115 protein-coding genes, 2 tRNA genes and 4 pseudogenes (1 of these 121 cut by a window edge) are annotated in these 109063 nt (G+C 63.9%); 79 read left to right on the forward strand and 42 right to left on the reverse strand.

The window, feature by feature from the left end; translation table 11 throughout:
• Positions 1–60: 60 nt before the first annotated feature.
• The 5 genes from A3GO_RS0111630 to A3GO_RS26125 all read right to left on the reverse strand — a co-directional run bounded on the left by A3GO_RS0111630 (position 61) and on the right by A3GO_RS26125 (position 2008).
• A complete protein-coding gene (locus A3GO_RS0111630; protein ID WP_029131930.1) occupies positions 61–321 on the reverse strand; it encodes a helix-turn-helix domain-containing protein in 261 nt (86 codons plus the stop codon).
• A 1-nt stretch (position 322) separates the two neighbouring features.
• Positions 323–604 (reverse strand): type II toxin-antitoxin system RelE/ParE family toxin, encoded by a 282-nt coding sequence (locus tag A3GO_RS23685; RefSeq protein ID WP_037374394.1) that lies wholly within the window; start codon positions 602–604, stop codon positions 323–325.
• A gap of 161 nt (positions 605–765) precedes the next feature.
• Positions 766–1155 carry a hypothetical protein gene (locus A3GO_RS0111635; RefSeq protein WP_211245092.1) on the reverse strand — a complete coding sequence of 130 codons (390 nt, stop codon included), beginning with the start codon at positions 1153–1155 and terminating at the stop codon, positions 766–768.
• An 83-nt stretch (positions 1156–1238) separates the two neighbouring features.
• Positions 1239–1568 (reverse strand): DUF6572 domain-containing protein, encoded by a 330-nt coding sequence (locus tag A3GO_RS0111640; protein WP_029133550.1) that lies wholly within the window; start codon positions 1566–1568, stop codon positions 1239–1241.
• Between the two features lie 98 nt (positions 1569–1666).
• Complete coding sequence (locus tag A3GO_RS26125; RefSeq protein ID WP_157606793.1) at positions 1667–2008, reverse strand: hypothetical protein; 342 nt, start codon at positions 2006–2008, stop codon at positions 1667–1669.
• 139 nt (positions 2009–2147) lie between these two features.
• On the opposite strand from A3GO_RS26125, the gene A3GO_RS23690 reads away from it, so the two are divergent.
• Together A3GO_RS23690 and A3GO_RS26715 are read left to right on the forward strand one after the other, a co-directional pair.
• The gene (locus A3GO_RS23690; RefSeq protein ID WP_157606794.1) at positions 2148–3311 is read left to right on the forward strand and encodes a phage integrase N-terminal SAM-like domain-containing protein; all 1164 of its coding nucleotides are present in this window, start codon (positions 2148–2150) and stop codon (positions 3309–3311) included.
• Positions 3218–3538, forward strand: coding sequence for a tyrosine-type recombinase/integrase (locus A3GO_RS26715; RefSeq protein WP_281179384.1), 321 nt, complete (start codon positions 3218–3220; stop codon positions 3536–3538). The genes A3GO_RS23690 and A3GO_RS26715 overlap by 94 nt, the downstream gene beginning before the upstream one ends.
• Before the next feature lie 68 nt (positions 3539–3606).
• On the opposite strand, the pseudogene A3GO_RS23695 reads toward A3GO_RS26715, so the two are convergent.
• The 5 genes and pseudogenes from A3GO_RS23695 to mutY form a co-directional block, all read right to left on the reverse strand.
• Positions 3607–3830 (reverse strand): annotated as a pseudogene (locus A3GO_RS23695) (antitoxin).
• Positions 3823–4140 (reverse strand): toxin, encoded by a 318-nt coding sequence (locus tag A3GO_RS0111655; RefSeq protein WP_335340038.1) that lies wholly within the window; start codon positions 4138–4140, stop codon positions 3823–3825. The pseudogene A3GO_RS23695 and the gene A3GO_RS0111655 overlap by 8 nt, the downstream one beginning before the upstream one ends.
• Positions 4141–4211: 71 nt before the next feature.
• A tRNA-Phe gene (locus A3GO_RS0111660) sits at positions 4212–4287 on the reverse strand.
• A 145-nt stretch (positions 4288–4432) separates the two neighbouring features.
• Complete coding sequence (locus A3GO_RS0111670; RefSeq protein WP_029133552.1) at positions 4433–4693, reverse strand: oxidative damage protection protein; 261 nt, start codon at positions 4691–4693, stop codon at positions 4433–4435.
• Positions 4668–5765 (reverse strand): A/G-specific adenine glycosylase, encoded by a 1098-nt coding sequence (gene mutY / locus A3GO_RS0111675; protein WP_029133553.1) that lies wholly within the window; start codon positions 5763–5765, stop codon positions 4668–4670. Before mutY ends, A3GO_RS0111670 begins: the two co-directional genes overlap by 26 nt.
• A 102-nt stretch (positions 5766–5867) precedes the next feature.
• Between mutY and A3GO_RS23700 the strand changes: the two genes are divergently transcribed.
• On the forward strand, positions 5868–6866 hold the full coding sequence (locus tag A3GO_RS23700; RefSeq protein WP_335340039.1) for a L,D-transpeptidase family protein: 999 nt from the start codon (positions 5868–5870) through the stop codon (positions 6864–6866).
• A 248-nt stretch (positions 6867–7114) separates the two neighbouring features.
• Here A3GO_RS23700 and A3GO_RS0111685 read toward each other — a convergent pair whose 3' ends face one another.
• The 4 genes from A3GO_RS0111685 to A3GO_RS0111700 form a co-directional block, all read right to left on the reverse strand.
• Positions 7115–7399 carry an Lpp/OprI family alanine-zipper lipoprotein gene (locus A3GO_RS0111685; RefSeq protein ID WP_029133554.1) on the reverse strand — a complete coding sequence of 95 codons (285 nt, stop codon included), beginning with the start codon at positions 7397–7399 and terminating at the stop codon, positions 7115–7117.
• A gap of 143 nt (positions 7400–7542) precedes the next feature.
• A complete protein-coding gene (locus A3GO_RS0111690; protein ID WP_029133555.1) occupies positions 7543–9657 on the reverse strand; it encodes an AsmA family protein in 2115 nt (704 codons plus the stop codon).
• 157 nt (positions 9658–9814) lie between these two features.
• Positions 9815–10123, reverse strand: a complete 309-nt coding sequence (locus A3GO_RS0111695) for a putative signal transducing protein (protein WP_029133556.1) — start codon at positions 10121–10123, stop codon at positions 9815–9817.
• Between the two features lie 285 nt (positions 10124–10408).
• Entirely contained in the window at positions 10409–11317 is a 909-nt protein-coding gene (locus A3GO_RS0111700; RefSeq protein ID WP_029133557.1) for a LysR family transcriptional regulator, read from the reverse strand.
• Between the two features lie 441 nt (positions 11318–11758).
• Between A3GO_RS0111700 and A3GO_RS0111705 the strand changes: the two genes are divergently transcribed.
• From A3GO_RS0111705 to A3GO_RS0111760, 12 genes are all read left to right on the forward strand, one after another.
• Complete coding sequence (locus tag A3GO_RS0111705) at positions 11759–12430, forward strand: ArsR/SmtB family transcription factor (RefSeq protein WP_029133558.1); 672 nt, start codon at positions 11759–11761, stop codon at positions 12428–12430.
• Positions 12431–12490: 60 nt separating this feature from the next.
• Positions 12491–12841, forward strand: coding sequence for a DsrE/DsrF/TusD sulfur relay family protein (locus A3GO_RS0111710; protein ID WP_020686281.1), 351 nt, complete (start codon positions 12491–12493; stop codon positions 12839–12841).
• Positions 12842–12867: 26 nt separating this feature from the next.
• The gene (locus A3GO_RS23705) at positions 12868–14049 is read left to right on the forward strand and encodes an MFS transporter (RefSeq protein WP_037375254.1); all 1182 of its coding nucleotides are present in this window, start codon (positions 12868–12870) and stop codon (positions 14047–14049) included.
• Between the two features lie 50 nt (positions 14050–14099).
• Positions 14100–14294 (forward strand): YgaP family membrane protein, encoded by a 195-nt coding sequence (locus A3GO_RS0111720; RefSeq protein WP_029133559.1) that lies wholly within the window; start codon positions 14100–14102, stop codon positions 14292–14294.
• A gap of 39 nt (positions 14295–14333) precedes the next feature.
• On the forward strand, positions 14334–14939 hold the full coding sequence (locus A3GO_RS23710; protein ID WP_029133560.1) for a Tll0287-like domain-containing protein: 606 nt from the start codon (positions 14334–14336) through the stop codon (positions 14937–14939).
• A 44-nt stretch (positions 14940–14983) separates the two neighbouring features.
• Complete coding sequence (locus A3GO_RS0111730; RefSeq protein ID WP_029133561.1) at positions 14984–16156, forward strand: trans-sulfuration enzyme family protein; 1173 nt, start codon at positions 14984–14986, stop codon at positions 16154–16156.
• On the forward strand, positions 16153–17298 hold the full coding sequence (locus tag A3GO_RS0111735) for a cysteine desulfurase family protein (protein WP_029133562.1): 1146 nt from the start codon (positions 16153–16155) through the stop codon (positions 17296–17298). The genes A3GO_RS0111730 and A3GO_RS0111735 overlap by 4 nt, the downstream gene beginning before the upstream one ends.
• Complete coding sequence (locus A3GO_RS0111740; protein ID WP_029133563.1) at positions 17295–17933, forward strand: class I SAM-dependent methyltransferase; 639 nt, start codon at positions 17295–17297, stop codon at positions 17931–17933. Before A3GO_RS0111735 ends, A3GO_RS0111740 begins: the two co-directional genes overlap by 4 nt.
• Before the next feature lie 124 nt (positions 17934–18057).
• Positions 18058–18795: an MBL fold metallo-hydrolase gene (locus tag A3GO_RS0111745; RefSeq protein ID WP_029133564.1), complete on the forward strand. Its 738-nt coding sequence runs from the start codon at positions 18058–18060 to the stop codon at positions 18793–18795.
• 3 nt (positions 18796–18798) lie between these two features.
• The gene (locus A3GO_RS0111750) at positions 18799–20049 is read left to right on the forward strand and encodes an MFS transporter (protein WP_029133565.1); all 1251 of its coding nucleotides are present in this window, start codon (positions 18799–18801) and stop codon (positions 20047–20049) included.
• A 72-nt stretch (positions 20050–20121) separates the two neighbouring features.
• On the forward strand, positions 20122–20379 hold the full coding sequence (locus A3GO_RS0111755) for an SHOCT domain-containing protein (protein ID WP_029133566.1): 258 nt from the start codon (positions 20122–20124) through the stop codon (positions 20377–20379).
• A complete protein-coding gene (locus tag A3GO_RS0111760; protein WP_029133567.1) occupies positions 20376–20603 on the forward strand; it encodes a hypothetical protein in 228 nt (75 codons plus the stop codon). Before A3GO_RS0111755 ends, A3GO_RS0111760 begins: the two co-directional genes overlap by 4 nt.
• Positions 20604–20946: 343 nt before the next feature.
• On the opposite strand, the gene A3GO_RS23715 is transcribed toward A3GO_RS0111760, so the two are convergent.
• From A3GO_RS23715 to A3GO_RS0111775, 4 genes are read right to left on the reverse strand one after another with little or no spacing between them, the layout of a single operon-like run.
• Positions 20947–21912 carry a sigma-54 interaction domain-containing protein gene (locus A3GO_RS23715; protein WP_335340040.1) on the reverse strand — a complete coding sequence of 322 codons (966 nt, stop codon included), beginning with the start codon at positions 21910–21912 and terminating at the stop codon, positions 20947–20949.
• Positions 21913–21949: 37 nt separating this feature from the next.
• Positions 21950–22123 carry a response regulator gene (locus A3GO_RS26760; RefSeq protein WP_335340041.1) on the reverse strand — a complete coding sequence of 58 codons (174 nt, stop codon included), beginning with the start codon at positions 22121–22123 and terminating at the stop codon, positions 21950–21952.
• Positions 22120–23565 carry a sensor histidine kinase gene (locus A3GO_RS0111770; RefSeq protein WP_029133568.1) on the reverse strand — a complete coding sequence of 482 codons (1446 nt, stop codon included), beginning with the start codon at positions 23563–23565 and terminating at the stop codon, positions 22120–22122. Before A3GO_RS0111770 ends, A3GO_RS26760 begins: the two co-directional genes overlap by 4 nt.
• Positions 23562–24410: a substrate-binding domain-containing protein gene (locus A3GO_RS0111775; protein ID WP_029133569.1), complete on the reverse strand. Its 849-nt coding sequence runs from the start codon at positions 24408–24410 to the stop codon at positions 23562–23564. Before A3GO_RS0111775 ends, A3GO_RS0111770 begins: the two co-directional genes overlap by 4 nt.
• 548 nt (positions 24411–24958) lie before the next feature.
• On the opposite strand from A3GO_RS0111775, the gene clrA reads away from it, so the two are divergent.
• From clrA to moaA, 6 genes and pseudogenes are all read left to right on the forward strand, one after another.
• Positions 24959–27703, forward strand: coding sequence for a chlorate reductase subunit alpha (gene clrA / locus A3GO_RS0111785; protein ID WP_029133571.1), 2745 nt, complete (start codon positions 24959–24961; stop codon positions 27701–27703).
• Positions 27704–27714: 11 nt separating this feature from the next.
• The gene (clrB, locus tag A3GO_RS0111790) at positions 27715–28701 is read left to right on the forward strand and encodes a chlorate reductase subunit beta (RefSeq protein ID WP_029133572.1); all 987 of its coding nucleotides are present in this window, start codon (positions 27715–27717) and stop codon (positions 28699–28701) included.
• The gene (clrD, locus tag A3GO_RS0111795) at positions 28698–29279 is read left to right on the forward strand and encodes a chlorate reductase assembly chaperone protein ClrD (protein ID WP_029133573.1); all 582 of its coding nucleotides are present in this window, start codon (positions 28698–28700) and stop codon (positions 29277–29279) included. The genes clrB and clrD overlap by 4 nt, the downstream gene beginning before the upstream one ends.
• Positions 29276–29995 (forward strand): chlorate reductase subunit gamma, encoded by a 720-nt coding sequence (clrC, locus tag A3GO_RS0111800; protein ID WP_029133574.1) that lies wholly within the window; start codon positions 29276–29278, stop codon positions 29993–29995. The genes clrD and clrC overlap by 4 nt, the downstream gene beginning before the upstream one ends.
• Before the next feature lie 166 nt (positions 29996–30161).
• Positions 30162–30914: a Crp/Fnr family transcriptional regulator gene (locus A3GO_RS0111805; RefSeq protein ID WP_084610034.1), complete on the forward strand. Its 753-nt coding sequence runs from the start codon at positions 30162–30164 to the stop codon at positions 30912–30914.
• Positions 30902–31878: pseudogene (moaA, locus tag A3GO_RS23720) on the forward strand (GTP 3',8-cyclase MoaA). Before A3GO_RS0111805 ends, moaA begins: the two are co-directional and overlap by 13 nt.
• A 135-nt stretch (positions 31879–32013) precedes the next feature.
• Here the strand turns inward: moaA and A3GO_RS26135 are convergent.
• Both A3GO_RS26135 and A3GO_RS0111825 read right to left on the reverse strand, forming a co-directional pair.
• On the reverse strand, positions 32014–32340 hold the full coding sequence (locus tag A3GO_RS26135) for a hypothetical protein (protein WP_157606799.1): 327 nt from the start codon (positions 32338–32340) through the stop codon (positions 32014–32016).
• A 77-nt stretch (positions 32341–32417) separates the two neighbouring features.
• Positions 32418–32612, reverse strand: a complete 195-nt coding sequence (locus A3GO_RS0111825) for a hypothetical protein (protein WP_157606800.1) — start codon at positions 32610–32612, stop codon at positions 32418–32420.
• A gap of 138 nt (positions 32613–32750) precedes the next feature.
• Here A3GO_RS0111825 and A3GO_RS0111830 point away from each other — a divergent pair, with 138 nt between their 5' ends.
• The 32 genes from A3GO_RS0111830 to A3GO_RS0111995 all read left to right on the forward strand — a co-directional run bounded on the left by A3GO_RS0111830 (position 32751) and on the right by A3GO_RS0111995 (position 61670).
• Entirely contained in the window at positions 32751–33662 is a 912-nt protein-coding gene (locus A3GO_RS0111830; protein ID WP_029133577.1) for a LysR family transcriptional regulator, read from the forward strand.
• Between the two features lie 277 nt (positions 33663–33939).
• Positions 33940–34698 carry a hypothetical protein gene (locus A3GO_RS0111840; protein WP_029133578.1) on the forward strand — a complete coding sequence of 253 codons (759 nt, stop codon included), beginning with the start codon at positions 33940–33942 and terminating at the stop codon, positions 34696–34698.
• A gap of 122 nt (positions 34699–34820) precedes the next feature.
• Entirely contained in the window at positions 34821–35039 is a 219-nt protein-coding gene (locus tag A3GO_RS0111845; protein ID WP_016446183.1) for an AlpA family transcriptional regulator, read from the forward strand.
• A gap of 40 nt (positions 35040–35079) precedes the next feature.
• Positions 35080–35946 (forward strand): ParA family protein, encoded by an 867-nt coding sequence (locus A3GO_RS0111850; protein ID WP_029133579.1) that lies wholly within the window; start codon positions 35080–35082, stop codon positions 35944–35946.
• On the forward strand, positions 35930–36166 hold the full coding sequence (locus A3GO_RS0111855) for a hypothetical protein (RefSeq protein WP_029133580.1): 237 nt from the start codon (positions 35930–35932) through the stop codon (positions 36164–36166). Before A3GO_RS0111850 ends, A3GO_RS0111855 begins: the two co-directional genes overlap by 17 nt.
• Entirely contained in the window at positions 36159–37817 is a 1659-nt protein-coding gene (locus A3GO_RS0111860; protein WP_029133581.1) for a ParB family protein, read from the forward strand. The genes A3GO_RS0111855 and A3GO_RS0111860 overlap by 8 nt, the downstream gene beginning before the upstream one ends.
• A 17-nt stretch (positions 37818–37834) precedes the next feature.
• A complete protein-coding gene (locus A3GO_RS0111865) occupies positions 37835–38395 on the forward strand; it encodes a DUF2857 domain-containing protein (protein ID WP_029133582.1) in 561 nt (186 codons plus the stop codon).
• 3 nt (positions 38396–38398) lie between these two features.
• Complete coding sequence (locus A3GO_RS0111870; RefSeq protein WP_029133583.1) at positions 38399–39583, forward strand: STY4528 family pathogenicity island replication protein; 1185 nt, start codon at positions 38399–38401, stop codon at positions 39581–39583.
• Between the two features lie 238 nt (positions 39584–39821).
• The gene (locus tag A3GO_RS0111875) at positions 39822–40574 is read left to right on the forward strand and encodes an OST-HTH/LOTUS domain-containing protein (RefSeq protein ID WP_029133584.1); all 753 of its coding nucleotides are present in this window, start codon (positions 39822–39824) and stop codon (positions 40572–40574) included.
• A gap of 188 nt (positions 40575–40762) precedes the next feature.
• Positions 40763–41551, forward strand: coding sequence for a PFL_4669 family integrating conjugative element protein (locus A3GO_RS0111880; protein ID WP_029133585.1), 789 nt, complete (start codon positions 40763–40765; stop codon positions 41549–41551).
• Complete coding sequence (locus A3GO_RS0111885) at positions 41548–42096, forward strand: DUF3158 family protein (RefSeq protein ID WP_029133586.1); 549 nt, start codon at positions 41548–41550, stop codon at positions 42094–42096. The genes A3GO_RS0111880 and A3GO_RS0111885 overlap by 4 nt, the downstream gene beginning before the upstream one ends.
• Complete coding sequence (locus A3GO_RS23725; RefSeq protein WP_037375257.1) at positions 42093–42476, forward strand: single-stranded DNA-binding protein; 384 nt, start codon at positions 42093–42095, stop codon at positions 42474–42476. Before A3GO_RS0111885 ends, A3GO_RS23725 begins: the two co-directional genes overlap by 4 nt.
• Before the next feature lie 294 nt (positions 42477–42770).
• Complete coding sequence (locus A3GO_RS0111895; protein WP_029133587.1) at positions 42771–44786, forward strand: DNA topoisomerase III; 2016 nt, start codon at positions 42771–42773, stop codon at positions 44784–44786.
• A 779-nt stretch (positions 44787–45565) separates the two neighbouring features.
• Entirely contained in the window at positions 45566–45802 is a 237-nt protein-coding gene (locus A3GO_RS0111900; RefSeq protein ID WP_029133588.1) for a hypothetical protein, read from the forward strand.
• A 25-nt stretch (positions 45803–45827) separates the two neighbouring features.
• Positions 45828–46220 carry a hypothetical protein gene (locus A3GO_RS0111905; protein ID WP_029133589.1) on the forward strand — a complete coding sequence of 131 codons (393 nt, stop codon included), beginning with the start codon at positions 45828–45830 and terminating at the stop codon, positions 46218–46220.
• Positions 46221–46470: 250 nt separating this feature from the next.
• Complete coding sequence (locus A3GO_RS0111910; protein WP_029133590.1) at positions 46471–47187, forward strand: DUF5983 family protein; 717 nt, start codon at positions 46471–46473, stop codon at positions 47185–47187.
• A 290-nt stretch (positions 47188–47477) separates the two neighbouring features.
• Positions 47478–48275, forward strand: coding sequence for a hypothetical protein (locus A3GO_RS0111915; protein WP_029133591.1), 798 nt, complete (start codon positions 47478–47480; stop codon positions 48273–48275).
• A gap of 65 nt (positions 48276–48340) precedes the next feature.
• Positions 48341–48706, forward strand: coding sequence for a DUF3085 domain-containing protein (locus tag A3GO_RS0111920; RefSeq protein ID WP_029133592.1), 366 nt, complete (start codon positions 48341–48343; stop codon positions 48704–48706).
• Positions 48707–49045: 339 nt separating this feature from the next.
• Positions 49046–49597 (forward strand): STY4534 family ICE replication protein, encoded by a 552-nt coding sequence (locus A3GO_RS0111930; RefSeq protein ID WP_029133593.1) that lies wholly within the window; start codon positions 49046–49048, stop codon positions 49595–49597.
• Positions 49598–49652: 55 nt separating this feature from the next.
• Positions 49653–50264, forward strand: a complete 612-nt coding sequence (locus A3GO_RS0111935; RefSeq protein ID WP_029133594.1) for a DUF3275 family protein — start codon at positions 49653–49655, stop codon at positions 50262–50264.
• An 89-nt stretch (positions 50265–50353) separates the two neighbouring features.
• Positions 50354–50719 carry a hypothetical protein gene (locus tag A3GO_RS0111940; protein WP_029133595.1) on the forward strand — a complete coding sequence of 122 codons (366 nt, stop codon included), beginning with the start codon at positions 50354–50356 and terminating at the stop codon, positions 50717–50719.
• Positions 50720–50803: 84 nt separating this feature from the next.
• On the forward strand, positions 50804–51454 hold the full coding sequence (locus A3GO_RS0111945) for a hypothetical protein (RefSeq protein WP_003141029.1): 651 nt from the start codon (positions 50804–50806) through the stop codon (positions 51452–51454).
• Between the two features lie 65 nt (positions 51455–51519).
• Complete coding sequence (locus A3GO_RS0111950; RefSeq protein ID WP_029133596.1) at positions 51520–52629, forward strand: DUF6094 domain-containing protein; 1110 nt, start codon at positions 51520–51522, stop codon at positions 52627–52629.
• 115 nt (positions 52630–52744) lie between these two features.
• Entirely contained in the window at positions 52745–53047 is a 303-nt protein-coding gene (locus A3GO_RS0111955) for a hypothetical protein (RefSeq protein WP_023123934.1), read from the forward strand.
• A gap of 89 nt (positions 53048–53136) precedes the next feature.
• On the forward strand, positions 53137–55410 hold the full coding sequence (locus tag A3GO_RS0111960; RefSeq protein ID WP_029133597.1) for a helicase-related protein: 2274 nt from the start codon (positions 53137–53139) through the stop codon (positions 55408–55410).
• A 197-nt stretch (positions 55411–55607) separates the two neighbouring features.
• Entirely contained in the window at positions 55608–56186 is a 579-nt protein-coding gene (pilL2, locus tag A3GO_RS0111965) for a PFGI-1 class ICE element type IV pilus protein PilL2 (RefSeq protein WP_029133598.1), read from the forward strand.
• Complete coding sequence (locus A3GO_RS0111970) at positions 56183–56830, forward strand: hypothetical protein (RefSeq protein ID WP_029133599.1); 648 nt, start codon at positions 56183–56185, stop codon at positions 56828–56830. Before pilL2 ends, A3GO_RS0111970 begins: the two co-directional genes overlap by 4 nt.
• Positions 56831–56916: 86 nt before the next feature.
• Entirely contained in the window at positions 56917–57636 is a 720-nt protein-coding gene (locus A3GO_RS0111975; RefSeq protein ID WP_029133600.1) for a TIGR03759 family integrating conjugative element protein, read from the forward strand.
• Entirely contained in the window at positions 57621–58241 is a 621-nt protein-coding gene (locus A3GO_RS0111980; RefSeq protein WP_029133601.1) for a lysozyme family protein, read from the forward strand. The genes A3GO_RS0111975 and A3GO_RS0111980 overlap by 16 nt, the downstream gene beginning before the upstream one ends.
• Positions 58238–58759: an integrating conjugative element protein gene (locus A3GO_RS0111985; protein ID WP_029133602.1), complete on the forward strand. Its 522-nt coding sequence runs from the start codon at positions 58238–58240 to the stop codon at positions 58757–58759. Before A3GO_RS0111980 ends, A3GO_RS0111985 begins: the two co-directional genes overlap by 4 nt.
• A gap of 8 nt (positions 58760–58767) precedes the next feature.
• Complete coding sequence (gene traD / locus A3GO_RS0111990) at positions 58768–60924, forward strand: type IV conjugative transfer system coupling protein TraD (protein ID WP_029133603.1); 2157 nt, start codon at positions 58768–58770, stop codon at positions 60922–60924.
• A complete protein-coding gene (locus A3GO_RS0111995) occupies positions 60921–61670 on the forward strand; it encodes a TIGR03747 family integrating conjugative element membrane protein (protein ID WP_029133604.1) in 750 nt (249 codons plus the stop codon). The genes traD and A3GO_RS0111995 overlap by 4 nt, the downstream gene beginning before the upstream one ends.
• A gap of 91 nt (positions 61671–61761) precedes the next feature.
• Here A3GO_RS0111995 and A3GO_RS0112000 read toward each other — a convergent pair whose 3' ends face one another.
• The 5 genes from A3GO_RS0112000 to A3GO_RS0112020 form a co-directional block, all read right to left on the reverse strand.
• Positions 61762–64389, reverse strand: a complete 2628-nt coding sequence (locus A3GO_RS0112000) for an AAA family ATPase (RefSeq protein ID WP_029133605.1) — start codon at positions 64387–64389, stop codon at positions 61762–61764.
• A gap of 109 nt (positions 64390–64498) precedes the next feature.
• On the reverse strand, positions 64499–66571 hold the full coding sequence (locus A3GO_RS0112005) for an AIPR family protein (protein ID WP_029133606.1): 2073 nt from the start codon (positions 66569–66571) through the stop codon (positions 64499–64501).
• The gene (locus A3GO_RS0112010) at positions 66571–67536 is read right to left on the reverse strand and encodes a PD-(D/E)XK motif protein (RefSeq protein WP_029133607.1); all 966 of its coding nucleotides are present in this window, start codon (positions 67534–67536) and stop codon (positions 66571–66573) included. Before A3GO_RS0112010 ends, A3GO_RS0112005 begins: the two co-directional genes overlap by 1 nt.
• The gene (locus tag A3GO_RS0112015; RefSeq protein WP_029133608.1) at positions 67529–70189 is read right to left on the reverse strand and encodes a Z1 domain-containing protein; all 2661 of its coding nucleotides are present in this window, start codon (positions 70187–70189) and stop codon (positions 67529–67531) included. The genes A3GO_RS0112010 and A3GO_RS0112015 overlap by 8 nt, the downstream gene beginning before the upstream one ends.
• Positions 70186–71664 carry an ATP-binding protein gene (locus tag A3GO_RS0112020; protein ID WP_029133609.1) on the reverse strand — a complete coding sequence of 493 codons (1479 nt, stop codon included), beginning with the start codon at positions 71662–71664 and terminating at the stop codon, positions 70186–70188. The genes A3GO_RS0112015 and A3GO_RS0112020 overlap by 4 nt, the downstream gene beginning before the upstream one ends.
• A gap of 135 nt (positions 71665–71799) precedes the next feature.
• On the opposite strand from A3GO_RS0112020, the gene A3GO_RS0112025 reads away from it, so the two are divergent.
• Positions 71800–72258 carry a very short patch repair endonuclease gene (locus A3GO_RS0112025; RefSeq protein WP_029133610.1) on the forward strand — a complete coding sequence of 153 codons (459 nt, stop codon included), beginning with the start codon at positions 71800–71802 and terminating at the stop codon, positions 72256–72258.
• Here A3GO_RS0112025 and A3GO_RS0112030 read toward each other — a convergent pair.
• Both A3GO_RS0112030 and A3GO_RS26900 read right to left on the reverse strand, forming a co-directional pair.
• On the reverse strand, positions 72255–73874 hold the full coding sequence (locus A3GO_RS0112030) for a DNA cytosine methyltransferase (RefSeq protein ID WP_029133611.1): 1620 nt from the start codon (positions 73872–73874) through the stop codon (positions 72255–72257). The two genes, A3GO_RS0112025 and A3GO_RS0112030, sit on opposite strands and share 4 nt — an antisense overlap.
• Positions 73875–73935: 61 nt before the next feature.
• The gene (locus A3GO_RS26900) at positions 73936–74280 is read right to left on the reverse strand and encodes a helix-turn-helix domain-containing protein (protein WP_425540320.1); all 345 of its coding nucleotides are present in this window, start codon (positions 74278–74280) and stop codon (positions 73936–73938) included.
• Between the two features lie 80 nt (positions 74281–74360).
• Here A3GO_RS26900 and A3GO_RS0112040 point away from each other — a divergent pair, with 80 nt between their 5' ends.
• From A3GO_RS0112040 to A3GO_RS0112115, 16 genes are all read left to right on the forward strand, one after another.
• A complete protein-coding gene (locus A3GO_RS0112040; protein WP_029133612.1) occupies positions 74361–74726 on the forward strand; it encodes an integrative conjugative element protein, RAQPRD family in 366 nt (121 codons plus the stop codon).
• Positions 74723–74962, forward strand: coding sequence for a TIGR03758 family integrating conjugative element protein (locus tag A3GO_RS0112045; protein WP_010792128.1), 240 nt, complete (start codon positions 74723–74725; stop codon positions 74960–74962). Before A3GO_RS0112040 ends, A3GO_RS0112045 begins: the two co-directional genes overlap by 4 nt.
• A 22-nt stretch (positions 74963–74984) precedes the next feature.
• Positions 74985–75353, forward strand: coding sequence for a TIGR03745 family integrating conjugative element membrane protein (locus tag A3GO_RS0112050; RefSeq protein WP_029133613.1), 369 nt, complete (start codon positions 74985–74987; stop codon positions 75351–75353).
• Positions 75354–75365: 12 nt separating this feature from the next.
• A complete protein-coding gene (locus tag A3GO_RS0112055) occupies positions 75366–75776 on the forward strand; it encodes a TIGR03750 family conjugal transfer protein (protein ID WP_029133614.1) in 411 nt (136 codons plus the stop codon).
• Positions 75773–76465 (forward strand): PFL_4703 family integrating conjugative element protein, encoded by a 693-nt coding sequence (locus A3GO_RS0112060; RefSeq protein ID WP_010792125.1) that lies wholly within the window; start codon positions 75773–75775, stop codon positions 76463–76465. Before A3GO_RS0112055 ends, A3GO_RS0112060 begins: the two co-directional genes overlap by 4 nt.
• A complete protein-coding gene (locus A3GO_RS0112065; protein WP_029133615.1) occupies positions 76462–77376 on the forward strand; it encodes a TIGR03749 family integrating conjugative element protein in 915 nt (304 codons plus the stop codon). Before A3GO_RS0112060 ends, A3GO_RS0112065 begins: the two co-directional genes overlap by 4 nt.
• Positions 77366–78799: a TIGR03752 family integrating conjugative element protein gene (locus A3GO_RS0112070; RefSeq protein WP_011805408.1), complete on the forward strand. Its 1434-nt coding sequence runs from the start codon at positions 77366–77368 to the stop codon at positions 78797–78799. The genes A3GO_RS0112065 and A3GO_RS0112070 overlap by 11 nt, the downstream gene beginning before the upstream one ends.
• Positions 78780–79214, forward strand: coding sequence for a TIGR03751 family conjugal transfer lipoprotein (locus tag A3GO_RS0112075; RefSeq protein ID WP_023083166.1), 435 nt, complete (start codon positions 78780–78782; stop codon positions 79212–79214). Before A3GO_RS0112070 ends, A3GO_RS0112075 begins: the two co-directional genes overlap by 20 nt.
• Complete coding sequence (locus tag A3GO_RS0112080) at positions 79214–82102, forward strand: conjugative transfer ATPase (protein ID WP_029133616.1); 2889 nt, start codon at positions 79214–79216, stop codon at positions 82100–82102. Before A3GO_RS0112075 ends, A3GO_RS0112080 begins: the two co-directional genes overlap by 1 nt.
• Before the next feature lie 13 nt (positions 82103–82115).
• Positions 82116–82859 carry a DsbA family protein gene (locus tag A3GO_RS0112085; RefSeq protein WP_029133617.1) on the forward strand — a complete coding sequence of 248 codons (744 nt, stop codon included), beginning with the start codon at positions 82116–82118 and terminating at the stop codon, positions 82857–82859.
• 195 nt (positions 82860–83054) lie between these two features.
• The gene (radC, locus tag A3GO_RS0112090) at positions 83055–83549 is read left to right on the forward strand and encodes a RadC family protein (RefSeq protein ID WP_003292123.1); all 495 of its coding nucleotides are present in this window, start codon (positions 83055–83057) and stop codon (positions 83547–83549) included.
• 168 nt (positions 83550–83717) lie between these two features.
• Positions 83718–84167, forward strand: coding sequence for a TIGR03757 family integrating conjugative element protein (locus A3GO_RS0112095; protein ID WP_023085013.1), 450 nt, complete (start codon positions 83718–83720; stop codon positions 84165–84167).
• Positions 84164–85108, forward strand: a complete 945-nt coding sequence (locus tag A3GO_RS0112100; protein WP_023085014.1) for a TIGR03756 family integrating conjugative element protein — start codon at positions 84164–84166, stop codon at positions 85106–85108. The genes A3GO_RS0112095 and A3GO_RS0112100 overlap by 4 nt, the downstream gene beginning before the upstream one ends.
• A 10-nt stretch (positions 85109–85118) precedes the next feature.
• Positions 85119–86525, forward strand: coding sequence for an integrating conjugative element protein (locus tag A3GO_RS0112105; RefSeq protein ID WP_015038856.1), 1407 nt, complete (start codon positions 85119–85121; stop codon positions 86523–86525).
• Positions 86522–86875 (forward strand): hypothetical protein, encoded by a 354-nt coding sequence (locus tag A3GO_RS0112110; protein ID WP_023085015.1) that lies wholly within the window; start codon positions 86522–86524, stop codon positions 86873–86875. The genes A3GO_RS0112105 and A3GO_RS0112110 overlap by 4 nt, the downstream gene beginning before the upstream one ends.
• A gap of 15 nt (positions 86876–86890) precedes the next feature.
• Positions 86891–88423 carry a conjugal transfer protein TraG N-terminal domain-containing protein gene (locus tag A3GO_RS0112115; protein WP_023085016.1) on the forward strand — a complete coding sequence of 511 codons (1533 nt, stop codon included), beginning with the start codon at positions 86891–86893 and terminating at the stop codon, positions 88421–88423.
• A gap of 28 nt (positions 88424–88451) precedes the next feature.
• Here the strand turns inward: A3GO_RS0112115 and A3GO_RS0112120 are convergent, their stop codons facing one another.
• Positions 88452–88814: a DUF3742 family protein gene (locus A3GO_RS0112120; RefSeq protein ID WP_010792111.1), complete on the reverse strand. Its 363-nt coding sequence runs from the start codon at positions 88812–88814 to the stop codon at positions 88452–88454.
• 229 nt (positions 88815–89043) lie between these two features.
• Between A3GO_RS0112120 and A3GO_RS0112125 the strand changes: the two genes are divergently transcribed.
• The 3 genes from A3GO_RS0112125 (at position 89044) to mobH (ending at position 92763) form a co-directional block, all read left to right on the forward strand.
• Entirely contained in the window at positions 89044–89802 is a 759-nt protein-coding gene (locus tag A3GO_RS0112125) for a type IV toxin-antitoxin system AbiEi family antitoxin domain-containing protein (RefSeq protein WP_013721903.1), read from the forward strand.
• Positions 89795–90715, forward strand: a complete 921-nt coding sequence (locus A3GO_RS0112130; RefSeq protein WP_013721904.1) for a nucleotidyl transferase AbiEii/AbiGii toxin family protein — start codon at positions 89795–89797, stop codon at positions 90713–90715. The genes A3GO_RS0112125 and A3GO_RS0112130 overlap by 8 nt, the downstream gene beginning before the upstream one ends.
• Before the next feature lie 203 nt (positions 90716–90918).
• The gene (gene mobH / locus A3GO_RS0112135) at positions 90919–92763 is read left to right on the forward strand and encodes a MobH family relaxase (protein ID WP_023085017.1); all 1845 of its coding nucleotides are present in this window, start codon (positions 90919–90921) and stop codon (positions 92761–92763) included.
• 26 nt (positions 92764–92789) lie between these two features.
• Here mobH and A3GO_RS0112140 read toward each other — a convergent pair whose 3' ends face one another.
• Positions 92790–93089 carry a helix-turn-helix domain-containing protein gene (locus A3GO_RS0112140; RefSeq protein ID WP_003282197.1) on the reverse strand — a complete coding sequence of 100 codons (300 nt, stop codon included), beginning with the start codon at positions 93087–93089 and terminating at the stop codon, positions 92790–92792.
• On the opposite strand from A3GO_RS0112140, the gene A3GO_RS0112145 reads away from it, so the two are divergent.
• A complete protein-coding gene (locus tag A3GO_RS0112145; RefSeq protein ID WP_019486312.1) occupies positions 93055–93822 on the forward strand; it encodes a LysR substrate-binding domain-containing protein in 768 nt (255 codons plus the stop codon). The genes A3GO_RS0112140 and A3GO_RS0112145 overlap by 35 nt on opposite strands.
• A gap of 25 nt (positions 93823–93847) precedes the next feature.
• Here A3GO_RS0112145 and A3GO_RS26840 read toward each other — a convergent pair.
• From A3GO_RS26840 to A3GO_RS0112155, 4 genes and pseudogenes are all read right to left on the reverse strand, one after another.
• A pseudogene (locus tag A3GO_RS26840) lies at positions 93848–94000 on the reverse strand (Tn3 family transposase); the annotation flags it as partial.
• Between the two features lie 3 nt (positions 94001–94003).
• A complete protein-coding gene (lspA, locus tag A3GO_RS26905) occupies positions 94004–94498 on the reverse strand; it encodes a signal peptidase II (protein WP_470406613.1) in 495 nt (164 codons plus the stop codon).
• 42 nt (positions 94499–94540) lie between these two features.
• Positions 94541–95083, reverse strand: a pseudogene (locus A3GO_RS26910) (phosphatase PAP2 family protein); the annotation flags it as partial.
• A complete protein-coding gene (locus A3GO_RS0112155; protein ID WP_013721908.1) occupies positions 95080–97482 on the reverse strand; it encodes a heavy metal translocating P-type ATPase in 2403 nt (800 codons plus the stop codon). The pseudogene A3GO_RS26910 and the gene A3GO_RS0112155, both read right to left, overlap by 4 nt.
• 81 nt (positions 97483–97563) lie before the next feature.
• On the opposite strand from A3GO_RS0112155, the gene cadR reads away from it, so the two are divergent.
• Positions 97564–98007, forward strand: coding sequence for a Cd(II)/Pb(II)-responsive transcriptional regulator (gene cadR, locus A3GO_RS0112160; RefSeq protein ID WP_013721909.1), 444 nt, complete (start codon positions 97564–97566; stop codon positions 98005–98007).
• 35 nt (positions 98008–98042) lie between these two features.
• Here cadR and A3GO_RS0112165 read toward each other — a convergent pair whose 3' ends face one another.
• The 3 genes from A3GO_RS0112165 to A3GO_RS0112175 form a co-directional block, all read right to left on the reverse strand.
• A complete protein-coding gene (locus A3GO_RS0112165; RefSeq protein ID WP_023085019.1) occupies positions 98043–99896 on the reverse strand; it encodes a tyrosine-type recombinase/integrase in 1854 nt (617 codons plus the stop codon).
• Between the two features lie 238 nt (positions 99897–100134).
• Positions 100135–100208: transfer RNA gene (locus A3GO_RS0112170), tRNA-Gly, on the reverse strand.
• Between the two features lie 69 nt (positions 100209–100277).
• Positions 100278–102113 carry an AMP-dependent synthetase/ligase gene (locus A3GO_RS0112175; protein WP_029133619.1) on the reverse strand — a complete coding sequence of 612 codons (1836 nt, stop codon included), beginning with the start codon at positions 102111–102113 and terminating at the stop codon, positions 100278–100280.
• Positions 102114–102274: 161 nt separating this feature from the next.
• Here A3GO_RS0112175 and trmB point away from each other — a divergent pair, with 161 nt between their 5' ends.
• Genes trmB through A3GO_RS0112190 form a run of 3 tightly spaced genes read left to right on the forward strand, consistent with a single transcriptional unit; the run spans position 102275 to position 104375 of the window.
• Positions 102275–102973 carry a tRNA (guanosine(46)-N7)-methyltransferase TrmB gene (trmB, locus tag A3GO_RS0112180; protein WP_029133620.1) on the forward strand — a complete coding sequence of 233 codons (699 nt, stop codon included), beginning with the start codon at positions 102275–102277 and terminating at the stop codon, positions 102971–102973.
• 5 nt (positions 102974–102978) lie between these two features.
• Positions 102979–103578, forward strand: coding sequence for an ABC transporter ATP-binding protein (locus A3GO_RS0112185; RefSeq protein WP_029133621.1), 600 nt, complete (start codon positions 102979–102981; stop codon positions 103576–103578).
• Complete coding sequence (locus tag A3GO_RS0112190; RefSeq protein ID WP_029133622.1) at positions 103578–104375, forward strand: ABC transporter permease; 798 nt, start codon at positions 103578–103580, stop codon at positions 104373–104375. The genes A3GO_RS0112185 and A3GO_RS0112190 overlap by 1 nt, the downstream gene beginning before the upstream one ends.
• Positions 104376–104638: 263 nt before the next feature.
• Here A3GO_RS0112190 and A3GO_RS0112195 read toward each other — a convergent pair whose 3' ends face one another.
• Both A3GO_RS0112195 and A3GO_RS0112200 read right to left on the reverse strand, forming a co-directional pair.
• Entirely contained in the window at positions 104639–104866 is a 228-nt protein-coding gene (locus A3GO_RS0112195; RefSeq protein ID WP_029133623.1) for a hypothetical protein, read from the reverse strand.
• Between the two features lie 39 nt (positions 104867–104905).
• Complete coding sequence (locus tag A3GO_RS0112200) at positions 104906–105427, reverse strand: O-acetyl-ADP-ribose deacetylase (RefSeq protein WP_029133624.1); 522 nt, start codon at positions 105425–105427, stop codon at positions 104906–104908.
• 215 nt (positions 105428–105642) lie between these two features.
• Here A3GO_RS0112200 and A3GO_RS23730 point away from each other — a divergent pair, with 215 nt between their 5' ends.
• Positions 105643–105987 (forward strand): DUF3301 domain-containing protein, encoded by a 345-nt coding sequence (locus A3GO_RS23730; RefSeq protein ID WP_051302235.1) that lies wholly within the window; start codon positions 105643–105645, stop codon positions 105985–105987.
• 22 nt (positions 105988–106009) lie between these two features.
• On the opposite strand, the gene A3GO_RS0112210 is transcribed toward A3GO_RS23730, so the two are convergent.
• The 4 genes from A3GO_RS0112210 to A3GO_RS0112225 form a co-directional block, all read right to left on the reverse strand.
• Entirely contained in the window at positions 106010–106399 is a 390-nt protein-coding gene (locus A3GO_RS0112210; protein ID WP_029133625.1) for a ClpXP protease specificity-enhancing factor, read from the reverse strand.
• Positions 106400–106417: 18 nt separating this feature from the next.
• Positions 106418–107041 (reverse strand): stringent starvation protein SspA, encoded by a 624-nt coding sequence (sspA, locus tag A3GO_RS0112215; RefSeq protein WP_029133626.1) that lies wholly within the window; start codon positions 107039–107041, stop codon positions 106418–106420.
• Between the two features lie 150 nt (positions 107042–107191).
• On the reverse strand, positions 107192–107929 hold the full coding sequence (locus A3GO_RS0112220; protein ID WP_029133627.1) for a cytochrome c1: 738 nt from the start codon (positions 107927–107929) through the stop codon (positions 107192–107194).
• A protein-coding gene (locus A3GO_RS0112225; protein WP_029133628.1) for a cytochrome b crosses the window boundary here: on the reverse strand, positions 107926–109063 show its 3' portion. Its footprint extends 80 nt past the window's final position; 1138 of the gene's 1218 nt are visible here — the last part of the coding sequence; its start codon lies off the right edge, out of view; its stop codon occupies positions 107926–107928. The genes A3GO_RS0112220 and A3GO_RS0112225 overlap by 4 nt, the downstream gene beginning before the upstream one ends.

The following is a 109063-nucleotide window of genomic DNA, read 5'->3' on the forward strand; positions in this document are numbered from 1 at the left end:
TAACGCTTTGCACAGCCGGAAGCCGCCGCGCAGCGGTGTCGTATCGGCTGGTGCAACTGGTTACGCTGCTTTACTATCATCAAGCTCCCAGCCTGGAAATACCAACACGGCAGGATGGCAGCGTAGCGCTTTCGCTAATACCTTCGCCCTTTCAACACCCAAGCTCACTCGATTATTCTCAATCGCTGACAGAGTAGATTGTGGAATACCGGTCAATACGGCTAATTGATTCTGGCTTAGCTCCTGTAGTTCACGGATAATGCGAACAGAATCACCAACCGATACATCCGTAGTCTTCTTGGCTTTTTGGTACTCTTTCATATCATTTCCTCCGATAGTCGTGAGGAGTTACTTCTACAACTTTTACGAGAACATTGTCGCGTTCAATTGTATAAATTACTCGGTATTGTTGATTTAGTCGCGACGAGCGAAATCCCTTCCAATCCCCCTTCAAGGCCTCATCATTAAAGCCGCGGATGAGCTTTAAGCCGTCAGGTCCAGATAGTCGTACTATATCTTTCCATTTTTCGTAACGTTGCAAGATTTCCTTTGGAATCTTACTCAGCTGCCTCGGGACCTTCCGGTGTTCGTAGATTTGCCACATACCATATATAGTATATATACTGTTTTTAGTATGTCAACAAGGATTTTAATGCGTAACGCTGCCAGCAGGGGTGCAAAAAACAAAGCGGAGCGACGTTTTTTTGCATCTCTCTGGCTGGCCTTGTTATGTGCATTTGTGTGGTATAGCAACTTTGTAATGATTTACGGCCAAGTTCTACAACTTAAAGGATTCCCTCCTTCATCGAAGCCCCATGCCTTTATAATGTGGGTCTTATGATCTACTACCTTATAGTACAGACATTTACCTACCCACTCCTTTTTTTGATAGTGGGGTAGAATTTCCTGTCCACTAAAATGATAAATTAAATCGCCATTATCATCTTTGATAATATGCGTAAGGCCTTGTCCAGAAATAGCGAAATCACCTCTCCTTAATTTTCCGGTATTATCCCACTTAAATGGCTCTTTATATGGCATTATTGTTCCGACTTCATCATTCCTAAAACCTATGAAATCGCCATGCCCAACACTACACCCTCCAAGCCCAATTAGAAAAACAATTGCCGCCAACAAGATCAGAAAAGTTTTCATTACGTGCATCTAATGTTTCCGCTTCTTATACACATAACGTCTAAAGCACCCGAGCGCGCTTTTTGCGCGACTTGAACGGCTTGTTAGCTGTTGCTTTCACTAACTTCCCACGTGAGATCAAACCCTGCTTCATTAATTAACTCCTTGGCTTTCGCAAGAAAGCCCTTAGCAATTTCATTTGGTGCATGCATGAATGCAATATTGATGATGAAGCTCTTTCCTTTAGCAGATTTATATGAGTCGTATATTTCACCACTTTCTATGAATGAGAGGTATATATTGATTTTTTCTTGAAGCATCAAAAGATGCTCATTTTCAACATCCCACTCTAGGTGGTCAGAAATTGCCAAGATGACATTTCCTTCATTATCAGAGCCCATGAAATCTACAACGTCTGTTTGTTCTATGGTCATGTTTTACAGCTAACGTTCGCAGCACGGGCCGGAGTGAGCGAAGCTCACGGAGGTCCAGCGAAACGCAGTGGAGCGAGTGTGGCTGCGCTTGTTATAAATCACTTTGCACTTTCTCTCGGAAAATCTGTAAGTACCTGAAACAAAATTCCTGACATGCTTTCGTTTGAGCTCTCAGACTTTGTGCAAGTATCATTTATAGTATTAGTTAAATAATCATACGTTAGAAGCTCAAGCCGATATCCAGGTTGATTTTCTGAAACGAAATTGAGATTTTGCGCGCTTGAAAATCCTGTCATCCAAGAAAGAATCTCTGCTTTTTTGTTCTGGTTAGCACCTACCCAGTTTTCACACGTTGCATTACCCGCGCCAATTACTGCCCATTCGGCCGATGCGAAACAGGCCAAAAAAGAGATAACTATTGCTAACAAGATTTTTGGCACATTACTCTCCCTGATTTATAACAGCTGATTATGCGTCTCGCGCATTTCTTGAGAAATGTTGCTCGCGCATTATTTGTAAAAAGCGACTTACTGTTCTATATTTGTTCTCTATTGGAGATTCATACAGCAAGGAGCCGCTATGTCTATTGATCCGGACACTCAACCCATTTCTCCCAGTGTTGAACAATTTTGGAAACGGTATATTGATGTCCTCAAACTGTTTCATATTCCTGAGCGATCCCGGCCCTGGTACCGGAAACATGTCCAGGAGTTCATTGATGCGCATCCCGGAGCGAAGCTCCGGACCCAAACCCCGGAAGCTATCGAACACTGGTTTGCCAAACAGGGACTGAACCCGCAGCTCTCCGCCTGGCAATTGCGGCAAAAAGTGGATGCCTTGCGGCTGCTGTTCAGACAAATGCTGAAGTCGGGCTGGGCGAGCGAGTTTGACTGGGACCACTGGGCCGAAGGTGGGCAGCCGCTCAGCGACCGCCATCCAACGGTCGCCCGCAGTTATGAGACGACCAACGCGGGTGCCGATAGGCCCGGCAATCTGCTGGGCAATGCTTTTCCGAAGGTTTATGCCCGATTCATCGCGGCGATTCGTGTCGCCGACCTGGCCATCAATACCGAGCAGAGCTACCTGGGTTGGATCAATCGTTTCCTTCGATTCCACAAAAGTTCACTCCCCGAGGACTGCGCAGAGCAAGAAGTGTCTTCCTTTTTAGAGCATTTGGCCGTTCGGCGCAAGGTTTCCGGGGCAACCCAGGCCCAGGCACTGAACGCACTGGTCTTTTTCTATGCCCGCGTCCTGGAAAAACCGCTGGGCGACATCGGCACATTCAAACGACCCAAACCTTATAAACGGATACCTACCGTATTAAGCCGACGTGAAGTAGCGCAGATTCTTGCCCGGACACAAGGGATGTCAGGCTTGATGGTGCGATTGATGTATGGCACCGGGATGCGGGTGATGGAGTGTGCCAGGCTACGCATACTGGATCTTGACTTCGACTATCGCCAGATTACTGTCCGCGCGGGCAAGGGCAAAAAGGACCGGGTGGTGCCAATGCCGGATGCCCTGGCCGGCCATCTGAAGCGGCATATCGCCTGGGTAACGGACAAGCATGCAGAAGATCTCAAGGCTGGCTTCGGGGCCGTGTATCTGCCGGAGGCGCTGGAGCGCAAATACCCCAACGCCGCCAAAGAGTGTTCCGATGGCAGTATCTGTTTCCGGCCACTCGCATTGCTCCCGATCCTCGATCAGGCGTACTACGCCGACATCATATCCACCAGTCGGTAATCCAGCGGGCGGTGCGCAAGACGGCCGTGGAAGTGGGACTCACCAAGCGTGTCACCAGCCACACGCTGCGCCACTCCTTTGCCACGCACCTGCTGGAATCAGGCTCTGATATTCGGACGGTACAGGAGCTGTTGGGGCATACCGATGTGACCACGACGATGATCTATACCCATGTACTGGGAAAAGGCGGCGGCGGTGTGACAAGCCCATTGGACCGGCTGGAGTAATCCCGGAGGATCTAATTGTTAGCCGGTTTATGGATGAGTTGCCCATCTACAAACTTGTGAAGCACGCTTTAGACCAAAGTTTGATAGGGGATTCCCTCTTTCAGAGCCCGCGCCTGAAGCGCCCTGAGGTCCTGCGACGACAGCCGAATATTATCCGCGCATCCTTTTTGAAAGTCTCTTCCGCAACGATCCGATGCTCCTCAATCTCTTTATCGGCATTTTTGACGCGCTTGAGCCTACCCGCCTCGAATGCTTCCAGGATCTCTTTCTCTTCCAATTTCAGCTTACTCATTTAAACCACCCACATATTGCTTCGGGGCCTTTCGGCTAGGGATGATGGTCTTCAGAAAAATCTCCTCCTCGCTTTCAACGAATAGGTTGAGATAGGCGTAACACTCGACCAGCACAACCGAAACTTTTTGCCCGGGATGTCGCCCTTGATTCGGGTATTCGAAGATATCGACTTCATTTCCCAGCTGGATATTAAGAACAATTTCTTCGAAAGAGATGCCCGGTTTCGCTTTGGGAAGATCATTTTTCTCTGAATTCCATGCGAAGGTTTTCATACCCCAAAAAGCCAGCACAACGTGTGCCTTTGTCATCGATCAATCGGGACATTACCGAAAGCTAAAACGCAAAACGGCCCGCATAAATGCGGGCCGTTTTGCGTGTTTGGTGGCCAGGGACAGAATCGAACTGCCGACACGCGGATTTTCAATCCGCTGCTCTACCAACTGAGCTACCTAGCCTTGGCGAGGGCGTATTAAACCGATACGCGCTGCCTGAGTCAAGAGGGAAATGTGCGGAACGGCCTGATTTTGCATATATTCACCCGCCGCACCAGCGCGCTGGAAGGACAGACCACCATTGCCGGGCCTGCCCATCCGGGTGACATCAGGGAGTGAAGTTGACCTGGGTGCCACCGCCCTCGAACAGGAACTTCACCATCTGCTCTTCGAGAAAAATGCGGGATTTGGGATCAGCCAGGGAGAGACGGTTCTCATTGATCAGGATGGTCTGCTGCTGAAGCCACAACTGCCACGCTTCTTTGGAGATGTTCTCGAATACCCGCTGACCCAATTCGCCCGGGTAAGGCGGTCGTTCCAGGCCTTCAGCCAACTTTTTTAATTTAACGCAATCCACCATACGGCTCATCGGCCCTCTCCTCTAAACGCTGTATTAGCTCTTCAATCAGACGCGATACCGGGGCGGCGACGCCGCGCTGGTCGGGTTTATCAGTGTTATACCAAACTCTACTGCTTCCATCCATGACCCATTCCTGTCGGCCGGCCAGTTTAATCACCACGGGGGTGATCAGCAGGTGAAAGTGGCTGAAGCTATGCCGCCGCTCCGGCCAGGCCGCAATCACCTGATAGTTATCGCCAAACCAGGCCGCCAGCCCCTCCTCCGCCGCCTGTCGGTCGGCATATTCCGGCAACCCCCAGAGTCCACCCCAGATGCCGCTTTGCGGACGTGACTCGAGCAACACTCGACCGCGGCCATCATGAACCAGCAACATTACCACCTTGCGGCTGGGCAGGCGGGCACGCGGCCTGGAGTGTGGGTAGGCGGTGGGCTCACCTTCGGCCCTTGCCCGGCACTGCTGCATCAGCGGGCAGGCGTCGCACCGCGGTCTTGAGCGGCGGCAAACTGTTGCCCCGAGATCCATCATCGCCTGGTTATAGGCGCGTGTATGTTGCGACGGTGTGAGCTCCTCGGACAGCGACCAGAGCCGTTTCAGCACCGCACTCTTGCCCGGCCAGCCGGGCACGGCAAAGCAGCGTGCCAATACCCGTTTCACATTACCATCGAGGATTGGAGAGGGTTGTTCCAGCGCCAACGACAGGATGGCCCCGGCGGTGGAACGGCCAATCCCCGGCAGGTCCATCAGTGCCGCCAGCGTTACGGGGAAAAGGCCGGCATGTTCATCCAGAATACATTTGGCGGCACGGTGCAGATTACGCGCCCGTGCGTAATAGCCGAGACCCGACCAGTGGTGCAGCACCTCGTCCAGCGACGCCTCCGCCAGCTGTTGCAGTTCAGGGAAACGCTGCATGAAGCGTTCATAGTAAGGAATGACCGTGCCGACCTGGGTCTGCTGCAACATAATCTCGGAGATCCAGACCCGGTAAGGGGTGGGATTTTGCTGCCACGGCAGATCCTTGCGTCCGTGGCGTTTGTACCAGGCAATGATCTGCTCCGAAAACTCTTTTGGGTCCTGCCGCATGATCTCCCCTTGGTTGCCAACTCTCACCTGCCGACGGCTTCGCAGACGACTCAGACGCTTTATGTCACAATAGACGCACGCTTAACAACCCGATTAATCACCGTGAAATCACTACTGTCCGTCTTTATCTACACCCTGTCCATGACCCTGCCCGGCATTGGCAATGCCCTCAGTTTTCCACTGCCCGCACCCGGCAACGATATTGTTGGCGAAGTCCGCCAGATCCAGACCCGCTATGAAGACACCTTTTCCGACATCGCGCGGGCCAACGGGCTTGGCTACACGGAGATGACCGAAAGCAATCCCCAGGTAGACCCCTGGCTTCCCGGCGAGGGGACAAGCGTCACCCTGCCCACTCGCTTCATCCTGCCACCGGGACCACGTGAAGGCGTCGTGATTAATCTGGCGGAACTGCGCCTCTATTACTTCCCGAAGGGGGAAGACCGGGTCATCACCTATCCACTGGGTATCGGCCGGGAAGGCTGGAGCACGCCGACCGGCAACGCCCGGGTAACCCGCAAGCAACAGGGGCCAACCTGGTACCCACCGGAGTCGATCCGCCAGGAGCACGCCGCCAAGGGAAACCCATTGCCCAAGGTGGTCAAACCGGGACCGGACAACCCCCTCGGTACACACGCCATCTACCTGAGCATGGCGGGCTATCTGCTGCACGGCACCAACAAGCCCTACGGGGTGGGAATGCGCGTGAGTCACGGCTGCATTCGCCTCTATCCCGAGGACATTGCCGTCCTGTTTGATCAGGTTGCACCCAATACGCCGGTACGGATCATCAACGAACCCTACAAGGCGGGCTGGGAAAACGGCCGGCTGTTCGTCGAGACACACCCACCGCTGAGCGAGCAGCGCAGCCGGGAAGGCATCAATTTCACCCCGCTGGTCCGGGCAATTATCAATGCCTTGGGCGACAGCCAACAGAAACCGGACTGGGAGGCGATGAAGCAGGCGGCGCTGGGACAACGGGGCATACCGGTTCCGGTGACACCGGCAGTGGCACCGACCATTCCGTCAACGACGCCGGCACCGCACTCACTGATGCTCTCCGAGTCAGAGCCGGTGGCATCCGAATCACAGGGCCGATAAACAGGTTTTGTAGCTGTTGCCTGAGCGACAGTGCTTTTGTAGGAGCGGATTTATCCGCGAAATTCGCGGCTGAAGCCGCTCCTACGGGCAACCCCGCTCACGCACATCCATGTGCTTCGCGGTATAAGCCCCTCCCTGGGCAAATCGCCAAACCGAAACAACACCTGCAGATTACTGGCACCGATCCATAAAAAAAGCCCGGCGACATTTTCATGCCGCCGGGCCTTTTTCACAATCTCAGGCAATACTTATTTTGCCATCGATTTCTGCATCATGCGGTCACACTTCTCTGCACACTCATCGGCAGAGGCCTGAGCCGCATTGGCTGCGTTCATGGCTGCAGACGCCTTGCGATCTGCGGTTTCAGCAGTCAGTTTAGCGTCATTCGCAGCTGACATGGCTGCACTGGAACTGTCTTTCAGATCAGCAATATCGGCCTGCATCTGTTTCAGTTGATCGGTGCTGGCGCAGCCTGTCACCAAACCCAGAGTAAGCGCCATTGCGGCAAGCTTCTTTAGGGTGTTCTTGGTCATCGTCGTCTCCTAGTTTTGTATTGTTTTAACCACGCAGTTCCCGCCAGGTGCTAACCTGGCAGTATCCCTGTCAATATGATATGGGATAGCTGCGCCCTTCTCAAATGAATTCAGCGCTAAACATCACACAACTGCACTAAAAATCAGTTAAACAGCCCCTTCAACTTATCTTTTAGCTTATTTTCCAGCTTTTGCTTGGCTTCATCCTTCTTCTCGTCCAGCTGCTGCTTGACCTCCGCCTTCTTCTCTTCCAGCTTGGCCTTTTGCGAACCGGTCACCACCTGGGCCCAATCGATGCTGTAATCGGGCGAGGCATAGGGGCCAGTCAGCTTGACCGGCACAGGTATGCCTTTCAGCTGTTCGAGCCCTTCACCCCCTTGTCCTGCCGCGGTACTGACAATTACCGGCTTAACCAGATAATCCAGCGTCTCGGCTACCAGATTCACACTGCCGGCGCCGGTCACCCGAAGAAAGGGGGACTTGGCCAGCAGATCCTGGTTGTTGAGCACCCCGTTCTGAATCACGGCACTACCGCCCATCTCCGAGAAATCGGTTTGAGGTGGTTCGTCGCTGGCCGGCAGTTTCTCACCCTTCAACTTGGCCTGCCCTTCCCGCAGCATCTGCGCCAGGTTGAAACCCTTGACCGAGCCATTCTCAAAACGAAAATCAAGATCGCCGTTCAATCCACGTTTGAAGGCGTTGATGCTGTTACCGCTGGTCTGGAGCTTGGCCTGAAAATTCCCTTTGCCGTCAAACTTGTCCTTGGCGATCATATCCTTCAACAGTGGACCCGCCTGAATATTCGTGGCCTGCTCCTCTAACTGCATGACCGGTGTCTTGCCGGCCACATCCAGATTGACCACGCTGTTAAGGCTGCCCTGGTAAAATGCCCCGATCTTCTGCTCAGTCGTGATCTTTCCCTGGCTCGCCTTGACAGTGACCAGAATCTGTTTGGCCGTCAGTTTTTTGATGACCATCTGGCCGATCTTGAGTGAGCCATTGAGATTGAGCGAGCGTAACAGCTCAACCGGCAACAGCGGTTCGTCGCCACTCCCCTTCGCGTCGGCGGTCTTGGCAGGTGCGGCCGCCTCTTCTTTCACTGGAGGCAGGTAACGATCCAGGTTGATGCTGTCCACATCCAGGTCAAAACCGATCGCACTCCCCTTCAGACTGGCGTTGCCGTTGATTTTGGTGTCGTCCAGTGCAATCACTACCTTGTTCAGCCGGGTCACATCACCCTGTGCCGCCAGTTCAAGATCAGCGGAAAAACGGGTCAATACCTGGGAATCGGCGGTCTCGGGCAGCGCCACGCCCTGCCCGGTGAGCCACTCCCGCAGATTCAGTTCGGCCAGATTCAAGGTGCCGCTGAACGCCGGTTTGGCGGCCAGATTGTTGCCCTTGAGATTGCCGGTCAGTTGCAACGTATCGGATGTGAGGGAGAGTCCATCCACCGACAGTGTCTCGCCATTCAGACCCAGACCAACATCAGCCTTCAGGTTGGCGCTCATGCTGCCTTTTTGAAACAGCGGACTGGTCGCATCCAGCTGCAGATTCAGACCCTTGAGATGCAGCATACCGGCCTTCTCATCCAGCGAGACGGTACTGTCCAGTTTGATCTTGGCGTTCAACTCCGGCTCTTTGCTTTGCAACTGTGCACCCAGCTCCAGATCCACCGGGCTGTCAGGACGGATGGCGCCACTCTTGAGGAAGAACTGGTCCACCGTATACTGTTGTCCGGCACTTCGGTCATCCCAGCTGATACGGGCGTTGCTGATGTCCACACCGCCGATCACGAAGCCTTCCAGCCCTTTCCCCTTGGCTGCCTGGGGTTTGTCATCCTCGGTTGGTGCTCCGCCCTTGACCAGATCGTCCCAGTTGGTGGTACCGGTTTTTGACTTGGCGAGATTCAGTACCAGTCCGTCAAGGCCGACTGTATCCACCTCCAGCTGTCGACTCAGCAGCGGCATCAACTTGACCCGCACGGCCGCACTTTTGACCACGGCAAAGGGCTGTTCGCCGAAGCCCTTGGCATTGCTCAGCTCGAGTCCACCGATGTCGATGCCCAGCCAGGGAAAGACCGAGAGCTTCAGGTCACCCGCTATTTTCAGATCCCTTCCGGTCTGCTCCTTGACCTGGGTGACGATCTCACCCTTATAGTCATTGGGATCAATGACCATGGGCAGGATGATGACGGCCGCCACGATCAGCAGCAGAAGCACCAGCACCAGACCGCCAAGTACCTTGAATAACTTACCCATCGCAAACTCCGTGTTATTGTCCTGTTCTTATATCCGCCCGTAAGCCCCGCAGGAAGCGCATCGCAGGGCCCAAAGCAATTCTAAGCATGAACCATAATCGGCCTCAGTGCCACCGTACAGCGGAAGCAAAAACGCCAACTGAAACAGTTTTTAACCTTTAATCGCGGGGTGTCGAGCAGTTCCAGCAGATATCGAATGTGGCCTCGACCATCTCACCACAGCGGCCGCAGCGCCAGGGCAAGCGATCGGGCTGAGGTTCACCGAGATATCGATCAATCAATTGCCGGGCAAGCGGATAATCCCCGTTCTCTACCACCCACAACACCGGAAACTGGATGGCCGACAACTCGCCCGCCGCACCGCTCAGGTAGTCGCCGAGTATAACCGTATGGATATGATGTGCCGCGAGGGCGTCATGCAGCATCTGCGCCTGCAGTCGGTCCCGGCATTCGTAGAGTTTTTGCATATTCGGATTACAACAGAAATACCAGGGAAGGAGTTGGAGCGGGTGAAGGGAACAGCGCCCGGTTTCTAGCTCGTTGATTGAGAACGTATTTTCCGATCCAAACGTCACGGAATGGACTCGATTGTGGACTCAATTCTTCGGTCTGGTCAACGCAGGCCGTTGCGGGTGATCCGAAGAGTGCCAAGAACATCCATCGACAGCCGGAGCATCGGATTTCATTCCGAGGTCTATCTGCCTACTGGCACACCACGCCACAGGTCGTAACGGACAGGCGAGCGGCCGTCCTCAAAGCACAGGCGGATCAACGGCCGGTGCAGACCCGTCGTTCACCCGCTCGATGAATCGCTTCATGGGCGCCGAGGGCTCGCCCCGTCGGCGCAGCAGGTAGGTCGACAGCGTGGGCGGTGTGCCGCACAGGGGGCGGATGACGATGTCCGGACGGAGCAGGGTCCGCACCTGTGAGGCGACGGCAAAGCCGATACCGTAGCCGGCCCCCACTAAGGTCAGCATCAAGCCCAGGCTCGTCACATGTTCCACCACTCTGGGCGGTACGGTCGCGCCTTCGAGCACAGCCTGGATCTGGTAGTAGCAGCCCGAATGCGCCTCAGGATGGCACAGCACCACCGGGAACTTTAGCGCGTCATCCAGCCTGACCTGGCCATGGGCCAGCAGCGGATGGCGCGTCGGCACGATCACCGAGAGGGGGTCGGTCCAGACCGCCTCGGCGATCAGGCCCGCGGTGACCGCGTCCGACAACGCAAAGCCGATGTCCAGCAGATCGTCGTGCAGGCCTTTGAGTTGCTGCGAGAACGGCAGCTCGAATACGCGGATATCCAGCTCGGGCTCATCCTCGCGGCTGTCGGCGAGCAGCGTGGCGATGCGGGGCAGGGCCAAGCCGTCACAAATGGCGATGCGCAGGTAGCTTTGGTAGCCGCCGGCTGCTCCCTTGGTGGCCTGTACCGCCTGTTCTACGGTAGCCATCACCCGCCTGGCTTCGATGAGCAGCACCTGACCAGCCCAAGTGAGCCGCGTCTGCCGAGAGCTGCGATCGAACAACTGCACGCCCAGCAGGCGTTCAAGGTCGCGCATCGCCCGTGACACGGGAGACTGCTCGATGCCCAAGCGCTCGGCAGCGCGCCCCAGATGCAGCTCTTCGGCCACGGCGACGAAATAGCGCAACAATCGGAACTCCATCCTGGCCTCCTGTTCGCCTTGCTGGGTTCGGCCGGTCCGACCCCACTCACTCCTACCCCGCGCTCGGGGCCTGTCAGATGATTACCTCGTTGCCAGGGCGCACACACGAGCCTGCGGGTAGTGTCAGACCATGCGGGGAGCGACGGCAGCGCAGCCTCCGGTATCCGATGTGAGCGAGAACCGTCGCTCGGTGATTCCCTCATTTCAGGTGGATCCCACAGCTGACCAAGCTCTCGCCAGCTTGGTCCCTTTCACGCAACGTGCTGCGCACCAGGTTCCCAACAACTCGGGATTGATCTCATCGTGTTTCGGCTTTATAGCGGTCGTTCTGGAAGATGGAACAAATACGTTGAGCGTGTGATAGCCCTGAGGCATCGCCGCTCAATACGGATTCATGGGCTAAGGCTTGCATAACAATCGTACGATCGTTAGAATCTTCGCATGGAACAAAGACTCTTGAAAGACCTGCTCTACGAACAGGTGGCCCGGATCGGCAAGGCGGTATCCAGCCCGAAGCGGCTGGAATTGCTTGAATTGTTGGCGCAAGGAGAAAAGACCGTCGAGACGCTCGCTGGCGAGCTGGCCGTAGACGTCAAGCTCGCCAGTGCGCACCTCAAGGCCCTGAAGGACGCTCGTCTCGTGGCCTCGCGCCGCGACGGCAAGTTCGTGATCTACCGGCTCAGTGGCCCGGATGTCGCCCGGCTTTGGGTCATGTTGCGGGAGGTGGCCGAAGAGCATCTGGTCGAGTTGCGGGTCGCGCTTGGTCAAATGGTGGCCGATCCCGCCCGGCTTGCGGCTGTTGGTCGTCAAACCCTCTTGGAGCGCGCGCAGCGCGGCGAAGTCGTCGTGATCGACGTGCGTCCGCAAAACGAGTACGAGACTGCGCACCTGCCTTTCGCACGTTCGATGCCGGTCGCCGAGCTCGAGCGTCGGCTCACCGAGTTGCCGCTCGACAAGGAGATCGTCGCGTACTGCCGTGGCCCTTTCTGCCTGCTGTCGGATGAGGCGGTGGCCCTGCTTGCGGCGAAGGGTTATCGGATTCGCAAGATTCTTGACGGGGTCAGTGAATGGGAAGCCGCCGGCCTCCCGGTCGAGGTGGCGGATAAACACTGATGGCCCTCGGACTGCCGCTCACTCGTCATCCACTTCAATGCAAAACCACGGAGCAATGCCATGTCCAGCACGCTTTTCATCATCAATGACGCGCCCTACGGCAATGAGCGGGCCTACAACGCACTGCGGCTCGCCGGGGCGCTCGCCGGCCGCGAAGACCAGCGGGTGCGGGTCTTCCTGATGGCCGATGCGGTCGGCTGTGCCAAAGCCGGCCAGAAGGTCCCCGAAGGCTATTACAACGTCCAGCTCATGCTCGGAAAGATCCTGCGCAAGGGCGAGGTGGCCTTGTGCGGTACCTGCATGGACGCGCGAGGCTTGACCGATCAGGACATGGTCGATGGCGCCCGACGCTCGACGATGAGCGAACTCGCCCAGTGGACCGACGAAGCGGACAAGGTGCTGGTGTTTTGAGCACTCGAACGATCCAGGAGGGACAAATGTTTCCAGGCAGCCGCAACGTTCTGCTCCTGGCTTCAAGCCAGGCCATGATGCTGTCAGCCATCGTCATGTCCATGGCGCTGGCAGCGATTCTTGGAAGCGGGCTCGCGCCCGACAAGAGCCTCGCGACGCTGCCTGTTGTCGTCATGGTCATCGGGACGGCGATTGCGTCACTGCCAGCGGCGATCCTGATGCGCCGCTTTGGACGGCGTACGGGATTCCTGATCGGCGCTGCGCTTGGGGTATCCGGCAGCATGATCGCCGCGCTCGGATTGCAGCGGCACTCGTTCGAGCTCTTCGTGCTGGGCCATCTGCTGCTGGGCTGCTACCAGGGTTTCGCGAACTATTACCGGTTTGCCGCCGCAGAGGCGGTCGATTCGGCTCATGTCAGCAAGGCCATCTCCTGGGTGGTCGCGGGCGGTGTCGTCGCTGCGTTCCTCGGGCCTCAACTGGGCCAGTGGGGGCGAGACTGGTTCGTCAGCGGACTGTTCGTCGGATCATACGTCGCCCAGGCCGCACTCAGCGTGATCGCCCTGGCGCTGCTGGCGTGCGTGCGGCTCAAGCCCGTGGTCGTCGCGGCCGGCGGTGCTGCGCGGCCTTTGCGCGAGATCCTCGCGCAGCCGGCGCTGCGGGCTTCGGTCCTGGGTGCAGCGGTCGGCTATGCCGTGATGATCATGGTGATGACCGCGACCCCGCTGGCGATGATCGGGTGCGGACTGTCCTCCACTAGCGTCACGCCGGTGATTCAGTGGCACGTCGTCGGGATGTTCGCGCCGTCGTTCTTCACCGGTAACCTGATCAAGCGCCACGGCGCGCCCCGCATCATGCAGATCGGGTTCGTCCTGCTGCTTGCGCATGTCGGGATCGCGCTGCTTGGCGTCGAGTTCCTGCACTTCCTGTCTGCCTTGATCCTGCTTGGTGTCGGCTGGAACTTCGCCTTCATCGGCGGTACGGCGCTGCTCACTCAGACGTATCGCCCGTCGGAGCAGATGAAGGTCCAGGCGATCAACGAATTCTCGATTTTCGGCCTGGTGGCGCTTGCGACGCTTTCGGCGGGCTGGCTCTACGACCGCTTTGGCTGGGCCACGCTCAACCTGGCCGTGGTGCCGTTGCTGATCCTTGCCTTGATTGCCGCGATCGGCATCGAGCGTCGGCTCCGGCCGGTGGCAACACCAGCCTGAAGGCATGCACACGTCTTCAAACCTGCAACTCAACAGAAAGGAGTAGAGAAATGGAAAAGAACGTTTCAACTTGGGATCGCGCCGTACGCGTTCTGCTTGGGGTCGGCTTGATCGGTGCAACCGCGATGGGAAGCATCGGCGCCTGGGGCTGGGTCGGCGTAGTGCCACTGGCGACGGGGCTTGTTGGCTTTTGTCCTCTCTATAGGGTCTGCGGCTGCAAGAGTTGCGCCACCAAGCAAGGCTGAGCAGACAGCTTGTCGATTACTTCAGGAGAGGTTAAACGAATGAAAACGACGTCTGCGCCCAATGTCCTAGCATGGGCCCTCATTTCGCTTTGCAGCGCGAACGCATTTGCAGATCAACAGTTCGAGGCGCGGCAGGCTGCAGCTAAGGAAGCTCTAAAGGAAGTCATTTCCGAGATAACTGCTCGCCAGAAGGAAGCGGTGGAAGCCAATGGCCTGGACGGGGCAATGAAGGTGTGCCAAGAGATCGCACCGGGAGTCCTAAACCGGGCATCAATCAAGACAGGATGGCGCATCACACGCGTAGGAACCCGTGCGCGCAATCCGCGGACCGGTCTGTCGGACGAGTGGGAACGGGAAGGGTTAGAACAATTCGGACGCAGGGTGATTGAGGGGGAGTCCTTGCAGGGGATGACCCGAGCGGGCGTCACGGACTATGGCAATGGGACGAAACAATTCCGTTTCATGCAAGCAATCGGGACGCAGGACGCGTGTCTTTCCTGTCACGGCCCCAAAGAGAAACTAAGTTCGGCCTGGAAGAAAGCCAGCGCTGCTTATCCGCATGATCGCGCGGTCGACTACAGGGTCGGGGATATTCGAGGTGCATTTAGCATCATCCAGCCAATGGATGTTCCGTTGAATCCCTGAAGCCGGGCCCCGGAGTTGATCATTCTCGTATCGGAGAAAATTCTATGCATAGCGAAGATGCCCGGGGTCTAGCTACCCGTGCCATTCATGGCAGCACCCAGCAGGACGCCCACGGTAGCCCACATACGCCGATCTACAACACCACGACCTTCGCCTTCCCCTCGACCGCGGATCTACTGTATGTCGTAGACGGGATGAAACCAGGGGCGCTCTACACGCGATATGGTCTCAATCCCAGCATCTTCGCTCTGGAGGAAACCCTGGCCGGTCTGGAAGGCGCTGAATTGTCATGGGCCTTCTGCTCGGGCATGGCGGCGGAAACGGCGTTGTTCTTGGCCTACGGCCAGGACGGCATAGTCTGCATCGGCGATGCCTACGGCGGCACCCTAGAATTGCTTGCAGCCCAATTGCCTCAGTTGGGGATAAAGACCCATTTCATCCTCGGAAGCGAACTGAGTCGACTGGATCATCTGCTCGCCGAAGGGCCAAAGCTTGTCTTCTTCGAAACGCCGACGAATCCCGCACTCGAACTCTTCGACATCCGAGCCATCGCGGCAAAGGCCCATATCTACGGTGCCCGAGTCGCCGTGGATAGTACCTTTGCCTCTCCGGTCAACCAACGTCCTCTCGAACTCGGGGCCGATTTCGTGGTGCATAGCGCCACCAAGTATCTGGGCGGTCACAGCGACCTGACCGCGGGTGCCATCATGGGATCGAAGGAGCTGCTGCTGCCGATCTGGAACTGGCGCAAGAACCTCGGCTCCATGATCGCGCCGGAAACCGCGTCGCTGCTGGCGCGCAGCCTGCGGACCCTGGTCGTTCGAGTGCGCCAGCAGAATGCCTCGGCCCAGGCCGTCGCACAAGCCATGGCACGACACCCGAAGGTCGAGCGCGTGCTCTATCCGGGCTTGCCGGATTTTGCCGGTCACGCCCTGGCAAAGGCGCAGATGCACGGCTTTGGCGGAATGCTCACCATCGAAGTGGCGGGCGGCGGGGAGGAGGCGACCCGCGTGGCCGACCGTCTGCAGCTCTTTGCCTTGGCGCCGAGCCTGGGCGGTGCCGAAAGTCTCGTGACTCAGCCGTGCACGACGACCCACCATGGTCTGACGCCCGAGGAGCGCGCCCGCCGTGGCATCTCGGACGCCATGCTGCGTCTTTCGATCGGGCTGGAGGACGCGGCGGACTTGATCGCCGATCTCGAGCAGGCGCTGCAATGACGCCGCCGGTCTATCTCGACTACAACGCCACCACGCCGGTGGCGCCAGAGGTTGTCGAGGCAGCCATGCGCAGCATGGTTGCAACGTTCGGCAATCCATCTTCCTCATATCCCCTCGGGCGGGAGGCGCATGCAACGGTTGACGACGCCCGTGCCGCGGTGGCCGAACTGATCGGCGCTGCCGACCCCGACGAGGTGTGCTTCACCGGGTGTGCGACCGAAGCGAACAACCTGGCGCTCCTGGGTGTTGCGCGAAGGCTTCAATCTGAGAAGCGGCATCTGGTAGTGAGCGCCATCGAGCACCCGGCAGTTATGGAGCCCGCGCTACATCTGAAGCGCGAGGGATGGGCATTGACGGTGGTTCCGGTCGACGGTTTTGGTTGCGTGTCGGCCGCCGATGTGCAAGCGGCATTGCGACCTGACACGGCGCTGGTGTCGATCATGCACGCCAACAACGAGATCGGGACGATCCAGCCGATCCGGGAAATATCGGACATCACGAGGCGAAACGGTGTTTTGCTGCACACCGACGCAGCGCAGTCCGTCGGCAAGATCCCGGTCGATGTCGAGGCGCTCGGCGTCGATCTCCTGACCCTTGCCGGGCACAAGTTCTATGCAACGAAAGGAATTGGCGCGCTTTACGTACGCCGGGGCACGCCGATCGTCAACATCCTGTTCGGCGCAGGTCAGGAGCACGGGTTGCGCCCCGGCACCGAGAACGTCCCCGCCATCGTCGGTTTGGGCGCCGCATCGCGCCTGGCGCGCGGGCGCTTGCCCTCAGCTGATGCGCGGTTGCGCGCGACGCGGGACGCGCTGGAAGCGCGGCTTCAGGCAGCCATTCCTGGGCTGGTCGTCAATGGTCATCCGACCGATCGCTTGCCCAACACCCTTCACGTCTCCTTTCCCGGCGTCGGTGGACGCGCATTGCTGCAGGCCGTGAGCGAGCAAGTTGCAGCCTCGGTCGGGTCGGCCTGCCATTCTGCGGGAGATGCCGTGAGCGGCGTTCTTGCCGCCATCGGCTGCGATGCGGTTCGCGCGGCAGGTGCTGTGCGGCTGTCGACCGGATGGCCAACAACGATGGATGACATTGAACGGGCCGCAAGCGCACTGGTTCTGGCTTGGCGTCGATTGGTAGAACCTTGAACCCCGCCGACTACGATGCGTGGTATGACAGCGAACGGGGTCGCTGGATCGGCGAGACCGAGTATGGTTTGCTTGTGCGGTTGCTCGGCCCTCGGCACGGCGAGCGGGTTCTTGATGTGGGATGTGGTACAGGCTGGTTCACGCGGCGGCTTGCTGGTCGCTCGTCCTTGAAGATGACCGGTGTCGATCTCGACCTATCGTGGCTGAAGTTCGCCATTCAGAGAGACTCCTCGTCGAACTATGTGCAGGCTGATGCACTGCGCCTGCCGTTTGCTGACGAAACCTTTGACTGCGTATTCTCGGTTACCGCTTTGTGTTTCATCCAGGATTGGTCGCGGGCGTTCCGAGAAATCATCCGTGTCACCCGGCGCCGGTTTGCCATCGGGCTCTTGAATAAGAGCAGCTTGTTATGGCGCGAAAAGGGGTGCCACGGCGGTACGGGCGCTTATCAAGGCGCCCACTGGCATACCGAAAAGGAAATCCGCCACTCGCTCGCGTCTCTACCGATCGGCCGAATCGAACTGAAAAGTGCGGTCTTCATTCCAGACGGATCGAGAACCGCCCGGTTGGCGGAGCAGCTGACGCCGAATGCGTTTCTCCATGGCGCGTTTCTCGTTGTCGCCGGCGAAAAGTAACCGGGCCGTGCGCGTGGGGGTCTTGCTTTACCCGGCCCCGCCGAATGAAAGTGCGTCTGCACAGGCCCACTCGTGCAGTGGACCATCGAGCGGACAATACGCTCTTAGTCTAGGGGGATCGAACATGTTCTTCAGGCAATTCGCAAGCCGGGAGTCCTCGCTCTCGTACTTCTTTGGCTGTGCCGGGCACGCCAAGGCGGTGGCGGTCGACGTCGTCGCGGGAGACGAAGACTGGTTCGTCGAGGAGGCGCGCAAGGCCGCGGTCGACATCCGCTACGTGATCGACACCCACGTCCACGCCGACCACTACTCGGGCGGCCGCGCGCTGGCGCAAAGAGTGGGCGCCCCCTATTGTCTGCACGAATCGAATGCCGGGCGCGTCAAGTTCGATTTCCAACCGCTGGGCGACGGCGAGATCCTCGACGTCGGCAACGTCAAGGTGAAGGTGCTCCATACGCCCGGCCACACGCCCGACAGCGTCTGCCTGCTGGTGACCGACCAACGCCGAGGTGAGGCCCCCTGGTTCGTGCTTACCGGCGACACCCTGTTCGTCGGCGCCGCGGGCCGGCCCGATCTCGCCGGACGGGAAGCCGAGATGGCCGGCGTCCTGTACGACAGCCTGCACGCCAAGCTGCTGCCGCTGCCCGACGCGCTGGAGATCTTCCCGGGTCACCAGGCGGGCAGCGTATGTGGCGCGGGTCTTTCCGGCAAGCCCTCGTCGACGCTGGGTTTCGAGAAACGCTGGAACCCGGCGCTCACGATGGACCGCGCGGCCTTCATCGACGATCTGACGCGGGCGATTCCGCCCCGGCCTGCCGAGATGGACGCGATGGTGCGCGCCAACCTCGGCCTCGCGGACTGAACGATGCAAACCGCCTCGGTGCCGATCCGCCTCGGCCTGCGCGAGAACCTCGGCCAGTTCGCTCTGTTGGTGCTGGTCAACGCCTTCGTTGGCGCCATGGTGGGCCTCGAACGCAGCATCCTGCCCGCCATCGCCGAGGAAGAGTTCCGCATCGCGGCACGCACTGCGATCCTCTCCTTCATCGTCGTCTTCGGCATCACCAAGGCGCTCACCAACTACTTCGCCGGGCGGCTGTCCGACCGCTTCGGGCGCAAGCACGTGCTGGTCGCCGGCTGGCTCGTGGCCATCCCCGTGCCCTTCATGCTGATGTGGGCGCCCGATTGGAACTGGGTGATCGCCGCCAACGTGCTCCTCGGGGTGAGCCAGGGACTCACCTGGTCGACCACCGTGATCATGAAGATCGACTTGGTGGGCCCGAAGCAGCGCGGCCTGGCGATGGGCCTGAACGAGTTTGCCGGCTACTTCGCAGTCGCCGCCAGCGCGCTCGCCACCGGCTGGCTGGCGACCACCCACGGGCTACGGCCCGAGCCTTTCTACCTCGGCGTGGCCTACGTGGCCCTGGGGCTGGCGCTCTCGGTGTTCGCGGTGCGCGAGACCCGCCACCACGTCGCCCACGAGGTGCGCACCCACCATGGGGCGGAGGTGGACGACGGGCCGACGCAAGGCGAAATCTTCCGCCGCGCCTCGCTCACTGACCGCAACCTCTCCAGCGTGAGCCAGGCGGGGCTGGTGAACAACCTCAACGACGGCATGGCCTGGGGGCTCTTTCCGCTGCTGTTCGCCGCCGCCGGGATGACGCTCGCGCAGATCGGTATGCTCGCCGCGATCTATCCTGCGGTGTGGGGCATCGCGCAGATCTTCACCGGCGCGCTCTCCGACCGCATTGGCCGCAAGGGGCTCATCGTGTGGGGGATGTGGGTGCAGGCGGCAGGTATTGCGATCACCGCGGGCGGAACGGACTTCGTCGTCTTCGGGCTCGGCGCGGTGCTGCTCGGCCTTGGCACAGCGATGGTCTATCCGACACTGCTCGCGGCCATCGGTGACGTCGCGCATCCCAACTGGCGCGCCTCCGCAGTGGGTGTGTACCGGCTGTGGCGCGATCTCGGCTATGCGGTCGGCGCACTGCTGGCGGGCCTCACGGCCGACTTGTTCGGCCTGGGCGCGGCGGTCTGGCTGGTGGCGGCGCTGACCTTTCTGTCAGGCGTGGTCGCAGCGCTCCGGATGCGTGAAACCCTGGTGCGGACATCGTCGTGAAGGGAACGCGCCACAGTCGCTCGAGCAGACCCGCGCGCCGGCCTGACGCCGCGGCGCATGGAGGGCACGGACATGATGGGCCAGTGGGGTGAGTTCGGCGGATGGGGCATGGGGTTCGGCTTCGTCTTCATGATCCTGTTCTGGGTCCTGGTCGTGGCCGGGATCGTGGCGCTGGTTCGCTGGCTGCTGCCCGCGCGCGATGCGGCCGGCCCGAGGGTGGGCGAGTTGCCGCGGGAGAAGACGCCGCTGGAGATAGTGCAGGAGCGCTACGCGCGTGGCGAGATCGACCGCGAGGAGTACGAACAGAAGAGGCGCGATCTGGAGAAATGAGCGCGACGCTGCCGATCTATCTCGACGACAGCGCCACAACCCCGGCCGCCCCGGAAGTGGCCAACGCGACATTGCCGTTCCCGCGCGATCAGTTCGGTGATCCCTGGGCCACGCATCCCAACGGACGCGTCGCTGTTGGTGCCGCCATCGCGATGCGCGACGAGGGCGCGGCACAGCGCGGGCTACAGGCGGCCGAAAGCGCCGCTTGGTCGCGCGTGCCGTAGAGCATCCCCAATGTCATCGCGCCGACCCGCCACCTCGAGCCGCAAGAGCCGACACCTGACTCGTCGACCTCGGGGCTGCCGCGCGGTTCGCACGAGCCCCTGCATGATTCGCCGGCACGGGCGACTCCCGTGCTTGCACTGAATGGCCACCCCGATGCGCGCTTGCTGAACACCTTGCACGTTTCCTTACCGGGAGTGTCCGGTCGAGCGCTTCTCGAAGCGACAGCGTCGCGGTCCGCGCGCGAGGAACGGCGCCTGTCGGTGGGGACGATGACGACCGGCGATGGGACCACGGGCCAGATTGCCGCGTGGCGGGGGCTTGCCGACCGATAGCCGCGAGAAGTCAACGCGCCGGTTCGGCGATGCCATGCTTCTTCATTTTCTCCCAAAGCGTCTTGCGGCTGATACCCAGTGCTTCCGCTGTATCGCCGATTCGCCACTGTTGCAGTGACAGGGCTTGTTCGAGGTAGCGTTTCTCACAGCGCTCAAGATGCCCGGCCAGGGTTTCGCCGTCGAGAGCCCCGCTCAAGGCTGGCTGTAGCACCTCGCCCAGCAGCGCTTCGGGGCTGATCTGTGGGCGTTCGCTGAGAATGCAGGCGCGCTCGATGGCGTGCTTCAGTTCACGGATGTTGCCGGGCCAGGGGTGGGCCAGCAGCCCGCGTTCCGCCGTCGCACTGAGGGCAAAAGGTGTTCCGCCGCGCTTGTCCGATTGTTCCGCCAGGAAGCGTCGCGCCAGCCACAGAATGTCCTCGCGGCGCTCGCGTAGCGGCGGAATGGGAAGGTGGATGACGTTGATTCGGTAGTAGAGGTCTTCGCGGAATCGACCGGTCTCGACGAGGCGGTGCAGGTCCTCATGGGTGGCACAAACTAGGCGGACATCCACCTTGAACGGGTTCTCCGCGCCCACCCGGGTGATGGTGCGCTCCTGGATCGCGCGCAGGAGCTTGACCTGCATTGCGGGCGGCATGTCGCCAACTTCGTCGAGAAACAGGGTGCCGCCGTCGGCCTGCTCGAAATAGCCGCGGCGCTCCTTGATGGCGCCAGTGAATGCACCCTTCTCGAAGCCGAAAAGCTCCGCTTCGAGAAGGGTGTCCGGGATGGCGCCGCAATTGACCGCGACGAAGGGCCGCGCTCGTCCGCCGTCTGCCAAGGCATGCAGGCGCCGAGCGACCTGCTCCTTGCCCACGCCCGATTCCCCTGTGATGAGCACCGTGCCGTCGGAGGCCGCGAGGCGGCCCAGCATGCGGTCAATGGCCTGCATGGCGGGGGAGAGCCCAAGTCCGTCCTCGGCTTCGCCGGCCGGCTCCAATGGCCTCCCCAGTGTGCGGATACGCTGCACGAGGGCGTCAACATCGAGTGGCTTGGCAACATAAGCGGCGGCGCTGCAAGGCCAGCAGCGCATCCTTGCCGCGCGGGTGCCAGTCGCACGCGAGGCCTTCCATCTCGAAGCGTTCGCTCAACGCCTCTCCCATGAGCTCGTCATCCTCGACGAGACAGATGCGCAAGGTATTCACTGTCATGCTGATTCTCCTGCCGGCAGGACGACGCGAAAGCGCGTCGTCTCCTCGAGGCGCTCGGCCACGATTTGTCCGCCCAGTTGCGAAACGATCTGATAAGTCACCCAGAGCCCTAGTCCCGAGCCATTCTCCTTTCCCGTCGCAAAGGGTTCGAAGAGGTGGCTCATGACCTCCTCGGGGATGGGGCGGCCGGTGTTGAAAGTCTCCACGACGACGGCGCCGTCGGTACGACGGACCGTGCAGTGCACTTCCGCAGAGGGATCGGATGCCTGTATCGCGTTGAGCAGCAGGTTCATAAGGATCTGGCGCAGGAGCGTGGCGGGCAGCGGCACCTCCTCCGACAAATTGCTGTCGATGTCGATTGTCACCTTTCGCTTACGCGCTTCGGCGGCGAGCAGCGTGACGAGATCGTCGAGGTCCTGCGGCCCGAAGTCCCGGCTTTTCACCTTGGCCTCGACCAACATGGCGCCGACCGTGTCGCGGATCTGGGAAAGGCCGCGCTCGATCATTGCGACGGTCTTCAGGGTGCGCTGATCGTGGCCGCCGCGGCGCTTGAAGTTGTCGAGCGCCACCAGCATTCCACCGAGAGGATTGTTGATCTCGTGGGCGACTCCGGCGGATAGGCGGCCGATCGCTGCGAGGCGTTCGGAGCGGATCATCTCCTTTTCGAGCCGGTTCTTGTCCTGCAGCGTCCGCACCATCAGGCCGTAGGCGTCGAACAGGCGCCCGAGCTCGTCGCGATAGGGGTAGTCCGTGGGAGGGGGCGTATGCGGGACGCCCTCCGACACGCTGTCGATGCTTCGTGCCAGATCCACCAAGGGGCCGGCCATGCGCCGTCCCCAGTACCAGTTGATTGGCAGCAGCAGCGCAAGCACGAGCAGGCCGGTGAGTGCACCGCGCTGTGCGACGCTCCAAAAGCGCGGAAGAAATACGTCCTTCGAATGCACGACGACCAGCGTGCCCAGCCGCATGCCGTCGTCGGCGATCGGCACCGCGACATAGAGGTGCTGCTCCCCGATGTGCTCGACTGTCGCAGTCTCCGGTGCGGTGGCGAGCTGGCGCGCCAAGGCGGGATAGTCACCCCCGATCTCCGACATCTGGATCGATAGCGGGGCAGCAACAGGATCCGTCGCCACGAAGACCTGCTGACGCTGGTCCAGAGCGAGAAGGATCTCCGGTTGAACCGTGCTGTCCCCGGGCGTAGCAGACAATGGTGCGCGAATGATCTCGAAGGCGCGCCACACTTCATCGTTGAGCATGGCCGGGAACACGTTCCTGGCCAATGCCCGCCCCAGGCTCGCGGAGCTGTCGACCAGATCCCGGCGAAGATCGTCGTACGCCTGGGCCATGAACGCCGCGGATACCGCCAATGCCGCAATGACGATGAGGGCACTTCCCCAGAGTGGGACCTTGTAGCGGAAGCTGAGATCGAACCACCTTCTCATTGCGCGCTGAAGCTCCGAATCATCGAATCGACCCGGTCATACAGGGCGGGATCACCGCGCATGAAACCGTCGAGGTTTAGGTGACGCAGCAGTCGCCTGCCGTCCTCGTCCTCGCTCATTGTCAGCAGCACTCGCTGCAGGTCGTCGAATACCGCAGCGCCGATCCCCGTGCGCGCTACAAACGGAGGAAAGCCGAACTCCGCCGATGTCGTCACCACCCGCGTGGCGGCGGTGAGCTCGGGTTTGACGGTGGACAGGGTTTCCCACACATGGCTGCTCACCGCTCCGCCCTGAGCGAGACCCGAGGCCACCGCCTCCACCGTCTTGCGATGTGACCAAGTGAAGATCGTCTTGCGAAAGAACTGCTGAGGGTCGTAGCCCGCCTGCTGCAAGTCGAAGCGGGGACTCAAGTAGCCGGTGTTGGAGTACGGGTCGGCGTACGCGAAGACGGTCCCCTCGAGCTGCGTGATCGAACGCGTGCTGCGGTCGCCGGCCGGCACGATCAGGTAGGACTGGTAGTAGGGGCGTCCCCGATACAGCGGTATCGCCAGAAGCTTCATCTGTCCCTTGAAGAACACGAAGGGATATTCGCAGACCCACGCGAAATCGATCTTCTGCAAGCGAAGCAGATCCATCGCTTCGGCGTAGCTGTCACGCCGGACGAACTCCACCGGGCGCTCGAGGCGGCGCTCCAGGTAACGGCGCCACTCTTCGAGGGCACGGTATTGATCGTTCGGGAAGGTCGCGGTCAGTCCGATCCGCACTGGTGCCTGATGCGCGGCGCCGGCATCCGGAGCGAGCGCCCCGAAGAGCAGGACTAGAACGGCGGCGATCCAGGTCTTCATGCGTGTCGCTGTTACGAGTTCGTAACCCCAAATGAGCTTTTTTCCGGTCTTGTTACGCCAAGGTAACCCCGCCGACCTGGCGCGGCAACCGTTCTCTGTACCAACGGCACCGTTCCAAGCCCAACGTGCGCTTTCAGTTCGAGAATTTTCATGATTTTTCATGCGCTTGCGTCCAAATTTTGAGTGTTGGCCCGGTTTATGCTTAGGACTATCCAAAACCATGAATTGATTGTGGCTTTGATTCAACAGGAGAAGACGCAAACCTTGTGCCGGTTTCTTGCCCACCGAGGCTCACCGCGTGCGTATCGACCCGGGAATCATGCATCGAACTGCTCCGCAGGACGGAAGGCTGCAGCATGAACAAGGCAAGGTCAGCCGGCCGGCACAGATCATCCGTGATATTGCTTATGGATTTACGAGGATTTCGAAGAAGATGCAGGAAAAATATCAGAAGTTACTGACATGTCGCATGTTTGATCACCATCAACAAAGTACGCCAACAGTGAATGCACTGTTACCTACCCGGACGCAATCGAGTGAGGAAAGTCATGAACAGTCCCGCTGACGGCACCAGCCGCCGTAGATTCCTGCAGTTCTCCCTGGGCGCGCTCGCGAGCGCGGCCGCGCCCTCCAGCCTGTGGGCCTTCTCCAAGATCCAGCCGATCGAGGATCCGCTCAAGGACTACCCCTATCGCGACTGGGAAGACCTGTATCGCAACGAGTGGACTTGGGACTCGGTCGGCGTCATGACGCACTCCAACGGCTGCGTGGCCGGCTGTGCCTGGAACGTTTTCGTGAAGAACGGCATCCCGATGCGCGAGGAGCAGATCAGCGCCTATCCGCAACTGCCCGGCATTCCCGACATGAACCCGCGCGGCTGTCAGAAAGGCGCGGTGTACTGTTCCTGGTCCAAGCAGCCGGACCACCTCAAGTGGCCGCTGAAGCGGGTAGGCGAGCGCGGTGCGCGCCAGTGGAAGCGTGTCTCCTGGGACGAGGCGCTGACCGAGATCGCCGACAAGATCATCGACACGACGGTGAATCGTGGGCCGGGCAACATTTACATGCCGAAGCGGCCTTTCGCTGTCATCAGCAACACGGCTTACACGCGGATGGCGAAGCTCCTGGGCGCCATCAGTCCCGACGTCTCCTCGATGACGGGCGACCTGTACCCCGGCATCCAGACGGTACGGGTGCCCGCGCGGACGGTGTCGACCTTCGACGACTGGTTTACTTCGGACCTCATCCTGATGTGGCACAAGAATCCGATCGTCACGCGGATTCCGGATGCCCACTTCCTGATGGAGGCACGCTACAACGGCGCACGGCTGGTGAACATCTCGGCCGACTACAACCCTTCGTCCATCCATTCAGATCTCTTCGTGCCGGTGGCCTCCGGCACCGATGCCCATTTGGCAGCGGCGATCGTCAACGTGCTGATCGCCGGCAAGCACTACAAGGCAGATTACCTCAAGGAACAGACGGACCTTCCCTTCCTGGTGCGCACCGACAACGGCAAGTTCCTGCGCGAGAAGGACTTCAATGCGGAGGGCAGCGACGAGATCTTCTACGTCTGGGACACGAAGACCGGCAAGGTGGCCCCCGCACCGGGCAGCATGGGATCCAAGGACAAGACCCTCAGCCTGGGCGCCGTTGATCCCGCGCTCGAGGGCACGTTCAAGGCCGGTGACATCGAAATCACGACGGTGTTCGAGCGCCTGAAGAAGGAGATCGCCCCCTACACGCCAGAATCCACCCAGGCGACCACCGGCGTGCATCCCTCGGTGGTGCGTCAGCTGGCCGGCTGGATCGCCGAGTGCAAGGCCCTGCGCATCCTCGACGGCTACAACAACCAGAAGCACATGGACGGCTTCCAGTGCGGGCGCCTGAAGATCCTCATCCTGACGCTCATTGGCCACCACGGCACCACGGGTTCGATCGATACCACCTACGAGGGCTGGAAGCTTGAAGGTGGCAAGGCGCTGGGCACCGTTGAAGGGCGTCCCGGACGCAGCGTCTCCGCGGTGCTGGCGCAATGGGTGTGGGGCGAGCAGTACAAGCGCTCGAAAGCCTACTACGACGATGAGCAACTGCGTGCCGAACTGGGCTTCGGCGTCGATGACATGGAGGCGATGCGTCTCGAGTCGGAGGCCAAGGGCTGGATGCCCAAGTGGCAATCGATCAAGAACCCGGTGGTCAGCATCACCGGCGGCATCAACATGTTCGCCACGTCCAACGGCTACGAGCAGCTCAGGGACAATTTCCTCAAGCGCTGCGAGCTCAACGTGGTGGTGGACTTCCGCCTCAATTCCGGCGCGATGTACGCCGACATCGTCCTGCCGGCGGCGGGAAACACCGAGAAGCTCGACATTCGCGAAACCTCGGTCACCCGCTTCATCCACGCCTTCGGTCAGCCGGTGAAGCCGATGTACGAGCGCAAGACCGACTGGCAGATCCTTGTGGCGCTTGCGGCCAAGCTCCAGGAGCGGGCCAAGGCACGCGGCATCGGACGGGTCGAGGACCCGGAGATCAAGAGCTTCATCGACTTCGACAAGATCTACGACGAATTCACGATGGACGGCAAGGTGGCCAGCGACGAGCAAGCGGTGCGCTTCGTCATGGAAAGCTCCAAGGCTTTGGGGCCGGGCACCTACGAAGAAGCGATGACGAAAGGCTTCGTCGCGGTCGGCCCTTCGGCGGGCAAGACGGCTCCCGTCCCGAAGGACAAGCCGTACCGTCCCTTCACGGTGAACGTCACCGACAAGAAGCCCTACGGCACGCTCACCGGCCGTCTGCAGTTCTATGTCGACCACGACTGGTTCCAGCGCCTCGACGCGACTGTGCCCAAGCCACAGTACCGGGGCGGTGTGCTGGGGCCCAAGAAGTATCCCTTCGTACGCAACTCGCCGCATACCCGGTGGGGCATCCACTCCTTCGCGCGAACCGAGCAATGGATGTTGCGTCACCAGCGCGGCGAGCCGGACGTGCGCATGAACCCCAAAGCGATGGCCGCCAAGGGAATCAAGGATGGCGACATGGTCCGCATCTTCAACTCGTCGGGCGAGTTCTTCGCCATGGCGAAGGCCATGCCGGCGCTGCCCGAGAACATGCTCTTTACCGAACATGGCTGGGAGCAGTACCAGTACAAGAACATGACCCACTACAACAGCGTGAGTTCGGAGCTCATCAACCCGCTGGAACTCGTGGGCGGCTACGGCCACATCAAATTCACGTCCGGGGCGTTCAACCCTAACCGGATCTTCTACGAAACGACGGTCGACGTCGAGAAAGCCTGAGGAACCAGATCATGAGTCAGAGACAGTTGGCCTACGTATTCGACCTGAACAAGTGCCTCGGCTGCCACACCTGCACCATGGCTTGCAAGCAGTTGTGGACCAATCGCGACGGCCGCGAGTACATGTACTGGAACAATGTGGAGACCCGCCCCGGCAAGGGCTATCCGAAGAACTGGGAGCAGAAGGGCGGTGGCTTCGATAACGATGGCAATCTCAAGACCAACGGCATCATCCCGATCATGGCCGACTACGGCGGGCGCGTCGGGGACTTCAACCTTCACGAAGTCCTGCTCGAAGGGAAGGCCGACCAGGTAGTGCCCCATGAGAAAGCGACCTGGGGTCCGAACTGGGACGAGGACGAGGGCGCGGGCGACTTCCCGAACAACCATTCCTTCTACCTGCCGCGCATCTGCAATCACTGTTCCAATCCGGCCTGTCTGGCGGCCTGTCCGACCAAGGCGATCTACAAGCGTCCGGAGGACGGCCTGGTGGTGGTGGATCAGACGCGCTGCAAGGGCTACCGCTACTGCGTCAAGGCCTGCCCCTACGGCAAGATGTACTTCAACCTGCAGAAGGGGCGTTCGGAGAAGTGCATCGGCTGCTACCCGCGCGTCGAAAAGGGCGAGGCGCCAGCGTGCGTCAAGCAGTGCTCGGGGCGGATCCGCTTCTGGGGCTACCGCGACGACCAGGACGGGCCGGTCTACAAGCTGGTGGACAAGTGGAAGATCGCGCTGCCGCTGCATGCCGAGTACGGCACCGAACCGAACGTGTTCTATGTGCCGCCCATGAATGTCACGCCGCCGCCCTTCGAGGAAGACGGCCGGCTCTCCGACAAGCCGCGTATCCCCATCGAGGACCTGGAAGCGCTGTTCGGACCACGCACGAAGGAGGCGCTGGCGATCCTCGGTCGCGAGATGCAGAAGCGCCGACAGGCTCAGCCCTCGGAGCTGACCGACATCCTCATCGGATTCACCAACAAGGACAGGTACGGAATATGAACGCGCTGATCTACAACCCCGAAGCGCTTGCCGGCGGTTATCTGGCGATGGCTCAGATCTTCTCCTACCCGGACGCAGAACGTTGGCACCGGCTGACCGAGACCGGCCTGGTGGATCCTGCACTTCCCCGGGAAGAGCTGGAGGCGGAATACATCGCGGCATTCGAGACCGGGGTCGGCAAGGCGCCCCTGTCGCTGTACGAAGGGCAGAATCGCCCGGACCTCGGACGCGACGGCATCCTTCAGGAACTGCTCCGCTACTACGAGTACTTCGACGCCCACCTCAACCAGGACGACCGGGAGTATCCCGACCATCTGGTCACGGAACTGGAGTTTCTGGCCTGGCTGTGCCTGCAGGAACACGCCGCCCTGCGCGACGGGCGCGACGCCGAACCGTTCCGCCGTGCGGCGCGGGATTTCCTCGAACGGCATCTGGCGGCATGGCTGCCTGAATTCCGCCGCCGCCTCGAAGCGACCGATAGCGCCTACGCGCAGTTCGGCCCTGCCCTGGGCGAACTGGTGGAGACCCACCGCAGCCGGCTCGGCGAGCAAGCACCGAAACTGGGAGAAATGCAATGAGAACATCCAGCATGATGAAGCGAATGGCGGCGATGAGCCTCGCCGCCGCTGCCGGATTGACGGCGGGGGCGGCAGCCGCGGCGGACGCTGCGCCCGAAGCGCAGCGCACCATCCAGGTCCTGTCGGTGAAAGGAGGAGATGCAGCCTCACCCAAGGCCGCAGTCTGGAAGAAGGCGCAGACAACCCAGGTCGCTCTGCAAACGGCCTTCCCTGGTCATGCCTCAATCGTCGGGACGGCCGTCACGCAACAGTTGACCGCTCAGGCAGTAAGGGCGGGCGACCGGCTGTTCGTCAAGCTGGCGTGGAATGATGTCACGGCCAATACCGCGATCAAGGATACCGATCAATTCGTCGACGGCGCCGCGGTGCAGTTTCCGGTCAACGGCGAAGTCAGCACGCTGCCTTTCATGGGCGATGCCGAGCATGCCGTCAATGTATGGCACTGGCGGGCCGATGGTCGCACGCAGAACCTGATCGCCAAGGGTTTCGGCACTGCAACCCCGGTGCCGAGTGAAGGCTTGCGGAGTGCGTCGGTGCGTACCCGTGACGGTTGGGAAGTGGTCATCAGTCGGCCGCTGCAGGTCAAGGCCGAGGAAGGCGCGACCCTGCAGGGGCGCAGCACCATGCCGATCGCGTTCGCCGCTTGGGACGGCGAGAACCAGGAACGGGACGGCCTCAAGGCCGTGACCATGGAGTGGTGGCAGCTGCGCTTCTGAGACCCGGACGCCGGGCTGCCCCTCGTCCGTGCCCCGCCTCCGTGGGGGCGGGGCACGGACGAGGACGTCCCGGCGATGGTCAGGTTCATCTTCTCGTTCGAGTGACCGCCGGGCGGCGTTGCAGCCTTCCAGCAGCGCCGACAGCCGGTTTCCCGTTGGAGTTTCCATGCAGTGCGTTCTGACTAGAGCCCCGATATGCCCGTCGTGCCCGACGGGCGGCGGCACGCGGACCGACCCCGCCTTGGCTGGCACGCCGCTGTTCCGCGATCTGGCCGCGGGCACCCTGGCCGTGCTTTCGCAGCGGGCGCGGGTGCGCCACCTCGCCAAGGGCGAATATCTGCGCCCCCAAGGCGCGGCGCTGGAGGAGCTCCTCGTCGTCGTGCGCGGGACGATGCTGCTCACCGTGCCGCTCGCCAGCGGCGCGCCCAAGGTCGTGGGGATCATGGCGAAGGGCGAGGTGTTCGGCGCCCTCGACCTCTTCGGCCCGGTCCCGGGCATGCTCGCCGCGGTGGCCGAGCGCGAGGCGTGCATCCTCTGCATCCCCAAGGCGGCGGTGCTCGCCGCGCTGGGCTCAGACCACCGTTTCGCCGTCGGCCTGGTGGAAGTGCTGTCGGAGCACATCCACTGCCTCGCACGCGACATCCGCACCGCCTGCACGCGCGGTGCCGTCGAGCGCATCGCCGCCTGGCTGCTCGACCGGGCGGAGCTGCGCGCGGGGCGGGAGGTGGTCGCGCTGCCCGCCTCCAAGACCGTGGTGGCGCGCCTGCTCGGCATGACCGCGGAGAGCTTCTCGCGCGCGCTGCGCCGCCTCAAGGACGCGGGCGTGATCGAGGTGGTCCGCCACACCATCACCATCACCGACCCTGGCCGCCTCGCCGCGCTCGCCGGACAGGACGGATACCCGCCATGGCTGAACTGATCGACGGCTGCAGACGGCGGATCGACTACCTGCGTCTGTCGGTGACCGACCGCTGCGATTTGCGCTGCACCTACTGCATGCCGCCGGAGTTCGACGACTACGAGCCGCCGGCCGATTGGCTCAGCTTCGACGAGCTCGACAGGGTGGCGCGGATCTTCGTCGCGCTCGGCGTGTCGCGCATCCGCCTCACCGGCGGCGAACCGCTATTGCGGGGGCGCATCGCCGAGTTGGCGCAGCGCCTCAAGAGCCACGCGGGGCTCCGTGACCTCGCCCTCAGCACCAACGGCACGCAGCTCGCGCGTTGGGCGCGAAATTGCGCGAAGCGGGCGTAGACCGGCTCAACATCAGCCTGGATACCCTTTCGCGCGATCGCTTTGCCCACATCACCCGGCGCGACGCGCTGGAGGAGGTACTCGACGGCCTCGAGGCGGCCCGCGCCGCCGGGTTCGCGCTGACCAAGATCAACATGGTGTGGCTGCCAGAGATCAATGGCGATGAGGTGGACGCCATGATTCACTACTGCCGCACGCGCGGCTTCATTTTGCGCCTGATCGAGAACATGCCGATGGGGCACACCGCGCAGCAACTTGGATCGAGTGAACTTTCGCCGCTGATCGCCCGGCTCCGGCACGATCACGGCCTTATGGATCACATCCTTCCCGGTGGCGGCCCCGCCCGCTACCTCGCGACCCCTGATCGCAGTTTCTCCATTGGCTTCATCACGCCCCTGTCGCAGCACTTCTGCGACACCTGCAACCGGGTGAGGGTCACGGTCGATGGCGCGCTGCACCTGTGCCTGGGCGATGAGCATCGGGTGGATCTGGCGCGCCTGATGCGCGCGGGGCATAACGATGTGCAAATCGCCGCGGAGATCCGCGCCGCCTTGCGCCGCAAGCCGCGCCGACACGAGTTCCGCGAGGCGCCGGAAAAGATCGTGCGCTTCATGTCGAGCACCGGCGGCTGAACTTCCTGGCCGCGCCTCGGGGCAGCGCCGCAGGGGGGGCTGATTGACCCTACGAAACCACACGCAGCATGGCGCGAAAGCGGACCGCGCCGGGCACGTTTTCGGCGTGCAGGTCGCCACCATGGAAGCGCGCAATCATGCGCGCCATGAACAGGCCCGGGCGGGGTGTTTCTCCGCCGTTGCCCATGCTGCCCGAGGCCATTCGAACAGTCGACCCAGCGGCGGGGCGGGAATCGGCGGCATCTGGTTGTGACGTCTAAGCTTGCTTCTACCGGCCCCCTGGAAGGCCAACTCGGTGACGATGGGTGTACCGGGGCGAAGTCCACCGCGTTCTCCACCAGCTTGTCGAGCATCTGCGCCGCCAGGTCCGGTGCGCCGCGCACCCACTCCGGTCAGTTCGAAGCGTTCCGGCGTGGTGGTGGTCAGGCTCTGCTCCAGGCGTGTGGCTTCAGATATGCGCACGAGGTTGCGGGTGAGCCACACCAGCCCGCCTCGGCCCGCTCGATGTAGGTGCGCGCCACATCCGGCAGCGGCTCCATTTACAGGTTTTCCAGGAACGAGTGCTCCGCCGAGAAGCTGCACGACAGGTTGCCAACATGGTCGCCGGCGGTGGAGCCCGTGGCCAGGTGATGGATGCGGCACGACAGTCGCGAGGCAAAGCCCAGCACCAGCCGCGCGGCAAGCAGGACGCCGGCTAGGGTCAACAGGGCAGAAATACAAATCGGAATTGTCATTATGCCGTCGCCAACGACACTCGTTGCAACCTTGATGAAAGTCATCCATTCATTCATCATCAAATGCGCACGCAATGGATTTGGAATGAGAACCAGGCTTCATACGAGGCCCGGCCTTTGCTTTGCGAGGGTAATGGCATGAACATGCGTCATCTCCGTTGCTTTGTCGCCGTGGCCGAGGAGCTGCATTTCGGCCGGGCGGCGCGGCGCCTACATATGGAGCAGTCGCCTTTGTCCCGCACGATCCGCAAGCTGGAGGAGGACCTGGGGACGACCTTGCTGGTGCGGACTCCGCGCGGTGTGCGCCTCACCTCCTCCGGTCAGGTCCTGCTGGAGGATGCTCGGCGCCTGCTGCGGGTTTGCGATCAGGTTCGCCGCAGAACCCGGGCGGCTTCCGAAGGCCAGCAGCCGAGCTTGCGCGTGGCCCTGGCTGATGGGGTTGCCCCGATGCGGCTGTCGGCCCTGCTTGCCCTGTGCCGCAGCGAGGCACCGGAAGTTGGCATCCGCCTGTTCGAGGTGCCCCTGTCGCATCTCCTGGCTGGCCTACGGGACGATCTCTACGACGTCGGCTTGGCCGTGGCCGATGGCAACGAACCGGACATCGTGAGCCTGCCGGTTTGGCGAGACCCGTTGGTTGTCGCACTGCCGACGCGCCACCCTCTTCTGGCCTACCAAAGGATTCCGCTCGAGGAGGTGATGAACCATCCGCTGGTCCTGTGCCACCCCCAGGTTTGTGAAGGTTGCGGCCGGCGTTTGGAGGAACTGCTGCGCATGGTCGAGACGCGGCCAGCGGTGGCCGACTATGTAACGACCCATGACTTGATGGTGGCGCTGGTGGCGGCTGGTTACGGCATCGGATTTTCAAGTGCTGCACATCTGGGGCCTTGCCGACGCAGCGATGTGGTCGTCCGGCCCCTTGCTTGCCCCATGGCCCTGCTCACGACATATCTGCTCCACCCGGCGCAGAAGGCCGAGGAGCGGCTGTCCGGTTTCATCGAGCGTGCCAGCCGTGTCGGGGAGCTTCCCATAGAGGCGGCCTCCCTGCCGTAGGCTGATCAGCAGATGCGTCGATGCAATTTGGGTCTTGCCCGGGACCGGTCTCGGCCTTGCTCGATGGTTGGGCATGGTCGTTCTGGACGACGGGGCGAGGCTGGACGCGCCCGACCACGCCAATGGCATGTGTGACATCTACAAGAGGATCAGTTGCATGAAATGAATGAATCCCGGATGTTGTCTTCAGGGCCTGGGTCGAGTTCCTGAATGCCCTTTTCGCCAGGTTTCCTGCATCGACAATGGAGGCCGTGTCGATTGCGGTAAGGAGCCATCCATGGCGAGGGCAAGCCAGCCACCGGTAGCGGCGAGGACGTATTACCGGCCGATCGAGGCGGCGATTCGCTGGTGCGGCCTGCTGCGCTTCGAGACGCGGATTCTGTCCGCATTGGCCGGCCGCCCCCTGCCAGACGAGGGCGAATTCCGACGCTGGCCGACACTGCGCTTGAACGCAGAACGCATTCTGGATGCCCTGGCCCACGACGAACTGCCACGGCGTATCGCGGGCCGGGCCGACGCTCTGCAGACGATCGCGCTGGACGATCCCGCGCTGGTCGTCCGGCATGTGGATCTGCGGGTGTGGATGGCGCGCTACTACCCGGGTGAAAAGCCCAACTTCCTCTTCGATGAGATCGAACGAGCGTTGCATCCGGCCCTGACCCAGGAATCGCTCGGCTTCCTGTTGGCCGAGCGGGAAGCCATCCGTGCAAGGCTCGACGATCTGTTGCTGGCCCACGATGCACTGCACTCGGAGCACGCCGCCCTGATCCAGGCCCACGCGAGCTGCCAGGCCAAGGTGGAAAACGACAATCCGCCAGGCCCGCGCGCCGAATCGACCTACCTGAACATCATCGGGGGTCTCCTGTCCCTGCTGCTGGGCAAGTCGCCTAGCGGGGCACCGTATTCCTCGTTTCGCAATATCGAGTCGGTGATCAGCGCCATGCTGGCGCACCATGAAAACCTGCCGGGTATCAGTGAGCGAACCCTGTGGAGCAAGCTGGCGCAGGCCCGGCGCCAACTGCAAGGCATGGGCTGACGGCCGACGGATACTGCAATTGCCGGTCGTCCCTCTGCAATTGCAGTGCCTTCCGGCACCTGCATCGATGGAATGCGAGGCACTTTCCCGATTGCGCCATGCAGCGTCAAGGAGTGCTCATTATGTCTTCGCAGACCACCGCCACGGCAGCACCGACCGAACACCGCATCCTGCGCCGCGCGGAGGTCGAGGCCAAGACCGGTTTCAAGCGCGCGCACATCTACAGCCTGATGAAGGAAGGCAAGTTCCCCAAGGCGCTGCGCCTGGGCGTGCGCGCGGTGGGCTGGGACTCGGTGGAGATCGAACAGTGGATCGCCGATCGCCTCAAAGAACGCGCCTGACGCTTCTTCTCGGTTCATGCCATTCGACGAGGAGAAGCCCATGCAGGTGGTGTCCATCATTTCGACCAAGGGCGGCGTGGGCAAGACCACGACGGCCGCCAACCTGGGCGGCTTCATCGCCGATGCCGGGCTGCGCGTGCTGCTGCTGGACCTGGACGTGCAGCCCACGCTGTCGAGCTACTTCACGCTGGACGTGCGCGCGCCCGGCGGCATCTACGAGATGCTGGCCTTCAACGAGCGGCGCATCGAGCAACTGGTGTCGCGCACCGCGATCGCGGGCCTGGACCTGGTGCTCTCCAACGACGACCGCGGCGAACTGAACACGCTGCTGCTGCACGCACCGGATGGGCGCCTGCGACTGCGCCATTTGCTCCCCGTCTTCCGCACGCACTATGACTTGCTGTTGATCGACACCCAGGGCGCGCGCAGCGTGCTGCTGGAGATGGCAGTGCTGGCGTCCGACCTGGCGCTGTCGCCGGTGACGCCGGAGATTCTGGCCGCGCGCGAACTGCGCCGCGGCACACTGCAACTGATCGAGGACATCGCACCGTATAGGCACCTGGGCATCGAGCCGCCGCCGCTGCGCCTGCTCATCAACCGTGTGCATCCGGTGTCGTCGAACGCGCGGCTGGTCCAGCAGGCGCTGCGACAGGTGTTCCAGGAACAGGCCGGCGTGCAGGTGCTGGACACCGACGTGCCGGCCATCGAAGCCTATCCGCGCGCTGCGACACGAGGACTGCCGGTACATCGGGTGGAGTACCGGCAGCCGACTGGGCGCACGGCGCCCGCGGCGCTGGACACCATGCGCATGCTGGCCGGCGAGCTGTTCCCCGCGTGGCGGGAGCGCTTCGCGCTGGTCACCGGCCGGGCCGATGCGGGAGGGGCCGGCCATGGCGAGCGCGCATGAACTGGCGCGCGGCCGTGAACGGCTGCGCGCGCTGATCGAGTTCGCGCTGGGCGAAGGCTGGCGCGTGGTGCGCACGGCCGGCGGGCACCTGAAATTCACGAAACAAGGCTGCGCGTCGATCTACACCAGCTCGACTGCGAGCGACCACCGTGCCGACCGCAATGCCCGCGCGCAACTTCGCCGCGCCGACCGGCAGGCGCAGGAGAACGGCCGTGGCTGAGCTGACGCCGCAGGACATGGCTGCCAAGCTGCTGGCCACCGGCTTCGAGCGCAGCGGCCCTTCGGCCGCGACCTTGAGCGACCCCATCGCCGACACACCGATGGTGGTGACGCTGGACCAGCTGCGGCCCTACGACCACGACCCGCGCGTGACGCGCAACCCGGCCTATGCGGAGATCAAGGCGTCCATCCGCGGACGCGGGCTGGATGCGCCCCCCGCGATCACGCGCAGGCCGGGCGAGGCGCACTACATCATTCGCAACGGCGGCAACACGCGGCTGGCCATCCTGCGCGAGTTGTGGAGCGAGACCAAGGAGGAACGCTTCTTCCGCATTGCGTGCCTGTTCCGCCCGTGGCCGGCGCGCGGCGAAATCGTGGCGCTGACCGGGCATCTGGCCGAGAACGAGTTGCGCGGCGGGCTGACCTTCATCGAGCGGGCGTTGGGCATCGAGAAGGCGCGCGAGTTCTACGAGCAGGAAAGCGGCCAGGCGCTGTCGCAGAGCGAACTCGCGCGGCGGCTGACTGCCGACGGCTATCCGGTGCCGCAGTCACACATCAGCCGCATGAACGATGCGGTGCGCTATCTGCTGCCGGCGATCCCGACGCTGCTCTACGGCGGGTTGGGCCGGCATCAGGTGGACCGGCTCGCGGTGCTTCGCAAGGCGTGCGAGCGCACCTGGGAGCGGCGTGCGCTGAGCCGCACCGTGGCCGTGGACTTCGCCACCTTGTTTCAGGACGTGCTGACGCAGTTCGACACACAGCCGGACGACTTCTCGCCGCAGCGGGTGCAGGACGAGCTGGTGGGCCAGATGGCCGAGCTGCTGGAAGCGGACTACGACACGCTGGCGCTGGAGATCAACGACAGCGAAAGCCGCCAGCGTGCGCTGACCAGCGAACCGGTGTCGCCGACGCCACCGGCAGCGCCTGTCGTGCCTGCTGCTCCTCCTCCGCCGGTTTCCGCGCCTCGGCAGCCACCCGCCTCGTCTGTCCCGCGCGACGCCACGCCGGTCGCGCCTCCGGCGCCAGCAGCGACACCGCCTGCATCGCCCGAAGCACCGGAGGACCAGCACGGGCAACGCGACGAGCGCCTGCAAGGGCACATCGTGACACCGGCACCGACCACCGAGCGCCTGCAGTCCATCCAGCGAATGGTCGCGGACCAGCTCGGCGACAAGCTGCCCGACTTCGAGGCCGATGCGCTGCGTGCGATCCCCGTGCAGGCCGGTGGGCTCTATCCCATCTCGGATGTCTGGTACATCGAGCCGGGGCTGGACGTGCCGGATCGCCTGCGCGTGCACATCGCGCAGTTCGCGCGCGAGATCGCCGGGGAAGCGGCGGTAGCCGACCACATCGAGGCCAGCGACGGAGGCATCGGCTTCGTCTGCGTGGCGCCGGCCTCGGGCCAGGCGAAGGCGCTGCCGGCGTTCGCGCGGGCGGTGCTGACCCTGCTGCATGCGCTGAGTGCGGCTCCGCCCTCCGCGAACGGATTGGACCGCGCGCGACTGGCCGACGAGCTGGCGGCGCTGCTACATGGCCACGGCGGCTCGGCCACACGCCTGAGCGATGCTGCGCTGGTGAAGCTGTTCCGTCTGCTGCGCCTGGCGCGCCGGCTGCTGGACCTGGAAGCCGGCGTAGCGGGCCAGGAATCCTGAGCGCAGGAGGCTCCCGTATGCCGGCACCGCACCCGCTCAACCAGGCCGTGATCGCCCAGGCCCTGCATGACCTGCGCAACGGCCAGTTGCGCCGCTGCAAGGCGATGGGCTTCGGCGAGGAGGAGCTGGATGCGCTGAAGCACCCCGAACTCGTGAGCATGCTGGTGAATGCCACGGTGTCGTGGTGTTCGGTGTCGGTGAACCGGGAGGTGTTGAAGCGGCTGCTGAGCCAGGTGCACGACGTGGAGCGGGAGATCGCCACGGTGGACCGCATGCTGCGCCTGGGGGCGAGCACGGAGATGGTCAGCAAGTTCTACGGCCTCACGCATCAGGAAGTGGCGCTGCGCCGCGACATCCTCGGGCTGCCCAAGCGCAAGGGCCGGCATCCGGTGCTCGACGAGGCGCAGGACGTGGCCTTGTGGGAGCGCTGGAAGGCCGGCGTTGCCGAGCGCCATGTCGCCCTGACCGACGACATGGCGATGCTGGCGCTGACCATGGACCTGGCCGAGGCGCTGAGCCTGCCGATGTCGGTGATCTGGTCGGCGATACGGAACTGGATCGACCAGGGGCTGGTGTAGGCCATGACCACAGGCGGCGCACCACGGCGCGATGGCCCGGTTGCGCTGTCGGCGTTGTTCGACGAGGCGCTGCGGCACCTTGAGCCGACGGAACCGGCGCAGGGCACGGCGCCGAGCCAGGACGGTTTCCTCTACAGCGGCAACCGCCATGAGAGCGTGCCGCGCAGGCTGTTCCTCGACCGGCGCCTGACGCCGCTGGAGCGAAACGCCTGGCAGGTGTTCCGCCTGCAGCTCAACGACGACGGCGTGACCGCCTTTCCCACCTACGACCAATTGCGCCCCTACTTGGCCTCGATGCCCTGCGCGGCACAAGCCTCGCACGAGACCGTGGCGCGCGCCCTGACGCTGTTGCGGCTGACGCGCTGGCTCAGCCTGGTGCGGCGGCGGCGCGATCCCAAGACCGGCCGCATCCAAGGGAACCTCTATGTGCTGCACGACGAACCGCTGTCGCCCTTCGAGGCGATGCAGCTCGACCCCGACTATCTGGGCCTGGTGAGCCAGGCGCTCACGCACGCGGCGAAGGCGGTGCAGGTCGTGGGCATGAACACGCTGCGGGAGATCGCCGAAGATCCGCTGCTCAGCGGGCGCACGCTGCCGACCCGCCTGCAAGTGCTGGCGCAGCGCATGGCGCGGCATGGCTGGACGACGCCAGGTTATCCACAGGAGGGGGCCGACCACGAATCCGAAGAAGGCCAGGAAGCCCTGCTTCGGAATGCTGCGCGCCCGTCTTCGGAATCCGAAGCAGGGCCGAAACCCGCGCCGGACGGCTCTCTTCGGATTCCGAAGGAGGACCGTACAGTACGTAATGATCGTATAAATGAAGTACGTACAGTACCGCGCGCGAGGGCCTTGCAGAACCTGCGACTGCCCGAGCGTTTCCTGCGCTTGAAGGACGAGCAGCAGGCCGGCGCGCTGGTGGCGCTGCAGCAGGTGGACGAAGCTCAGCGCCAGGCGGTGCTCGACGAGTGGGCGGCGCGCTGTGGCGGCAGCACGGTGCGCAATCCCGCCGGCTATATGTTTGGCATCATTCAGAAGGCGATCCGCGGGGAGTTCAAGGCCTGGGCCGGAGAAAGTGCATCGGCGGCGCCAGCGTCCCCGCCGTCGTCACCACCGGCATCCCGTGCGGCTGACCCCGAGGTGGCACGTGCCTACCTGGCACAGCTCCGAGAAGCCTTGCGTGATCGCTGATGTTGACTATCCCCAGGGGATAGCTGGAACAGACACCTTTCCGCCGCGCTCAATTGTCGTCCGCCGAACGACAGGCGAAACTGTCGCCTGTGAATCAGACGAGGACAGCCACGCACGAGCCCGGCCGATGATGGACATGACGACTTCCCCCGTCACAAACGTACTGCAACCACTGCAGCGAGACGTTCAGCGCTTGCTGGGCAGATGCCTGTTGCGCCTTCAACAATACGAGCGCCTCATGAAAGCCATCGTGGCGCACCACGAGATTTCAGGCCCGGCGCATTCGCTGGAGGCCATTCGCACAGCGCGGATCGAAGATGCCGCGACCAAGACCCTGGGCACGTTGGTCGGACAACTGTTTGGTTCGTATGTGGTCACCGATGGAAATAGTGGCAAGGAACGCGACAACGATCTTCCCGGCGACGTGATTTCCTTTCGCACGCGCGTGCAACTGAGCCTATCTGCGCAGGACTACGCCAAAACCCAGGCCGACCTCAAAGACCTGGTATCGCTGCGCAACACCCTGGTGCACCACTTCATCGACCAGCACGATCTATGGACCGTGGACGGGTGTCGCGCTGCACAGGACGAACTCGGTTCCGCCTACACGCGCATCGATCAACACTTTGAGCAGCTGCGCGGCTGGGCCGAGCACATGGATCAGGCGCGGCGCCTGGCAGCGGAGTTCGTCCAGTCGGATGTGTTCCACGACCTGGTGGTCAATGGCATCGCGCCGGACGGCACGGTGGACTGGCCGGCCGCCGGCATCGTTCGCGCGCTGCGCGAGGCCGCCGCGCAGTTGGCCGTCGAGGGCTGGACACCCATTGCCGCCGCTGGCCGCTGGATCGCGGACCAGCATCCCGAGCAGCTTCCAGCCAAGTACGGCTGCAGCAGTTGGCGGCAGGTGGTGCACGAGTGCCGCCTGTTCGAGCTTCGCTACCGTGAGGTGGAGGGGCAACGGGCCGCCTGGTACAGACCTCGCGAGGCATAGCCCCGCAACGCGGTCTCACCTCCGCGCGAGCCGCGAACAACTCCGCCGAGCTATCCCCAGGGGATAGCCGGCACACACAGCCTTCCGTGCGGAACAAACCGGGCGCGCATGGGCTGCGGTTTGTTGACTGACAGCCTTCCGGCCGATGCCGATGCTGGCGACTCGCCCCTTCACCGCGAGTCGCTCCAATGGCCAACGAACGCACAGAACCCCTGCAACTGAATCTCGGATCGCTGCGCAGCGCGATGTCGCTGACGCTGCACACGCACCACGCTTCGCGCATCTGGCACGGCCGCGCGCCGACCGAGGGGCGCCCCGGCATCATCGGTCTCAACGGCTTCATCGGCGCCATGAACAAGATGAAGCGCGGCGCCGAGCAGGACGACCCGTACTCGGATTGGTGGATGTTGCGGATCGAGGACAAGCTCGCCGAGACCAAGACCCGCCTGCAGACCCTGCGCGAACAGGTCGACCAGGCCCTGGCCGACGTGCCACCGGCGCTGTCGCTGGGCGAGAACATGAATGTGCAGCCGGTGAAGCTGCCTCTGTTCGTGAATGCACAGCTCGGCTTCATGGCGGTGTACCTGCTGGCTGACTACGACGACCTGGCGCGCAAACTCATCCTGGCGCACCACACGGCGCTGATCGACCGCAGCACCTTGGAGCGCTGGCTCAATGATGGCGCGCACGCGCTGCGCAGCCTGTTCTCGCTCGCCCAGCAGTACCGCTACTCGGGCACGACGCGCGACGACTTCGCGGCGAAGAACGCCGCGGCGCGAGCGGCGCTGGAGAAGTTCGGCGAGCTGCCGCAAGACGTGCTGGAAGGCACGCGCCGCTCGCGCTTCGCGCCACCGATCGCGCGGCGGACGACCAAGCCCGGCACGCCGCCTGCTGCGCCCGCCATTGAGCCCGATGCGCCGGCTCACACGGATGGCGCAGCCAATCCAGCGACGGGTAATGAGGGTGCTGACGCATGACGGCATCGCCCCCCATCAGTCACTCCACGCGCTTCGTGACGCTGGAACAGGCGGACTTCCAGCGGCTGGAACACGCAGGCTACCTAAAAGGCCTTTTACAGCCTTTTAAGGGTAAGGGGAGTCTGGAGACCTGGGCCAGCCAGTGCGCAGCGCTGCGCGACGACGTGATTGGCCTGGCGCAGCGGCGTGTGCTGCCCCAGGCACGCGCCTACCCCTTCAGCCTGCTCGACGTGCAACTGGCCCAGCAGGCCACTGGCGCAGGGACGACCTTCCTGCGCTGGCGCAACCTCGACCGTTCCTCCATGGGCGTGGCGTTGTGGGAGGCCCTGCTGGCCAACCCCGCGACGCCGGCCTCGCTGATCGACGAGCTGTACGCGATCGAACTGCAGCGCATCGTGCTGAACATGCAGATCAGCCTGACCCACAGCATCGCTCGCCAAGCCCTGGAATGCGCCAACAAGGCCGCGCAGGCCGAAGCGGCTTACCTGCGGCGCGTCCACGGGCGTACCGCGTCCGTTCCACCCACCACCAAGGAGTCACCATGAGCACGCACTTCGTCGGCGAGGGCAACATCGGTTCTGCGCCGGACTACCGCGAATTTCCGAACGGCAATGACGAGCCGCGCCGGTTGCTTCGCCTGAACGTCTATTTCGACAACCCGATCCCGAAGAAGGACGGCGAGTACGAAGATCGCGGCGGCTTCTGGGCGCCCGTGGAGCTGTGGCACCGCGACGCCGAGCACTGGAAGATGCTGTACCAGAAAGGCATGCGGGTGCTGGTCGAGGGCCGCACCGTGCGCGACGAATGGGAGGACGCCGACGAGAACGAGCGCGTGACGTTCAAGGTCGAGGCGCGGCGCGTGGGCATCCTGCCGTACCGCATCGAGTCGGTGGCGCTCAGCGCCAAGCCCGCCGGCGGACAGTAATTCGCCCATCGCCGTTCCCCCGAGGGCGGCTGTAGCAACCGTCATACGCCCGCGATGCACCAGCGAGCTATCCCCAGGGGATAGCTCCAAGGTCGTCCACGGAGTTCCAGCCGCCCTCCCGAAACGACGCTCTTGCTGTGCCAGCTCCTGCGGTCTATGCGCACCGCTGCGGCAACGGACCGCCTGCCGATCACAAAGCGGTGTCTGCATCAATCGGCTTCCTTGCTGCCGGCATCTCCTGACTCCGCCAAGCTGACGCCCATCCGATGAACCGCACATTTCCAAGGAGGCTTCATGCGCGTGTTCCTGTGCGAGAAGCCGTCCCAGGGCAAGGACATCGCCCGTGTGCTGGGTGCCGGTCAACGCGGCAACGGCTGCTACAGCGGCGCCGGTGTCGTCGTGACCTGGTGCATCGGTCATCTGGTGGAGGCGGTTCCACCCGAAGGCTACGGCGAGCAATACAAGCGCTGGGCCATCGAGCAACTGCCCATTCTTCCTGAGCGTTGGCGTGTCGAGCCCAAGGCGGCGACCGCAGCGCAATTCAAGGTCGTGCAGCAGCTCGTCGCCAAGGCGGGCGAGCTGGTGATTGCGACCGACGCCGACCGCGAGGGCGAGATGATCGCCCGCGAGATCATCGACCTGTGCGGCTACCGCGGGCCGATTCAGCGCCTGTGGCTGTCGGCGCTCAACGATGCGTCGATCCGCAAGGCCCTGGGCACGCTCAAGCCGTCCGCCGAGACACTGCCGCTGTACTTCTCCGCGCTCGCCCGATCGCGTGCCGACTGGCTGATCGGGATGAACCTGAGCCGCCTGTTCACGCTGCTGGGCCGCCAGGCCGGCTACAACGGCGTGCTGTCGGTCGGGCGCGTGCAGACGCCGACGCTCAAGCTGGTCGTGGACCGTGATCGCGAGATCGCACGATTCGTCTCCATGCCGTATTGGGCCGTGGATGTGCTGCTATCCCATGCCGGCCAATCCTTCACCGCGAGCTGGATACCGCCCGAAGGCAGCACGGATGCAGCGGGTCGCTGCCTTCAGCAGCCGGTGGCGCAGCAGGCTGCGGATCGCATTCGCGCGGCACGCGATGCGCAGGTCGTGTCGGTGGACACCGAGCGCGTGCGCGAGGCACCGCCGCTGCCGTTCGACCTGGGCACGCTGCAGGAGGTGTGCTCCAAGCAGTTGGGCCTCGACGTGCAGGAGACGCTGGACATTGCCCAGGCGCTGTACGAGACGCACAAGGCGACAACGTACCCGCGCTCCGATTCGGGCTACCTGCCCGAGAGCATGCTGGCCGAGGTGCCGACCGTACTCGACAGCCTGGTCAAGACCGACCCCAGCCTGCGGCCGCTGATCGAGCGCCTGGATCGCCAACAGCGTTCGCGTGCGTGGAACGACGGCAAGGTGTCGGCTCACCACGGCATCATCCCGACGCTGGAGCCCGCCAACCTGTCGGCCATGAACGAGAAGGAGCTGGCCGTCTACCGGCTGATCCGCGCCCATTACCTCGCGCAGTTCCTCCCGCACCATGAGTTCGACCGGACGGTGGCGCAGTTCTCGTGCGGCAGTCAGTCGCTGGCGGCCGTGGGCAAGCAGATCGCCGTCATCGGCTGGCGTGAGGTGCTGGCGACGCCAGGGCCGGACGATGCCGATGGCGAGGATGCGCAGCGCAGCCAGGTGCTGCCCGCCCTGCATGCGGGCCTGTCCTGCCCGGTCGGAAAGGTGGATCTCAAGGCGCTGAAGACGCTGCCGCCCAAACCCTACACGCAGGGCGAGCTGATCAAGGCTATGAAGACCGTCGCCAAGTTCGTGACCGACCCACGCCTGAAGCAGAAGCTCAAGGACACCACGGGCATCGGCACCGAGGCCACGCGCGCCAACATCATCAACGGTCTGATCGGTCGCGGCTACCTGGTCAAGAAAGGCCGTGCCGTCCGCGCTTCCGACGCGGCATTCACGCTTATCGACGCGGTGCCCTCGGCCATCGCCGACCCCGGCACCACGGCGGTGTGGGAGCAGGCGCTCGACATGATCGAGGCCGGCCAGATGGCGCTGGACACCTTCATCGAGAAGCAGTCCGTGTGGCTCGGCCAGCTCGTGCAGCAGTATCGCGGCGCAACGCTCTCGCTCAAGCTGCCGCCGGCGCCGGCCTGCCCGCAGTGCGGCGCACCGATGCAGCAGCGCACGGGCAAGAGCGGCGCGTTCTGGTCCTGCTCGCGCTACCCGGACTGCAAGGGCACGTTGCCGATCGAGTCCCCGACGGGCCGGCGCAGCGCACCGCGCAAGCGGCGCGCTGCCTCCAAGGCGTCCTGATCCTCGCTTCCCCCTGCCGCGCCGGCCACTTCACTGGCGGCGAGGCAAACGTCCCGCACCGCGCGGGACTCCAAAGCGCGCGTCTCCTTCTGCAACGGTGTGCGCGCCCCGTCTGCCCGCCATCGGGCGACAGGGCGAGAAGGTCATTGCTCCACGAATCGCGCCCGCCGCCATTCCCTTGATCGGTGTGCCTTGCCTCGGTCATGAGGGGCTTCCTGACGCCTTGCCGCCGCGCGAGCCGTGAGGAGGCCCCTTGGGCCGAGGGTATTCCGTGCCGGTGCCCGCCGGCGGAACAACGGGCTCCCTTTGTGTGTGGATGCACGCCAGAGGTTTCCGGCCCCAGCCACGAAACGGGCCGGGTGCGATTGCTGACGCAGCGAACGGCTTTGACGACGGCCCGCGCTGACGCAGCCCACAGGTGGTTCTCCTTCCTCTCCAGCCGAAGGCCCGCGTGGCCTTCGGCGCCCTGGTCCTTGCCTTGTCCCGTGACGCGGGCCTGCCCTAAAGCGGGCCGTCCGCGATTCGGTTTTCCCTGCGACGACAGCCATGCTTCGCGCCCATCCTCACGCCATGCGTTGCTGACAGTCGTCAGCGGCATGCCCTGGCAGTCCCGGTCTTCAAGACTGCAACGCGGTTCGCCGCGTTGACCGATCCAGTCCGCTTCGCATCGCCCACCGCGGACGCTCGCCGGCCTGGCGACGATGCACTTTTCTCAACCACCCGAGGGGAACTCCATCCTCTACGGGATGCGTGCTCCTCGACCCACCAAGGAGCACGGCATGTCTGAACCTTCCGCATCTTCCTCTGCAGCCGCAGTACGCAGTGGTGCGCTGGCGCTGGCCTGGACCGGCAAGCGTTTGCCGCTACAGGTGCTGCGCAGCGCGGCCGGCCACTACATCGGCACGCAAAACGACGAAGGCCCGGTATCGCGGGAGTCCGTCGAGTATTTCCCGACCCACCTCGCAGCACAGCGCGCCCTGGATACCCATGCCTGGACACAGCGCGCTCACCCCTGATTCCCACCCTTCAAGGAGTTCTCTCATGAATCTGTCTTTACCCGAAGACGTGCTCGATCAGATGGCGCTGGAACAGGCGCACTTCGACGCTGCACCGCTGGCCTTCTTCGAGGCCTGGAAGCGCGGCGCGCAGATCGCCGGCCACGAGTGGTTCGGCGACGGCACACGCGAAGGTCTGCAGCGTGCCACCACCAAGTGGGACCTGCGGCCCAACATGCTGATGCTCAACGACGCCCTGGGCGTGCTGAGCAGCGGTCAACGCATGTTCCTGTCCGCGATGGTGAGCTTCTACAACTCCCGCGAGGGCGGCGCGATGCTCAAGCGTTGCGGCTTCGAGGGGCTGTCCGACTTCGGCGGCCTCGATCTGGAACGGCGCCAGGTCATCGCTGACCTCACGCTGCACTACAACGGCTGGTGAACCGCGCCTGGCAACCCACCGTCCTTTCATCCCACCCCACGAGGGACATGCGTCCCCGTTCGGGGCCATGTCCCTCCTTCCTTCCGCAGGAGCGGCCATGTCCCGAATCACCATCTTCCACTGACCTGCACCGCCCGCCACCAGGGCGGCCCGACGCCGCGGCCGGCTGACCGGCTGCCACTTCATCCACTCGCTGGGGTTCAATCCCCGGCAGGGGATTGCCTCGGCCATCCTCTGCTGGAGGAATCCCATGTCTCATTCCAAAAACCCCTTCGTCCGCGGCTACGATGGCCTGTCCGTGCAGCGGCTGCTGGCGATTTCCTACGACGACGGCTGCCCGCTGAGCTATCTGCCGCTGCACGTCTCGCAGTCGCACCTGCCGGACAGCCAGGTCGAGCGCCATGCCTGCGTCTTCTGCGACGACTTCGCGCTGATCACCGAGGGCCAGAACGTGCCGCCCGAGCTGGACGCGCAGTGCCCCAGCCACGGCATCGCCCGAAACCTCGTCTACGCCGTCATGGCCGAAGAAGCCGGCCAACCGCTGCACGTCGGCGATACCTACTCCGAGGAAGCCGCGCGCGAGGTGGTACGCCGCCTGCGCTTCGAGACCGGCTTCTACAGCCGTGCCTGGGAAATCAGTTCGGCGCACATCACCGAGGAGGCCGGCCGCTTCCTCGCCGAACTGGCGGACATCGCCACGCCGAGCGGTTTCTTGTTCGTGGCCTTCCGCATTCCCTACAGCCCGGCGGTCGGCGTGAAGCTGATCGCCACGCCCTGGACGGATGCGAACCTGCCGCATGTCGAGGGCATCACCGCCGAAGAGCTGCGGCAGGAGCACCGGGCCAAGGGCGTGCCGGAGTCCCTCGTGGAAGTGTTGCACCTGGCTGCGCTCGCCGACGTTCGCATGTTGGTGTTCGATGCCGACGCGCCCGTGCTGGACGGACTGACGCTCTACGACGACGAGTAACCCGCAACCCATTCGAGCCCCCACGTCGGGGCTCTTCTTTTTCGCGGAACGCGGTGCCGGCGCATTGCCGATTCCCAACGGACGGCCGCCGCCATGTGCCGCACGCTGGCCGCATGTTCGCTGGCGTTGCCGGCAGCATGCCCAGGCAGTCGAGACCTTCAAGACTGCGGCGCGGTTCGCCGTGCTGGTTGCTTCGTTCTCCGGGCGCACCCGCGTCCATCCACCTCACCCTCAAGGGACAGACTTCCCTTGCGGGCGGGAGTCCCTTGGTTGTCACAAGGAGTCTCCCCATGGATACCCAAGCCATCCGCGCACAGATGCCGACGCTCGTTGTCGGTCATGTGCCTTCCAACGTCCGTTCGTTCAAATTCAACATCTTCGACGGCCAGCCCAAGGTTTCGACGCTGGGCTTTCACATCGACCCGAAGCCTTTCGAGGGCAAGGTCATCGCCACCACCGACGAGGCCATCGTCGTCAAGACGGGACGAGCCGAGTTCGCGGTGCTCGATCGCACGCTCGTGACCGAAGTGCCCGACGAGGGCGCCAAGGTGCAGGTCGAACCCTATGTCAGACGCCGCTTCGACGGTCAGCGGGCGGACACGCCCGAGGAGCAGACCGAGTTCACCGCCGACGGCCAGCCCTACACGGTGAAGCGGTTGGTGCTCGGGTCCGCACCGGCGAAGCTGCCGATCCCCGAGCCGCGCTGCCCCGAGCTGCAGGAACTGATCGACCAACTGGAGCAGTTGCCCGCTCCCGACGGTTTCCGGCGCGTCACCCACCTGTTGGTGGATGCCGGTGCGCGGGACATCACCTGGGTCGATCCGCTGCCCGCCGACATCATCCGCACGCCACCGGCCATCGGCTTCACCGTCGCCACGACGAAGTTCCACGGTCGCGTCACCGTGCTGTATGAGCGTGGCCTCGACCTCTACGCGGTGGAGCTGCGCCGCGACGGCGAGCTGGTCGAACGGGTCGATGAGGTGTTCTTCGACACCCTCGGCGAGACGCTGGAACGGCTGATTGACGACGGGAGCTGGAGACGCATCCGCGTGCAGTGCCTGTCGAGTCGCAAGGCTGTCCGGCACTGACCTCTCAGCAGCTTCCCGCCCTCGCGGCGGGAAGCCTCTCTTCCTGCCCCCGGGAGATCACACCCATGACTGTTCGATTCAAAGGCACGCAGCTGCGGCCCGTGCTCGCCGAAGCGGTGGCGAATCAGTGCCGCGTCATCCTGGTCAAGGATCAGGGCGTGTACTTCCTGGCCGAGCGCGGCGAGCGCCGACCCGATGGTCGCCAGAAGACCATCGCCTATGCCGCCGGTTGCAACCCGGATGTCGATGCCTTCGACGACTGGTGGGAACTGGCGCGTGCCGAGTTCGGTGGCGACGACTTCGGCGAGTTCTTCGATCCGCAGGAGGGCGTGTTTGCGCGCATCCTGCGCAGCGAGGACGACCTCGACGTGTCCGCCACCGCGACACACCTGTCGCTGCAGGCGGTTCCTCCCACGCCCAGCGGTAACTGACCATCCCTGGCCCCCGCTCCGGGGGCTCTTTCTTCCCGGCAATGCGGACAGCCGCGAGTGCCGATTGCCGCTCGCCTGCGCGCCGTCCCGGCGCCACGCTTCCGGCCATGTTCCGCTGACGTCCGTCAGCGACATGCCCAGGCAGCCACGATCTTCAAGGCTGCGATGCGGTTCCGACCGCGTTGATCACTCCAGTTCGCACCGGCATCCATGCGCGAACGGCCATCGGTTCTCGATGGCGATGCCACCAAGCTGTTCCATCAACCCGCGCGGGGGTTCCACACCTTCCCCGCCTGGGTCGGGTGTGTCTCCGCCTTTTTGTCTTTCAGGAGATTCACCATGACCACTTCCACCGAAAAGTCCTATTTCGATCTGCACATCACCGGCCTCGGGTACCTCAATCGCATCCGCGAAGTGAAGCCCAAGAAAGGCGATGCGTTCCTGGCCTGCGACATCGCGGCCTTGAACGGTCCCAGCGATGACGTCTCGTATGTGCGTTTCGACACGCGCGTATCGGGATCGGAAGCGCAGCACCTGGTGCGCCGCTGCATTCAGGCGGTCGACGCCGAGAAGAAGGTGATGATCGGCTTCCGCCTGGGCGACCTGTGGACCGACACCTTCACCTACTCCAAGGGCAAGCGTGCCGGCGAGCAGGGTGTGAGCCTCAAGGCCCGCCTGCTGTTCGTCAGTTGGATCAAGGTCGACGGCAAGCTCGTCTACAAGGCAGAGCCCAAGCCGACCGAGACCGACGAGCGGGAGCCGGAAGTCCCTGTGACGTCCGACGCGCCCGCTGCGCAGCAAGCCTCGGCACCGGAGCCTTCCAAGCCCGTCGCCGATGCTGCCGACGACGCAGCCGATGCCCCCGCATTGGCCGTTGCCGAGTCGTTCTGATCCGCAAGGCCCCATCCCCGGGGCCTTGTCTTCTCTTCGTCAGCAGGAGACCTTCATGATCACCATCCCCGGCCAACTGGCCATCAAGACCATCCACGGCAGGAACGGCGACTTCAACGTCGGCCGCCTGGCGACCTCCATCGGCGAGTTCGTCGTGAAGAACGCCGAACTCGATCAGTACCGCGAGGGCAAGTACGACGGTGATTTCGTCATCGTCGAGATTCGCCCCTCCACGTACAACGCCAACGGCCGCATGGTCATCGAGATCCGCGCCCATCTGGGCGGGATGACACTGTCCAACATCGACGCCCTGAGCCGCGACGAAGCCCGCCGGCTGAGTCCGCAGGAAGTCGATCCGATCGACGAGGAGGCGCAGACGCCCGTGCCGGCAACGCCCCCGGTCAAGCCGAAGGCGAAGCCGCGCAGTCCGCGCGATCCCCTGGTCGATACCACGCCGTTCGGCAGCGAACCGGCTCCCGTGTCCGCTGCGGCCTCGGCCGAGGCAGACGACGCGGCGCTGTTCGGTGCCTTGTGGCCCCTGGGCGAGACCGTGAAGCTCGACGCGACCGTGGATCGTCGTGTGCTGCGTCAGCAGCGCGACCGTCTCGACAAGCTGGGCTACGAGTTCGCTCCGTTGTCCCAGGACTGGCACCTCAAAGCTGCCTGATCCATCCGCCGCCTCGCGCGGCATTCCGCCACCCGCCGGGGTCCTCCCCCGACGGGGAGGGCTCCGGCCATTTCTTCAAGGAGACCCTCATGGGCTGGACCTTCGTTCGTCAGACGCGCGATCAGTTGATCCGCGAGCTGCTCGCTCCGCAGGCGTCCGAACGCGCTTGCTGCGAAGTCATCGACCACACACTGGACGGCGACGTTCTGTGGACCGTGGTTCGCGTCACCGCCAGGCAGGCGGGCGTCATGGGCCTCGCGGCCGGTGAGTCCGTCTGCTACATCGGCTGCCATCTGTTGGAAAGCGCGGGCTTTGAGTGGGGCTACAAGTCCCTCGATGAGTCCGTGCATCCGTACTACTACTCGTGCCCGCTGCGCTATCTCGACATGGCGCCGGTGCAAAGCCCCGAGTGGCGCGAGCGGGTTCACCGCTTCCACGCGGGGCGCGCTGCCTAGCGGCACGCATCTTCCTTCACCCAACCGGGGCGAGCACTGCCCCGCGGGCTGTGGTTGCTCCTTCTTTTCCAAGAGGACATCACCATGCCTGCACCTTCTTCCGCGAAACCGCTGTACCGCATCGACGAATGCCCCGACCTCATGGCCGACGGTTGCGTCGGTGACGAGCAGGGCAATCTCGTCTTTCTCTCGATCTGGGCGCGCGACACCGCCGTTCAGGAGTTCCTCGCTCGCCTGACCCTCGGCCGGGATGAACAGGGACTGGATCAGTTCCACGTCATCACCGAGCAGGGCGCATCCATCCCGGTCTTCGTCGGCAACGTCGAGAACCTGGAAAAGCGCATCACCCGCGCCTATCGGCGAACGCTGTTCGGTTCGCTGACGAATGTGTGGCTGTTCGATCGTCGCTGCGTGAAGCCAGACAAGGCCAACGCCAGCGCGCTGGCGCTTCTGCCCAGGGACTCCGCTCACCGGCTCGACCGGCTGTGGACGCTGGTACAGGACACCTGCCCGCTGCCACTGCTCGACCACTGGCGCGACACCGTGCTGGAGCTGTTGCAGACACGGCGGATGCTGACCGGTCTTCCCTTGGCCCTCGGGCCGCTGGAAGGCCATCGGCTGGCCCTCGATGTCCCGGCGCTGACGAAGGCGCTGGGCGAGCTGATCCGCAACGGCACCCTCGGCGCCACGCAGTACGAACTGGCCGCGAACGCACCGCTTCGGCGTGTGGCGTGAGCCATCCCCACGGGCATGCGCGCCGCGCGTGCCCGCCTTCCCTCATCCATCACCAGGAGAAATCCATGGCACTCATGTTTCCGCGCCTGGCGCGCAATTTCATCCGTAACGGCTACTTCCCCACCGACGAGCCGACGCTGGAGCGGGCCTTGTCCGCATTGGCGCCGTCTCCCGGCTCCATGTCCATCCTCGATCCCTGCGCCGGCGAAGGCGTGGCGATCGCCGAAGCCGCTCACGCCCTCGGGCGCGAGCAGGTCCAGGTCTTCGCCGTCGAGTACGACGCCGAGCGTGCCCGCCACGCACGGCAACTGGTCGATCGCTGCATCCACGGTGACCTGATGGATACGCTGATCTCGCGCCAGTCCTTCGGGCTGCTGTGGCTGAACCCGCCGTATGGCGACCTGAGCAAGGACGTGAACGGCAACATCGGCTATCAGGGCCAGGGCCGTGCGCGGCTGGAAAAGCTGTTCTATCAGCGCGCGCTGCCGCTGCTGCAGTACGGTGGCGTGCTGGTCTTCATCGTGCCGTCCTACGTGCTCGACGCCGAGCTGGTCGGATGGCTGACGCGCCACTTCGCCGACCTGCGCATCTACCGTGCGGTGGAAACGCAGTTCAAGCAGGTGGTGATCTTCGGTCGCAGGATTCGTCAACGCGACCAGGCGTCGGAGTCGGTCAAAGCCGTGCGCGGTCTGTTGCTGCAGATCGGACAGGGTGACGCCGAAGCCGAGGAACTGCCGCTCGAATGGCCGTTCCTGCCGTACACCGTCCCTGCCAGCCCGGCCGAGCCGGAGCACTTCTATCGCGTGACGATGGAGCCCGAGCAGTTCGCCGATGAAGTCGGCCGGCTGCAAGGACTCTGGCCGGCGCTCGATACCCACCTGGGCGCCGCGCAGCAATCGCTGCGTCCGCCCGCGCGGGCCTTGTCGCACTGGCATCTCGCCCTGGCTCTGGCCGCAGGCGCGATCTCCGGCGTAGTCAAGTCCAAGAGCGGGCGCGTGCTCGTCGTCAAAGGTGATACCCACAAGGAGAAGACCCTCCAGACGGAATGCACCGAACGCGACGACGGCTCCGTGGCCGAGACGCGCATCCTCACCGACAAGTTCGTGCCGGTCATCCGCGCCTGGGACATGACGCCGGGCTCCGCCACGCGGGGCGAGGTGCTGACCATTCGCTGATCGTCGTTCCTCGACGGCAAGCCGCCAGTGCTTCGCCGCCTTCTTTGTCCACCCACCGGGGTCATGTCGCCCCGATGGGGCGCCGTGGCCTCTTTTTCCTGAAGGAGAAATCACCATGGCACTCGCTGTTCTCAACCTCGTGTCGCAACCACGGTTCCCATCCGGGCAAGTGGTCATGACCGCCGGTATCAACGATCTGGTCCACCAGGGCCAGTTCAATCCGGTGCCTTATCTGCGTCGCCACCTTCGTGGTGACTGGGGCGATCTCGACGACTGCGACCGGCGTTCCAACGATGCCGCGTTGAAGTCCGGAGATCGTCTGTTCTCGTCCTACCAGGTCACGCCGACCTTGAATCTCTGGATCATCACCGAGTGGGACCGCAGCGTCACCACGCTGTTGCTGCCATCCGAGTACTGATCGTCATCTGACCGTTCTCTTCCCACCCCTGGGGCATGCCATCGCCCCGCAGGGGTCGGTGCATGCCCCATCTTCATTGGAGCATCACCATGTCCCTCGATCTTGAAACTGTTCCCGAAACCGCTGTGCAGGGCGACCTGCTCGAAGCGGCCGCTTCACCCCTCACGCTCAGCCTGCAGGACTTCGTATCGGAGTTCGGCGACGAGCTGCTCGACTCACTCAACCGCGCCAATCCTCCGGTCTACACCGGCCAGGTGCGGGTGCATCGGCAACTGATCCTCGCCACGCTCAAGCGCAAGCTGTTCCCGGCGCAAGCCGATGTGGTCCATGCCGTCACCGAGCTGTTGGTCGATCGTGGCGAACGCGCCGCGATCGTCAATGGCGAGATGGGCTGCGGCAAGACGACGGTGGGTATTGCCACCGCCGCCGTGCTCAATGCCGAAGGCTACCGCCGTACCTTGGTTCTGTCTCCGCCGCACCTGGTCTACAAGTGGCGGCGCGAAATCCAGGAGACGGTGGCCGGTGCCAAGGTCTGGGTGCTCAATGGCCCGGACACGCTGGTCAAGCTGCTGAAACTGCGCGAGCAGTTGGGCGTGCCGGCGCAGGGCCAGGAGTTCTTCGTCCTGGGCCGCGTGCGGATGCGGATGGGGTTCCACCGGAAGCCTGTCTTCGTTCGCCGGCGCACGCCTCACGGTGACGTGGGGGCCTGCCCGGATTGCGGGCATGTCATCACCGACCTCGACGGCGAGCCGATCAACCCGGTCGAACTCGAAGCCGAGGAGTCCCGCCGCAAGTGCAGCCACTGCCGTGCACCGCTGTGGTCGTTGATCCGTCCGAGAGGCCTGTCCGCCAGCGACCAGTCCTCGACCGTGCTCAAGGCACTGAAGCGTATTCCAACCATCGGGGAAGTCACCGCGCAGAAGCTGATGCAGAAGTTCGGCGACGCCTTCCTCGCGTCGATGCTCGGGGACAACATCCACGAGTTCATCAACCTGATGGATGGCAACGGCGAGCTGGTCTTCTCGGACCGGCAAGCCCATCGGATGGAACGTGCGATGGCCAACATGGAGTTCGGCTTCGGCGAGGGCGGCTACCAGCCGTCCGAGTTCATCAAGAGGCAGCTTCCCCAAGGCACGTTCGACCTGCTCATCGCCGACGAGGCACACGAGTACAAGAACGGCGGCTCCGCACAGGGCCAGGCCATGGGGGTGTTGGCGGCCAAGGCGCGCAAGACGCTGCTGCTCACCGGCACACTGATGGGCGGCTACGGCGACGACCTGTTCCACCTGCTGTTCCGAGCCCTGCCGGGGCGGATGATCGAAGACGGCTACCGGCCGACGAAGAGCGGCAGCATGACCTCGGCCGCGATGGCGTTCATGCGCGATCACGGCGTGCTCAAGGACATCTATTCCGAGAGCACGGGCACGGCGCACAAGACGGCCAAGGGCACCAAGGTATCGGTGCGCACGGTCAAGGCGCCGGGGTTCGGTCCCAAGGGCGTGCTGCGTTGCGTCCTGCCGTTCACGGTCTTCCTCAAGCTGAAGGACATCGGTGGCAACGTGCTGCCGCCCTACGACGAGGAGTTCCGCGAAGTCGCGATGGACACGGCGCAAGCCGCGGCCTACCGCGATCTGGCGGGTCGGCTGACCCAGGAGCTGAAGCAGGCCCTGGCGAAGCGCGACACGACGCTGCTCGGTGTGGTCCTCAACGTGCTGCTGGCCTGGCCGGACTGCTGCTTCCGGTCGGAAACCGTGGTGCATCCGCGCACGCGCAATACCTTGGCGTTCGTTCCGGCTCAGTTCAACGAGCTGGAGGTGATGCCCAAGGAACGCGAGCTGATCGAGATCTGCAAGCAGGAGAAGGCAGAAGGGCGCAAGACCCTGGTCTATTCGGTCTACACCGGCACGCGCGACACCACGTCGCGTTTGAAGGTGCTGCTGGAGCAGGAAGGCTTCAAGGTGGCGGTACTGCGCGCGAGCGTGGATGCCTCCCGCCGCGAGGACTGGATCGCCGAGCAGTTGGACCGCGGCATCGACGTGCTCATCACCAATCCCGAGCTGGTGAAAACCGGCCTGGACTTGCTGGAGTTCCCGACCATCGTGTTCCTCCAGTCCGGCTACAACGTGTATTCGTTGCAGCAGGCCGCCCGGCGCTCATGGCGCATCGGCCAGAAGCAGCCGGTGCGCGTGATCTACCTCGGCTACGCCAACTCCTCGCAGATGACCTGCCTGGGGTTGATGGCCCGGAAGATCATGGTGTCGCAGAGCACGTCGGGCGACGTGCCCGAGTCCGGACTCGATGTCCTGAACCAGGACGGCGACTCGGTGGAGGTGGCACTGGCACGGCAGCTTGTCACGGTCTGATCCATGTGCTCATGCCGGCGGCCCCTCGGGGTCGCCGGCTACTTTCCACGGCCCTTCGGGGCCGTTTTTCTTGGGCGTATGACAGTCCATGGCGCCGCCCGCCATGTATTCGGGCGGGCGTCAGTGCGTTTTGTTTGCTGCCCGCAGGCCAAGCGGCGGCGATGGTGAGGGCTCCGTGTTCCAGGGAAGCGCCCTCCATGCAACCATCCATCTGCGCTGTTCACCGCCTGGCCCTCGCCGCTGGCTTGCTGGCCGGTAGCCTGTTGGCCGCCGGCTGCGCCACGACCGCCACGACCGCCACGCCGTCTGTGCCAGCGGTGCCGGCCGCATCGCCAACCGCCGTCGCGCCGGAGCCGGGTTTCGTTCCGGTGGCCCGCTATGGCCGCTACACCCTGATCGAGCTGGTGCCGGAACCTGCGCAGCGTGATCTCTTGCAGCAGGCGGTGGAGGTGTCTATTCCGCCCACGCTCGATGCCAGCGTGGGCGATGCCATGCGCCATGTGCTCCTGCGCTCCGGCTACCGGCTTTGCGATGCGGCCGAAGCCGCCACGCTCTACGCGCTGCCGCTGCCTGCCGCACGCCTGCGCCTGGGCCCGCTGATGCTGCGCGATGCCTTGCTGACCCTTGCCGGCCCGGCCTGGGAGCTGTCGGTCGATGACTTGAGCCGCCAGGTCTGCTTCAGCCGGCACGGTGCTCCCACCTTCCTTTCCGCCAACCCGCCCGGCGCCGCCCCGCCCGTGCCGGACGCCGACCGGCCCGAGGAGATGCAGCCATGACCTTTCCCCAAGCGCCATCCGAGCGCAATTCCCGCACGCGCTGGCTCAAGATCGCCGCGGCCTTCTGGCTGCTGCTCATCAGTGCCGTGGCACTCATCAACAGCGTCGGCCTGTCGCGGCTCGCCGAGCAGACCCAGAGCAGCGCACAGGATGCGCAGTTCAAGGCGCTGGGCTTGCGCATGGCCGATCTCGAACAACAGGCCGATGCGGACAAGCGGCGGCCGGCGCCGATCAGCCAGGCCGAATTCGCCACCGCGCGGCAGGCGCTGGACGAACGGATGATGCGCCTCGAAGAGGCCGACGAGGCGAGGGCCTTGGCCATCGACCTGCAGACGCTACAGACGCGCGTGAACGGAATCGAGACTCGCCTGGAGAAGACCCGGCAGGTGGCATCCGCCGCTCGCCCGCGCGCGCCGGTTGTGACGAAGCCCAAGGTGCCGGAGCCGCCGTTCCGGGTGCTCGGCGTGGAGCTGCGGGGAGGCGAGCGCTTTCTGTCGATCACCTCCACCGCCGCGCCCTCGCTCGCGGGCGCCCGGCTGCTGCGCGAGGGCGATGCCGAGGGCGGCTGGCAACTGCAGTCGATCGAGGCGCAGGCGGGCGTGTTCCAGGTGAACGGCCAGACGCAGCGCGTCGCGGTGCCGTAGGAGGTGCCATGACCCCCACGCTCACTTCGTTCGCAGCCCCCCGAGGGGGCTTCAGCCTCCTTGAGGCGGCTCGGCGGAGGCTGACCATGAACCTGCGGCCGTTGCTCGCTACCGTCGTTCTGTTCGCCACTTTCGGCGCATCCGCCCAACCGGCCCCGGTGACGAACTCGCGCATGGTGCCCGCCCAGGTGCAGCCGGGCACTGATGCCGCGCTCGACGAGAGGCAGGCGCGGGAGTGGGGGCTTCAGCCCGAGGAGTGGGCACGTTACCGGCAACTGATGCAGGGGCCGCTCGGGGTCTATTCGCCCCAGCTCGATCCGCTCACGGCGCTGGGCATCGAGGCCCGCAGCGAGGAGGAGCGCAGGCGCTACGCGGAGTTGCAAGTGCAGGCCGAGGCCCGGCGCGTCGGCAAGACGCTGGCTTACCAGCGGGCCTACGACGCGGCGTGGCAGCGCCTGTTTCCCGGCCAGCCGCGCGTGAGCCTGCCCGGTGCCAAGGCGCCGGGTGCCGGCAACACCGGCTCCGGGCGCCTGGCGGTCTTCGTCAAGGCCGACTGCGCACCGTGCGCGCAGCGCGTGCAGCAGTTGCAGGCGGCCGGCACGGCCTTCGATCTCTACATGGTCGGCAGCCGTCAGGACGACGCGCGCATCCGGCAGTGGGCCACCCGGGCGGGCATCGACCCGGCCAGGGTGCGCGCCCGCACCATCACGCTCAACCACGATGCCGGGCGCTGGCTGTCGCTCGGCCTGCCCGGCGATCTGCCGGCCGTGGTGCGCGAGGTGAACGGCCAATGGCAGCGGCAATAGGTGCTCCGGGCCGGGAGCGTCGGCCGTCCCGCGTCGCCATCCGCTGCGCCAGCGCCGTGCTGCTGCTCACCACCGGCGGCTGGGCACTGGCCGCCCTGGCGCGGGAAGTGCCGCCGCCGGCCTATCAACTGGCGGCGCATCGTGCAGACGTGCCGGCGGCGGTGCTGTACGCGGTGGCCTTGCAGGAGAGCGGCGCCATGCTGCGCGGGCGCCTGATCCCCTGGCCGTGGACGCTCAACGTCGCCGGCTCGCCACAGCGCTACGCCACCCGCGCCGAGGCCTGCGCGGGGCTGCACCGTGCGCTCGCCCACACGCCGGCCAATCGCATCGACGCCGGCCTCGGCCAGGTCAATCTCGGCTACCACGCGCATCGCTACACGCAGCCCTGCGAGCTGCTGGACCCGTACCGCAACCTCGCCATCGCCGCGGAAATCCTGCGCGAACAGCACACGCCGGGCGAGGACTGGCTCCTTGCCATCGGCCGCTACCACCGGCCCGCCGGCGGGGCACCCGCGGCGCGCTACCGGCGCAGTGTGCATCGGCACCTGATCCGCGTGCTCGACCCCGGCGTTCCCGTTTCAACCCTTCAGGCCACCACGCCATGAACCACATCGTCCTCATCGCCGCCATCGGGCTGCTGTCCACGACCGCCGTCTTCGCGCAGACCACCTCCGCACCGCTGATCGTCGTCGAAGACCGTGGCGGCGACTCCGCGCCGCCGTACTACCAGTCGCTGAATCCTCAGCTGGATCAGGCCACACCGCCGGCCCCTCGCGTGGGCAACGCGGCCGACGCCGAAGCCGCCATGCTGCCGGTGCGCTCGACGCAACTGTCGCCGGGCGAGGTGCAGCGCCGCGTCATCCGGGCGCCGGGCCTGACGGCGCTGTTCCTGATCGGCGATGACGAGCGGTCGCGTGCCTGGCTGCGGCAGCGGCAGGCGGAGCTGCGAGAGCTGCAGGCCGTGGGCCTGGTGGTCAACGTGGAGTCGATGGCCGCGCTGACGGCGCTGCGCAGGCTGGCTCCCGGTCTGACCCTCTCGCCGGCCTCCGGCGACGACCTGGCCCAGCGCCTGGGCCTGCGCCACTACCCGGTGCTCATCACGTCCACCGGCGTCGAGCAGTAGGTGCGCAAATGGCCCAACCGCACGCGGTCGAGGTTCTGCTGCGGCCAGCGGTGGAGCTTTACACCGTGGCGGTCTGCACCGGCGCCGCGATTCTGTGCCTGGTGGCACCGTGGTCGCTCGCGCTGAACCCGCTGCTCGGCCTGGGCTCGGCGCTGGCTTTCCTGACCTTCGGCGCGATTCGCCTGCGCGATGCCTGGGCGATCCTGCGCTATCGCCGCAACATCCGCCGCCTGCCGCGTTACGTGATGACCAGCCGCGACGTGCCGGTGAGTCAGCAACGGCTGTTCGTCGGCCGGGGCTTTCGCTGGGAGCAGCGGCACACGCACCGGCTGATGCAGACCTACCGGCCGGAGTTCCGCCGTTACGTCGAGCCGACGGCGATCTACCGGGCCGCCCGGCGGCTGGAGGAGCGGCTTGAGTTCGCGCCGTTTCCCGTCTCGACGCTGGCGCGCGCGCTGGCCTGGGACAGCCCGCTCAACCCGGCGCGGCCGCTGCCGCCGGTCGGCGGACTGCCGCGCCTGCATGGCATCGAGCCGCACGAGGTCGACGTCACTCTGCCGCTGGGCGAGCGTGTCGGCCACACCCTGGTGCTGGGCACCACGCGCGTGGGCAAGACGCGGCTGGCCGAGCTGTTCATCACCCAGGACATCCGCCGCAAGGTCCGCGGCGAGCACGAGGTGGTGATCGTCTTCGACCCCAAGGGCGATGCGGACCTGTTGAAGCGCATGTACGTCGAGGCCAAGCGCGCCGGGCGCGAAGGCGAGTTCTACGTCTTCCATCTGGGCTGGCCGGACATCTCGGCGCGCTACAACGCGGTGGGCCGGTTCGGGCGGATCTCCGAGGTGGCCACGCGCATCGCCGGACAGCTCTCGGGCGAAGGCAACAGCGCCGCGTTCCGCGAATTCGCCTGGCGCTTCGTCAACATCATCGCGCGCGCCCTGGTCGAGCTGGGGCAGCGGCCGGACTACCTGCTGATCCAGCGCCACGTCATCAACATCGACGCGCTGTTCATCGAGTACGCCCAGCACTACTTCGCCAAAAACGAGCCGAAGGCCTGGGAGGTCATCGTCCAGCTCGAAGCGAAGCTGAACGACAAGAACATCCCGCGCAACATGATCGGGCGCGAGAAGCGCGTGGTAGCCCTCGAACAGTACCTGTCGCAGGTGCGCATCTATGACCCGGTGCTCGACGGCCTGCGCAGCGCCGTGCGCTACGACCGGACCTACTTCGACAAGATCGTCGCTTCGCTGCTGCCGCTGCTGGAGAAGCTCACCACCGGCAAGATCGCGCAACTGCTCGCACCGAACTATTCCGACCTGTCCGACCCGCGGCCGATCTTCGACTGGATGCAGGTCATCCGCAAACGCGCGGTGGTCTACGTGGGGCTGGATGCGCTGTCCGACGCCGAAGTCGCGGCGGCGGTGGGCAACTCGATGTTCAGCGATCTGGTCTCGGTCGCCGGCCACATCTACAAGTTCGGCATCGACGACGGGCTGCCCGGCGCCGCGGTGGGCGCCAAGATTCCGATCAACGTCCACGCCGACGAATTCAATGAACTCATGGGCGACGAGTTCATTCCGATGGTCAACAAGGGCGGCGGTGCCGGCGTGCAGGTGACGGCCTACACGCAGACCTTGAGCGACATCGAGGCCCGCATCGGCAACCGTGCCAAGGCCGGCCAGGTGGTCGGCAACTTCAACAACCTGTTCATGCTGCGCGTGCGCGAGACCGCCACCGCCGAACTGCTGACGCGACAACTTCCCAAGGTCGAGGTGTACGCCACGGCACTGATGAGCGGCGCCACCGACAGCTCCGATCCGCAGGGCAACACGGCGTTCACGTCCAACACCCAGGACCGCATCAGCAGCAACAGCGTGCCGTTGATCGAGCCCGCGCATGTGGTGGCGCTGCCCAAGGGGCAATGCTTCGCGCTGATCGAGGGCGGCAACCTCTGGAAAGTCCGCATGCCGCTGCCGGCACCCGACCCCGACGAAGCCATGCCGAAGGATCTGCAGGAGCTGGCCGGCTACATGCGGCAGCACTACGTCGAGGCAGGAGACTGGTGGGAGACCCAAGGCATCCCCGGCCTGCAGGACAAGGCGCTGCCCGACGACCTGCTGGACGACTTCAAGCAGATGGCCGCCGCTGAAGAGGCCGAAGCATGAGCGATCCGGCCGTCGCGGCCCAGCGCCAGCAGCAACGACAGCAGGGCCTGATCGCCGGCCTGGTCACGCTGCCGTTCCGCTTCTTCGGCGTGCTGTGCGGCGCGCTGCTGCTGTGCATCCTGATCGAATGCGTCGGCATGCACTTCTTCTGGCCCGATCAGGGTTGGCGCCACGCGCAGGGCATGCTGCACCACGAGCTGGATCAGCTCTCGGAGAACTTCACGCGCAGCGCGCTGGTGCAGGAGCCGGGGCGCACCGCGCACCGGCTGGTCGAGCAGGGTTACGACTGGCTGTTCGTGAAGAGCGGTCTGTTGGACTGGATACGCGACGCCTCGGCGCAGGCCAGCGCCGGCAGCCATCGCCCGACCAAGGATTTCCGCTACTACATCGGCTTGGTCTACGTGAACGTGGAGAGCTACCTGATCGCGGCGGCCTACACGACGCTGGTCTTCCTCGTGCGGCTGCTGGTGCTGTGCCTGACCCTGCCGCTGTTCCTGATGGCTGCCTTCGTCGGGCTGGTGGACGGCCTGGTGCGCCGGGACATCCGCCGCTTCGGCGCGGGACGCGAATCGGGGTTCATCTATCACCGCGCCAGGGCCAGCCTGATCCCGCTGGCCGTGCTGCCGTGGGTGACTTACCTGGCACTGCCGGTCAGCGTGAACCCGCTGCTGATCCTGCTGCCCAGCGCCGCATTGCTCGGCGTGGCGGTGTGCATTGCGGCGGCAACGTTCAAGAAGTACCTGTAGCTGCAGCCCTGCGCCAGGTCAGATAAACGATGCCATAGTTTCGGTTCTCTGCTTCGTCAAGAACGTCAGCATTGGCGCGAACAAACACGTTTCAAGCAATCTTCTTCTGCCTGTCTCGCAGAGACGCGGCCCAGTCCTTCAAAGCCTGAATGTCCTGAAAGAGATCAGCAGGTGGTGGCGGCGCGGCATTCCTACCGCTGGATGGATCGTGTGCGTCAACAATGTCGCAGCACTTCTTGAATCCGGCGGCGAAAGCATCGCAGTCAGCCTCGGTGAGCGCACTGACCTTCTTCAGGTCCTTGGCGTTGATGTAGTCCCTGTGGCGTTGAATAACGTGGACGAAAGCGATGTCCTCCAGGCCGCGCTCCCATGTGGCGCGCAACGCGTTGTAGAGCTTCGCCACCTCGACCGCGTACTCGTCTTCCTGGTTGTTGTCATGCAGCAGCTTTGCCGCACGTGCCGCCTTCTCCAGTTTGTCGATGCGATCTTCGACGCTCTGGGCCTTCCAGGGCAGGCCATCGGCCACCATACCGGCTCCCGCGGCGCCACGACTGAGCGTCGTGAGCCGCACTGCCCGCCCGGTCTTCGTCGCGTGGTCATTCAGATCGTTCACGAACACCAGATCATGCGTGAAGACGATGACCTGGCGGTTCTCCGCTTCTTCCACGAGACGCTTGGCCACCTGCCCACGCCAGCGATGGTCCAACGAGGACACCGGGTCATCGAAGACCAGAGCAGAGCGGTGCATCGCGGTGGCAAGCTCGGTCATGAAGGCGGCCAGCGCCACGCAGGTCTTTTCCCCTTCGCTCAGGATTTCGTGGACCTTGGCATCCGGCTTGGCGAAGAGGCGCACCTGATACTGCGGTGAGCCGTACTTGCCGCCGGAGCGCACGATTTCGACGCGAACCTTCGAGGCCGCAAGCCTGACAATCTCTTCCTGAAATCTGTCGCGCAGCCGAGGCGTAATCACGGTGTCGGCAATGTCGTTGCCCATCTTGGTGATGGTGTTCGTCGCCGTGTCGCCCGCACACTCGGTCAGAAACTGGATTGTCTTCAGCCGCTGGATTTCGTCAGTAACGACCGGCAGCATGCCGGCGAGCAGCGCCCGGTCGCTCAGCTCGGCGAAATCGGCTTCGAGCTTCTTGCGTTCATCCGCGTCAGCGGACTTGCGCAGCTCGGCGGCGTAGTTGCGGATCGTGGTCTGAAGCTGGCCGAGATCAGGCAGCGGCGACAGTGGAACGGGCGGGAGCTGTACCTCGCCGTTTCCGCCCAGGGCTTTGAGCAGAACGTGGCGCCGCAGCCGGGCTGCGGCGATGAAGCGGCGCGTCTGCTGCTGCAGCACCTCATTCTGGAGGCCCAGCTCGTCAAGACTGGCCTTCACCGCCCGCGTGCCGATTGCCCCGGCAGCTATGGTCTGCCGTGCGGTCTGAGCTGCCTTCTCTGCCTCGCGTGCCAGCTGTTCCGTGTCCTTCTGGATGAAATCCTCGAAGCGTGCCATCCGTGCACGTGCCTCAGCTTCCAATGGCTGCTGGCAAAGCATGCAATGCGCGTCTTCGGCCGACGGCGGGAACGGCTGTCCGGGGTATGCGATTTCCGTCGAGTAGCGCCGCGCGGAATCCCAAAGCACCCGCCATGCCTCGCCGCCGACCCCGGCAAGGGGTTCGCCCGTGAAGGCCTTCTCCGCGGCAAGACGTGCAGCACCCCGTTTCGACCGTGCGTCCCTGGCGAGGGCAGCGGCTGCCAGCAGCTCCTCATCGGTGGTTCTGGCTGCAACGCTGTTCACCACGGTAATCAGCCGCATGACGTTGTCGGCTTTGACGGTCTGTTCCGCCGCTGCCTTGGTCGGATTCTTCGACAGGTCTTCCCGCAGACGCTCAAGACGGGCGCTTTCGTCTGCCGAGAGTGCCGCCAGGGCTTCGATCTTCTTTGCGTCTGTGTTGGCGTTCAGCGCGGCAAGCGCCTTCCCCACGGCCGTGGCGGCCTTCCAGGTCGGCGCCGCAAAGATCGGATTGCGGGCCTTCTCAAGCTGCTTCTGTTCAGCTGCGAGGGCATCCTTCACCGCCTGACAGGCTGCAGCAAGCTCATCCGGCACGTCCAGACCAAAGGGCCGGAATGCAACTTCGTTCTTCTCGCGGATATGCACGGAGGCGCAGTCGCTATCGAACACGCTCACTGCAGACAGCGTTGCATGCGGATTTGCGCCGTTCTGCCACTGCTCGACCGGCTGCGGCACACCGCCGACCCCGTACGCGATGTTCGCGCCGACGCGCTTCGGGGGCTGATCGGCATACACATTGGGTTCGATTTTTCCGGCATGCCTTGCACGACATGCGCGCTTCAGGATCCGTGCGTAGCCGGACTTGCCCGCACCGTTGTCGCCGTAGATGATCGTGATTCCATTCGGCTCGAAGCTGAGGGTCTGGCCGGCGGCAAGGTTGTTCACGCCGGTCACGTCGGCGATCGACAGAAGCGATACCGCCGCGGTCTGACCGGGGTTGGCCGGAAGGTGGGCCTTCTCCAGCGGTACCGCTTTCAGCGCGCCTACGGGTGGACCTTTGCCCTGTTTGCAAAGGTCCACGAGTTCGCCGATATCGGCGTCCGTCAGACGGCCGTTTGCGATGATGCGGCGCAGGGCGTCACGCTGCCAGAGTGGACGATCCTTTGACCAGTCCAGAATCGTCTCCAGGACGGTCTTTTGCGGTGCGGCGGGTTTCTGCATTTCTTGTTCCTCCGTCGCGCTCCAGGATGATGGCAAAGCGCCGCTCGGTGTCCGAATCGAACTTCTCGGCGGGGCGCTTCAAGAACTTGTGACCGCCAATCTTGGGCGCTCAGGGTTCGCTCACAACCACGCCTTCGAGACGCCCCTTGTCGAGAATATCCAGCAACACCACACTCTGCTTTTCTGTCGGGAGCTTGGAGGGAATCTGCATGGCAACCCTAAGCACGCCGTCTTCCTTTGGCGTGAGCAGATCCTTCTCAAGCAGCGACTGATGGATGCGAGCCCATTCCGCAGCGGGAACAGCCAGCACTTTTTGCTGCGCCTCGATGCCGTTGTCGATCCTCTGCGTCTGCTTCGCAGTCTTCACGATCGCTGCCTGATCATCCTGCGGAACAAGTCGATCGTAGAACTCGGGCGGGAGAAGATTGGCAATGGCGTCGGTACGAGCCTGTATCCTCGTCCAGCACGCCTCCTTCTTGCACCACTCGGAAATGTTGGAAATGCCTTGCGGTGGTCTGATGATGTCGTCGTTCACGACCCCCGACACGACAGCGATGGCACTTTCGAGCACTGGGTCGACCTTCTGTGCGTTCCAGATGCCCAGAAAGTCGATGCTCTCCTTCCTGCGCTTCGTGATGTCACCGAGTACCGCCAGCGTGTAGGCCACGATGTTTGCTCGGTACCCGCCGTTGTACCAAGGCTGCGCAGAAACGATGCGCTCCGTGGCGCGGAAGATCAGACCACGTGCGACAGCCCTCTTGAAGTAGAACTCGTTGAACGCGTCGGATGATTTCTCCCACTCGCTGCCGATTCGGGCGGCGTAGCGCGCAAAGTTCTTCTGGGAGCCAAGATTCACCCACCTGGGGTGGTCATCCCAGACATTCTCGAACTTCGCGAGGTCCGTCTTCGTGAACATCTGTGGCTTGGGATGCTCCGCCTTGAAGCGACGCTGCTCCGCGGGTGTGAGCTTCGACTGTGCATCGGCATACTGGCCGCGTGCGCGCTCATAGAACCACCTCGTCTCGCGCTGGGCGCCCTTCTGCGCGGGTGCCCAGATCCGTCGGGAAAACCCTTCCATCCGCACATGGAACGGGTGGTTCGAGAAGAAGTCGGCGGCATTCACCCGATTCTGGGTGTTCGCATACTCCGATATCCTTGGAACGACCGTTTCGCTCTGCAGGCTGTCGATGACGGACAGCTTCAACTGGACGAATATCTGGGAAAGATCGGCCTTGTCCCGCTTCCGTGTGTGGAACAGCGATGCTGTGGTCTGGCCACCATTGACGATCTGGAGATCGACAACCCTCGTGATCGCCAGACCGGAATCCGTCATCCCTGTCTCGACACTCTGTGCAGTAGCCGTGATCCCGTTGTTGTAGGCAAAGAACATCCCAGGTTCGTTCAGGATCGTCGCCCTTATTCCCTGGTTCACATTGCCGCGCGCCTGCAGGAACGTACGGACGTTCTGCTCAAGCAATCGTGCTCCGAATCTTTCGTACAGGGTCGCCAGCACCTCGGCAGGCATGACCATGAGATAGGATTGATAGGCATCGGTCCCCAGGTGTGCGGGAAGGCAGGCGATGCCCTTGCCGAACATCTGCTCGAAGTCGAGGTCGAGTGGCTCCTTGTGGCTGCGAGAGCTTCGCTGACGATGAAGTCGTGAGATGTCCCAGATGTGGTGAGCAACCGGAACACCTGCCACTTCCGTATCGGGAAGTGCCTGGATTTTCTCGCTGAGCGTGCGCTCGGAGAAGAGAACCAGGTTGACCTGCCGAATGGCGTCCTTGCGATCCGCAATCTGCCTGGCAAGGCCGTACTCCGGCGATGTGACCTCCAGTTCGCCGGCCAGGCCCTTGTTGGCGCTGGCCTCGAAGAAGTTGGCAACACGCTTGAATGCCGCGGCCACTTCCGTTCTGGTGAGCGATGCCAGCTCGTTTCGGGAGTCGAAGTCCGCGATGAAGAGGTCCAGAACTCCTTCGTCATTGAACCAGTAGCCGTCCACGCGCATACCACGCTGCGCCCGGAAATGGCAGAGTTCGAACCCTTCCGTGAAGCCTGTCTCGACAAGGTCGTTCGCGATGGCCTCCATGAATTCGGAGAGCTGGAAGCTGCCATTGGCCTCGGCGCCCGCCAAAAGTTCCTGTCGGAAGTCATGGAAGAATTCTTCGCCGGTCTGCTCCATCAATCCTCTCCGAAGATGGCTGCTTCGTCACACTCGTACGGAGCAATCGTTTCCAGCCTGATGTCGTAGGCCACGTTGGCAATCCCTGGCGGCAGTTGCGACCGCATCAGCCGCGGAAATCCGTCACCAACACGATAGCTGCGCACGTCGCTGACGACAAAGCGAGGCTCATCGTAGTCAGGGAGCGGCGCATAGCCGTGCGCAACCAGCTTCCGGTCAAAGGCCTCGACGGCGTCCGCCTCGCCGAGCCGTGCCTGGACTGCAGTGACGATCTCGTTGAGCGATCGAGCTCCTGCCGCGTCGGCCAGACTGCTCAGCCGGTACACGCGCAGGAACAGCGCATCGTTCAGGGATTCGAGCTGGTCTTCCGATGAAATGCGGACGCTGCTCCGCTCTGCGCCAGAGAGCGATTTGACCTCGACGGCTGTGTTGCCAAAGATGAAATCCTGATGTGATCGTTCCGGACCGAGCCAGGCTTCGACGGCGTCACTGCTCGACATCTGCCGATCGATCAGTTCCGTCAGAAAGACGATTTCGGCGAAGAGACCGCGGACTTCCTCGATGGACAGGTGCTGACTCCGGCCTGACAGGAAGGTCTTCCAACGGCGGATGTGTGCCAGAGAGACCGCGAGAGAACTCGCCGAGTCGGTGGCGTGCTCCAGCGAGGATGCAAGGGTGCGGCACAGTCCTTCGAAGAGATCGCGGTCGACCTGCCTTTCAAGGGCGAGGACCAAGTGCTGCTGCCCCTGATCTCCGGCACGAAGATCGACATCGATGCCGTTCACCGTGACCGCGTTCTTCCGGTACTGGGCTGCGTGGTCGCCATGAAGCTCCACGATGAACAGGCAGGCGCCACCGGCATCGCGTCCCCAGAAACAGGGCACGGCCGTTCCCACCGCAACCTGGCGGACATTGAAGTCCGCTCCCGGAACGGCGATGTCATCCCACGGGGAGGACTCAGGCATCGTAGTCATCCTCCTCGTCAGGATCGTCGGCGTAACCCTGCATCTGCTGGAGCCAGACCTTGTTCACGACGACATTGATGGTCGTCGAATAGTCCCCGTAGGGAAAACTGACGCCGAAGGCGGCGATCGGTCCCGTCACGGCCTCGCCCTTGGGCTCCAGGCTGTGAATCATGAGGAGCGGCTTGTTCCGAACCATGCGGTAATGTGTGTCGGATACCGCTCCTGAGCCATCTTCGCCGCCTGCCAGCGTCCTGGCCTCATTGCGTTGTGCGTCGCTGAGCCCAAGCTTCTCGTCGCCACGCGAGGCAACCCTGTCCTTGTTCAGGCGCCACGAAGTGCCGTTCGGCTGATCCTTCCCGACGACGCGCACCTGATTCCTCAGGGTGAACGGGTTTTCACCGCCTGAGCCACCCGAAGGGGAAATCAGCAGAACATCGGCCAGCGGGCGCTTCGTCGCAATCCGTTCGAGATAGCTCACCACGTCCGACTTCTGTCCAGAAAAGGTCGAGTGGCATTCGAACCGGGTGAGGAAGTCGTCGATTACCTCGACGGGCACGTCCCTGAAGATGACGCCCTTTTCGGTGGACTCCTCCGGTCGCCCGCCGAATCCACTTCGCCAGTGATCGCCGATCAGCGCAAGGTTCCTAGCATTCACGTCAGGGTCGGTGGAGACAATGTAGCTCTCCCGCAATCGCCCACTGAAACTCTGCTCGACCGTGACCTCCTGGCCGGATCGCATCTTGTTCGCCGCCGTGATCAGCAGGCTGTCCGGATGCGAGCGGACGTACAGGCCAAAATCCTTCGGGCTAAGGCGATCGCGCCGCATGCGCTTGACCTGCTGTACAAGCTCTTCGGCGGCATCGGCGATGTGGGAGTACCAGTTGATCGAATCGCGTGAGAGATGGACGCGGCAGAGGTCCTCGAAGCCCGGCCGGTAGCCGAACCAGCGGCCCATCTGCATGAGGGTGTCGTACATCTTCGTGTTGCGGTACATGTAGCTGACGGTCAACCCCTCGATGGTCAGGCCTCGGGAGAGGCTCAGACCACCGACCGCGACCGCGGTCAACCCGACTCCTTCCTTCGCGTAGCGGGCGTAGTCGAGCACCTCGTCACTCTTGCTGTTGATGACATAGAGGTGGAGGTGCTCGAAGACGCCGCTGAGGGCAGCCTTCACCTCCGCCCAAGTAAACCCAGCATCGGCATACTCAGCATCGAAGGCGTGCTTCAGGCCCTGCATGTACGCGTTTCTTGCGGAAACCTCTTCCGGCATCGCGTAGTTGGCGAGAACCGCTTCCCTGATCTTCTTCTCCCTGAGACTCAGGAAGTCACGCACGGCCTTCTGAACGGGCACGAAGCGCGACACATTGACCATCATTGAGCAATGCTTGCCGGTCTGCCCACGCAGGTTCCGGATGGCGCGGGCGACGATGAATTCGTCGAGTGCGCGATAGAGGCTGGGGGGCAACTCGGGGACAGGATCGTCACGCTTGTGGGCGTACGGGATGAGATTCTCGCAATCGTCGATCGGCCTCACGATCGATTGACTGGTCGCCTCGTCGAGGAACACCTTCTCGGCACCGAAGTACGTCGTTGGCGCGTCCAGGCAATAGATGAAGTCGCGCGGGAACAGCTCCTCACGCACATCATCGCCATAGGCGTCGGGGTTGATGAAGATGTTGGCGAACGGTGTCGCCGTGTAGCCGACATAGCACGATTTCGCGAACAGCCCGAGGATGCGCCGGATCATCGCATTCGTTCGGGTCGGATCCAGATCCTCCTTGTTCGTGTTGATCGACGCGTTGTCGGCCTCGTCGTCAATCAGCAGCATCGGCACGTCGGAAATCCGGCCATCGCCCTCGGCGTTCAGCTCCTTCAGCCACTTGTGAAGAGCCGTGAGCGTCGTGACGTTCTTCTTGATGACCAGAATGATCGGCTTGCTGAAGTCGTTGATCTTCCAGCCGCTCTTTTCCGCCGTGTTCTTGTTGAAGTCCTCGTTGATGTTGGTGAGGGTAGCCGGATGCGGATAGCCCGGCGCGAGGCCGACACCGATGTTGCGACGATCCTCGGGATCGCTGGACCGGCCGATGAAGGCCTCATCGATGCGCTGCTGCGTCTGCTTACGCAGATTGTTGTGAATGCCGGCGACAACGATGATGAACTTGTAGCCGGCGTCGGCGGCGCGTGCTATCAGGCCGGTGTAGTTGGCCGTCTTGCCCGACTGCACATGACCGATGACAAGGCCGCGACGGTTCCAGGTTGTGCCCTCGCTTAACGGATCCTGCAGGTGGCCGAGAATGCGGGTCGTCACATCGCTCAGCGACTGGACCATCTGCGGTGGCCAACTTTCCTTGAGAAGAAAGTTTCCATAGGATTCCGCATACGTCCAGGCGACATCCTCACGCTTGTGGACCCACTGATCGTCATGCTTCGCAGTGACATCCACCAGCGAAACACCGGCCCCCATGCGCGTGTCGACCGAGATCATCGCCTCGGTGACGATATTACGGAGATCACCCGTATAGCCGAAGATCGCGGCGATCTGTCTCGCCTTCTCCTCCACCTGCTCGCGCGTCGGCGTCTCGGCCATGTTGGCAAGGCCTGAGATGAGCGCGTTGGCAATGTTCCGTTCTTCCGTGATGACTGTGAGGCTCATGCAAAGGTCTCGCTGATGAATTTTTCGGCCAGTTCGATCTGGCCATCGAAAAGGTGCGTCGAGCGCACGATCTGGAGAAAGGCATTCGGATCGCCCGGCCCGTCGCCGTAGAGCACCTTCCTGAGACTCTTCAGGCGCTCCAGAGTCTGGCTTTCATCCACCGCCCTCTGGTTGATCTCGCGCGGATGGGTCGAGTAATCCGAATAGATCATCTCCACCGGTAGGGAGGCGGCAATCGAATCCAGCAGGACACGAAGCAGATCCACATCCTCGGACGAAAGTCTTGTGCCCAGGGATGCGATGAGCGGGTGCTGCTCGTTGATTGCGAAACGGATGCCGCCGTGATCGGCGTAGCGCTCCCAGAACGGGGCTTGGCTCTCCTGAAAGAGCTTCTGCCCACGCCCCCTATGCACCGTTACGCTGCGGGCAGTGATCCTGTTGATGATCTGACGCAGCCGCTCCCGCACCCCATGCGGCGGGCGGGCACGGGATTTCTTGATGTCGATGGTCCAGGCTTCGTCCAGGCTGTTGGGAAAGTCGATCTGTACCCGCGCCAACTTGGTGGCCTCGCCCTTCGGCACGAGTCTGAACCAGTCGCCCCAGGCCATCAGGCGGCCGTTTCGATAGACGTAGCCCCCCTGATTGGAGATGAAGTCACTGCGATCCTGGTAGTAGTCGTACTCGGACGCGGACAGACGACTGTGGTGTGGAAGCACGTAAGGCTGCAGGCGCACCTCGGCCTCGCCGATGCGGACGATCTCCTCCGGAAGCACCTGGGTGGCAGGATTCTTCCTGCAGAAGGGATCGAATGCCGTAATCGGACGACCATTGACGGTGAGAGAAATCCTGGCATGTCCCTTGATCTCACCCGAGAGAAACCGGTGGAAGACAAGTGACAGATGTCTGCCTACTGCCTCAAGCTTCTCATTGACGATCTCGTCTCGACGATCCCCGGCCTCGTCCTCCATCAATCGGTCGAGCTCTCGCCAGATAACGGCCGTGCCCCGGGCGCCGAGCCGTTCGACATAAGGCAGCCCATGGATGTCCGCATCGTCCAGGATGGAAAGAATCCAGTCGTCGGCAGCATCGATGCGATCCAGATTCCATTCGGCTCCGCAGACAGTTCCATCGCGTGTGCTCACAACGGTCAGCGAGCGACATTGGGAAAACGAGGCTGTCTTCAGGCCAAGGCCGAAGCGCCCAAGATCCTTCGGCGACCGATGCTGCCTGGGGTTGCCGGTCCCATGACGCATCGCATCGAGCAGCTCGTCTTCCGTCATCCCCCTGCCGTTGTCGAGGATGACCATCACAGGATGCTCACCGGACACATCGCAAATGATGTCGATGGTGTCCGCGCCAGCGGAAATGCTGTTGTCGATCAGATCGGCAATCGCAGTTTCGAGCGAGTACCCAAGGTCCCGCATCGATTCGGAAAGGCAGGCCGCGCTCGGCGGATGACTGCGATCACGAGCCATCGGCTTCCTCTTGCGTCTTCTCGTGAGTCACGTGCATGGTAAGCTCCGAATTGCTGCTTCGGGTGTCGTCTTCATCCGTTCGCATTGCCAAGCGGAAGCGCGGAGCTGCCATTTCTGCAGACATTCAGGCGGAAGATGCTCAAGACCATGCGCGTTCCTACCACTCCGCAGCGCAGCCGCATGATGTCGAGCATTCGCGGAAAGAACACCCGGCCGGAACGGATACTTCGCTCCCTCCTTTTCGCCAGGGGTTTTCGATATCGACTTCATGTGCGGGGGCTGCCCGGCTCCCCCGACCTTGTGTTCCCGAAGCGCAAAGCAGTGGTGTTCGTCCATGGCTGCTTCTGGCACCGACATGAAGGCTGCCGCTACACAACCACTCCCAGGACCAATGAAGATTTCTGGCGGCAGAAATTCCAGGGAAATGTCGCTCGCGACAGGCGCCATGCGGAGATGCTCCATGCTCTCGGCTGGCGCGTGGCGGTCGTCTGGGAGTGCGCCTTGAAGCACTCGGTCGAGGAGACTACGCAAGCGGTTGAGGAGTGGCTGCATGGCGATGAGGATGTCCTGGTGATTGGTCAGAGCATTGGCTAGCCCGCTTCGGCAAGCACCGGAAGCTGTTCTGGCAGGTTTCGCGGCACGCTTCCCGCCGGCCTCTTCTGTACGGCATCACCAGCCTGCCTCCGCCTCCTCCTGCTCATCTCGTTCAGAAGGCTACGAACGATCCTGGCCAGCTTGTGAGCAAGCAACGGAGGCACCGCATTGCCTACCTGGGTGTACTGCTCAGTGCGGTTGCCCGCGAAGACGTAGTTGTCGGGAAACGTCTGGAGCCGTGCTGCTTCCCTGACCGTGAGACTTCTGCATTGGGAGGGGTCGTAGTGGATGTAGTAGTGCCCGTCCTTGGCAATGTGAGCCACCACCGTGGTGGACGGTTCGTTCCTGCACTGCACGCGGAACCGATCCTTGAACGGGATCGTTTCGGATTCCCGATCGACATGCACATTGATGTGATCGGGAAGCAGCTTGGGAGGGAACACATCCAGCCGTGGGCAATATCCCCATAAATGAGCGAAGCTGGCCGAGAAAAGATAGCGAGCAAGATCGGATGCCATGTGCGCGCGCGCTTCATGCTGACAGACACCACCCAGGCTTCGGTCGTGAAGCCATTGCTGAAGCTCGGTCGGCTTCTTCGGCCTTCTGTAGCCTCGTGAAATGAAGGCGCCACCGGTCGTGGTGCTGGTTGCCGCAGCGGCAAAGGCACGCATTGTCCCGATCATGACGGACTCGTTTTCTGTCCTCCATCCCTTGACGTAAGAGGGGCCAGCCTGAACAGCCTTGCGCCATGCCTCCACTGAATCGCCACGCGACAGCTTGCTGCGGATTCGGGGAAGATCGTCAATGGCCTGTTTGACCGTGACAGGCCTCGCTACTGGTGCCAGCAACTGGTGTTGAGGCATGTCCAGCCCCTTTCTCACTCCGAGCAGAATCACGCGATGCCTGCTTTGCGGGATCCCATGGCGCTCAGAATGGATAAGGTAGTCGGTGGGTTCCAGCGAACTGCCGTCGCCCTTCTTGGTGAAGGATCGGATCTCATATTCGAGCCCCTCGGTCGGCATCGAAAGATCCGCAATGATCTTCTCGAACATTGGGTCGCCGGAGTGCTTCGAGGAAAGCAGACCCTTGACATTTTCCATCACGAAGATGGTGGGCTTGTGCACTTGGATGATTCTCAGGTATTCCCTGTAGAGGAAGTGCTTTTCATCCTTGTGAAAGTCCTTGTCGTTGGCGCGTCTGGAGCGCCCCGCCAGCGAATACGCCTGGCAGGGCGGGCCGCCGATCAGCACCCAGGTTTCCTGCCCCTTCAGTGCAGCGCGAATTTCCCTATCAATACTGGCTTCGTCGGACTTGCCAAGCTCTAGGCACCTCGCTTCGGTGGCAGCATGCTCGAAGGCGCTGGCCACGGCAGGGATCCTGCGGAAAGCGGCCTCATCGATCTCGCCTCGTATGTAGCTGTAGTAGTGCTTGACGTCCTTGGTGCCACGCAAACGCCTGAACACTGCCCTGAGCGTCAGCGTGCGATGTGCGACAGCATCCTTTTCAATGGAAAGGGCGATCTCGAAGAATGGCTGCCGTTTGTGGCCCTGCAGGGAAGCAAATCCTTCCCCGAGCCCTCCTGGGCCAGCAAAAAGATCAATTATGGGAACTGGCACGCCAGCAATCCTCCCCTTGGTTCTTTCCCGAATGTGATTCGGTTGCTGATTTGGTGCACGCTCACTCTGCCTCCGGCTTCTTCTTGCTGATGCTTTCGGCGATCCACCGATCCAGCTCCGAGCGGCGAAAGCGCCAGGTTCCCCCAAGCTTGAACGCCGGAATCTCGCCTTTCTGGGCAAGGCGATAGACCGTCCGTTTCCCGGCTTTGAGGTAGGCCGCGACCTCCTCAAGCGTGAGGATCTCGCTCTCGACTTCAGTCATCCGGAAACCATCCGATCTGGCCTTTCGTTGATTACGATTGCCAAGTTTAGCCAATTCTACCAAGCTGCGGTAGGTGCTGGCCAACTCCACAATCCCGGGAGCATTGGACGGTTGATCGCCAGCTCGCCCCGGAAATCCGGTCATGCCGTAGTTCCCATTCCCTGCGGCGCAAAGCGAGAGCGCGCCACAGCATCTGGCCATCCGCTTCAACGGGGAATGGCACGATGGGACAGACCAACCGCCGCGCATCCGCATGGCCTTCGCTGGCCGTGCTGTTGGCCGTGTTGCTCTCGGCCATGCAACCCGCCATCGCCGACGACACCCCGGAGCGTGAGCAGCTCGCCGCGCTCGCCCGCCAACTCGACCTGATCGACCGCCTCGCCGAGCACGCCGCCCATACCGCTCCGCAGGAACGCGCCCGCTACCACTTCGACTACGCCCGGCTGCGCGCGGACCTGAAGCGCGTTCGCGCCGGCCTGCAGGACTACCTCGTGCCCCAGCGTGCCCAGCCGCGCGATCCCGTCCCGCTGGTCGGCGATTACGTCCGCCGTGACCGCGCCGACGACGAGGACGAGGAGCCATCGCCATGACGCCCTCTGCCGATCAGGTCGCCGCCTTCCAGGCCAACGGCGGCTTTGCGCCTTCGGCCGTCTCTGCCGTGGTGCTGGGCTTCGTGTTCGCCGTGTTGCTGCTGTGGGGCGTGTGGGCCATGCGCACCGCCTACGTCGGCTGGGCCGAGCACCGCATCACCGAACGTCAGTTCCTCGCCGTCGTCGTGCGCTTCGTGGCGATGTACCTGGTGCTGACCTTCTTCCTCCTCTCCTGACCGTCACGAAAGGCCATACGCCATGAACACGCCACCGACATCCCATCGCATTCCGTCCCGCATCGCCGCACCGCTGCTGCCGCTGGTGCTCGCGGGCCTGCCGCTGTCGGCCTTCGCGCAGGGCCTGCCGACCATGGAAGACCCATCGCGCGGCCAGGGCAGCGGCATCCTGCAGACCTTGCAGAACTACGGCTACGACATCGTGCTGCTGATCGCGCTGCTCGTGGTCGCCTCGATGTTCGTCGGTGTCTGCTATCACGCCTACACCCGCTACTCGGAGATCCACACCGGCCGCGCCACCTGGGGCCAGTTCGGCCTGACGGTCGCCGTGGGCGCGATCCTGCTGGTGGTCGGCATCTGGCTGCTCACCAAGGCCACCGGCGTGCTGTAAGGGCGGCAAGCGATGACTGTCTCTTCGGAGAGCCCGCACGACACGCTGGTGACCTTCCTGCCGCACCGACTGAATCGCCAGCCGGTGGTCGTGCGCGGGCTGACCGCCGACGAGTTGTGGATCTGCGCCGGCCTGTCGGCCGCAGCCGGGTTCGCGCTCGGCCTGCCCTTGGCCTGGCTCACGCACAGCATCGCCATGGTGCCCACGCTGATCGTCGCCGGCATCGCGTTGGGCGTCTTTGTCGGCGGAGGCTTCCTGCGCGCGCAGAAGCGCGGCCGGCCCGACACCTGGCTGTACCGGCAGCTCCAATGGCGGTTGGCCCTGCGGCATCCGGCGCTGGCGGCGCTCCTGGGCGGGCAGCGCCTCATCACCCGCTCGGGCTACTGGACTACCCGGCGCAACACCGATCGAGGGGCGCCATGAGCCGTTTCAAGAACGAGGTTGCGCACCTGCAGGCGCACGTGAAGACGTTGCGTCTGGGGGCCGGCGCGCTGTTCGTGGTGGCGCTGCTGCTCGGCTTCGGTTGGTGGAGTGCGCCGAAGAGTCTCACCATCCATGTGCCGCCGGATCTGCGCTCGGGCAGCACGCGCAAGTGGTGGGACGTGCCGCCCGAGAGCGTGTATGCCTTCTCGTTCTACATCTGGCAGCAGGTACAGCGCTGGCCCACGAACGGCGAAGAAGACTATCCGCGCAACCTGCGCGCGCTGTCGGCCTACCTGACGCCGAGCTGCCGGGCCTTCCTGCAACAGGACTACGAGTACCGGCGCGCCAGTGGCGAGCTGCGTCAGCGCGTGCGTGGCATCTACGAGATTCCCGGCCGCGGCTACGGCGATGATCCGGCCACGCGCGTCAAGGTGGTCTCCGACCGCGATTGGATCGTCACGCTCGACGTGAGCGCGGACGAATACTACGGCTCCGAGCAGGTCAAGCGCGCCCTGGTGCGCTACCCCATCAAGGTCGTCCGGCTGGACATCGACCCGGAGCACAACCCCTTCGGCCTGGCGCTGGACTGCTACGCCGGCGCACCCCAGCGCATCGAACCGCCGCCGACGCCGACCCAGGCCGGCGCGCCCGCCAACGCCTCCGGCCATCTGCAGGGAGACTCCCCATGAAGCCCATTGCCTTGTCGGCCCTGGCCGGCGTCCTGCTGATCCTCGGTGTCGTGCCGGCCAGCCAGGCCGTGGAAATCCTGCGCTGGGAGCGCCTGCCCCTGCCGGTGCCGCTGGTGGTCGGCCAGGAGCGCGTGGTCTTCATCGACCGCAATGTGCGCGTCGGCGTGCCGGCCAGCGTCGGCGATCACCTGCGCGTGCAGAGTGCCGGCGGCGCGATCTACCTGCGGGCGAGCGAGCCGATTCCGCCCACGCGGCTGCAACTGCAGGACGTGGAATCCGGCGCGCTGATCCTGCTCGACATCGCCGCCGAGCCGGCGAAGGACGGTCAGGCGCCGCTGGAGCCGGTGCGCATCGTGGAAGCGGAAGCCCCCGCGAAGCGCTACGGCGGCGGTGCGGCAAGCGGCGCGGACGAGCAGGCCGACGCGCCCGCAGACAAATCCGTTCCCCGGCGCGAGACGCCGGTACCGGTCGTGCTGACGCGCCATGCCGCACAGAACCTGTACGCGCCGCTGCGCACCGTCGAGCCGGTCGCCGGCATCGGGCGCGTGAACCTGCGCCGTGGCCTCGCACTGGACACCTTGCTGCCGACGTTGCCGGTGCACGCGCGGGCACTGGCCGCGTGGCGCCTGGAAGACCAGTGGGTGACGGCCGTGCGCCTCACCAACACCTCGGCGCGCTGGCTCGACCTCGACCCGCGCGCCCTGCAGGGGAACTTCGTGGCGGCGACCTTCCAGCATCCGAACCTGGGGCCGGCCGGCACCGCGTCCGACACCACGGTGCTCTACCTGGTCACGCGCGGCCACGGCCTGGCCGAGTCGCTGCTGCCGGCGCTGAGCCCGATCGATGCCACCGCGAACCTGCCGCCGGCCGCCGCGGCCGGCTCGACCGGAGGAGCGCGCGATGAAAAGTAATCCGTTGCTCAAGTGGCTGCTGATCCCGATGGCGCTGCTGCTGGTGTTCGTCGGCATCAAGCTGTTCTCCGGCGCGCCCGGCGGCCAGCCCGCTCCCAAGGGCGCGGCCAGTACGCTCACGCCCGAGGAGATGAAAGCCCTGGGCATCGCTGGCGACACGCCGCGCGATACCGTCGCCACGCTGGTGGCCCAGGTGAAGCAGTTGCGCACCGAGCTGCAGAGCGCGCTGGGCGACAACAAGCAGCACAAGGCCGAGAACGAGCGCCTGCGCGCGCGGGAAAGCGCGATCGACCAACGCATCCAGAGCGCGCTGGAAGGCGAGCGCAGCCGCCTGGAGCAGGAGCGCAATCAGGTGGCCAGCGACAGGCAGCAGACCCAGGGGCTGCTGCAGGATCTGCAGCGGCAACTGGACGGCCTTTCCGGCAAGGGTGGCCCGTCCGATCTGCCCGTCGGGCTGGGGCTCGAAGAGGGTGACGGCCAGCGCTTCAACCGCGGCGTCGCTAGCACGCAGTGGGTCGAGCCCGACGATGCCAAGGTCGACGCCAAGAACAGCAGCAAGGAGCCGAGCTTTCCCCTGAGCTTCGGGCCGGCCCAGAAAAGCCTGTCGGCCGCAGTGGAATCCGTCGCCGACGTCGGCAGCCGCGCGGTGGGCGCATCCACGAAGGCTGTCTACACCGTGCCGTCGAACTCGACGCTCATGGGGTCGATTGCCATGACGGCGCTGATCGGGCGCGTGCCAATCGATGGAACCGTCAACGATCCCTATCCGTTCAAGGTGCTGATCGGCCCGGACAACCTCACGGCCAACGGCATCGACATCCCCGACGTGGCCGGCGCCGTGGTCAGCGGCACGGCCTCGGGCGACTGGACGCTCTCGTGCGTGCGCGGGCAAATCCGCTCGGTCACGTTCGTGTTCCAGGACGGCACCATCCGCACGGTGCCGGAGGACAGCAGCAAGGGCGGCAGCAGCGGCGGCAACTCGGGGCACAACGGCGCCAGCATCCAAGGCGGTCTGGGCTGGATCAGCGACCCCTACGGCATTCCCTGCGTCAGCGGCGAGCGGCGCAGCAACGCCCAGCAGTACCTGGGCAGCCAGGCGCTCATCACCGCGGCCGGCGCCGGCGCGGCCTCGCTCATCAAGTCCGACAACGGCAGCGTGGCCGTGGTCGCCAACAGCAACGGCTCGCTGGGCACCGTCGGCATCAGCGGCAACGAAGCGATGGGCCGCATCCTCGCGGGCGGCGTGCGCGACATGGCCGATTGGGTCAACAAGCTCTACGGCCAGGCCTTCGCGGCGGTCTACGTGCAGCCGGGCGCCAAAGTGGCCGTGCACCTGGAGCAGCCGCTCGACATCGACTACGACGCCAAGGGGCGTCGGGTCCACCACCGCACCGGAGAAGCCCATGCCTCGGATCTGGATTGACGCGGCCGCCGTGCTGCTGGCGGCCACCCTGCTCGGCGGCTGCGCCACCAGCAAGGAGAAGCTGCTGCCGCACGGCGACAGCACCATGCTCGACATCTGGCATCAGGAGACCGGCGGCAGCGCAGGCGGGGGCCAAGCTGCGCGGCAACTGCTCGACGCGCGCCAGGGCCTGCGCCGGCCGCTGGCCGATGCCGATGTGCAGGCGGCGCCCGGCGTGCAGGCGCGCTACACCCGCACCGCGCAGAACGAGATTTACCGCCAGTTCCACCGCCTGCCGAACCCCGACCTGGTGATGTACGTGTTCCCGCACCTGGCGGGCACCGACCCGGTGCCGGTGCCCGGCTACAGCACGGTGTTCCCGCTCTACCAGCGCGTGCAGTACGCGATGCCGGGCGAGCGCGTGGAGGACTATTGATGGCCTGGTCGCTGCCGTGGTCACGCAAGTCCGACGCATCGCCTGTTGACGCCGCGGATGCGACCGATGATGCCTGGGCACGGCACGTAACGGCCTTGGCGGCACAGGGTGTCGCCGAGCCGGGCAGCGCGCTCGGCCGGGGCCGGCGCAGACCGGCCACCCAGGCCGACCACGATGCGCTCTATGGCGTCGCGCCGTCGTTCGCGGACTTGCTGCCCTGGGTCGAGTACCTGCCCGGCAGCAAGTGCATGTTGCTGGAAGACGGCCAGTCGGTGGCGGCCTTCTTCGAACTGGCGCCGGTCGGCACCGAGGGCCGCGAGATGGCCTGGCTGTGGCAGGCGCGCGATGCGCTGGAGAACGCCCTGCAGGACTCCTTCGACGAGTTGGACGACAACCCCTGGGTAGTGCAGCTCTACGCCCAGGACGAGGCCGACTGGGACAACTATCTGCGCTCCCTGGCGAACTATCTGCAGCCGCGTGCGCAGGGCAGCGCGTTCAGCGACTTCTACCTGCGCTTCTTCGCCCATCACCTGCGGGCCATCGCCAAGCCGGGTGGCCTGTTTGAGGACACCACGGTGACGCGCCTGCCGTGGCGCGGCCAGGTGCGGCGCGTGCGCATGGTGGTCTACCGCCGCACGTCCGCGGCCACGACCCCGCGGCGTGGCCAGTCGCCCGAGCAGGCGCTGACCACGATCTGCGACCGCCTCGCCGGCGGGCTGGCGAATGCCGGCGTGAAGGCTCGGCGTCTCGGCGCGGCGGACATCCACGCCTGGCTGCTGCGCTGGTTCAACCCGAATCCGACCTTGCTCGGCACCACTGCCGAAGATCGGGAACGCTTCTACGCGCTGACCCGCTACCCGGAAGAGCAGGAGGAGGGCGAGATCGAACTCGCCAGCGGCACCGACTTCGCGCAGCGCCTGTTCTTCGGCCAACCGCGCTCGGACGTGCCCAACGGCCTGTGGTTCTTCGACAGCATGCCGCATCGGGTGATCGTGATGGATCGCCTGCGCACGCCACCCGTGACCGGCCATCTGACGGGCGAGACGCGCAAAGGCGGCGATGCCATGAACGCGCTGTTCGACCAGATGCCCGAGGATACGGTGATGTGCCTGACGCTGGTCGCCACACCCCAGGACGTATTGGAGGCGCACCTCAACCACCTCGCCAGGAAGGCCGTCGGCGAAACCCTGGCCTCGGAGCAGACCCGGCAGGACGTGCAGCAGGCGCGCGGCCTGATCGGCAGCGCGCACAAGCTCTACCGCGGCGCGCTGGCGTTCTACCTGCGCGGCCGCGACCTGGCCCAGCTCGATGCGCGCGGTCTGCAGCTCGTCAACGTGATGCTCAACGCCGGCCTGCAACCGGTACGCGAAGAGGACGAGGTGGCGCCGCTGAACAGCTATCTGCGCTGGCTGCCGTGCGTGTTCGATCCGGCTGCCGACAAGCGCCAGTGGTACACCCAGCTCATGTTCGCGCAACATGCGGCGAACCTGGCGCCGGTCTGGGGCCGCAGCCAGGGCACGGGGCATCCGGGCATCACGTTCTTCAACCGCGGCGGCGGCCCGATCACCTTCGATCCGTTGAACCGTCTCGACCGGCAGATGAACGCGCATCTGTTCCTGTTCGGCCCCACGGGGTCGGGCAAGAGCGCGACGCTCAACAATATCCTGAATCAGGTGACGGCGATCTATCGGCCGCGCCTGTTCATCGTCGAGGCGGGCAACAGCTTCGGCCTGTTCGGCGACTTCGCGGCACGGTTGGGCCTCACCGTGCATCGGGTGAAGCTCGCGCCGGGTGCGGGCGTCAGTCTGGCCCCGTTCGCCGATGCCTGGCGCCTGGTCGATACGCCGAGCCAGGTACAGACGCTGGACGCCGATGCGCTCGACCAGGACCAGACCGATGCCGGCATGGCCGTGGAAGGCGATGAGCAGCGTGACGTGCTCGGCGAACTGGAGATCACCGCACGACTGATGATCACCGGCGGCGAGGACAAGGAAGAAGCGCGCATGACCCGCGCCGACCGCAGCCTGATCCGCCAGTGCATTCTCGATGCGGCCCAGCATTGCGTGGCGGACGAACGCACGGTGCTCACGCGCGATGTGCGCGACGCGCTGCGCGAGCGCGCCCGCGACGCCACGCTGCCGGAGATGCGGCGCGCACGGCTGCTGGAGATGGCCGACGCCATGGACATGTTCTGCCAGGGCGTGGACGGCGAGATGTTCGACCGGTCCGGCACGCCGTGGCCCGAGGCGGACATCACCATCGTGGACCTGGCCACCTTCGCGCGCGAGGGCTACAACGCCCAGCTCTCGATCGCCTACATCTCGCTCATCAACACCGTCAACAACATCGCCGAGCGCGACCAGTTTCTGGGCCGCCCGATCATCAACGTGACGGACGAAGGCCACATCATCACGAGGAACCCACTGCTCGCGCCCTACGTGGTCAAGATCACCAAGATGTGGCGCAAGCTCGGCGCCTGGTTCTGGCTCGCCACGCAGAACCTGGACGACTTGCCGAAAGCGGCCGAGCCCATGCTCAACATGATCGAGTGGTGGATCTGCCTGTCGATGCCGCCCGATGAAGTCGAAAAGATCGCGCGCTTCCGCGAACTCAACGCTTCGCAGAAGGCGCTGATGCTCTCGGCCCGCAAGGAGGCCGGCAAGTTCAGCGAGGGCGTCATCCTGTCCAAGTCGATGGAAGTGCTGTTCCGCGCTGTGCCGCCCAGCCTCTACCTGGCGATGGCGATGACCGAGCCCGAGGAGAAGGCCGAACGCTTCCAGTTGATGCAGCAGCACGGCATCAGCGAGCTGGATGCCGCCTTCCGCGTGGCCGAGAAGATCGACCGTGCGCGGGGAATCGAACCTCTGGCGCTGGACACGTTGGCCTGACGGGAGCGACACGATGCGCATGCCTTCCTTCGCCCGCCGTCATCCCCGGATCGGTCTGCTGATCGTGGCGACGATTGCGGTGGCCTCGTGGATGTTGCTGCGCGCGCCGCATCCGGCAACCGAGTCCATGTCCCTGGTCGCCGCCGGGTCCGAAGTGCCGAAACCGGCCGGCCCGCCCTGGCTGTATGGCCGTGCCGATGCGCGCTTCACGGTGGTCGGGTACGCCGACCTGGAGTGTCCGTACTGCCGGGCCTACTTCCCCGAACTCAAGCGCTGGATCGACGCCCATCCCGAGGTGAACTGGCAGTGGCACCACCTGCCGCTGTCCATGCACGAGCCGGCTGCGACTGCCGGGGCACGCCTGGCCGAGTGCGCGGGCGAGACGGGCGGGCATGCCACGTTCTGGCAAGCCGTGGCGTGGCTCTACGCGAACACCCGTGGCGACGGCCAGGGCCTGCCGGAAGGCCTGCGCTATCCCGACCTCACGCCAGCCATGCAGGGTTGTCTCGACAGCGATCGCCCCGATGCCGTCATCCGTGCCCAGGCGGCGGAAGCGGCACAGCAGGGCATCGCGGCCACGCCGGCCCTGCAACTGCGCGACCGCGAGTCCGGCAAGACCCTCCTGCTGCACGGCCCCGTCGAAGGCGATGCCTTGCTGTCGGCCATCGACCTGCTCGCCGCCGGCAACACGACCGCAGCCGAACCTGCCCATTCCCCAGACATGCCCGCCGGCGTTGCCGGTGACATGCCCAGGTAGCCATCGATCTTCAAGGCTGCGGCGCGGCTCGTCCGCGTTGATCGAAACCCGTTCGCATCGCATCCCTTGACGCGAACAGCCACCGCATCCGCGGTGGTGGATGCCCGCTCGTCACCTGTTCCATCCCCATCGTCCCCAGGAGGGTTTGCCCTCCAGGGGCAGGCGCCCTCCGATCTCATCCATTGGAGGTTCGCCATGTCTCTCGTCATCGCCGACTCCCGCCCGGAGTCGCTCACCCTGATCGCCGCCCAGCACGAAGACTGGATCATCCGGCAGGCCATCACCCTGCTGGAGAACCGCGTGTTCAAGGCCGGTCCGGCGCTGGGCAGTCCCGCCGCCGTGCGCGACTACCTGCGCCTGAAACTGGTCGCGGAGCCGAACGAAATCTTCGCCGTCGTGTTTCTCGACAACCAGCACCAGGTGCTCGCCTTCGAGCCGCTGTTCAAGGGCACGGTCGACCAGACTTCGGTGTATCCGAGGGTGGTGGTCCAGCGTGCGCTGGCGCTCAACGCTTCGGCGCTGATCCTGGCGCATCAGCACCCCTCGGGGAACACCGAGCCCTCGGCCGCTGATCGTGCGATCACCGAGCGGCTGAAGAGCGCCCTGGCCACCGTCGATGTCCGGGTGCTGGACCACTTCATCGTCGGCAAGGGCAGCCCGTACTCGTTCGCCGAAGCCGGCTTGTTGTAGCAGCACCAGCCGACGCGCATTCATGTCATCACCACGGGAGCCCTTGGCTCCCGTTTCCTTTCGCCGACCCGCAGAGAAATCGGGACTGACCGGTTTCGGTTTCTTTGTCGTCCCCTGATCTGCGTTGCGCTCGACTACGAGTCTGCATCGACTCCGCGGAGGCGCGACATGCCGGCTCATTCCCTCAACCTTCCTGCCGCCTCGCGGCGCCTCCTGGCCGCCCGGCTGGCCGCTGGACTGTGCGCCGCGCTGCTCGGTCCCATCGCGGCGGCCGCCGATGTGCTCGTCGTCACCGACAGCCGTCATCCGGTGCAGGCCCCGGCCGGCGTGCGGATCATCGAGCTGGACCAGGCCACGCGCATCGAGGTCGAACTCGCCGCGCACCTGCCGGCCGACCCGCAACAGGCCGCAGCCGTGGTGCGGCAGCGGTTGCATGACGGCGGCGAGGCGCTGCAGCGCCGCATCGGCCATGCCTATCAAGGTGTCGCGGATGCCTGGGGACTGGGCATCGCCAAGATTCCCGCCGTGGTGGTCGATCGACGCTACGTGGTCTACGGCGAGCCCGACGTGTCCCGCGCCGTCGCGCGCATCGACGCCTACCGGAGCACGCAGCCATGAGCCTCCTGCTGGCGTCCCGGCGTCTGCGCGCCACCGCCGCCTCGCTGCTGCTGGGCGCGGCCACGTCGACGTTCGCCCTGGACACCGCCACCATCGTCTCGTCGGCGCTGTCCCCCGACTGCCTCGAATACCGCGTGGTCGGAATCTGCTACTGGCTGTACTGCACGCCCTTCGGCTGCTCGGTTCGCACTTCCGTCAAGGTGCGCCACTACGTCCCCGATGCGGTGGTGTCGAGCTACTCGAACACCGGAGAAAACCCGTGGCAGGAAGTCAGGGCGATGAGCATGCCCAACCCGACCGCCAAGGCTGGCGGTGACGGCACGACCAATCACGACAACGAGAACAACCTCGCCAAGTTCAAGAACGCCGATGTCATCGGCCATCCGGCCGGGATGGTGTTCAGCCAGTTCGCCAGCGCCTCCGGCTACACCTGCGAAGGCGCTGGCACGGCCTTCATGCCGTATCTGCTGAGCACGCTCGACACGATCGCCTGGCGCTACAACATCCCGGAAGCGTTCTACCCCGAAGCGCTCATCCCCGGCCGGCGCGAAATCGGTACGCGCACCGGCCTGAACCTCTGGGGCAACGTGTATCCCCGCGGTGGCTTCCTGCACCAGACCGACGACCACAAGAGCGGCGCCGTGGTCGCGCAGCGCGCGGGCGACATCGTGACGCGCCGCAACCAGATTCACGTGTACCAGCCCCTGCTGGCCAGCGCCCGCGACGGCTACTGGCCGGCCGGCGCGTTGATGGAGACCGACGCCTCGACGGGCAAGTGGCAGGAGCTGACGCCCACGCTCTCGAACAGTTGCGTGGTTTTCCCGCACAGCCGCACCCGCGTGCAGGCCCAGCAAGGCGACTACGCCTGGGCCCTGTGGCGGCCGTACTCCTGCTGCCGGCGCCGTGGCCAGGTCTTCCTCGGCAGCGTCGATTTCATGTGAGGAACCCACGATGAACGCCTCCCTCCCTGACTTCCTGCGCCGCGCGAAATCGCCCCTGCGGGCCACGCTGCTCGTGGCGGCCATCACGCTGGTCGTCGGCGTCGCCTGGGCGCAGACCCGCATCGATCCCAATGGCGTGAACGTCAGCGGCAGCGTGATCGGCGACGACGTGCTCTACAGCATCGGCGGCGGCCGGGCCGTGTCGATGGGTGGTGCCGGCAACATGCAGAGCATCGGCGTCGGCGTCGGCTGGAACAGCAACCTGATCTGCGGCGACATGAGCATCACCACGACGCTGCAGAACCAGCTCAACGGCATCACCAACGGCTTCCAGACGATCATGAGCAACGTGATCCAGAACGCCACCAGCGCCGTGGCCTCGCTGCCGGCGCTGATCATCCAGCGCGCCGACCCGGGCCTGTACAACCTGCTCACCAACGGCATCCTGCAGGCGCGCCTGGATTTCGACCGCTCGAAGATGACCTGCCGCGCCATCGCCAATCGCATGGCGGACATGGCCGGCGGCCAGGCCGGCTGGGACCAGCTCGCCGAAGGGATGGCGCTGCGGGATGCGGTCAGCAGCACCGATGCCGTCTCCGCCATCGAGCAGGCCGAGTCCAACAAAGGAAACAACGGCGTGCCATGGGTCGGCGGCGGCAACGCGGGCGGCTCCGGTCAGAGTTCGATCAAGGTGGTCGGCGACGTGACGCGCGCGGGCTACAACCTGCTCAACGGGCGCAGCGCCACCGATACCTCGTCGATCGCGCGCAGCGCCTGCGGCAACCGCCTGACCTGCCAAACCTGGTCCTCGCCCCAGGCGGCCGCGGACTGGGCGACCCGCGTGTTGGGCGAACGCGAGCAGCGCACCTGCGAAAACTGCACGAAGACCCAGACCACGCCTGGCGTCGGGCTGACGCCAATGATCCAGGAAGAGTACGAGACCAAGCTGCAGGCGCTGCAGGAACTGGTGACGGGCGCCCGGCCGACGACGCTGGCCAATCTCGACGCAGCCGGCAGCAGCTCGCTGCCGATCACGCGCGGCGTGATCGAGGCCCTGCGTGACGAACCCGACCAGGACGTGCTGGGCCGGCGCCTCGCGTCCGAGGCTGCGCTGTCCAGCGTGCTGGAGAAGGCCCTGCTGCTGCAACGCACGTTGCTGACCGGCAAGAAGGAGCCGAACGTCGCCGCCAACGAGCTCGCCGTGCAGGCGGTGGACCAGGAGAACAGCGCGCTGGAGCAGGAGATCAACAACCTCAAGACCGAGCTGGAGCTGCGCCGCACGCTGGCCGGCAACTCGGCGATGGCGATCATCCAGCGCCACAGCACCCGCGCTGCCGGCTCGCGCGGCGTCTTCGAGGGCGACACCACGCGCGACCGTCTGCGGGAAGTCCAGAAGCCGCGGAGCGGCACGCCATGAGCCGGCTCGCCTGGCTGTGGCTGCCATGGCTGTTCAACCGCCGCGTCGGCGTGGCGCTGCTGTGGACCTTGCTGGTGGTCGCCGCCGCGGTGGCGGTGAACATCGCCGGCATCCACGTGGTCGGCGGCGTCGAGGGCTGGCAGCACTGGCTGCAGGCGCACGCCGGCCACTTCTTCGTGTGGCGTCTGTGCCTCTACGGAGCGACGGCTTACGGCTGGTGGTGGATGCGTCGGCGCCTGTTGCGGCGGGAGCCGTCCCGCGAAACGCATCAGCGCCTGCTGCGCACGGAGATCGCTGCCGTGATCGCCGTGGTCGCGCTGGAAGCCAGCCAATTGTTGCGGCACGGCTGAGACCGGGAGGCAGGCATGACGCTCTACACCACGGACTACCTGGAGTATTACCTGACCCTGGTGGCTTGGGTGGTCAACAACGGCATCTGGAGCATTCTCGTGGCCAGCGGCGTGTTCGCGCTGCCGTTCGTGGCCATCGTGATCCAGGAATGGCTCAAGGCCCGCAGCGAGGGTGCGGACGAAGGCAACAAGGGCGTGCTGTCGTCGATGCGCATCGAGAACCGGGTGTGGGTGGCGATCGTGGTCATCATGTTCGCCGGCATCCCGTTCATCCCGGTGGATCTCGCCACGATCAAGTTCGACACCACGCGCTCCGCGCAATGCCAGGTCAACGTCCCGTTGCCCAACGACACGGGCTGGTCCAACGTCTACACGGCGCTCAACGACCAGAGCGCGCTGGTGCCGGTGTGGTGGTTCTTCATGCACGCGCTGTCGAAAGCCGTGACGGGCTCCGCGGTGGCGGCGATCCCCTGCGGCACGGACCTGCGTCAGATTCGCATGGATGTGGATGCCACGCGCATCGACGATCCGGTGCTGGCACAGGAGGTCGCCGACTTCACGCACGACTGCTACGGGCCGTCGCGCGCCAAGCTGTTCATGAACCGGCCGACGCTCTCCGACGAGCAGATGAACGACGTCACCTGGATCGGGTCGAGTTACTTCCTCGACACGCCCGGCTTCTATGACACCTATCGCGCCAAGACCCCACGCACGGCCTGGCCCTACGACGCGACCCGCGATGCGGGGCTGGCACAGGTGGACAGCGGCGGCGGCTATCCGTCCTGCCGGCAGTGGTGGGCCGATGGCGGCCAGGGACTGCACAGCCGGCTGCTGGCACAGGTGGACCCGGACCTGCTGACCCGCATCGGGCGCTGGGTGGGCTTCCTGTCGTCGAGCGAGGTCAATGACTCCGTGATCCGCGCCGTGGTCTCACCGAGGCAGCAGAAGATGAACCAGGGCGCCGTCTACACCGACTACGGCGGCCAGATCGACAAGACGCTGCCGAACGTCGTCACGCGCGGCGCGAGCGACCTGGGGCTGACCGTCGGCTCACTGGGCTTTTTTCCGGCGATGGACGTGGTGCGCCAGGCGCTGCCGATGGTGCTGACGATGCTCAAGATGGCGCTCGTCATCTGCATCCCGCTGGTGCTGCTGATCGGCACCTACGACCTGAAGACGGTGGTGACGGTGAGCTGCGTCCAGTTCGCGCTGTTCTTCGTGGACTTCTGGTTCCAGCTCGCGCGCTGGATCGACAGCACGATCCTGGACGCGCTCTACGGCTGGGGGTTTGGCGCGGACAGGCCGCACACGAACTTCGATCCGCTGATCGGCTTGAACAACGCCTTTGGCGACATGCTGCTCAACTTCGTCATGGCGATGATGTTCATCGTGCTGCCGACGTTTTGGGTGATGGCACTGGCCTGGGCTGGTGTACGGGCAGGCAATATTCTTGGAGCGCTTACCGTCGCTACCGGCGACGCAAAGGCGGCTGGAGGTAGTGGCTCTCGCCTTGCGATGACGGCTGCGTCGAAAGGCGGCGCGAAGTAAGGCGCATCCTTTCGCACCGATGGGGCAGCTACGACTCGTCAGAGTCGCCCATGTCGTGGCGCCACTCGTTCTTGTCGTACAGACCATGGCCGGAGTGTCCTTCACGCCACTCTGGCTGGTTCTCATCATCCGCATCGGCGTTCCGCGCGAGCCATGCGGCGACCACCGCAAAGGCAAGCAGCAGGACGAGCCAGGATACGGTGTAGAGCAGCACGCCAAGTACGGCCAGCTTGACGATCCAGAGCACCGCCGTGATCGCGCCCGCAGGCACCCCGCGCGTCACCAGCCAGCCGGCTACACGCTGCTCGCGGCGCAGGTATCCACGCCAGGCACGGCCAGCCCCCCGGCCCAGCCGGTGGCTCCAGCGCCCGTTGTGCGTGTTGGTGGTCATGCTCATATGCCTCGGCTTCAGTGGTGCCTCACCTCGCGGAGCGGCCGGTCGTGGCCTGCCCTCCAGCATAGACCGCGATCAGGAGGGCGGGTTGCGGCCGGCAGAGCCGGGTTGGCTCGGGTCGCAGATCGATTAGATTCTGCACGATAAATCAAACCTAATGCTACTTTCCATGCACGTTCTTGCAATGGCTCTAGGGGTAGATTGGATTCTGTGTTATTTTTATAACATGGATGGAAATTCTCGGCACCAGGTAATCAAGCGACTGCAGGCCGGACTCCCCCGCGGGGCGCCGTTCGACCTTGCCACCCTGAGCCAGTTCGGGGTGTCGCCCCAGCTCGCCGCCCACTATGCCGACGGCGGGTGGCTCGTGCGCCTGGCCCATGGCGTCTATGCCTTCCCGAACGATGAGTTCGGGGTCTACGGTGCGCTGAAGTTCCTGCAACAGCGCGTGCCCGGCCTGCACGTCGGCGGCAAGAGCGCCCTGGCCCTGCAGGGGGTGCGGCACAACCTGGGCAGCCGGGAGGCGCTGGTGCTGTGGGGCGACGGTCGTTTCGCGTTGCCGGCCTGGTTCACTTCGCGCTTTCCGGCCCGCTATGTCCACGCCCGCCTGTTCGACTGGCCGGACACGGCGCTGGCCGGCAAGACCCTGACCACGCCGCCTGGCCTGCCCGAGGATCTGCGGGTGGCAGCCCCCGAGCGTGCCGTTCTGGAGCTGCTGTACGAAGCCGGCGTCAAGCAGAGCCTCGAAGAGGCCCGCAACCTCTTCGATGGACTGCGTTCCCCCCGCAAGGACTTGCTCGGGCAACTGCTGTCTTGCTGCGCCAGCGTGAAGGCCGTGCGCCTGTTCCTCACCTGGGCGCGCGAGACCAGCCTCGTGGATGTCGATGCCCTGCTGGAGCAGTACCCGGTTCGCACCGGCAGCAACACGCGCTGGATGAGCCGGCTCGATGACGGCACCTTGCTGAGCCTGAGACCTCATGGATAAGACCTACGCGGACACCGTTCGCCTGCTGCTGGCCGTCGCGCCCGACGTGTTCGCCAACGACATCTTCGCCATGAAGGGCGGCACGGCCATCAACCTCTTCGTGCGGGACATGCCGCGCCTTTCGGTGGACATCGACGTGGTGTACCTCCCGTGGCAGACGCCGCGCGACGAAGCGCTGCAAGCCATCAACCAGGAGCTGGCCGCCATCGCCACGCGCGTTGCGCCACTGGGCGTGCAGACACGCCTGGTTCGCGCCAAGGACCTGGGAGACACCAAGCTGATCGTCGAGAACGACGCCAGCCAGGTGAAGATCGAGGTCAACGTCGTGTTCCGAGGCAGCGTGCTGCCCGTCGAGCGGCGGCCGCTGAGCGCAAAGACCAGCGATCTGTTCGGCGTCGAGTTCGAGCTGCCGGTTCTGGCACCGGACGAGCTGTACGCCAGCAAGCTGGTGGCCGCGCTGGATCGGCAGCACCCCCGCGACCTGTTCGACGTGTGGCAGCTCTACGAATCGGGCGACATCAGCGACGGCATGGTCGAGTGCTTCGTGATCTATCTGGCGGGCCACAACCGGCCGCCCCACGAAGTGCTGTTCGGCAACGACAAGGACATCGCCGGCGAGTACGAGCGGGCCTTTGTCGGCATGACCGAAGTGGGCTGCTCCCTGGAGACACTGCTCGACGCTCGCGCCAGGGTGCGGCGCGAGCTGCCACAGCGACTGAGCACCGCGCACAAGCAGTTTCTGAGCGGGCTGGCGCGCGCAGAACCGGACTGGTCGCTGGTGCAATGCCAGCACGCCGCGCAACTGCCGGCACTGCGCTGGAAGCTCGCCAATCTCGAAACCTTCCGCAAGCGCCGTCCCGACGACTTCGCAGCGCAATCCGCCGCCCTCGACACCGGCTTGGGCCAGAGCTGACGAACATCCCGCAGCTTCCGGCTTGCCGGGATTGCCCCATGCCGCATTCATCGTGGCACCCGCGCAGCAGCGGCCCTATACCCAAAAGCTTCCGACAAAGGCCAAAGGGCTGGGAAGGGGCAAAGGAAGGGCGCCAAGGGGAAAGGCCCTATCCTGAAAAGGCCAAAAGGCGCCCCCGAGCAGCCCGTCATCCGGGGTTCGCCATGCTCTCGCTGTTCCAGCGCAAAAGGGTGCCACCCACCGCCGGCACGCCGCCCACCTCCGCCATCGAAACTCCGAAAGGGTCGATGCGGCCGGAGTCGGCCGCATCGCTGCTGGCCACGCCGCGCCGGCAGAAACTGCTGGAACACATCTGGCAGCGCACATCGCTCTCGCGCCGGCAGTTCGCCACGCTCTACCTCGCCCCACTGGAGCGCTACGCCGAGCTGGTCCAACAGTTCCCGGCCTCCGAGAACCACCACCATGCCTATCCGGGCGGCATGCTGGACCACGGCCTGGAGATCGTCGCCTATGCGCTGAAGCTGCGGCAGTCATACCTGCTGCCTGCGGGCGTCACGCCAGAGGCACAGGCAGCCCAGGCCGAGGCCTGGACTGCAGGCACGGCCTACGCGGCCCTGCTGCACGACATCGGCAAGATTGCCGTCGATCTGCACGTCGAGCATGCCGACGGCAGCGTCTGGCATCCCTGGCACGGCCCGCTGCGAAAGCCCTACCGCTTCCGTTACCGAAAGGAGCGTGAGTACCGCCTGCACAGCGCCGCCACCGGGCTGCTCTACGCGCGCCTTCTCGATCGGGACATCTTCGACTGGCTCTGCGGCTATCCCGACCTCTGGGCCGCACTGCTGTACGTGCTGGCCGGCCAGTACGAGCATGCCGGCACGCTCGGCGAACTGGTCGTGCAGGCCGACCAGGCATCGGTCGCCCAGGAACTCGGCGGCGATCCCAGCAAGGCGCTGGCGGCGCCCAAGCATGCGCTGCAACGCAAATTGCTCGACGGCTTGCGCTACCTGCTCAAGGAAGAATTCAAGTTGAACCAGGGCGGCCCGGCGGACGGTTGGCTGACCCAGGACGCCTTGTGGCTGGTGAGCAAGACCGTCTCCGACAAGCTGCGCGCACATCTGCTGTCGCAGGGCATCGACGGCATCCCGGCGAGCAATACGGCGGTGTTCAACGTGTTGCAGGATCACGGCATCGTGCAGCCGACACCGGATGGCAAGGCGATCTGGAAGGCTACCGTCACCAGCGACGCCGGCTGGTCGCACGCCTTCACCTTCCTGAAACTCTCGCCGGCGATGATCTGGGATGCCGCCGACCGGCCGGCGCCGTTCGCAGGCCGTGTGCAGATCGAAGAGGAACAGGCGGAGCCGACGCCGCCGGCGGTGGCCGATGGGCCGCGCGCGGAAGGCATCGAGGCTGCATCCGCGAGCACGGCGCCGATCGCATCCGCAGCCATGGACACCGGCGTGGCCGCGCTGCTCGACCTGCTGGGCGACGCCGCTCCACCCACGGCACCGGAGATCCCGAGTTCCCCTGTTGCCGAGCCCGAGCCGGCCCCTTCGACCGTGCCCCCGCCGCAGATGAGCCTCGCGCCTTCCCAGGATCGCACGGAGCCCTCCGGGGCGCACTTCATGGCCTGGCTGCGTCAGAGCGTCCAGACGCGCAAGCTCATCATCAACGACGCCAAGGCCCTGGTGCATACCGTCGCCGGTACGACCTATCTCGTCAGCCCCGGCGTGTTCCAGCGCTACGCGCAGGAGTACCTTCAAGTCGCCGCGCTAGCCAAGCAGGAGAAGCTGGAGGGGTGGCAGTGGGCGCAGAAACGCTTCGAGAAGCTGGGACAGCACCGCAAGCAGCCGAGCGGGCTGAACATCTGGACCTGCGAAGTCACGGGGCCGCGCAAGTCGCGCCGGCTGCACGGCTACCTGCTCGCCAGCCCGGATGCGCTGTTCCAGGAGACGCCGCCAGACAACCCATACCTGCGGCTCGTCAACGAGGCCGCAAAGCGCGAAGATTCAGCCCTTGGGGGCAAGGACGACGATCAGGCGTAGGCATGCGGCCGCTGTGCGGGCCGGCTTCAATCCGCGGATGGGGCCGACTCTGCCAGCTTGGCTTCGGTCAGAGTCATCAAGTGGGCGGAACTGCATTTCAGCGCACGGGCAATCTTGAGGATGAGAGGGAGCGTGGGGACATGCTCGCCGCGCTCGATCTTGCCCATGTGCGACCGTTCGATGCCGGCCATGTGGGCCAGCGTTTCCTGAGCGATGCCCTGGTTGGTTCTTTCTTCCCGCACGGCAGCCCCAAACGCGATGGCTGGTTCCGCTTCGTAGGTAGTGGTGCCGGTGGGGCGGCCCCTTTGGATCGAACGCTTTGGCATTGCCAAGAGCGTCGAACACGGTCACGATTTAAACCACGTTAAACTTAACTCATTCAACGGCTTCGAGATCAGTTGCCACGAGTTCACCGCCTGGGGGGAGCTGGACGTGGAATCGAGTGACATCACCGCCGAAATTCGCATGGCCGTCCTCGGCGAATGGGTGCCTCCCCAGCTCGCCGACGTGCTCGCCCTGCAGCGCGCCGAAGAGCCGGAGACTCATGCCGTCCTGGCCGGATGGACAGATCCCGGTCGAGGCGCGGAGCTGCCGGGCGACGGCTTCGACTTCGCCTTGTCTGCGGCTGCCCGGCAGTGGCCTGGCTGGATATGCGAGCCGCTGTGGCATGACACGCTGGCGGTCGCCGTGGCCAAGCGCTCCCACCTGCTGGCCTACCGTGAAGTGCCGTGCGAGGAAGTGCTCAAGCAGCCCTTGATCTGCTCGCAGTCCACGGCCGATGAACCATGGCGCGTGACCGTGCAGCGCGTGTTCGAAAACGCGCTGCAGGAGCGGGAGCAAACGGTGGAGACATTCGATGTGGCGATGACGCTGGTTGCTGCCGGGTACGGGATCGCCATTGCGCCTGCCGCGAGACTGGCGAGCTACCTACGCCGAGGCATCGCCGTACGGCCGCTGGCCGGCGCACCAATGATCGTGATGGCTTACCTGCTCCGCCGCAACGCTACCTTGTCGGACACCCAGGCAAGATTCGCCCGACGAGCGCGCTTGGTGTCCTGACTGATGCGCTGGCCTTCCCATTGATGCGTAACGGCCGGAACTGCACGTCTTCGGCCCTCCGGCTCTGCCGCCATACGTAGTCGCCGATCAAATTGATGTGCTCCCAGCCCAGCGGCGACAGGTATTGCAGCAACCCGTCGTCGATCCCGTTGCCGGAGTCGCGCAGCGCCTGCGTCGCAGCTCATCCTGACAACAATCTACCCTTGTTACCCTTGTCTCGAATTTCAAGGAACCTAGCGATCAAACAGCCGACTCCGATGGAGATCGCAACATCGGCGAGGTTGAACGCGGGCCAGTGCATGCCCTGCCAGTGGAAGTCGAGGAAGTCCACAACCTGACCGCGCAGCAGGCGATCCACCACGTTGCCAAGTGCCCCGCCAAGAATGAGGCTGTAGCCGACGGCTTCGAAGCGCGGCAGCGTCTGCTTCAGTTGTCGGATGAGCCAGACCGCGACGAGCAGTCCTAACGTGATGAAGAAGTAACGTTGCCAGCCACTCGCTCCGGCCAAAAAGCTGAACGCGGCGCCCGGATTGAGCACATGCACGAGGTTGAAGAACGGCGTGATCTCGACCTGTTTGCCATAGACGAACGCCCGTTCGATCGAGAGCTTGGCTGCCTGATCAGCAGCAACCGCTGCCGCAGCCACCCCGTACCACGGCAAGGCCGGCGCGAGCAGCCCCTTTGCGCGCGCCGCAGTGGCGAACGAGATCAGCCACCGCGAGAGCACGGTGCAGCCCAAGCCCAGCCCCCAGCCTGCCAGCACGTCGCCCGGGAAGTGCATACCTGCCGCCATGCGTGACCAGCCAACCAGGGCGGCATACATCAACAGGCAACCGCGACCGCGCCAGGCCAGCAGCGGCCACAACGCAGCGGCCACCAGCGCCGCGTAGGTCGCGTGCCCGCTGGGCAGGCTGTAATGCAGCTCCACAGCGCCGATGACATGCACCGCTGCGCCCAGCACCGCATGCGGGCGCGGAAAGTCGAGCCACCACTTCAAGGCCGACGCCGCCGCCAAGGCCAGCAAGAACGCGACGCCGAAGTGCAACAAACGGCTCCGCACTAGCCGAACGCGGGCCGGATCGGAAGATGCCTTTGACCATGCCCATAGGCCCAGTACGGTTAGGGGCGCGGTCCAGTAGCTGCCGATTAGGCTGAAGAGCGACGCCAGCGGCCACAGCACTGCGGGCGTCCCAGCATTGATCGCTTGAAATAGCGCGAGATTCAGACCGGCCCAGTCATACAGCACGAATTTCCAACTCATCGGCGCAGCAGCCTCAAGCCATTGCCCACCACCAGCAGGCTAGCTCCCATGTCGGCGAACACCGCCATCCACATGGTCGCGTGGCCGGTGAAGGTGAGCACCAGGAACACGGCCTTGATGCCCAGCGCAAGCGCGATGTTCTGTGTGAGCACCTGTGCCGTGGTGCGGGACAGCCGCACGAAGGTCGGAATCTTGCGCAGGTCATCGTCCATCAGCGCCACGTCGGCCGTCTCGATGGCCGTGTCGGTGCCCGCCGCGCCCATCGCGAAGCCAATGTCGGCACGAGCCAACGCCGGAGCGTCGTTGATTCCATCACCGACCATGCCGACCCCGCCGGACTGGGCAAGCGCTTCGATCTCGCGCAGTTTGTCATCGGGGAGCAGGTTGCCTTGTGCGCGGTCGATCCCGGCCTGTGTGGCAATCGCCTTGGCGGTGTGTGGGTTGTCGCCGGTCAGCATCATGGTCTGGATGCCCAGCGCGTGCAGTTCGGCCACGGCGCTCCGGCTGCTGTCCTTGATGGTGTCGGCCACTGCCATGAGCGCCTGCACGCCCTCGGGCTCCACCAGCATCACCGCCGTCTTACCCTCGGCTTCCAGTGCGGTGATGCGTTGTTCCATTGCGGGGGAGCAATGTCCCAGCTCGTCGAGCATCCGATGGTTGCCGAGGTGATAGGCCACTCCGTCGATCACGCCGCGCACGCCTCGGCCGGGCAATGCGGCGAATTCCGCGACTTCGCGCAGCGCCACGCCGTCGGCAAGGGCGGCTTGCGCGATTGCCTTGGACACCGGATGGTCGGAGCGGCTGGCCAGGCTGGCCGCGAGACTACGGGCGTGCTGGGGCGAAGCGTTACCCAAGGCAACGAAGTCGGTCTGCGCGGGCTTGCCGTGGGTGATGGTGCCGGTCTTGTCCAAGGCCAGCCAGCGCAGCTTGCGGCCCTCTTCCAAATACACGCCGCCCTTGATGAGAATGCCGTGGCGTGCCGCTGCGGCCAACCCGCTGACGATGCTGACGGGTGTCGAAATCACCAGCGCGCACGGGCAGGCGATCACCAGCAAAACCAGCGCCCGATAGATCCAATCCAGCCATGCCGCTCCCACAAAGAGCGGCGGCACCAGTGCGACGACCACGGCCAAGGCGAATACGGCGGGCGTGTACCAGCGCGCGAACTGATCCACGAAGCGCTGGGTCGGCGCGCGGCTGCCTTGTGCGGCCTCCACCGCATGAATGATGCGGGCCAGCGTGGAGTTGTTCGCCAGCGCCGTGACACGGTACTCGAACGAGCCTGACTCGTTGAGGGAACCCGCAAAGACGGGATCGCCTAGGCCCTTGTCGACGGGCAGACTCTCCCCGGTGATCGGCGCTTGGTTCACGGTCGAGCGGCCTTCTACGACCTCCCCATCGAGGGCGATGCGTTCGCCAGGCCGCACTCGCACCCGGCTGCCGATCGCAACCTGCTTGGCATCCACCTCGCGCCATGAGCCATCAGGCTGTTGCACCGTGGCTCGCTCCGGGGCCAGATCGAGCAGCCCCGCGATGGCGTTGCGGGCGCGGTCCAGCGACTTGGCCTCGATGACCTCGGCCAAAGCGAACAACACCATCACCATCGCCGCCTCCGGCCAGTGCCCGATCAACATGGCCCCGGTGACGGCAATCGACATCAGGGCGTTCATGTTGAGGTTGCGGTTCTTGAGGGCAATCCATCCTTTCTTGTAGGTGGACAGGCCACCGGTGAGGATGGCGACCAGAGCCAGAACCATCACCGACCAATGATTGCCGCCTTGGAGCCAGTACACGGCCTCCGCCGCAACAGCGGCGACTAGCGAGATGCCGAGCGGCCACCAATGGGTCGTGGTCTGCCCCGGTGCTGATGACGCAGGCGTGCGGTTGGCTTCTTCGAGCACTTGGGCCTCGAAGCCGAGCGATTGCAGAGCACCCAGCACGTCAGGCAGCACGGCTGGGGCATGGCGCACGGTGAGCGTGCGTTGCATCAGGTTGAAGTCGAGATCGATCACACCGGCCAGCGTGGCGAGATTGCTGCGGATCAGCGCCTCCTCGGACGGACAATCCATCTTGGCGATGGCAAGGCGGGTGGTCTGCACCGCCGAGCGGTCGTCCTGTCGCACCGCCTGCATATCGACAGCCGCCAAGGCTTGTTCCACGGGGGCCAACGACGCCAGGGTGTGCCGCACGGTCAAGGTGCGCCGCATCAGGTTGAAATCGAGCTCCACCACGCCGGGCACGCCGCCCAGCTTGCCCCGGATCAGCGCTTCTTCCGTGGGGCAGTCCATGTTCTCGATGTGATAGACGGCAACCGCCACCCCGGTAGTGGCGCTGGTCTGTGTTTCTGATTTGAGAACGGGAGCATCAGCACAACCGTACCCGCTTGATCCGCAACTCATAGCAATTCCTCGGCGTCGTCATTCGTTCAAATGCATTAAAATCCCTATAGTGGCTATAGGGTCAAGCATTGGAGGACCAGCATGGAAATCAGGATCGGCGAACTGGCGCAGCGCACGGGATGCGAGGTCGTGACCATTCGTTACTACGAAAAGGAAGGGCTATTGCCTGAGCCGGCGCGAAGCAGCGGGAACTATCGGCTGTACGGCGAGGAGCAAGTCAAGCGCATGCAGTTCATTCGCCACTGCCGTTCGCTGGACATGTCGCTGGGCGAGATTCGGACCTTACTGAACCTGTGGGACAGCCCCACCCAGGATTGCGGAAAAGTGAATGCCCTGCTGGATGACCATATCCGGCAGGTGGAGGCGCGGGTCGAGGCGTTGTTGCAGCTAAGGCTGCATTTGACGGCCTTGCGTGAAAAGTGCGCCGGCGCACGACCCGTCGAGGCGTGCGGCATTCTTCAAGGGCTCGTGAATTGTTCTTGCCATACCGTCAGCACCCGAGACGAGGCCAGCGCTGGCGTTTAGCGTACGATTTTTCCCAAATTCTGTGGCTTCCCCTGCTAGGCGACCCCGACTCGCGGCGGGGTCCATTCGCTTTCCTTCACGGCCGTGCTCACTGCCATGGCGAGCTTGTCGAGATTGCTGGCAGTCACGCCCTCCAGTGCCGAACGCCCCCGCAGCATCGAGCGCGGTTGCAGCAGTGCATGGTAGATCTGCCAAGGGTCCGCATCCCTGGTCAGCTTCAGGACGGACTGGATCAGCTCGTGCTTGAGCGGGTCGAGGTGCCAGTCCGGCACGCGCTGGCCGCGGTTGCCTACGTTCAAAGCCAGCAAGTTGCCCGCCTTGATCTCGTAGCTGATCCACCTGCGGGATTTGCCTGCCATCTTGGCAAACGCAGCGACGGGAAGGTTGTGCGGCGCTTCGAAGACATCGAACAGCTCCATCCGCTCGCGCTGAATGTCCGAAGGCACCAGCGGCGCGGCCGATCGAGGGGGCGGAACCGCCGGCAGCCGATGTGCGGCGGCAGAAACCAACGGCATGGCGTCACCCGGCTTTGTCACGAGCAGGATTGGCGAAGCAGCAACCGGCGTAGAGGGGGCGTTTGCGGTTTGCTCACTCGGGAATGCGGGCACGCCTTCCAGATGCACGGTGAGGGGCATGCTGGCCGCCTCGACCTGGTTCTGCTCGAAGAGGTCGAGCCGATCGGCCCAGTCCTGCATCATGCGGCGACGCTGCTCCACGTACTCGGCATGGTTGTAGGTCGCGCTGACCTTGTTGGGATCGACGTGCGAGAGCTGTGCATCCACCCAGACTTTCGGGTAGCCGATCTCGTTGAGCGCAGTGGACATCGTGCCGCGGATGCCGTGTCCGGTCAGGCGTTCCTGATAGCCCATGCGCTTGAGGGCACCATTGAGGGTGTTCTCGCTGATGCGCTTCTTCAAGTCGCTGTCGTGCCGGAACAGGTGGCGCTGGGCCGGCTTGAACTCATCGAGCAGGTGCCGGACGATCTCCATGGCCTGAATCGACAGCGGCACGATGTAGGGCGGGATGTCCTTCGCCTGCTGCCGCTTCTTGCGCATATCCAACTGGAGTTGCTTCACGACGTCGGGCGGGATGATCCACAACCCACGGTCCAGATCGAATTGATCCGGCATCGCCTGTCGCAGCTCGCCGGTTCGCACGCCGGTCAGCAGCAATAGCCGCAGCCCGAGCTGGGTCTGCCGCCTGCCGCGATAGCTGCGCAGCCGCTGCAACAGCTTCGGCAGCTCGGCCATGCGCAGGAACGGGTTGTGGTTGACGGGTGGCAGCGGCAGCGCCACCACATCGAGATCGGAGGCGGGGTTCTGCTCCAGGCCCGGCACGATCACCAGCGCGTAGCGGAACAGTTGGTTGAACCACGTCCTGACTTTCTCGGCGACGGAGAGCGCCCTGCGCTTCTCGATCTTGGCGATCACCTCCAAGAGGTCGGGACGCTTGATCTCATAGATCGACCGCTTGCCCAGGGCGGGCAGCACATCTTTGTCGAAGATGCGCGGAAGTATCGAGAGGGTCGTCTGCCGGCCTTCCTTGAGGCTGAGCCCGCGATGCTTGAGCCACTTGCGATACACCGCCTCGAAGGTGTTTTCGTCGGCGAGCCGGACAGCGGTGCGCTTCTGCTTGCGGTGAACGCGAGGATTGGTGCCTTTGGCCAGCAGGGCGCGCGCTTCGTCGCGCAGGCTGCGGGCCTCGCGAAGCGTCACCTCCGGGTAGGTGCCGAGCGACATCCGCTTCTGCTTGCCCGCCCAGTAGTAGCGGAAGTGCCAAGTCCTGCCCCCTGCAGCGGTGACGGCCAGGGAGAGGCCATCCAAGTCAGGGAGGGTGTATGCCTTGCCTGTTGCCTTGGCCTGTCGAACGGCCAGGTCTGAGAGTGCCATGCTCTTGCTCCTGAACATGAGTCAGGAACCAGATGCTGGTCACGTCGACCTCGCCCCTCCATCAACAATCCGGAATCAGCCGCGCCCGCAAAAATGGACTTGTTTGTGGACTTAAAAGTCCCGGCTGTAGGCGGATCGCAGTGGACTACGGCAGAACATCAAAGAGAGGAAAAGTCCTTGTGCAGCAACGACTTGCGGACTCTCTTGGACTTCTGCGGAAGTCCACAGAATGATGCGGTGGAGCGGGTGAAGGGAATCGAACCCTCGTATGCAGCTTGGGAAGCTGCCGTTCTACCATTGAACTACACCCGCATCGCGCAGCAGATTCTATGCGCTGCCGGGGGTCGGGCGCAAGCACCGCAACATGGCCGACCCCCCTCTTCATCGCTTACCCTGGGTCGGCCCCTCCTGGTACATGGCATTGATGGCCTGGTGATTTCGCTTCAGTACCTGGGCACGCTTTACCTTGAGCGTTGGCGTCAGCAGTCCATTTTCCACCGTCCAGGGCTCCAGCTGCAGGGTCACCCGGCGTACCTTGGCATAACCCGGAAACTGTCTCAGCATCGCCTTGATACGTTGCATAACGGCAGCGACCACGCGGGGGTGCCGCAGACTGTCACGCGCCAGCGGATCAAGGCCGCAATCCTGTGCCAGCGCCGGCCAGTGATCCGCCTCCAGCACCACCAGCGCACTCAGATAGGGCCGTCCTTCGCCCAGCACCATCACCTGCGACACCAGGGGATCAAGCGCAATGGCCAGCTCCATGTCGCCCGGCGGCACTTTCTCGCCATTGGAGAGCACCAGGATATCCTTGATACGGCCAGTGATGTAGATGTGGTTGTTTTCGATGCGCGCCTGATCTCCCGTATGCAGCCAGCCGTCGGAATCGATCATCTTGGCGGTAGCCGCATGGTTGTTCCAGTAGCCGAGCATCACACCGGGTCCACGCACCAGCAACTCGTCGTCATCACCGGTGCGCACCTCGACACCGCGCAAAGGCACTCCGACACTGGCGGGGTCATTGTCTTCCAGGGGATTGACGCTCACCACCGGACTGGTTTCGGTCAGGCCATAGCCCTGCAGAATGGGTATACCCAGGCCAATGAACAGTTGGGCGATCTCCGCCGAGAGCGGTGCCCCACCACTGACTGCGATGCGCAGACGCCCACCCAGTCTTGCCGTCACTTTGGAAGCGACCAGGCGGTCCAACAGGGGCCATAACAGCATGGAGGGCCGCAGGCCCGCTCGCTGTTGTGCACGTTCAAAACGACTCCAGCCGACCCGCACGGCAGCACGGAACAGCAGCCTCGGCAGTAACGGCCGCTGCCGCATCTGGTCGGTTATGCGCCCGTATACCCGTTCAAAAATGCGCGGCACCGCAATCAACACCGTGGGACGCAGCAGCGTCAGATCCTCCGCGAGCTGTCCGATAGAGCGGGAGTAGGCCACGGTCGAGCCGGTCATGATCGGCAGGTAGTAACCGGCGGTCCGCTCCAGGGTGTGGGAGAGCGGCAGAAAGGAGAGAAACCGGTCCTCCTGGTAGCAGTCGATGACGGTGATCGAGGCGTGGGCGATGGAGAGCATGTTGTGATGACTCAGCATCACCCCTTTTGGCCGTCCGGTGGTACCCGAGGTATAGACGATTGAGGCGAGGGCATGGGGATCACCGTTGCGTGGCGGGATCTTCGGCACCGCCGCCGGCAGCAGATCATCAACCCGTCTGACACGCGCATCAGCCGACATCAGGGCGGTATCCGCGTCAGTGGCATCCTGAATCAGGACACGCTGCAACGCACCCTCGGCCGGGATCGCCTCGGCCAGCCGCTTCCAGCGGCCGCCATCCTGAACCAGCAACAACTTCACCGCGGCGTCCTGCAGAATGTAGGCGATGTTATCCGGCCGGTCGTCGGTATAGAGCGGCACCACCACCAGCCCCATCCCCAGGCTTGCCTGATCAAACGCCACCCACTCGGGGGAATTACGCAGGGTGAGGGCTACCCGATCACCGCGACGCAGATTTTCTCCGGCCAGCACTGCCTGCCAGCGTGCGACCATATCGCCCATCTCACGCCAGCTATAGTCCCGCCACTCTCGACTTTGACGATCGTAGTGGCGGTAGGCGGTCCGTTCCGGGCTACGCCTGACGCGCTGCTGAAAAAGGCCGTCCAGGGTTCTCGCCAGTTCAACCGATATCAGATCCTCACTCCACTGGTTCAAAGCCTCACCTCGCTGGTCCCTGTTATTATTTTGCCGGGTATATCCGATCACGGGCCGTGCCGGTTTCGTGTAGAATCCCGCTGAAAATGTCTTTATACCTTTATGGCGGTGGCTGACCAAGCCCTGCGCGCCCTGACCCTTTGATTACTGACCCGAACCGCATGTCTGAACAGGAAAAACCGCATCGCCCGATCCGCAGCTTTGTGTTGCGGCAGGGCCGCCTCACCGTCGGCCAGCAACGGGCCTTCGACAGCCTCTGGCCGCGTTTTGGCATCGACTACGACGGCCAGCCGATCGATTTTTCCGCGCTGTTCGGCAATGACAACCCGGTCTTTCTGGAGATCGGTTTCGGCAACGGGGAGTCCCTGGCCAGCATGGCACAGGAACACCCGGAGCATAACTATCTCGGCATCGAGGTGCATGGTCCGGGTGCGGGGCATCTGCTGATCCGGATCGAGACCCTGGGCCTGGAGAATATCCGCATCCTGCGTCATGACGCCATCGAGGTGCTCAAGCACTGTATTACGACGAACTCACTGCAGGGGCTGTTTCTGTTCTTCCCCGACCCCTGGCACAAGAAGCGGCATCACAAACGGCGCATCCTCAACCCGGACTTCGTCACCGAACTGGGCCGGGTGATCCGGCCGGGCGGCTTTTTCCATGCCGCCACTGACTGGGAGGATTATGCCCTGCAGATGATGGCGGTGCTCTCCGCTGCCGACACGCTGTTTGAGAACAGCGCCGGTGCGGGTCAATATACCCCCCGGCCAGATTACCGCCCGCTGACCAAATTCGAACAGCGTGGCCATCGACTGGGCCACGGCGTCTGGGACCTGATCTTTATTCGGCGCGGGGTGTAGCGCGCGTGGGCCGCCTGATACTGAGACAGTTTCAGGGAGCCGGTCTGGAGCCTGTTGATCTCACCATTGATGCGGGTGAGTGCGTCACCCTGACCGGCCCTTCCGGTAGCGGCAAGACCCGGTTGCTGCGGGCCATTGCCGATCTGGATCCACACAGTGGAACTGCGCTGTTTGACCGGCGGGCGGTTGATGAGACGGCACCACCGGAGTGGCGGCGACATGTCGGCCTGCTGCCGGCGGAGAGCCACTGGTGGCATGACCGGGTGGCGGAACACTTCACCGGTTCCGGCACCCGGCTGCTTTCCGAACTGGGTTTGGACGAGGCCTGTCTGGAGTGGCAGATCGCGCGCCTCTCCAGCGGGGAACGCCAGCGCCTCGCCCTGGCCCGGTTACTGGACCGCCAACCGGCGGTGCTGCTGCTGGACGAACCGACCGCCAATCTGGACCCTGAAAACGGCGCCCGGGTGGAACGGCTGGTGCAGCACTATGCGGAACAACGGGGTGCGGCCGTACTCTGGGTAAGCCACGATCCCCGGCAGCGTCGCCGGGTCGGCCAGCGCCACCTGATCATCCGCGACCGGCGAATAGAAGCGGAAGCCGCCTGATGGAGCTGATCCACCTCACTCCCTCCGACCTGTCAATTCCGGCCTTGCTGGTGCTGGCACTGGCGGCACTCTCCTGGCGGCTCCGCCTGGGGGTCGAGCGACAACTGCTGATCGCCGCGCTGCGCAGCATCCTGCAACTGCTGCTGCTCGGCCTGGTGCTGAATACGCTGTTCAGCCAGCGCGCCCCCCTGCCGATCCTGGCGCTGGCCCTGTTCATGCTGATGGTCGCCGGCTACGAGGTGATGGCCCGGCAGAAGCGCCGCTTTCGTGGTCCCTGGGGCATCGGCATCGGCACCCTCTCGATGTTCATCTCCTCCTTCAGCATTACCCTGCTGGCGGTGCATCTGGTGGTCCGGGTTGATCCCTGGTACACCCCGCAGTACCTGATCCCGCTACTCGGCATGCTGCTGGGCAACACCATGTCGGGCATGGCCATTGCGCTGGACAACCTGACCCGTGAGGCGTGGCAACAGCGTGGCGTGATCGAGGCACAATTGATGCTGGGCGAGAACTGGGACCAGGCGATCCGCGAGATCCGGCGGGACGCCCTGCGCTCCGGCCTGATACCCATTATCAACGCCATGGCCGCCGCCGGCGTGGTCAGCCTGCCCGGCATGATGACCGGCCAGATTCTCTCCGGCAGCCCCCCGCTGGAGGCGGCCAAATATCAGATTATGATCCTGTTGCTGATCGCCGTCGGTACCGGGCTGGGTGCCATCGTGGCGGTATGGATCGGCTCCCGGCGGCTGTTCGACCAGCGCCAGCGACTGCGTCTTGACCGGCTGAGCGGTGGTTAGGCAGAAATGGCCCGGGCGAGTGGCATGCCGCTTGGCGCTACCAAGGTAAGCGGCTTCAGCCGTGAAAGCGCAGGATGGGTCGGCCATTCAGCGCATCCTGCAATCCTAATCGGCCAGGCCCGGTCAAAATCGCGGCGGGGCGCCGCTCCTACAAGATGCGATTCTCACCGGCGGTGGCACGACCTGCGGGAGGCCCGCCCCGGGCCGAATCCCTGACAAGATACCGAGCCCCTGAGTTGAGTGGATTTCTGCGCCCTGTGTCACTATCGCGGCCGGGCGGCCTGACGCATTCGCAGCAGCTTCAGCAGCAACACCACGAAAGGTGCACCGTGCAGCAGCAGGTCAAACATATCCAGCGGCTTGACCAGCGTGCCACTGAACAGCATCTTCAGCTTCTCCCAGACATGGGGTTCAGGGGTGAAGGGCGCCAGGCCAAGCAGCAGGCAGGCGATAATTATCAGGGTCAGGGAAAACTCATCCAGCCAGGCCATGTTCAGTTACATCCTCCCAATCGGCGCCCACGGGATGCCCTATTTCCGGCCCATAGGGCGCTCTTTACCCGGCACCATCAGCGAGCGATAGAGTACCGCATCCGCTTCGCTGTAGCAGCAGGCAATCAGTTCATCAAACCCTTCGGCAACGCCCATCTCCTCCAGCGCAATCACTGCCGCCTGCTGTTTGGGATAGCCATACACACCGGTGCTGATGGCGGGAAAGGCCACACGCTGCAACCCCTTCTCCCTGGCCAGGGCCAGGCTGTTGCGGTAACAGGCCCGCAGCAGTTCCGGCTCACCCGCATCACCACCGCGCCAGACCGGACCGACCGTGTGGATGATCCAGGTGGCGGGCAGATCGAATCCTGGCGTGACGCGCGCCTCCCCGGTCGGACAACCGCCCAGTTTTCTGCAGTAATCCAGCAGTTCCGGCCCCGCCGCCCGGTGAATGGCACCATCAACGCCACCACCACCCAGCAGGCTGGGATTGGCCGCGTTGACAATGGCGTCCACTGCCAGCCGGGTAATGTCTTCCTGTATGATGCTGATGCGGCTCATCTCATTCGTTCTCTGCGTACTCCGGTGGGTCGAGTCAAATCATTTGGCAAGTGAGTGGTCGAACACCGCCTATCCGCTTTCCGGGTGGGATCGGTTTCTCGCGGAACTACCAAGCGTGCGAAGAAAAACCACGGGGTACGCTTTGCGGCTTTGCGAGAGAGAAACGGAACACCATTAACTCTTCATCGAGCTGTTTATTCTGTACCATAGCCGTTATGACCACCCTTGTCCCACTACTGCTGCTTGGCCTGCTGATCTGGTTCTGGCTGGACAGTGCCCGCGCCCGCGAGATCGCCACCGGCATCTGCCAGGCTGCCTGCGAGCAGCGCAATTTGCAGTTTCTCGACCAAACAGTGGCATTGCGGCGCATCGGGCTGCGCTGGACGCAACGGGGTATCCGCATCCGACGACTGTTTCAGTTCGATTATAGCGAGGAGGGGGTCGGACGTCGTGACGGTCACGTGATACTGGTCGGCGTCCAACTGGAGGAGTTCAGTCTGGGCCTGCCCAGCGAAGCTGACAGGGTGGTGCCATTTCGACACAAACCGCCCGATCATTGAAGCATCGGGGCTCGGCGAGCCCTTACTTGACCACCTTCAGGGTTGGCCGGTCACGCGGCGGCTTGGGGTCATCGTCCGGCGGGGTGTCGTTCTCATCGGACGGCGTCTCTTCCGGGAACAGCATGCCGCGACCGTTCTCACGGGCGTAGATGCCCAGCACCGCATCCGGTGGCACCACCACGTCCATCGGTGTGCCGCCAAACCGGGCGTTGAAGGTGATGTAGTCATTGCCAAGCGCCAGATCGCGTACCGCGGTCGGGGTCACGTTGAGCACGATCCGCCCCTCCTCGACAAACTGCCGGGGCACGATCACATCCTTTTTTTGCGCGTCCACCAGCAAGTGGGGGGTGAGATCGTTATCCACCAGCCACTCATAGAGCGCACGGATCAGATAGGGGCGGTTGGAAGTCAGCATGGCGACAGGCGGTAATCAGTCCCGCATCTCCCGCTCGACCTCGGATAGACTCTCCTGGAACGACTCGCGTTCAAACAGCCGGGCGGCATAATCCAGTACCGGCTTGCCCTGGGCGGGCAGCTCGATACCGAGCATCGGCAGACGCCATAGCAGCGGCGCTATGGAGCAATCCACCAGGGAGAAATCGTCACTCATGAAGAAGGGCTTGTGGGTAAAGATGGGCGCGGCAGCGACCAGGCTCTCACGCAGCTCCTTGCGCGCCTTGGTCGCCCCCTTGCCACCGGCCAGGATCTCTTCCATCTGAGTGTACCAGTCCTTGCTCACGCGGTGCATGTAGAGGCGTGAACTGGCGCGAGAGACCGGATCCACCGGCAGCAACGGCGGGTGCGGAAAGCGTTCGTCCAGATACTCCATGATGATGCGCGACTCGAACAGGGTCAGATCCCGATCCACCAGCGTAGGGAGAGTGCCGTAGGGATTCAGGTCCATGATGTCTTCGGATATGTTCAGCGGATCAACATCCGTGATCTCAACGGTAATACTCTTCTCAGCCAACACCAGACGCACGCGATGACTGTAGGGGCTGCTCGGATCCGAATACATGGTCATCACAGATCTCTTGTTCGCAACAACGGCCATACAAACCACTCCAGGATAGTATCAGGAACGGGGAGCCTGTCGGACTTGACCGACAGGCTCCCAGCAATAAAAAATCCGCTGCCCAAATGCAACGGGGGCGTACAGTATACAATAAACTGTACGCCCCCGTGTTACCGGATACGCAGACGATCAGTGGACGTCTTTCCAGTACTCTTTCTTCAACAGATAAGAGAGCACGAAGAACACCGCCAGGAACAGCAGTACCCAGGTACCCAGGCGTTTACGCTCCAGCTGGACCGGCTCGGCCACATAGCTGAGGAAGGCGGTCAGATCGCGCATCGCGCCGTCGAACTCTTCCGGACTCAGCTTACCCTTGCCGGCGGCACCCTCGACCGGCACCAGCTCCTTGACCACCTGCTGGCCATCCACTTCTTCGAACACGGCCTTCTGCATGCCCTGCAGTTCCCACATCACGTGCGGCATGCCCACATCCTTGAACACCACGTTATTGACGCCGAAAGGACGCGCCTCATCCACGTAGAAGCTGCGCAGGTAGGTGTAGATATAGTCGACACCCCGGGCCCGGGCAATCAGGCTCAGATCGGGCGGCACCACGCCGAACCAGGCTTCCGCGTTGGCATCACTCATGGCGATGGTCATGGTGTCACCGATCTTGTCCGTGGTGAACATCAGGTTCTCTTTCACCTCGTCCTCGGTCAGGCCCAGGTCACGCGCCATCCGGTTGTAACGCTGGAACTTGGCCGAGTGACAGCTCAGGCAGTAGTTGACGAAGAACTTGGCGCCGCGCTGCAGGGATGCCTGATCAGAGACATCGATATCCGCGTCATCCAGGTGTACACCACCGCCGGCCGCCAGACCGAGCAGGGGTGCCGTAGCTAATAAAAATGCAACAATCAGCTTTTTCATTGGGTCACCCTCTCAGGAACAGGCTTGGTCTTATCCATTTTGCTGTAGATCGGCATCAACAGGAAAAAGGCGAAGTAGAGCACAGTACAGATCTGCGCCAGCAAGGTCAGAAAGGGTGTTACCGGTTGGGTACCCAACCAGCCCAGCAGGATGAACACCACCACGAAGATGGCGATGGCGCCCTTCACGATCGGCCCCTTGTAGCGGACCGACTTGACCGGGCTGCGGTCCAACCAGGGCAGGAAGAACATCACCACGATAGCCGCCCCCATGGCCAATACGCCAGGGAAGGCCGAACCGGCCATGGAGGGCACTGCCCGCAGGATGGCGTAGAACGGGGTGAAGTACCAGACCGGCGCGATATGCAGCGGCGTCTTCAACGGGTCGGCCGGATCAAAGTTGGGCGGCTCCAGGAAATACCCGCCCATCTCCGGCGCGAAGAAAACCGCTGCCGCGAACAGGAACAGGAACCCGGCCACACCAACCGTATCCTTCACCGAGTAGTAGGGATGGAACGGGATGCCGTCTTTCGGGATGCCGTTCGCGTCCTTGTTCTTCTTGATCTCGATACCGTCCGGGTTGTTGGAACCGACCTTGTGCAGCGCCACGATATGGATAAACACCACCGCGGCCAGCAGGAACGGCAGCAGGAAGTGCAGCGCAAAGAAGCGGTTCAGGGTGGCATCGGAGATGACATAGTCACCACGAATCCAGACACCCAGGTCGGGGCCGATCACCGGCACGGCGGAGAACAGGTTGATAATCACCTGCGCACCCCAGTAAGACATCTGGCCCCAGGGCAGCAGATAGCCCATGAAGGCAGTGGCCATCATCAGCACATAGAGCACCACACCAATGATCCAGAGCAGCTCGCGCGGCGCCCGGTAGGAGCCGTAGATCAGACCCCGGAACATGTGCAGATAGATCACGATGAAGAAGGCCGAGGCCCCGGTAGAGTGCAGATAGCGGATCAGCCAGCCCCACTCCACGTCACGCATGATGTACTCGACCGAGCCAAAGGCCAGCATGGCATCCGGCTTGTAGCTCATGGCCAGCCAGATACCGGTGAGGATCTGATTGACCAGCACCAGCATGGCCAGGGAGCCGAAGAAATACCAGAAGTTGAAATTTTTT

The organism is Sedimenticola selenatireducens DSM 17993 (assembly GCF_000428045.1).
Taxonomy (GTDB): domain Bacteria; phylum Pseudomonadota; class Gammaproteobacteria; order Chromatiales; family Chromatiaceae; genus Sedimenticola; species Sedimenticola selenatireducens.

What these genes read in the sequence shown, in the direction of transcription:
- A3GO_RS0111630 (WP_029131930.1), bottom strand. Translation starts at nt 321, where the DNA reads ATGAAAGAGTACCAAAAAGCCAAGAAGACTACGGATGTATCGGTTGGT.
- A3GO_RS23685 (WP_037374394.1), bottom strand. Translation starts at nt 604, where the DNA reads ATGTGGCAAATCTACGAACACCGGAAGGTCCCGAGGCAGCTGAGTAAG.
- A3GO_RS0111635 (WP_211245092.1), bottom strand. Translation starts at nt 1,155, where the DNA reads ATGAAAACTTTTCTGATCTTGTTGGCGGCAATTGTTTTTCTAATTGGG.
- A3GO_RS0111640 (WP_029133550.1), bottom strand. Translation starts at nt 1,568, where the DNA reads ATGACCATAGAACAAACAGACGTTGTAGATTTCATGGGCTCTGATAAT.
- A3GO_RS23690 (WP_157606794.1), top strand. Translation starts at nt 2,148, where the DNA reads ATGTCTATTGATCCGGACACTCAACCCATTTCTCCCAGTGTTGAACAA.
- A3GO_RS0111655 (WP_335340038.1), bottom strand. Translation starts at nt 4,140, where the DNA reads ATGACAAAGGCACACGTTGTGCTGGCTTTTTGGGGTATGAAAACCTTC.
- A3GO_RS0111670 (WP_029133552.1), bottom strand. Translation starts at nt 4,693, where the DNA reads ATGAGCCGTATGGTGGATTGCGTTAAATTAAAAAAGTTGGCTGAAGGC.
- mutY (WP_029133553.1), bottom strand. Translation starts at nt 5,765, where the DNA reads ATGCGGCAGGACCCAAAAGAGTTTTCGGAGCAGATCATTGCCTGGTAC.
- A3GO_RS0111685 (WP_029133554.1), bottom strand. Translation starts at nt 7,399, where the DNA reads ATGACCAAGAACACCCTAAAGAAGCTTGCCGCAATGGCGCTTACTCTG.
- A3GO_RS0111690 (WP_029133555.1), bottom strand. Translation starts at nt 9,657, where the DNA reads ATGGGTAAGTTATTCAAGGTACTTGGCGGTCTGGTGCTGGTGCTTCTG.
- A3GO_RS0111695 (WP_029133556.1), bottom strand. Translation starts at nt 10,123, where the DNA reads ATGCAAAAACTCTACGAATGCCGGGACCGACTGCAGGCGCAGATGCTG.
- A3GO_RS0111700 (WP_029133557.1), bottom strand. Translation starts at nt 11,317, where the DNA reads ATGGAGTTCCGATTGTTGCGCTATTTCGTCGCCGTGGCCGAAGAGCTG.
- A3GO_RS0111705 (WP_029133558.1), top strand. Translation starts at nt 11,759, where the DNA reads ATGGAACAAAGACTCTTGAAAGACCTGCTCTACGAACAGGTGGCCCGG.
- A3GO_RS0111710 (WP_020686281.1), top strand. Translation starts at nt 12,491, where the DNA reads ATGTCCAGCACGCTTTTCATCATCAATGACGCGCCCTACGGCAATGAG.
- A3GO_RS23705 (WP_037375254.1), top strand. Translation starts at nt 12,868, where the DNA reads ATGTTTCCAGGCAGCCGCAACGTTCTGCTCCTGGCTTCAAGCCAGGCC.
- A3GO_RS0111720 (WP_029133559.1), top strand. Translation starts at nt 14,100, where the DNA reads ATGGAAAAGAACGTTTCAACTTGGGATCGCGCCGTACGCGTTCTGCTT.
- A3GO_RS23710 (WP_029133560.1), top strand. Translation starts at nt 14,334, where the DNA reads ATGAAAACGACGTCTGCGCCCAATGTCCTAGCATGGGCCCTCATTTCG.
- A3GO_RS0111730 (WP_029133561.1), top strand. Translation starts at nt 14,984, where the DNA reads ATGCATAGCGAAGATGCCCGGGGTCTAGCTACCCGTGCCATTCATGGC.
- A3GO_RS0111735 (WP_029133562.1), top strand. Translation starts at nt 16,153, where the DNA reads ATGACGCCGCCGGTCTATCTCGACTACAACGCCACCACGCCGGTGGCG.
- A3GO_RS0111745 (WP_029133564.1), top strand. Translation starts at nt 18,058, where the DNA reads ATGTTCTTCAGGCAATTCGCAAGCCGGGAGTCCTCGCTCTCGTACTTC.
- A3GO_RS0111750 (WP_029133565.1), top strand. Translation starts at nt 18,799, where the DNA reads ATGCAAACCGCCTCGGTGCCGATCCGCCTCGGCCTGCGCGAGAACCTC.
- A3GO_RS0111755 (WP_029133566.1), top strand. Translation starts at nt 20,122, where the DNA reads ATGATGGGCCAGTGGGGTGAGTTCGGCGGATGGGGCATGGGGTTCGGC.
- A3GO_RS0111760 (WP_029133567.1), top strand. Translation starts at nt 20,376, where the DNA reads ATGAGCGCGACGCTGCCGATCTATCTCGACGACAGCGCCACAACCCCG.
- A3GO_RS26760 (WP_335340041.1), bottom strand. Translation starts at nt 22,123, where the DNA reads ATGACAGTGAATACCTTGCGCATCTGTCTCGTCGAGGATGACGAGCTC.
- A3GO_RS0111770 (WP_029133568.1), bottom strand. Translation starts at nt 23,565, where the DNA reads ATGAGAAGGTGGTTCGATCTCAGCTTCCGCTACAAGGTCCCACTCTGG.
- A3GO_RS0111775 (WP_029133569.1), bottom strand. Translation starts at nt 24,410, where the DNA reads ATGAAGACCTGGATCGCCGCCGTTCTAGTCCTGCTCTTCGGGGCGCTC.
- clrA (WP_029133571.1), top strand. Translation starts at nt 24,959, where the DNA reads ATGAACAGTCCCGCTGACGGCACCAGCCGCCGTAGATTCCTGCAGTTC.
- clrB (WP_029133572.1), top strand. Translation starts at nt 27,715, where the DNA reads ATGAGTCAGAGACAGTTGGCCTACGTATTCGACCTGAACAAGTGCCTC.
- clrD (WP_029133573.1), top strand. Translation starts at nt 28,698, where the DNA reads ATGAACGCGCTGATCTACAACCCCGAAGCGCTTGCCGGCGGTTATCTG.
- clrC (WP_029133574.1), top strand. Translation starts at nt 29,276, where the DNA reads ATGAGAACATCCAGCATGATGAAGCGAATGGCGGCGATGAGCCTCGCC.
- A3GO_RS0111805 (WP_084610034.1), top strand. Translation starts at nt 30,162, where the DNA reads ATGCAGTGCGTTCTGACTAGAGCCCCGATATGCCCGTCGTGCCCGACG.
- A3GO_RS0111825 (WP_157606800.1), bottom strand. Translation starts at nt 32,612, where the DNA reads ATGACAATTCCGATTTGTATTTCTGCCCTGTTGACCCTAGCCGGCGTC.
- A3GO_RS0111830 (WP_029133577.1), top strand. Translation starts at nt 32,751, where the DNA reads ATGAACATGCGTCATCTCCGTTGCTTTGTCGCCGTGGCCGAGGAGCTG.
- A3GO_RS0111840 (WP_029133578.1), top strand. Translation starts at nt 33,940, where the DNA reads ATGGCGAGGGCAAGCCAGCCACCGGTAGCGGCGAGGACGTATTACCGG.
- A3GO_RS0111845 (WP_016446183.1), top strand. Translation starts at nt 34,821, where the DNA reads ATGTCTTCGCAGACCACCGCCACGGCAGCACCGACCGAACACCGCATC.
- A3GO_RS0111850 (WP_029133579.1), top strand. Translation starts at nt 35,080, where the DNA reads ATGCAGGTGGTGTCCATCATTTCGACCAAGGGCGGCGTGGGCAAGACC.
- A3GO_RS0111855 (WP_029133580.1), top strand. Translation starts at nt 35,930, where the DNA reads ATGGCGAGCGCGCATGAACTGGCGCGCGGCCGTGAACGGCTGCGCGCG.
- A3GO_RS0111865 (WP_029133582.1), top strand. Translation starts at nt 37,835, where the DNA reads ATGCCGGCACCGCACCCGCTCAACCAGGCCGTGATCGCCCAGGCCCTG.
- A3GO_RS0111870 (WP_029133583.1), top strand. Translation starts at nt 38,399, where the DNA reads ATGACCACAGGCGGCGCACCACGGCGCGATGGCCCGGTTGCGCTGTCG.
- A3GO_RS0111875 (WP_029133584.1), top strand. Translation starts at nt 39,822, where the DNA reads ATGAAAGCCATCGTGGCGCACCACGAGATTTCAGGCCCGGCGCATTCG.
- A3GO_RS0111880 (WP_029133585.1), top strand. Translation starts at nt 40,763, where the DNA reads ATGGCCAACGAACGCACAGAACCCCTGCAACTGAATCTCGGATCGCTG.
- A3GO_RS0111885 (WP_029133586.1), top strand. Translation starts at nt 41,548, where the DNA reads ATGACGGCATCGCCCCCCATCAGTCACTCCACGCGCTTCGTGACGCTG.
- A3GO_RS23725 (WP_037375257.1), top strand. Translation starts at nt 42,093, where the DNA reads ATGAGCACGCACTTCGTCGGCGAGGGCAACATCGGTTCTGCGCCGGAC.
- A3GO_RS0111895 (WP_029133587.1), top strand. Translation starts at nt 42,771, where the DNA reads ATGCGCGTGTTCCTGTGCGAGAAGCCGTCCCAGGGCAAGGACATCGCC.
- A3GO_RS0111900 (WP_029133588.1), top strand. Translation starts at nt 45,566, where the DNA reads ATGTCTGAACCTTCCGCATCTTCCTCTGCAGCCGCAGTACGCAGTGGT.
- A3GO_RS0111905 (WP_029133589.1), top strand. Translation starts at nt 45,828, where the DNA reads ATGAATCTGTCTTTACCCGAAGACGTGCTCGATCAGATGGCGCTGGAA.
- A3GO_RS0111910 (WP_029133590.1), top strand. Translation starts at nt 46,471, where the DNA reads ATGTCTCATTCCAAAAACCCCTTCGTCCGCGGCTACGATGGCCTGTCC.
- A3GO_RS0111915 (WP_029133591.1), top strand. Translation starts at nt 47,478, where the DNA reads ATGGATACCCAAGCCATCCGCGCACAGATGCCGACGCTCGTTGTCGGT.
- A3GO_RS0111920 (WP_029133592.1), top strand. Translation starts at nt 48,341, where the DNA reads ATGACTGTTCGATTCAAAGGCACGCAGCTGCGGCCCGTGCTCGCCGAA.
- A3GO_RS0111930 (WP_029133593.1), top strand. Translation starts at nt 49,046, where the DNA reads ATGACCACTTCCACCGAAAAGTCCTATTTCGATCTGCACATCACCGGC.
- A3GO_RS0111935 (WP_029133594.1), top strand. Translation starts at nt 49,653, where the DNA reads ATGATCACCATCCCCGGCCAACTGGCCATCAAGACCATCCACGGCAGG.
- A3GO_RS0111940 (WP_029133595.1), top strand. Translation starts at nt 50,354, where the DNA reads ATGGGCTGGACCTTCGTTCGTCAGACGCGCGATCAGTTGATCCGCGAG.
- A3GO_RS0111945 (WP_003141029.1), top strand. Translation starts at nt 50,804, where the DNA reads ATGCCTGCACCTTCTTCCGCGAAACCGCTGTACCGCATCGACGAATGC.
- A3GO_RS0111950 (WP_029133596.1), top strand. Translation starts at nt 51,520, where the DNA reads ATGGCACTCATGTTTCCGCGCCTGGCGCGCAATTTCATCCGTAACGGC.
- A3GO_RS0111955 (WP_023123934.1), top strand. Translation starts at nt 52,745, where the DNA reads ATGGCACTCGCTGTTCTCAACCTCGTGTCGCAACCACGGTTCCCATCC.
- A3GO_RS0111960 (WP_029133597.1), top strand. Translation starts at nt 53,137, where the DNA reads ATGTCCCTCGATCTTGAAACTGTTCCCGAAACCGCTGTGCAGGGCGAC.
- pilL2 (WP_029133598.1), top strand. Translation starts at nt 55,608, where the DNA reads ATGCAACCATCCATCTGCGCTGTTCACCGCCTGGCCCTCGCCGCTGGC.
- A3GO_RS0111970 (WP_029133599.1), top strand. Translation starts at nt 56,183, where the DNA reads ATGACCTTTCCCCAAGCGCCATCCGAGCGCAATTCCCGCACGCGCTGG.
- A3GO_RS0111975 (WP_029133600.1), top strand. Translation starts at nt 56,917, where the DNA reads ATGAACCTGCGGCCGTTGCTCGCTACCGTCGTTCTGTTCGCCACTTTC.
- A3GO_RS0111980 (WP_029133601.1), top strand. Translation starts at nt 57,621, where the DNA reads ATGGCAGCGGCAATAGGTGCTCCGGGCCGGGAGCGTCGGCCGTCCCGC.
- A3GO_RS0111985 (WP_029133602.1), top strand. Translation starts at nt 58,238, where the DNA reads ATGAACCACATCGTCCTCATCGCCGCCATCGGGCTGCTGTCCACGACC.
- traD (WP_029133603.1), top strand. Translation starts at nt 58,768, where the DNA reads ATGGCCCAACCGCACGCGGTCGAGGTTCTGCTGCGGCCAGCGGTGGAG.
- A3GO_RS0111995 (WP_029133604.1), top strand. Translation starts at nt 60,921, where the DNA reads ATGAGCGATCCGGCCGTCGCGGCCCAGCGCCAGCAGCAACGACAGCAG.
- A3GO_RS0112000 (WP_029133605.1), bottom strand. Translation starts at nt 64,389, where the DNA reads ATGCAGAAACCCGCCGCACCGCAAAAGACCGTCCTGGAGACGATTCTG.
- A3GO_RS0112005 (WP_029133606.1), bottom strand. Translation starts at nt 66,571, where the DNA reads ATGGAGCAGACCGGCGAAGAATTCTTCCATGACTTCCGACAGGAACTT.
- A3GO_RS0112010 (WP_029133607.1), bottom strand. Translation starts at nt 67,536, where the DNA reads ATGCCTGAGTCCTCCCCGTGGGATGACATCGCCGTTCCGGGAGCGGAC.
- A3GO_RS0112015 (WP_029133608.1), bottom strand. Translation starts at nt 70,189, where the DNA reads ATGAGCCTCACAGTCATCACGGAAGAACGGAACATTGCCAACGCGCTC.
- A3GO_RS0112020 (WP_029133609.1), bottom strand. Translation starts at nt 71,664, where the DNA reads ATGGCTCGTGATCGCAGTCATCCGCCGAGCGCGGCCTGCCTTTCCGAA.
- A3GO_RS0112025 (WP_029133610.1), top strand. Translation starts at nt 71,800, where the DNA reads ATGCTCAAGACCATGCGCGTTCCTACCACTCCGCAGCGCAGCCGCATG.
- A3GO_RS26900 (WP_425540320.1), bottom strand. Translation starts at nt 74,280, where the DNA reads ATGACCGGATTTCCGGGGCGAGCTGGCGATCAACCGTCCAATGCTCCC.
- A3GO_RS0112040 (WP_029133612.1), top strand. Translation starts at nt 74,361, where the DNA reads ATGGGACAGACCAACCGCCGCGCATCCGCATGGCCTTCGCTGGCCGTG.
- A3GO_RS0112045 (WP_010792128.1), top strand. Translation starts at nt 74,723, where the DNA reads ATGACGCCCTCTGCCGATCAGGTCGCCGCCTTCCAGGCCAACGGCGGC.
- A3GO_RS0112050 (WP_029133613.1), top strand. Translation starts at nt 74,985, where the DNA reads ATGAACACGCCACCGACATCCCATCGCATTCCGTCCCGCATCGCCGCA.
- A3GO_RS0112055 (WP_029133614.1), top strand. Translation starts at nt 75,366, where the DNA reads ATGACTGTCTCTTCGGAGAGCCCGCACGACACGCTGGTGACCTTCCTG.
- A3GO_RS0112060 (WP_010792125.1), top strand. Translation starts at nt 75,773, where the DNA reads ATGAGCCGTTTCAAGAACGAGGTTGCGCACCTGCAGGCGCACGTGAAG.
- A3GO_RS0112065 (WP_029133615.1), top strand. Translation starts at nt 76,462, where the DNA reads ATGAAGCCCATTGCCTTGTCGGCCCTGGCCGGCGTCCTGCTGATCCTC.
- A3GO_RS0112070 (WP_011805408.1), top strand. Translation starts at nt 77,366, where the DNA reads ATGAAAAGTAATCCGTTGCTCAAGTGGCTGCTGATCCCGATGGCGCTG.
- A3GO_RS0112075 (WP_023083166.1), top strand. Translation starts at nt 78,780, where the DNA reads ATGCCTCGGATCTGGATTGACGCGGCCGCCGTGCTGCTGGCGGCCACC.
- A3GO_RS0112080 (WP_029133616.1), top strand. Translation starts at nt 79,214, where the DNA reads ATGGCCTGGTCGCTGCCGTGGTCACGCAAGTCCGACGCATCGCCTGTT.
- A3GO_RS0112085 (WP_029133617.1), top strand. Translation starts at nt 82,116, where the DNA reads ATGCGCATGCCTTCCTTCGCCCGCCGTCATCCCCGGATCGGTCTGCTG.
- radC (WP_003292123.1), top strand. Translation starts at nt 83,055, where the DNA reads ATGTCTCTCGTCATCGCCGACTCCCGCCCGGAGTCGCTCACCCTGATC.
- A3GO_RS0112095 (WP_023085013.1), top strand. Translation starts at nt 83,718, where the DNA reads ATGCCGGCTCATTCCCTCAACCTTCCTGCCGCCTCGCGGCGCCTCCTG.
- A3GO_RS0112100 (WP_023085014.1), top strand. Translation starts at nt 84,164, where the DNA reads ATGAGCCTCCTGCTGGCGTCCCGGCGTCTGCGCGCCACCGCCGCCTCG.
- A3GO_RS0112105 (WP_015038856.1), top strand. Translation starts at nt 85,119, where the DNA reads ATGAACGCCTCCCTCCCTGACTTCCTGCGCCGCGCGAAATCGCCCCTG.
- A3GO_RS0112110 (WP_023085015.1), top strand. Translation starts at nt 86,522, where the DNA reads ATGAGCCGGCTCGCCTGGCTGTGGCTGCCATGGCTGTTCAACCGCCGC.
- A3GO_RS0112115 (WP_023085016.1), top strand. Translation starts at nt 86,891, where the DNA reads ATGACGCTCTACACCACGGACTACCTGGAGTATTACCTGACCCTGGTG.
- A3GO_RS0112120 (WP_010792111.1), bottom strand. Translation starts at nt 88,814, where the DNA reads ATGACCACCAACACGCACAACGGGCGCTGGAGCCACCGGCTGGGCCGG.
- A3GO_RS0112125 (WP_013721903.1), top strand. Translation starts at nt 89,044, where the DNA reads ATGGATGGAAATTCTCGGCACCAGGTAATCAAGCGACTGCAGGCCGGA.
- A3GO_RS0112130 (WP_013721904.1), top strand. Translation starts at nt 89,795, where the DNA reads ATGGATAAGACCTACGCGGACACCGTTCGCCTGCTGCTGGCCGTCGCG.
- mobH (WP_023085017.1), top strand. Translation starts at nt 90,919, where the DNA reads ATGCTCTCGCTGTTCCAGCGCAAAAGGGTGCCACCCACCGCCGGCACG.
- A3GO_RS0112140 (WP_003282197.1), bottom strand. Translation starts at nt 93,089, where the DNA reads ATGCCAAAGCGTTCGATCCAAAGGGGCCGCCCCACCGGCACCACTACC.
- A3GO_RS0112155 (WP_013721908.1), bottom strand. Translation starts at nt 97,482, where the DNA reads ATGAGTTGCGGATCAAGCGGGTACGGTTGTGCTGATGCTCCCGTTCTC.
- cadR (WP_013721909.1), top strand. Translation starts at nt 97,564, where the DNA reads ATGGAAATCAGGATCGGCGAACTGGCGCAGCGCACGGGATGCGAGGTC.
- A3GO_RS0112165 (WP_023085019.1), bottom strand. Translation starts at nt 99,896, where the DNA reads ATGGCACTCTCAGACCTGGCCGTTCGACAGGCCAAGGCAACAGGCAAG.
- trmB (WP_029133620.1), top strand. Translation starts at nt 102,275, where the DNA reads ATGTCTGAACAGGAAAAACCGCATCGCCCGATCCGCAGCTTTGTGTTG.
- A3GO_RS0112190 (WP_029133622.1), top strand. Translation starts at nt 103,578, where the DNA reads ATGGAGCTGATCCACCTCACTCCCTCCGACCTGTCAATTCCGGCCTTG.
- A3GO_RS0112195 (WP_029133623.1), bottom strand. Translation starts at nt 104,866, where the DNA reads ATGGCCTGGCTGGATGAGTTTTCCCTGACCCTGATAATTATCGCCTGC.
- A3GO_RS0112200 (WP_029133624.1), bottom strand. Translation starts at nt 105,427, where the DNA reads ATGAGCCGCATCAGCATCATACAGGAAGACATTACCCGGCTGGCAGTG.
- A3GO_RS23730 (WP_051302235.1), top strand. Translation starts at nt 105,643, where the DNA reads ATGACCACCCTTGTCCCACTACTGCTGCTTGGCCTGCTGATCTGGTTC.
- sspA (WP_029133626.1), bottom strand. Translation starts at nt 107,041, where the DNA reads ATGGCCGTTGTTGCGAACAAGAGATCTGTGATGACCATGTATTCGGAT.
- A3GO_RS0112220 (WP_029133627.1), bottom strand. Translation starts at nt 107,929, where the DNA reads ATGAAAAAGCTGATTGTTGCATTTTTATTAGCTACGGCACCCCTGCTC.